Annotated in this window: 106 protein-coding genes, 2 tRNA genes, 4 pseudogenes and 1 riboswitch (2 of these 113 cut by a window edge); of the genes and pseudogenes, 63 read left to right on the top strand and 49 right to left on the bottom strand. The window is 70.1% G+C overall.

The window, feature by feature from the left end; genetic code table 11:
- The 9 genes and pseudogenes from ACFSOX_RS01585 to surE form a co-directional block, all read left to right on the top strand.
- On the top strand, positions 1-189 hold the final stretch of the coding sequence (locus ACFSOX_RS01585) for an SPOR domain-containing protein (RefSeq protein ID WP_378476031.1). It extends 1,557 nt beyond the left edge of the window; 189 of the gene's 1,746 nt are visible here — the last part of the coding sequence; its start codon lies beyond the left edge, outside the window; its stop codon occupies positions 187-189.
- A 389-nt stretch (positions 190-578) separates the two neighbouring features.
- The gene (gene nagZ, locus ACFSOX_RS01580) at positions 579-1,589 is read left to right on the top strand and encodes a beta-N-acetylhexosaminidase (RefSeq protein WP_378476030.1); all 1,011 of its coding nucleotides are present in this window, start codon (positions 579-581) and stop codon (positions 1,587-1,589) included.
- A 255-nt stretch (positions 1,590-1,844) separates the two neighbouring features.
- Positions 1,845-2,594, top strand: a pseudogene (locus ACFSOX_RS01575) (segregation and condensation protein A); the annotation flags it as partial.
- A gap of 211 nt (positions 2,595-2,805) precedes the next feature.
- Positions 2,806-4,002 (top strand): SMC-Scp complex subunit ScpB, encoded by a 1,197-nt coding sequence (gene scpB / locus ACFSOX_RS01570; RefSeq protein WP_378476029.1) that lies wholly within the window; start codon positions 2,806-2,808, stop codon positions 4,000-4,002.
- 338 nt (positions 4,003-4,340) lie between these two features.
- A complete protein-coding gene (locus ACFSOX_RS01565) occupies positions 4,341-4,601 on the top strand; it encodes a twin-arginine translocase TatA/TatE family subunit (protein ID WP_378476028.1) in 261 nt (86 codons plus the stop codon).
- Between the two features lie 188 nt (positions 4,602-4,789).
- Positions 4,790-5,350: a Sec-independent protein translocase protein TatB gene (gene tatB, locus ACFSOX_RS01560; protein WP_378476027.1), complete on the top strand. Its 561-nt coding sequence runs from the start codon at positions 4,790-4,792 to the stop codon at positions 5,348-5,350.
- A complete protein-coding gene (gene tatC, locus ACFSOX_RS01555; RefSeq protein WP_378476026.1) occupies positions 5,347-6,168 on the top strand; it encodes a twin-arginine translocase subunit TatC in 822 nt (273 codons plus the stop codon). Before tatB ends, tatC begins: the two co-directional genes overlap by 4 nt.
- A gap of 129 nt (positions 6,169-6,297) precedes the next feature.
- The gene (gene serS / locus ACFSOX_RS01550; RefSeq protein ID WP_378476025.1) at positions 6,298-7,677 is read left to right on the top strand and encodes a serine--tRNA ligase; all 1,380 of its coding nucleotides are present in this window, start codon (positions 6,298-6,300) and stop codon (positions 7,675-7,677) included.
- 175 nt (positions 7,678-7,852) lie between these two features.
- The gene (gene surE / locus ACFSOX_RS01545; RefSeq protein ID WP_378476099.1) at positions 7,853-8,632 is read left to right on the top strand and encodes a 5'/3'-nucleotidase SurE; all 780 of its coding nucleotides are present in this window, start codon (positions 7,853-7,855) and stop codon (positions 8,630-8,632) included.
- Positions 8,633-8,813: 181 nt separating this feature from the next.
- Here surE and ACFSOX_RS01540 read toward each other — a convergent pair whose 3' ends face one another.
- Positions 8,814-9,200 carry a response regulator gene (locus tag ACFSOX_RS01540; protein ID WP_378476024.1) on the bottom strand — a complete coding sequence of 129 codons (387 nt, stop codon included), beginning with the start codon at positions 9,198-9,200 and terminating at the stop codon, positions 8,814-8,816.
- 461 nt (positions 9,201-9,661) lie between these two features.
- On the opposite strand from ACFSOX_RS01540, the gene ACFSOX_RS01535 reads away from it, so the two are divergent.
- Entirely contained in the window at positions 9,662-10,315 is a 654-nt protein-coding gene (locus ACFSOX_RS01535; RefSeq protein WP_417716674.1) for a protein-L-isoaspartate(D-aspartate) O-methyltransferase, read from the top strand.
- Between the two features lie 15 nt (positions 10,316-10,330).
- Here ACFSOX_RS01535 and ACFSOX_RS01530 read toward each other — a convergent pair whose 3' ends face one another.
- Positions 10,331-10,603, bottom strand: coding sequence for a PilZ domain-containing protein (locus tag ACFSOX_RS01530; protein WP_378476022.1), 273 nt, complete (start codon positions 10,601-10,603; stop codon positions 10,331-10,333).
- Between the two features lie 446 nt (positions 10,604-11,049).
- Between ACFSOX_RS01530 and ACFSOX_RS01525 the strand changes: the two genes are divergently transcribed.
- The 3 genes from ACFSOX_RS01525 (at position 11,050) to ACFSOX_RS01515 (ending at position 14,514) form a co-directional block, all read left to right on the top strand.
- Positions 11,050-11,976: an ABC transporter ATP-binding protein gene (locus ACFSOX_RS01525; RefSeq protein ID WP_378476098.1), complete on the top strand. Its 927-nt coding sequence runs from the start codon at positions 11,050-11,052 to the stop codon at positions 11,974-11,976.
- Positions 11,973-12,740: an ABC transporter permease gene (locus ACFSOX_RS01520; protein ID WP_378476021.1), complete on the top strand. Its 768-nt coding sequence runs from the start codon at positions 11,973-11,975 to the stop codon at positions 12,738-12,740. Before ACFSOX_RS01525 ends, ACFSOX_RS01520 begins: the two co-directional genes overlap by 4 nt.
- 250 nt (positions 12,741-12,990) lie before the next feature.
- On the top strand, positions 12,991-14,514 hold the full coding sequence (locus ACFSOX_RS01515) for a peptidoglycan DD-metalloendopeptidase family protein (RefSeq protein WP_378476020.1): 1,524 nt from the start codon (positions 12,991-12,993) through the stop codon (positions 14,512-14,514).
- 125 nt (positions 14,515-14,639) lie between these two features.
- Here the strand turns inward: ACFSOX_RS01515 and ACFSOX_RS01510 are convergent, their stop codons facing one another.
- The gene (locus ACFSOX_RS01510; protein WP_378476019.1) at positions 14,640-15,557 is read right to left on the bottom strand and encodes an ATP-binding protein; all 918 of its coding nucleotides are present in this window, start codon (positions 15,555-15,557) and stop codon (positions 14,640-14,642) included.
- Positions 15,558-15,795: 238 nt separating this feature from the next.
- Between ACFSOX_RS01510 and yajC the strand changes: the two genes are divergently transcribed.
- The 5 genes and pseudogenes from yajC to ACFSOX_RS01485 all read left to right on the top strand — a co-directional run bounded on the left by yajC (position 15,796) and on the right by ACFSOX_RS01485 (position 20,134).
- Positions 15,796-16,143, top strand: coding sequence for a preprotein translocase subunit YajC (gene yajC / locus ACFSOX_RS01505; protein WP_378476018.1), 348 nt, complete (start codon positions 15,796-15,798; stop codon positions 16,141-16,143).
- Between the two features lie 90 nt (positions 16,144-16,233).
- Positions 16,234-17,841: a protein translocase subunit SecD gene (secD, locus tag ACFSOX_RS01500; protein ID WP_378476017.1), complete on the top strand. Its 1,608-nt coding sequence runs from the start codon at positions 16,234-16,236 to the stop codon at positions 17,839-17,841.
- A gap of 13 nt (positions 17,842-17,854) precedes the next feature.
- Positions 17,855-18,811: pseudogene (gene secF, locus ACFSOX_RS01495) on the top strand (protein translocase subunit SecF); the annotation flags it as partial.
- A gap of 6 nt (positions 18,812-18,817) precedes the next feature.
- On the top strand, positions 18,818-19,201 hold the full coding sequence (locus ACFSOX_RS01490; RefSeq protein WP_378476016.1) for an Mth938-like domain-containing protein: 384 nt from the start codon (positions 18,818-18,820) through the stop codon (positions 19,199-19,201).
- Between the two features lie 96 nt (positions 19,202-19,297).
- The gene (locus ACFSOX_RS01485) at positions 19,298-20,134 is read left to right on the top strand and encodes a phytoene/squalene synthase family protein (RefSeq protein WP_378476015.1); all 837 of its coding nucleotides are present in this window, start codon (positions 19,298-19,300) and stop codon (positions 20,132-20,134) included.
- Positions 20,135-20,138: 4 nt separating this feature from the next.
- On the opposite strand, the gene trmFO is transcribed toward ACFSOX_RS01485, so the two are convergent.
- Positions 20,139-21,548 (bottom strand): methylenetetrahydrofolate--tRNA-(uracil(54)-C(5))-methyltransferase (FADH(2)-oxidizing) TrmFO, encoded by a 1,410-nt coding sequence (gene trmFO, locus ACFSOX_RS01480; protein WP_378476014.1) that lies wholly within the window; start codon positions 21,546-21,548, stop codon positions 20,139-20,141.
- A gap of 253 nt (positions 21,549-21,801) precedes the next feature.
- A complete protein-coding gene (locus ACFSOX_RS01475; RefSeq protein ID WP_378476013.1) occupies positions 21,802-21,963 on the bottom strand; it encodes a DUF1127 domain-containing protein in 162 nt (53 codons plus the stop codon).
- 623 nt (positions 21,964-22,586) lie between these two features.
- Between ACFSOX_RS01475 and ACFSOX_RS01470 the strand changes: the two genes are divergently transcribed.
- From ACFSOX_RS01470 to ACFSOX_RS01460, 3 genes are all read left to right on the top strand, one after another.
- The gene (locus ACFSOX_RS01470) at positions 22,587-22,982 is read left to right on the top strand and encodes a hypothetical protein (protein WP_378476012.1); all 396 of its coding nucleotides are present in this window, start codon (positions 22,587-22,589) and stop codon (positions 22,980-22,982) included.
- 179 nt (positions 22,983-23,161) lie between these two features.
- Positions 23,162-23,644, top strand: coding sequence for a MaoC family dehydratase (locus tag ACFSOX_RS01465; RefSeq protein ID WP_378476011.1), 483 nt, complete (start codon positions 23,162-23,164; stop codon positions 23,642-23,644).
- 129 nt (positions 23,645-23,773) lie between these two features.
- Positions 23,774-24,373, top strand: a complete 600-nt coding sequence (locus ACFSOX_RS01460; RefSeq protein WP_378476010.1) for a hypothetical protein — start codon at positions 23,774-23,776, stop codon at positions 24,371-24,373.
- Positions 24,374-24,423: 50 nt separating this feature from the next.
- On the opposite strand, the gene ACFSOX_RS01455 is transcribed toward ACFSOX_RS01460, so the two are convergent.
- The 3 genes from ACFSOX_RS01455 to ACFSOX_RS01445 all read right to left on the bottom strand — a co-directional run bounded on the left by ACFSOX_RS01455 (position 24,424) and on the right by ACFSOX_RS01445 (position 25,846).
- The gene (locus tag ACFSOX_RS01455; protein WP_378476009.1) at positions 24,424-25,215 is read right to left on the bottom strand and encodes a DUF2189 domain-containing protein; all 792 of its coding nucleotides are present in this window, start codon (positions 25,213-25,215) and stop codon (positions 24,424-24,426) included.
- 274 nt (positions 25,216-25,489) lie between these two features.
- Positions 25,490-25,732, bottom strand: a complete 243-nt coding sequence (locus ACFSOX_RS01450) for a DUF3222 family protein (RefSeq protein ID WP_378476008.1) — start codon at positions 25,730-25,732, stop codon at positions 25,490-25,492.
- Between the two features lie 38 nt (positions 25,733-25,770).
- Positions 25,771-25,846 (bottom strand) — tRNA-Lys (locus ACFSOX_RS01445).
- Positions 25,847-26,085: 239 nt separating this feature from the next.
- Between ACFSOX_RS01445 and ACFSOX_RS01440 the strand changes: the two genes are divergently transcribed.
- Complete coding sequence (locus tag ACFSOX_RS01440) at positions 26,086-27,273, top strand: M20 aminoacylase family protein (protein ID WP_378476007.1); 1,188 nt, start codon at positions 26,086-26,088, stop codon at positions 27,271-27,273.
- A gap of 365 nt (positions 27,274-27,638) precedes the next feature.
- Here ACFSOX_RS01440 and ACFSOX_RS01435 read toward each other — a convergent pair whose 3' ends face one another.
- Both ACFSOX_RS01435 and ACFSOX_RS01430 read right to left on the bottom strand, forming a co-directional pair.
- Positions 27,639-30,359 (bottom strand): glycosyltransferase, encoded by a 2,721-nt coding sequence (locus ACFSOX_RS01435; protein ID WP_378476006.1) that lies wholly within the window; start codon positions 30,357-30,359, stop codon positions 27,639-27,641.
- Positions 30,360-30,545: 186 nt separating this feature from the next.
- Positions 30,546-31,094, bottom strand: coding sequence for a beta-1-3, beta-1-6-glucan biosynthesis protein (locus ACFSOX_RS01430; RefSeq protein ID WP_378476005.1), 549 nt, complete (start codon positions 31,092-31,094; stop codon positions 30,546-30,548).
- Positions 31,095-31,388: 294 nt separating this feature from the next.
- On the opposite strand from ACFSOX_RS01430, the gene ACFSOX_RS01425 reads away from it, so the two are divergent.
- Positions 31,389-33,023: a glycoside hydrolase family 17 protein gene (locus ACFSOX_RS01425; protein WP_378476004.1), complete on the top strand. Its 1,635-nt coding sequence runs from the start codon at positions 31,389-31,391 to the stop codon at positions 33,021-33,023.
- On the opposite strand, the gene ACFSOX_RS01420 is transcribed toward ACFSOX_RS01425, so the two are convergent.
- Together ACFSOX_RS01420 and ACFSOX_RS01415 are read right to left on the bottom strand one after the other, a co-directional pair.
- Positions 32,989-33,372 carry a hypothetical protein gene (locus tag ACFSOX_RS01420; protein WP_378476003.1) on the bottom strand — a complete coding sequence of 128 codons (384 nt, stop codon included), beginning with the start codon at positions 33,370-33,372 and terminating at the stop codon, positions 32,989-32,991. The two genes, ACFSOX_RS01425 and ACFSOX_RS01420, sit on opposite strands and share 35 nt — an antisense overlap.
- Positions 33,373-33,512: 140 nt before the next feature.
- Positions 33,513-34,553 (bottom strand): hypothetical protein, encoded by a 1,041-nt coding sequence (locus tag ACFSOX_RS01415; RefSeq protein ID WP_378476002.1) that lies wholly within the window; start codon positions 34,551-34,553, stop codon positions 33,513-33,515.
- A 167-nt stretch (positions 34,554-34,720) separates the two neighbouring features.
- Between ACFSOX_RS01415 and glmU the strand changes: the two genes are divergently transcribed.
- From glmU to ACFSOX_RS01390, 5 genes are all read left to right on the top strand, one after another.
- A complete protein-coding gene (gene glmU, locus ACFSOX_RS01410; RefSeq protein ID WP_378476001.1) occupies positions 34,721-36,070 on the top strand; it encodes a bifunctional UDP-N-acetylglucosamine diphosphorylase/glucosamine-1-phosphate N-acetyltransferase GlmU in 1,350 nt (449 codons plus the stop codon).
- Positions 36,071-36,129: 59 nt separating this feature from the next.
- Positions 36,130-36,570 (top strand): GNAT family acetyltransferase, encoded by a 441-nt coding sequence (locus ACFSOX_RS01405; protein WP_378476000.1) that lies wholly within the window; start codon positions 36,130-36,132, stop codon positions 36,568-36,570.
- A 127-nt stretch (positions 36,571-36,697) separates the two neighbouring features.
- Positions 36,698-38,521, top strand: a complete 1,824-nt coding sequence (glmS, locus tag ACFSOX_RS01400) for a glutamine--fructose-6-phosphate transaminase (isomerizing) (protein ID WP_378475999.1) — start codon at positions 36,698-36,700, stop codon at positions 38,519-38,521.
- Between the two features lie 153 nt (positions 38,522-38,674).
- Positions 38,675-39,481, top strand: coding sequence for a DUF502 domain-containing protein (locus tag ACFSOX_RS01395; RefSeq protein WP_378476097.1), 807 nt, complete (start codon positions 38,675-38,677; stop codon positions 39,479-39,481).
- A 22-nt stretch (positions 39,482-39,503) separates the two neighbouring features.
- Entirely contained in the window at positions 39,504-40,085 is a 582-nt protein-coding gene (locus ACFSOX_RS01390; protein WP_378475998.1) for a hypothetical protein, read from the top strand.
- Between the two features lie 30 nt (positions 40,086-40,115).
- Here the strand turns inward: ACFSOX_RS01390 and ACFSOX_RS01385 are convergent, their stop codons facing one another.
- The 3 genes from ACFSOX_RS01385 to recG form a co-directional block, all read right to left on the bottom strand.
- Positions 40,116-40,526, bottom strand: coding sequence for a flagellar basal body rod protein FlgC (locus tag ACFSOX_RS01385; RefSeq protein WP_378475997.1), 411 nt, complete (start codon positions 40,524-40,526; stop codon positions 40,116-40,118).
- A 283-nt stretch (positions 40,527-40,809) separates the two neighbouring features.
- Complete coding sequence (locus tag ACFSOX_RS01380) at positions 40,810-41,082, bottom strand: HdeA/HdeB family chaperone (protein ID WP_378475996.1); 273 nt, start codon at positions 41,080-41,082, stop codon at positions 40,810-40,812.
- A gap of 234 nt (positions 41,083-41,316) precedes the next feature.
- Positions 41,317-43,416, bottom strand: coding sequence for an ATP-dependent DNA helicase RecG (gene recG / locus ACFSOX_RS01375; protein WP_378475995.1), 2,100 nt, complete (start codon positions 43,414-43,416; stop codon positions 41,317-41,319).
- Between the two features lie 255 nt (positions 43,417-43,671).
- Between recG and ACFSOX_RS01370 the strand changes: the two genes are divergently transcribed.
- From ACFSOX_RS01370 to mfd, 4 genes are all read left to right on the top strand, one after another.
- A complete protein-coding gene (locus tag ACFSOX_RS01370) occupies positions 43,672-44,286 on the top strand; it encodes a DUF2087 domain-containing protein (protein ID WP_378475994.1) in 615 nt (204 codons plus the stop codon).
- Positions 44,287-44,312: 26 nt separating this feature from the next.
- Positions 44,313-45,266, top strand: coding sequence for an alpha/beta fold hydrolase (locus ACFSOX_RS01365; protein WP_378475993.1), 954 nt, complete (start codon positions 44,313-44,315; stop codon positions 45,264-45,266).
- A gap of 118 nt (positions 45,267-45,384) precedes the next feature.
- Positions 45,385-45,675, top strand: coding sequence for an FAD assembly factor SdhE (locus tag ACFSOX_RS01360; RefSeq protein ID WP_111359882.1), 291 nt, complete (start codon positions 45,385-45,387; stop codon positions 45,673-45,675).
- Between the two features lie 221 nt (positions 45,676-45,896).
- On the top strand, positions 45,897-49,424 hold the full coding sequence (gene mfd, locus ACFSOX_RS01355) for a transcription-repair coupling factor (RefSeq protein WP_378475992.1): 3,528 nt from the start codon (positions 45,897-45,899) through the stop codon (positions 49,422-49,424).
- A 181-nt stretch (positions 49,425-49,605) separates the two neighbouring features.
- Here mfd and ACFSOX_RS01350 read toward each other — a convergent pair whose 3' ends face one another.
- From ACFSOX_RS01350 to bcsS, 3 genes are all read right to left on the bottom strand, one after another.
- Positions 49,606-49,878, bottom strand: a complete 273-nt coding sequence (locus ACFSOX_RS01350; protein WP_378475991.1) for a hypothetical protein — start codon at positions 49,876-49,878, stop codon at positions 49,606-49,608.
- A gap of 8 nt (positions 49,879-49,886) precedes the next feature.
- Positions 49,887-51,572 carry a methyl-accepting chemotaxis protein gene (locus tag ACFSOX_RS01345; RefSeq protein ID WP_378475990.1) on the bottom strand — a complete coding sequence of 562 codons (1,686 nt, stop codon included), beginning with the start codon at positions 51,570-51,572 and terminating at the stop codon, positions 49,887-49,889.
- A 317-nt stretch (positions 51,573-51,889) separates the two neighbouring features.
- Positions 51,890-52,684 (bottom strand): cellulose biosynthesis protein BcsS, encoded by a 795-nt coding sequence (bcsS, locus tag ACFSOX_RS01340; RefSeq protein WP_378475989.1) that lies wholly within the window; start codon positions 52,682-52,684, stop codon positions 51,890-51,892.
- Positions 52,685-52,904: 220 nt separating this feature from the next.
- Between bcsS and ACFSOX_RS01335 the strand changes: the two genes are divergently transcribed.
- Positions 52,905-54,164, top strand: coding sequence for an MFS transporter (locus tag ACFSOX_RS01335; protein WP_378475988.1), 1,260 nt, complete (start codon positions 52,905-52,907; stop codon positions 54,162-54,164).
- A 408-nt stretch (positions 54,165-54,572) separates the two neighbouring features.
- On the opposite strand, the gene ACFSOX_RS01330 is transcribed toward ACFSOX_RS01335, so the two are convergent.
- From ACFSOX_RS01330 to groES, 3 genes are all read right to left on the bottom strand, one after another.
- Positions 54,573-55,064, bottom strand: a complete 492-nt coding sequence (locus ACFSOX_RS01330) for a Uma2 family endonuclease (protein ID WP_378475987.1) — start codon at positions 55,062-55,064, stop codon at positions 54,573-54,575.
- Positions 55,065-55,247: 183 nt separating this feature from the next.
- The gene (gene groL / locus ACFSOX_RS01325; protein WP_378475986.1) at positions 55,248-56,885 is read right to left on the bottom strand and encodes a chaperonin GroEL; all 1,638 of its coding nucleotides are present in this window, start codon (positions 56,883-56,885) and stop codon (positions 55,248-55,250) included.
- A gap of 120 nt (positions 56,886-57,005) precedes the next feature.
- The gene (gene groES, locus ACFSOX_RS01320; protein WP_378475985.1) at positions 57,006-57,320 is read right to left on the bottom strand and encodes a co-chaperone GroES; all 315 of its coding nucleotides are present in this window, start codon (positions 57,318-57,320) and stop codon (positions 57,006-57,008) included.
- A gap of 406 nt (positions 57,321-57,726) precedes the next feature.
- Here groES and ACFSOX_RS01315 point away from each other — a divergent pair, with 406 nt between their 5' ends.
- From ACFSOX_RS01315 to ACFSOX_RS01270, 10 genes are all read left to right on the top strand, one after another.
- Positions 57,727-57,996 (top strand): usg protein, encoded by a 270-nt coding sequence (locus tag ACFSOX_RS01315; RefSeq protein ID WP_378476096.1) that lies wholly within the window; start codon positions 57,727-57,729, stop codon positions 57,994-57,996.
- A 472-nt stretch (positions 57,997-58,468) separates the two neighbouring features.
- Positions 58,469-59,353, top strand: coding sequence for a 3-deoxy-8-phosphooctulonate synthase (kdsA, locus tag ACFSOX_RS01310; RefSeq protein WP_378476095.1), 885 nt, complete (start codon positions 58,469-58,471; stop codon positions 59,351-59,353).
- A gap of 48 nt (positions 59,354-59,401) precedes the next feature.
- Positions 59,402-59,806 (top strand): DUF350 domain-containing protein, encoded by a 405-nt coding sequence (locus ACFSOX_RS01305; protein WP_378475984.1) that lies wholly within the window; start codon positions 59,402-59,404, stop codon positions 59,804-59,806.
- A gap of 24 nt (positions 59,807-59,830) precedes the next feature.
- A complete protein-coding gene (locus ACFSOX_RS01300) occupies positions 59,831-60,226 on the top strand; it encodes a hypothetical protein (protein WP_378475983.1) in 396 nt (131 codons plus the stop codon).
- Between the two features lie 2 nt (positions 60,227-60,228).
- Positions 60,229-61,416, top strand: coding sequence for a glutathionylspermidine synthase family protein (locus ACFSOX_RS01295; protein WP_378475982.1), 1,188 nt, complete (start codon positions 60,229-60,231; stop codon positions 61,414-61,416).
- Between the two features lie 80 nt (positions 61,417-61,496).
- Positions 61,497-62,723: an MFS transporter gene (locus tag ACFSOX_RS01290; RefSeq protein WP_378475981.1), complete on the top strand. Its 1,227-nt coding sequence runs from the start codon at positions 61,497-61,499 to the stop codon at positions 62,721-62,723.
- A 93-nt stretch (positions 62,724-62,816) separates the two neighbouring features.
- Positions 62,817-62,914, top strand: a riboswitch (TPP riboswitch).
- On the top strand, positions 62,905-64,104 hold the full coding sequence (gene thiO, locus ACFSOX_RS01285; RefSeq protein ID WP_378475980.1) for a glycine oxidase ThiO: 1,200 nt from the start codon (positions 62,905-62,907) through the stop codon (positions 64,102-64,104). It overlaps the preceding riboswitch by 10 nt.
- A gap of 20 nt (positions 64,105-64,124) precedes the next feature.
- The gene (gene thiS, locus ACFSOX_RS01280; protein WP_378475979.1) at positions 64,125-64,379 is read left to right on the top strand and encodes a sulfur carrier protein ThiS; all 255 of its coding nucleotides are present in this window, start codon (positions 64,125-64,127) and stop codon (positions 64,377-64,379) included.
- Position 64,380: 1 nt separating this feature from the next.
- Complete coding sequence (gene thiG, locus ACFSOX_RS01275; RefSeq protein WP_378475978.1) at positions 64,381-65,199, top strand: thiazole synthase; 819 nt, start codon at positions 64,381-64,383, stop codon at positions 65,197-65,199.
- A 91-nt stretch (positions 65,200-65,290) separates the two neighbouring features.
- Positions 65,291-65,977, top strand: coding sequence for a thiamine phosphate synthase (locus ACFSOX_RS01270; protein WP_378475977.1), 687 nt, complete (start codon positions 65,291-65,293; stop codon positions 65,975-65,977).
- Here ACFSOX_RS01270 and queF read toward each other — a convergent pair.
- A complete protein-coding gene (queF, locus tag ACFSOX_RS01265; protein WP_378475976.1) occupies positions 65,959-66,447 on the bottom strand; it encodes a preQ(1) synthase in 489 nt (162 codons plus the stop codon). The two genes, ACFSOX_RS01270 and queF, sit on opposite strands and share 19 nt — an antisense overlap.
- Positions 66,448-66,598: 151 nt before the next feature.
- Here queF and eno point away from each other — a divergent pair, with 151 nt between their 5' ends.
- The 12 genes and pseudogenes from eno to mazG all read left to right on the top strand — a co-directional run bounded on the left by eno (position 66,599) and on the right by mazG (position 77,523).
- Complete coding sequence (eno, locus tag ACFSOX_RS01260; protein WP_378475975.1) at positions 66,599-67,882, top strand: phosphopyruvate hydratase; 1,284 nt, start codon at positions 66,599-66,601, stop codon at positions 67,880-67,882.
- A gap of 129 nt (positions 67,883-68,011) precedes the next feature.
- Positions 68,012-68,329 (top strand): FtsB family cell division protein, encoded by a 318-nt coding sequence (locus tag ACFSOX_RS01255; RefSeq protein WP_378475974.1) that lies wholly within the window; start codon positions 68,012-68,014, stop codon positions 68,327-68,329.
- Positions 68,330-68,577: 248 nt separating this feature from the next.
- Positions 68,578-69,528 (top strand): annotated as a pseudogene (gene pdhA, locus ACFSOX_RS01250) (pyruvate dehydrogenase (acetyl-transferring) E1 component subunit alpha); the annotation flags it as partial.
- 36 nt (positions 69,529-69,564) lie between these two features.
- Positions 69,565-70,944, top strand: coding sequence for a pyruvate dehydrogenase complex E1 component subunit beta (locus ACFSOX_RS01245; protein ID WP_378475973.1), 1,380 nt, complete (start codon positions 69,565-69,567; stop codon positions 70,942-70,944).
- 4 nt (positions 70,945-70,948) lie between these two features.
- Positions 70,949-71,452: a DUF5076 domain-containing protein gene (locus ACFSOX_RS01240; RefSeq protein ID WP_378475972.1), complete on the top strand. Its 504-nt coding sequence runs from the start codon at positions 70,949-70,951 to the stop codon at positions 71,450-71,452.
- A gap of 104 nt (positions 71,453-71,556) precedes the next feature.
- Positions 71,557-72,924: a pyruvate dehydrogenase complex dihydrolipoamide acetyltransferase gene (locus tag ACFSOX_RS01235; RefSeq protein ID WP_378475971.1), complete on the top strand. Its 1,368-nt coding sequence runs from the start codon at positions 71,557-71,559 to the stop codon at positions 72,922-72,924.
- 57 nt (positions 72,925-72,981) lie between these two features.
- Entirely contained in the window at positions 72,982-73,479 is a 498-nt protein-coding gene (locus tag ACFSOX_RS01230; protein WP_378475970.1) for a hypothetical protein, read from the top strand.
- 82 nt (positions 73,480-73,561) lie between these two features.
- On the top strand, positions 73,562-73,819 hold the full coding sequence (locus tag ACFSOX_RS01225) for a hypothetical protein (protein ID WP_378475969.1): 258 nt from the start codon (positions 73,562-73,564) through the stop codon (positions 73,817-73,819).
- An 80-nt stretch (positions 73,820-73,899) separates the two neighbouring features.
- Positions 73,900-75,321, top strand: coding sequence for a dihydrolipoyl dehydrogenase (gene lpdA / locus ACFSOX_RS01220; RefSeq protein WP_378475968.1), 1,422 nt, complete (start codon positions 73,900-73,902; stop codon positions 75,319-75,321).
- Positions 75,322-75,476: 155 nt separating this feature from the next.
- Positions 75,477-75,692: a dodecin gene (locus tag ACFSOX_RS01215; RefSeq protein WP_378475967.1), complete on the top strand. Its 216-nt coding sequence runs from the start codon at positions 75,477-75,479 to the stop codon at positions 75,690-75,692.
- 479 nt (positions 75,693-76,171) lie between these two features.
- Positions 76,172-76,654, top strand: coding sequence for a MaoC family dehydratase (locus ACFSOX_RS01210; RefSeq protein WP_378475966.1), 483 nt, complete (start codon positions 76,172-76,174; stop codon positions 76,652-76,654).
- Positions 76,655-76,710: 56 nt separating this feature from the next.
- Positions 76,711-77,523 carry a nucleoside triphosphate pyrophosphohydrolase gene (mazG, locus tag ACFSOX_RS01205; protein ID WP_378476094.1) on the top strand — a complete coding sequence of 271 codons (813 nt, stop codon included), beginning with the start codon at positions 76,711-76,713 and terminating at the stop codon, positions 77,521-77,523.
- 122 nt (positions 77,524-77,645) lie between these two features.
- Here the strand turns inward: mazG and ACFSOX_RS01200 are convergent, their stop codons facing one another.
- The 10 genes from ACFSOX_RS01200 to dusB form a co-directional block, all read right to left on the bottom strand.
- A complete protein-coding gene (locus tag ACFSOX_RS01200; RefSeq protein WP_378475965.1) occupies positions 77,646-77,846 on the bottom strand; it encodes a hypothetical protein in 201 nt (66 codons plus the stop codon).
- 13 nt (positions 77,847-77,859) lie between these two features.
- Positions 77,860-78,210, bottom strand: a complete 351-nt coding sequence (locus tag ACFSOX_RS01195) for a hypothetical protein (RefSeq protein ID WP_378475964.1) — start codon at positions 78,208-78,210, stop codon at positions 77,860-77,862.
- A gap of 145 nt (positions 78,211-78,355) precedes the next feature.
- On the bottom strand, positions 78,356-79,702 hold the full coding sequence (hflX, locus tag ACFSOX_RS01190; RefSeq protein ID WP_378475963.1) for a GTPase HflX: 1,347 nt from the start codon (positions 79,700-79,702) through the stop codon (positions 78,356-78,358).
- 60 nt (positions 79,703-79,762) lie between these two features.
- A complete protein-coding gene (gene hfq / locus ACFSOX_RS01185; protein WP_008385166.1) occupies positions 79,763-80,017 on the bottom strand; it encodes an RNA chaperone Hfq in 255 nt (84 codons plus the stop codon).
- A gap of 179 nt (positions 80,018-80,196) precedes the next feature.
- Complete coding sequence (locus tag ACFSOX_RS01180; protein ID WP_378475962.1) at positions 80,197-81,054, bottom strand: D-amino-acid transaminase; 858 nt, start codon at positions 81,052-81,054, stop codon at positions 80,197-80,199.
- Between the two features lie 108 nt (positions 81,055-81,162).
- Positions 81,163-82,533, bottom strand: coding sequence for a nitrogen assimilation response regulator NtrX (ntrX, locus tag ACFSOX_RS01175; protein ID WP_378475961.1), 1,371 nt, complete (start codon positions 82,531-82,533; stop codon positions 81,163-81,165).
- Positions 82,523-84,778, bottom strand: coding sequence for a sensor histidine kinase NtrY-like (locus tag ACFSOX_RS01170; RefSeq protein WP_378475960.1), 2,256 nt, complete (start codon positions 84,776-84,778; stop codon positions 82,523-82,525). Before ACFSOX_RS01170 ends, ntrX begins: the two co-directional genes overlap by 11 nt.
- 183 nt (positions 84,779-84,961) lie before the next feature.
- On the bottom strand, positions 84,962-86,404 hold the full coding sequence (gene ntrC, locus ACFSOX_RS01165; protein ID WP_378475959.1) for a nitrogen regulation protein NR(I): 1,443 nt from the start codon (positions 86,402-86,404) through the stop codon (positions 84,962-84,964).
- A gap of 2 nt (positions 86,405-86,406) precedes the next feature.
- Positions 86,407-87,516 (bottom strand): two-component system sensor histidine kinase NtrB, encoded by a 1,110-nt coding sequence (locus ACFSOX_RS01160; RefSeq protein ID WP_378476093.1) that lies wholly within the window; start codon positions 87,514-87,516, stop codon positions 86,407-86,409.
- A 53-nt stretch (positions 87,517-87,569) separates the two neighbouring features.
- On the bottom strand, positions 87,570-88,604 hold the full coding sequence (dusB, locus tag ACFSOX_RS01155; RefSeq protein WP_378475958.1) for a tRNA dihydrouridine synthase DusB: 1,035 nt from the start codon (positions 88,602-88,604) through the stop codon (positions 87,570-87,572).
- 185 nt (positions 88,605-88,789) lie between these two features.
- On the opposite strand from dusB, the gene ACFSOX_RS01150 reads away from it, so the two are divergent.
- Together ACFSOX_RS01150 and ACFSOX_RS01145 are read left to right on the top strand one after the other, a co-directional pair.
- Positions 88,790-89,965 carry a bifunctional 2-C-methyl-D-erythritol 4-phosphate cytidylyltransferase/2-C-methyl-D-erythritol 2,4-cyclodiphosphate synthase gene (locus tag ACFSOX_RS01150; protein WP_378475957.1) on the top strand — a complete coding sequence of 392 codons (1,176 nt, stop codon included), beginning with the start codon at positions 88,790-88,792 and terminating at the stop codon, positions 89,963-89,965.
- 74 nt (positions 89,966-90,039) lie between these two features.
- Positions 90,040-90,636, top strand: a pseudogene (locus tag ACFSOX_RS01145) (CinA family protein); the annotation flags it as partial.
- On the opposite strand, the gene ACFSOX_RS01140 reads toward ACFSOX_RS01145, so the two are convergent.
- From ACFSOX_RS01140 to ACFSOX_RS01115, 6 genes are all read right to left on the bottom strand, one after another.
- Positions 90,575-91,054, bottom strand: coding sequence for a type II toxin-antitoxin system RatA family toxin (locus tag ACFSOX_RS01140; RefSeq protein ID WP_378475956.1), 480 nt, complete (start codon positions 91,052-91,054; stop codon positions 90,575-90,577). The pseudogene ACFSOX_RS01145 and the gene ACFSOX_RS01140 overlap by 62 nt on opposite strands.
- Positions 91,055-91,059: 5 nt before the next feature.
- Positions 91,060-92,013 (bottom strand): lipoyl synthase, encoded by a 954-nt coding sequence (gene lipA / locus ACFSOX_RS01135; RefSeq protein ID WP_378475955.1) that lies wholly within the window; start codon positions 92,011-92,013, stop codon positions 91,060-91,062.
- A 346-nt stretch (positions 92,014-92,359) separates the two neighbouring features.
- Positions 92,360-93,547 carry a L,D-transpeptidase family protein gene (locus ACFSOX_RS01130; RefSeq protein WP_378475954.1) on the bottom strand — a complete coding sequence of 396 codons (1,188 nt, stop codon included), beginning with the start codon at positions 93,545-93,547 and terminating at the stop codon, positions 92,360-92,362.
- A gap of 100 nt (positions 93,548-93,647) precedes the next feature.
- Complete coding sequence (locus ACFSOX_RS01125; protein ID WP_378475953.1) at positions 93,648-94,160, bottom strand: hypothetical protein; 513 nt, start codon at positions 94,158-94,160, stop codon at positions 93,648-93,650.
- A gap of 187 nt (positions 94,161-94,347) precedes the next feature.
- Complete coding sequence (locus ACFSOX_RS01120) at positions 94,348-95,331, bottom strand: Bug family tripartite tricarboxylate transporter substrate binding protein (protein ID WP_378475952.1); 984 nt, start codon at positions 95,329-95,331, stop codon at positions 94,348-94,350.
- 121 nt (positions 95,332-95,452) lie between these two features.
- On the bottom strand, positions 95,453-96,550 hold the full coding sequence (locus ACFSOX_RS01115) for a 4-oxalomesaconate tautomerase (protein WP_378475951.1): 1,098 nt from the start codon (positions 96,548-96,550) through the stop codon (positions 95,453-95,455).
- Positions 96,551-96,640: 90 nt separating this feature from the next.
- Here ACFSOX_RS01115 and ACFSOX_RS01110 point away from each other — a divergent pair, with 90 nt between their 5' ends.
- The 3 genes from ACFSOX_RS01110 to ACFSOX_RS01100 all read left to right on the top strand — a co-directional run bounded on the left by ACFSOX_RS01110 (position 96,641) and on the right by ACFSOX_RS01100 (position 98,543).
- A complete protein-coding gene (locus tag ACFSOX_RS01110) occupies positions 96,641-97,600 on the top strand; it encodes a LysR family transcriptional regulator (RefSeq protein WP_378475950.1) in 960 nt (319 codons plus the stop codon).
- A 79-nt stretch (positions 97,601-97,679) separates the two neighbouring features.
- The gene (locus ACFSOX_RS01105) at positions 97,680-98,156 is read left to right on the top strand and encodes a hypothetical protein (protein WP_378475949.1); all 477 of its coding nucleotides are present in this window, start codon (positions 97,680-97,682) and stop codon (positions 98,154-98,156) included.
- A gap of 192 nt (positions 98,157-98,348) precedes the next feature.
- On the top strand, positions 98,349-98,543 hold the full coding sequence (locus ACFSOX_RS01100; protein WP_378475948.1) for a hypothetical protein: 195 nt from the start codon (positions 98,349-98,351) through the stop codon (positions 98,541-98,543).
- A 53-nt stretch (positions 98,544-98,596) separates the two neighbouring features.
- Here the strand turns inward: ACFSOX_RS01100 and ACFSOX_RS01095 are convergent, their stop codons facing one another.
- From ACFSOX_RS01095 to ACFSOX_RS01075, 5 genes are all read right to left on the bottom strand, one after another.
- Positions 98,597-99,052 carry an FKBP-type peptidyl-prolyl cis-trans isomerase gene (locus tag ACFSOX_RS01095; protein WP_378475947.1) on the bottom strand — a complete coding sequence of 152 codons (456 nt, stop codon included), beginning with the start codon at positions 99,050-99,052 and terminating at the stop codon, positions 98,597-98,599.
- A gap of 342 nt (positions 99,053-99,394) precedes the next feature.
- Positions 99,395-99,955 (bottom strand): hypothetical protein, encoded by a 561-nt coding sequence (locus ACFSOX_RS01090; RefSeq protein ID WP_378475946.1) that lies wholly within the window; start codon positions 99,953-99,955, stop codon positions 99,395-99,397.
- A gap of 131 nt (positions 99,956-100,086) precedes the next feature.
- Positions 100,087-100,392, bottom strand: a complete 306-nt coding sequence (gene clpS, locus ACFSOX_RS01085) for an ATP-dependent Clp protease adapter ClpS (protein ID WP_378475945.1) — start codon at positions 100,390-100,392, stop codon at positions 100,087-100,089.
- Between the two features lie 292 nt (positions 100,393-100,684).
- On the bottom strand, positions 100,685-101,707 hold the full coding sequence (locus ACFSOX_RS01080) for a Bug family tripartite tricarboxylate transporter substrate binding protein (protein WP_378475944.1): 1,023 nt from the start codon (positions 101,705-101,707) through the stop codon (positions 100,685-100,687).
- Positions 101,708-101,741: 34 nt separating this feature from the next.
- A complete protein-coding gene (locus ACFSOX_RS01075; protein ID WP_378475943.1) occupies positions 101,742-102,269 on the bottom strand; it encodes a YbhB/YbcL family Raf kinase inhibitor-like protein in 528 nt (175 codons plus the stop codon).
- Between the two features lie 806 nt (positions 102,270-103,075).
- Between ACFSOX_RS01075 and ACFSOX_RS01070 the strand changes: the two genes are divergently transcribed.
- Positions 103,076-104,116: a GMP reductase gene (locus ACFSOX_RS01070; protein WP_378475942.1), complete on the top strand. Its 1,041-nt coding sequence runs from the start codon at positions 103,076-103,078 to the stop codon at positions 104,114-104,116.
- A 491-nt stretch (positions 104,117-104,607) separates the two neighbouring features.
- On the opposite strand, the gene ACFSOX_RS01065 is transcribed toward ACFSOX_RS01070, so the two are convergent.
- From ACFSOX_RS01065 to ACFSOX_RS01040, 6 genes are all read right to left on the bottom strand, one after another.
- Positions 104,608-104,976 (bottom strand): hypothetical protein, encoded by a 369-nt coding sequence (locus ACFSOX_RS01065; protein ID WP_378475941.1) that lies wholly within the window; start codon positions 104,974-104,976, stop codon positions 104,608-104,610.
- Between the two features lie 342 nt (positions 104,977-105,318).
- Positions 105,319-105,654: a hypothetical protein gene (locus tag ACFSOX_RS01060; protein WP_378475940.1), complete on the bottom strand. Its 336-nt coding sequence runs from the start codon at positions 105,652-105,654 to the stop codon at positions 105,319-105,321.
- Positions 105,655-106,068: 414 nt separating this feature from the next.
- Positions 106,069-106,155 (bottom strand) — tRNA-Leu (locus ACFSOX_RS01055).
- Between the two features lie 146 nt (positions 106,156-106,301).
- Positions 106,302-106,910, bottom strand: a complete 609-nt coding sequence (locus ACFSOX_RS01050; RefSeq protein WP_378475939.1) for a hypothetical protein — start codon at positions 106,908-106,910, stop codon at positions 106,302-106,304.
- A gap of 17 nt (positions 106,911-106,927) precedes the next feature.
- A complete protein-coding gene (gene gpt, locus ACFSOX_RS01045) occupies positions 106,928-107,449 on the bottom strand; it encodes a xanthine phosphoribosyltransferase (RefSeq protein ID WP_378475938.1) in 522 nt (173 codons plus the stop codon).
- A 109-nt stretch (positions 107,450-107,558) separates the two neighbouring features.
- Positions 107,559-108,353, bottom strand: a complete 795-nt coding sequence (locus ACFSOX_RS01040; protein ID WP_378475937.1) for a competence/damage-inducible protein A — start codon at positions 108,351-108,353, stop codon at positions 107,559-107,561.
- A gap of 276 nt (positions 108,354-108,629) precedes the next feature.
- Between ACFSOX_RS01040 and ACFSOX_RS01035 the strand changes: the two genes are divergently transcribed.
- A complete protein-coding gene (locus ACFSOX_RS01035) occupies positions 108,630-110,048 on the top strand; it encodes a circularly permuted type 2 ATP-grasp protein (RefSeq protein ID WP_378475936.1) in 1,419 nt (472 codons plus the stop codon).
- 5 nt (positions 110,049-110,053) lie between these two features.
- Positions 110,054-110,579, top strand: the 5' portion of a protein-coding gene (locus ACFSOX_RS01030; RefSeq protein WP_378475935.1) for an alpha-E domain-containing protein. Its footprint extends 416 nt past the window's final position; the window shows 526 of its 942 coding nt (coding positions 1-526); the start codon lies at positions 110,054-110,056; the stop codon falls past the right edge of the window.

Here is a 110,579-nt window from a genome sequence, read left to right as displayed (position 1 = left end):
CGGGCCATGCAGTCGAAGTATCCGTCGGTGCTGTCCGACCGTCAGGTTCTGGTGAAGAAGAAGGATCTCGGCGCAAAGGGCATCTACTACGGCAGCCAGGTCGGCCCGTTCACCACCCGCGAGGCGGCCATCCAGCTCTGCGAGAACCTCAAGGCCGCCGGCGGCAATTGCTTGGTGCAGAAGAACTGACCGGATTCGGAACGACGGCTCTCTCTGTCGCCCAGAGGTGCCCGGCAAAGCCGGGCTTGGTTGGCACGTCTTCGAGTTGGTCGAAGCGTGTCCTCCGTCGTGCTCCGCGCCGGCGGAGCACCCAGTACACCGCAGCGTCCGACCGAACGATCGAACGCCGGTGGATACCGGGTCATCCGCATGCGCGGATGACGACCATCGAGACGCGGTACCAGGGTGCGATCCAGCAGCGAGCAGGGGCGAGCCCGGCCAGGACAGGCAGGGTCGCCGCGCCAGACGACGCGCAAACTGTGCGGTGCCGTAAGGGTGCCCGCCTCGCCGGGGGATAACTGCGTCCGGGCGGCCCGGGCGCTTTGACCTCGGCGCTCGGGACTCGGATAAACGGCGGCATGACGGCTCGTGCGTTCATCACCGGGGTGTCCGGCCTGCGCCTGACCGACGCCGAGCGGCAGTTTCTCCGCACGGCGCGGCCGTTCGGGCTGATCCTGTTCAAGCGGAACATCGATACACCCGCGCAGGTGGTTGCGCTGGTTGATGAATTCCGCGAGGCGGTCGGCGCCGAGGCGGCCGTGCTGGTCGACCAGGAGGGCGGCCGGGTGCAGCGCCTCGGCCCGCCGCACTGGCCGGCCTATCCGGCCGGCGGCTGGTACGGCGCCCTTCACGCTCGCGATCCGCAGGCCGGGCTCGCCGCCGCGCGGCTCGGCGCCCGGCTGATCGCCGCCGACCTTGTCGCCCTCGGCATCACGGTCGACTGCCTGCCGGTCGGCGACGTGCCGGCTCCGGAGGGCGACCCGGTGATCGGGGACCGTGCCTACGGGACGACGCCCGCGACCGTCGCGGCGCTCGCCGCCGCCGCCGCCGAGGGGCTGATGGCGGGCGGGGTGCTCCCCGTGGTCAAACACATGCCCGGCCACGGGCGGGCCGCTTGCGACAGCCACAAGGCGCTCCCCCGCGTCTCGGCCGACCGCGCGACCCTGGAGGCCATCGACGTCGCCGCCTTCCGGCCGCTCGCCGCGCTGCCGTTCGGCATGACGGCGCATGTCGTCTACATGGCGCTCGATCCGGATCGTCCCGCGACCCTGTCGCCGACCGTGATCGGCGAGGTGATTCGCGGCGCGATCGGCTTTTCCGGGGCGCTGATGACCGACGACCTCTCCATGGGGGCGCTGTCCGGCAGCCTCGCCGAGCGGACCCGGGCGGCGCTTTCGGCGGGCTGCGACCTGGCCTTGCATTGCAACGGCAATCTCGTGGAGATGGAGCAGGTTGCGGCCGAGAGTCCGGGCCTCTCCGGGGCGGCGGCGGGGCGTTGCGCCGCGGCGCTCGCGGCCCGGCGTTCGCCCGATCCGATCGACCTCGCCGAGGCGCGGGCCGCCTTTTCCCGTATGATCGCCGCTTCCTGAACCGCTGGATGACCTGAGGGCATGACCGAGCAATCCGGCCAAGACGACACCGGCCCCGACACCGGCCCCGACGACGGCCCGACCGGCGGCATCGAGCCGACCGGCCCCGCCATGGCGCCGTCCGCGGCGGACGAGTCCGCGCCGGACGAGTCCGCGGCGGGCGCGGCAGCGGCGGCCGAGGCGGTGGACGGTGCCGCTGCGACCGCGGCCGAGACGCCGGCCGCCGGCGAGACGCCGGCCCAGTATCCGCCCGAGGTGGTCGAGGCCGACCGGGCGGCCGACGAGCCGGCCCTGATCGTCGACGTCGAGGGCTTCGAAGGCCCGCTCGACCTCCTGCTTGCGCTCGCCCGCCAGCAGAAGGTCGATCTGCACAAGATCTCCATCCTGGCGCTCGCCGAGCAGTACCTCGCCTTCATCGAGGAGGCACGCAAGCTCAGGCTCGAGCTCGCCGCCGACTATCTCGTGATGGCGGCCTGGCTCGCCTATCTGAAGTCGCGCCTATTGCTGCCCGTCGGCACCAACGAGCCGGAAGGGGTGACCGCCTCGGACATGGCGGCCGCCCTGGCGCTGCGGCTGAAGCGGCTCGAGGCGATCCGTGACGCCGCGGCGAAGCTGATGGCCCGCCCGCAGCTCGGCCGCGAGGTGTTCGGCCGCGGCGATCCGGAGCCGATCGAGGAGATCAGGCGGCCCGAATGGTCGGCGACGCTCTACGATCTCCTCTCGGCCTATGCGAGCCAGCGGCAGCGCCAGGCGCTGTCGCATGTGCGCATGAAGAAGCGCAACGTCTGGTCGCTCGCCGACGCCCGCTCGATTCTTCAGCGCCTGCTCGGCACCGTCGGCTCCGACGACTGGAGCGTGCTGGACGGCTACCTGGTGTCCTACGCGGTCGAGCCGTCGATGCGCTCGACCGTCTACGCCTCCAGCCTCGCCGCGCTCCTGGAGCTGGTGCGCGAGGGCGTCATGGACGTCCATCAGCCGACCGCATTCGCGCCCATCTATATCCGCAAGCACGTGGGGGCCGCCGAGATGGCCGACGAAGTCGTCGCCGACGTGGCGGTCGGCTTGGCTGCCGAAGTGACCGTCGGGGAACCGACCCGACGAGACGACGACTCGCCGCCGCCGCCGTCCGCGGCGAGCGAGCCGGTCCAGTGACGAGGGGATGCCCGAGATGAGCCGCGACGGATGGCGGATTGCGAAACTGGCCGAAGAGGCGACCATGATCCCCGAGAACGAGGCCGGCCGCGGGGAGGTCCGGAAGCGCCGTGGCCGCAAGGCCGAGACGGCGCGTGACGCCGCCGCGCCGGCTGCGGTCGAGGCGGTGGCCGAGGACACCGTGGCCGAGGACAGGGTGTCCGAGGACGCTGTCGCCGAGGTGGGGGCTGCCGACGAGCTCGCCGTCGGTCCGTCGGTCACGGCCGAGTCCACCGAGGGGCTCGCCGAGGCCACCGACGAGACGAGCGACGAGACGAGCGAGGAGACGATCGAAAACACTGTCGTCGACGCCGTCGTCGTGGCGGAGCCCGAGGTGACGGTCGAGACCGCGGCCGAGACGCAGGCCGTGCCCGAGGTCGACGACGCCGCGCTGGCGGCGGTCGCGCCGACCGAGGAGGGGGCGGCGCAGGGCCCGGAGGCTCGCCCCGACGAGCTGCGCCTTCTGGAGGCGCTCCTGTTCGCGGCGTCGGAGCCCGTCGAGGAGAAGGCGCTGGCGAAGCGCCTGCCGGCCGGCACCGACGTGAAGGGCGGCCTCAAGCGGCTGCAGCTCGAATACGCGCCGCGCGGCGTCAACCTGGTGCGCATCGGCACCAAATGGGCGTTCCGCACGGCGAACGATCTCGCCTGGCTGCTCACCCACGAGGCCGGCGAGCCGAAGAAGCTGTCGCGCGCTGCCGTGGAGACCTTGGCAATCATTGCGTATCATCAGCCGGTGACCCGCGCCGAGATCGAGGAGATCCGGGGCGTCGCGGTCGCCAAGGGCACCATCGACGTGCTCCTGGAGACCGACTGGATCCGGCCACGCGGCCGCCGCAAGGCGCCCGGCCGCCCGCTCACCTACGGAACGACCGATCATTTCCTCTCGCATTTCGGCCTGGAGCAGCTCGGCGACTTGCCGGGTCTCGACGAGCTGAAGGGGGCGGGGCTGTTCGACGGTCAGCTCCCGTCGGGCTTCGGCGTGCCGAACCCCTCCGACGACCCGGCGCTGCGCGAGGACGAGGATCCGATCGATTCGATCGAGCTCGACCTCGGCCTCGCCCCCCGCGCCGAGGACGCCCCGGCCGGCGAGAGTTTTGGCGAGGGCAGCGAAGAGGCGGCCGGCGAGACGGCCGGCGATGACGCGACCGAGGCCGAGACCGAGGCGCACCGCGAAGACGAGCCTCGCGAGCCCGAGGCGCGCGACGAGGAAGCGAGCGACTGAGGCGAGGCGGCCCCTTCGTTACCTCTCCCCGGCGGGGAGAGGTCGGACCGCGCAGCGGTCCCGGTGAGGGGGTGCCGAGGCATCCATGGGCGCCGTAAACCCTCACCCCGGTGCGCGCTGAAGCGCGCCCCGACCCTCTCCCTCAGGGAGAGGGTTTGCGCGGAGCCGCCTGTACTCGTTCCGAGACGAGCATCCGCTCCCGAAGCGCATCAACCCTCTTCACCGGCGTGCGCAATCGACGCGCGGGCGGTCCTTGTCTTCGTCGGGTCGACCGCCTAGGTTCACGACAAAACCGAAGGCGAGCCCGGACCGCGGCCCGTCGGTTGGAGGGTAACCCGATGGGTTCAATGAGCATCTGGCACTGGATCATCGTCCTCGGCGTCGTGCTGCTGCTGTTCGGGCGCGGCAAGATTTCCGAGATGATGGGCGACGTCGCGCAGGGCATCAAAGCCTTCAAGAAGGGCATGGCCGAGGACGACACCGCCAAGGCCGAGCCGGTCAAGCCCGCCGAGCCGGTCAAGACCATCGATCACCAGCCGACCACGGCGCCTTCGCAGTCCGTCCAGCAGCCGCAGGCCGAGACCCACAAGGCCGGCTGATGCCGGCCCGCCGGACCCGCCGTCCCGCAGCGACCGCGGCGCAGTGACGAACGTCGGACGCGCGGTCCCGCCGGGGACCGCTTGAACCCGTCCCCGATCTGCGGCACACCGCTTCGCGTCGCGCCGGCGGACGACCGGCCATTGCGGGGGCCGCACCGCCAGGGGCGGGCGGCACCCTCGGAGCCACGATGTTCGATATCGGGTGGAGCGAGCTCCTGCTCATCGGCGTGGTCGCGCTGATCGCGATCGGCCCGAAGGAGCTGCCGGGCGTGCTGCGCGCCGTCGGCCAATGGACCGGGAAGATGCGCCGCATGGCGGCCGAGTTCCAGGGCCAGTTCCAGGAGGCGCTGCGCGAGGCCGAGATGGCCGACCTGAAGAAGCAGGTCGACGAGCTCAACGACGCGGCCCGCAGCCTCGCCACCTACGACCCGCTCGCCGAGACGGCGAAATCGATCTCGGCCCCCACCCCGATCACGCCCGAGACGTCCACGCCTGAAGCACCCACGCCGGCCGTGACGGCCGCGCTGCCGGCACCCGAGGGTGTCGCGCCGGCCGTCCCGGCCGAAGCGCCCGTCACCGAGGCGTCCGTGTCGGCGCCGAGCACCGAGCCGGTCTCCGGCACCGCCGCCGTGGCCGCCGCCACCGCGCCGGCCGAGGTGCCGCCGGCCCCGACGCCAGCCCCGACTCCGGCTCCTGCACGGGCCGAGACGGTGGGCGAGGCCGCGCCGACCAAGGACCGCCCGGCATGACCCACGAGGACATCGAGGCGACCAAGGCGCCGTTGATGGACCACCTGATCGAGCTGCGGTCGCGGCTCATCAAGTCGCTCGTCGCCTTCGCGATCATGTTCATCCTCTGCTTCGCCTTCGCCAAGCAGATCTACAATGTGTTGGTGTGGCCCTTCGTGTGGGTCGCGGGGCCGGAGAACTCCAAGTTCATCTACACGGCGCTCTTGGAGTACTTCGTCACCCAGCTCAAGCTCGCCATGTTCGGCGCCGTCTTCCTCGCCTTCCCGGTGATCGCGACGCAGATCTACATGTTCGTCGCGCCCGGCCTCTACCGGCACGAGCGCAACGCCTTCCTGCCCTACCTCGTGGCGACCCCGATCTTCTTCCTGCTCGGCGCCATGGTGGTCTATTTCCTCGTGATGCCGATGCTGGTGCGCTTCTCGCTCGGCATGCAGCAGCTCGGCGGCGGGCAGACGGCCGACATCGCGCTCCTGCCAAAGGTCGGCGAGTATCTGGGCCTGATGATGAGCCTGGTGCTCGCCTTCGGGGTGGCGTTCCAGCTTCCCGTGATCCTAACGCTGCTCGGCCGCATCGGCATCGTCGATTCGGCGATGCTCAAGTCCAAGCGCCGCTACTTCATCGTCGGCGCCTTCGTGATCGCCGCCGTGCTGACCCCGCCCGACGTGATCTCCCAGCTCTCGCTCGCCGTCCCGCTGATGATCCTCTACGAGGCCGCGATCTACTCGGTCCGTTTCGTCGAGACCAAGGCGAAGGACGAGGCCGCGAAGGCCGCGGCCGACGCGGGCCCCCCGCCGGCGGCTTCGACCCCGATGGGATGAACGGCTCCGGGGCCGCCGGTGACCCCCGGGCGCCCCGCCCGCACCGTAGCCGCAGGGTCGTGACGACGGTGCTATAAGGGCCGTCCGATTCGATCGCCGTTTCCACGTATCGCCGCCAGAGCCCGTCCCATGTACGACATCAAGTGGATCCGCGAGAACCGCGAGACCTTCGACCGCGGCCTGCAGCGCCGCGGGCTCGCGCCGCTCTCCGACACCCTGTTCGAACTCGACGACCGCCGCCGCGCCGCCATCCTGGCGCTCGAGGCCGCGCAGGCGCGCCGCAACGCGGCGTCGAAGGAGATCGGCGAGGCGAAGAAGAAGAAGGACGAGGTCGCCGCGAAGGCCTTGATGGACGAGGTGGCGGGGCTCAAGGCCTCGATCCCGGCCATGGAGGCCGAGGAGAAGGCGGCGAGCGCGGCGCTCGACGAGGCACTGGCCAAGATCCCGAACACGCCGCTCGACGAGGTGCCGGACGGCGCCGACGAGCACGGCAATGTCGAGCATCACAAGTTCGGCGCGCCGCCGGTGCTGAGCTTCACGCCGCGCCAGCATTTCGAATTGGGCGAGGGCCTCAAGCAGATGGACTTCGAGGCGGCGGCGAAGTTGTCGGGCGCCCGCTTCGTCGTGCTGAAGAGCAAGCTCGCGCGGCTCGAACGCGCGCTCGCCCAGTTCATGCTCGATCTGCACACGACCGAGCACGGCTACGTGGAAGTGTCGCCGCCGCTGCTGGTGCGCGATCATGCGATGTTCGGCACGGCGCAGCTTCCGAAGTTTGAAGAGGATCAGTTCGCCGCGGTGTCCGGCGAGGGGCTCAAGGCGGTTGCGAAAGGGGCAGAGCCTGTTTCGCTCAATCCGGATGAAGAGAAAGCGGCGGAGTACTTGGGTGTCGGCGCAAATCGCCGCTGGCTCATCCCCACGGCCGAAGTCCCGCTGACCAATCTCGTGCGTGAGCAGATCGTCGAGGAAGCCGAGCTGCCGCTGCGGCTCACCGCCGGCACCTACTGCTTCCGGGCCGAGGCGGGGGCAGCGGGACGCGACACGCGCGGCATGATCCGTCAGCACCAGTTCTACAAGGTCGAGCTGGTGTCGATCACGACGCCGGAGAAGAGCCTCGAAGAACACGAGCGCATGCTGGCCTGCGCCGAAGAAGTGCTGCGCCGGCTCGGCCTGCACTATCGGGTCGTGACGCTGTGCACGGGCGACATGGGCTTCGCGTCCCAAAAGACCTACGACATCGAGGTGTGGCTGCCGGGGCAGGGGATGTTTCGCGAAATCTCCTCCTGCTCGGTGTGCGGCGATTTCCAGGCGCGCCGCATGAGCGCGCGCTATCGCACCGCCGAGGGTCGCGCCGTGCGACCGGTCCACACCCTCAACGGCTCGGGCGTCGCGGTCGGCCGCGCGCTCATCGCGGTTCTGGAGAACTACCAGCAGGCCGACGGCTCGATCGTCGTGCCCGAGGTGCTGCAGCCCTACATGGGCGGGTTGAAGGTCATCGAGGCGGGCGCGTGACACGCGTCACGGCCTCGTCGGATGCCGCGGTCGTTCCGGGGCGCGGGCCGAAGGCGCGCGAACCCGGACTCCAGCGGCAGGCTCGTCCCTCGTGGCTGGATTCCGGGTTCGCGCCTTCGGCGCGCCCCGGAATGACGGCTGCGGGACGCGAGCCGAATTGGAGCAGACGACACTGATGCGCATCCTGGTCACCAACGACGACGGCATTCACGCGCCGGGGCTCGACGTCTGCATCGAGATCGCCCGTGCCCTCTCGGACGACGTGTGGATCGTCGCGCCGGAGTTCGACCAGTCGGGCGTCGCACATTCGCTGTCGCTCAACGATCCGCTGCGGCTGCGCGCCATCGAGGATCGTCGCTTCGCCGTGAAGGGAACGCCGACCGACTGCGTCATCATGGGGGTGCGCCACATCCTCGCCGACAAGCGGCCCGACCTCGTGCTGTCCGGCGTCAACCGCGGGTCGAACGTGGCCGAGGACGTCACCTATTCGGGCACGATCGCCGGCGCCATCGAGGGCACGATCCTGAATATCCCGTCGATCGCGCTGTCGCAGTCCTACGGGGCGGAGAGCCGACAGCAGCCGCACTGGGACACGGGACTGCGCCACGCCCCCGCACTGATCCGCAAGGTGATCGACACCGGCATCCCGCGCGACGTGCTGATCAACATCAACTTCCCGGACTGCCGGCCGGACGACGTGAAAGGGATCGCGGTGTCGAGCCAGGGCAAGCGCGACATCGACTGGCTGAAGATCGACCCGCGCTACGACGGCCGCGGCAACCCGTATTTCTGGATCGCCTTCGACCGCGTGAAGAAGAACCCGCCCGGCCGCGGCACCGACCTCGCCGGCCTCGCCGACAAGCGCATCACCGTCACGCCGCTCCGCCTCGACATGACCGACGAACCGTTCATGACCAAGCTGGCGCAGGTGTTTTCGGGGGCGGGCGGGGCGTAGGACGCGCCCGCTGCACGGACGTGCCTTCATCCGAGTCACTCTGCAATTTGCCTGGTCGTCCCGGGCTCGCGGACCTGACGGTCCGCGCCCCGGGATGACGCCGAGGCGATACCGGCGTGCCGACAAAAAACGGGGCGCCGCGGCGCCCCGTTTGTGTCTCCGCCACGTGCTGCTCGGGTGCTCACACCACGGCGGCGCGCTCGAAGGCCTGCGCGAGGATCTTGCCGAGGTTGTCCTGCTGGAAGGGCTTCTGCAGGGTCGGGCGGTTCATGAATTTTTCGGGGAGGCCGCGCTCGCCGTAGCCGGTGGCGAAGACGAAGGGCAGGCCGCGCTCCTCGAGAATCTCGGCGACCGGGCTGACGGTCTGGCCGGCGAGGTTGACGTCGAGAATCGCCATGTCGAAGTCGCCGGTCCTGGCGAGCTTGATCGCGTCGTCGATCCGGCCGACCGCACCTGCGACCGTGTATCCGAGATCGCCGAGCATGTCCTCGAGCAGCATCCGGATCATGATCTCGTCCTCGACGACGAGGATGTTCTTCGAATCGGCGGCCGCGTCAGCCTTGTCCATTGTTGCTCCGTCCTGTGATGCGATCCGCCCCCCTCGGATGGACCGCGTGTATTGCGAACCGTGTTGTGCGAACCCTGTCTTGCGAACCGCGTCGTGCGAACCGCGTCGTGCGAACCGTGCCGTGCGAACGTCTTACGCGCATCGTCCGGGCTCGATTCTCGCCCAGCCCCGATGCCGGCTCCCGAGCACGCGCCGGAGGGCGCACTCGCAGAGACGGACCCGAAGGCAGTCTCGTACCGGCCGATGGATCGCACGAACGACCCCGTCAACCAATCCGCGCGGGCGCGTTTGGTTCCTCGCGGGTGAGAATTTCGTAACCTGCCCAGGCTAGCGCAGGTGCTATGGTTGGTAAGGCGTGAATGGGGCAAATTGGCGGTGGCCGCAACCCCGCACCTGCCGGCCGGCCGAAGGGCCCTGCGTCCAGTGTGCCGCGTGCGAGCGTCCGAAGGAACGCGAGTGCGATGACGAGGCTCGCCGATCGGAGGATCGGCCCGATGGAGTTTCTCCTTGGTCTGCGCCGCCGCGGCATCGCCGATCCGGCCGTGCTGCGCGCCATGGAAGAAGTTCCGCGCGAGAACTTCGTGCGGGCCGAGGACGCCGCGGTCGCCTATGCGGACCACGCGATGCCGATCGACTGTGGCCAGACGATCAGCCAGCCCTACGTGGTCGCCTACATGACCGAGCGGCTCTCGCTCGCGCCGGAGCACAAGGTGCTCGAGGTCGGCACCGGCTCGGGCTATCAGGCCGCCGTGCTGTCGCGGCTCGCCGCCCGGGTGGTGACGATCGAGCGCTATCGCACGCTCGCCGAGCAGGCACGGGCGCGATTCGCGGCGCTCGGCTACGACACCATCACGGTGGTGGTCGGCGACGGGCTCGCCGGGGTGCCGGAGGAGGCGCCCTACGACAGGATCATCGTGACGGCGGCAGCCGAATCGATTCCGCGCGCGCTGGTCGATCAGCTCGCCGACGGTGGCGTCATGGTGCTGCCGCTCGGGCCGCAGGACGGCGCCCAGATCATCGTGCGGCTGACCAAGACGCCGAGCGGCCTCTTTCGCGAGAATTTCATCGGCGTCCGCTTCGTGCCGCTGCTGCCGGGACGGGCCAGGGAGCTGTAGCCGTCGGCCCGATCGTCACGACGATACGGCCCGGGGCGGCGTGTTCGGGCCGGGTGCCGCTCTGCGCTTGGGCTTGGTCACGGTCGTGACGAACATCACGCCGAGCAGGCCGCCGTTCAGCCACTTCAACCGGCAGCGACGATGGGCATGACCGAGCGTGGAGAGCGCGAGAAAGAACTCCTCGAGCTGCAGTCCCTCGAGAGCCCCGTCGACGGCGATCTGCGCCCCGCTCTTCGAGACGTCGAGAACCAGGCAAGCGCGCTGCCAGGTTCCGTCGATGCCATACATCCGAGCCGGATACCCGTCCGTGAACGTGACGCGGACTTCCGATCTCTTTTCAATGGCCATCGGGTCACCGAATTCGGCGTTCTAAACGGGTCGTCGGCCTGATCGCTGCGCGCGACCAAATCGCAACAGTAGTCTTGAATTACCACAAATTGTATCGATGGGTCACGCTCGACCGGATCAGTGTATCACCGGTTGCATGTCTCTCGCGTAAATTCTGTTGAAACTGGGCGGTAATCGCCACGCGCGTGAGGCGACAGAACGAGTTTCAGGCGACGGACCCTGTGTATCGCTGCCGCCACACCTCGGCATGGCCGTTCCGCTCGGGGTTGCCGCGGCGCGGGGGCGTGCCGATATGTCGCCGGCGGCTGCGCCGCGCCGTCGTCCCCCGTCCGGCCGGAGCCCGTGCCCGCCCAATGTCGTCCCCGCTGTCACCCCCGTCGTCCTCGCTGTCGCCCGTCATCTCGATCGCGGGCCTGACCAAGACCTACGCGTCCGGCTTCCAGGCGCTGAAGACGATCGACCTCGACGTCATGCGGGGCGAGATCTTCGCGCTGCTCGGACCGAACGGCGCCGGCAAGACGACGCTGATCTCGATCGTCTGCGGCATCGTGCGGGCCTCGACCGGCACCGTCACGGTCGACGGGCACGACATCGTCTCGGATTTTCGCGCCGCGCGCGCGCTGATCGGCCTCGTCCCGCAGGAGCTGACCACCGACGCCTTCGAGAGCGTGTGGGACACGGTCTCGTTCAGCCGGGGCCTGTTCGGCAAACCGCGCAATCCCGGGCATGTCGAGAAGGTGCTGCGCGATCTCTCGCTGTGGGAGAAGCGCGACAGCAAGATCATGACGCTGTCGGGCGGCATGAAGCGCCGGGTGCTGATCGCCAAGGCGCTGTCGCACGAGCCGCGCATCCTGTTCCTCGACGAGCCGACCGCCGGCGTCGACGTCGAGCTGCGCAAGGACATGTGGGAGGTGGTGCGGCGCCTGCGCGCCTCCGGCGTCACCATCATCCTGACCACCCACTACATCGAGGAAGCCGAGGAGATGGCCGACCGCATCGGCGTCATCAACCACGGCGAGATCGTGCTGGTCGAGGAGAAGGCGACGCTGATGCGCGAGCTCGGCAAGAAGCAGCTCACCGTGCTGCTCAACGACCGGCTCGACGCGGTGCCGGACGCCCTCGCCGGCTACGGCCTGACGCTCGCCGACGAGGGCAGGGCGCTGGTCTACGCCTACGACACCAAGGGCGAGCGCACCGGCATCACCGGGCTCCTGCAGGATCTCTCCGGGGCGGGAATCGGCTTCCACGACCTGGTCACCACCCAGAGCTCGCTCGAGGACATCTTCGTCGATCTCGTGAGGCAGCGCCGATGATCAGCAACTTTCGGGCGGTGCGCGCCATCTACGTGTTCGAGATGTCGCGCACCGGGCGCACGCTGCTGCAGAGCATCGTGTCGCCGGTGCTCTCGACGTCGCTCTACTTCGTCGTGTTCGGCGCGGCGATCGGCTCGCGCATCACCGAGATCGAGGGGGTTCAGTACGGCGCCTTCATCGTGCCGGGGCTGATCATGCTCCTGCTGCTCACCCAGAGCGTCGCCAACGCCTCGTTCGGCATCTACTTCCCACGCTTCACCGGGACCATCTACGAGATCCTCTCGGCGCCGGTCTCCTCCGGCGAGATCGTGCTCGGCTATGTCGGGGCGGCGGCGACCAAGTCGATCATCCTCGGCCTGATCGTGCTCGCCACGGCCGGGCTGTTCGTGCCACTCGAGATCGCGCATCCCGTCTGGATGCTCGTCTTCCTGGTGCTGACCGCCGTGACGTTCAGTCTGCTCGGCTTCGTCATCGGCATCTGGGCCGACGGCTTCGAGAAGCTCCAGCTGGTGCCGCTGCTCGTCATCACGCCGCTGACCTTCCTGGGCGGGACGTTCTACTCGATCTCGGTGCTCCCGCCGGCGTGGCAGACCGTGGCGCTGTTCAATCCGGTCGTGTACCTGATCTCGGGCTTCCGCTGGGCCTTCTTCGAGACCGCCGATGTCCATGTCGGCGTGAGTCTCGCGATGACGCTGGTGTTCCTCGGCGCCTGCCTCGCAACCATCGCGTGGATCTTCCGCACCGGCTATCGCCTCAAGGCGTGATGCCACAGGTCGTGATCATGTGTCGGTACAGTTAACGCCGAGAAGAACAAAAGAAGAACTGATTTTCGTGCCAGACCAGCGGACGACCCCGCACGCCGTTGCCAACATACGGGCGGAACAGCGCAAACTTCCATTGTAATCGTAAAGGAAACGTCTTTCGGGGAGCGCGAGGGTTAAATCAATCTTTACTCGCTCGGTGCTTAATCGGGCGCGTCTCCGTGTGTGTCCGTCGCGTAGAGTGAGTGAGCCGATGCGTACGATCGTCGAGTCGTCGAGCCCGTACTGCGTGTCGCGGGTGCTGGTCCTGCTCATGGTCGGCTTCGGCGTGGCGAACTGCAGCACCGACTCGACGCGACTCGCGGAAAGCCCCCTCCAGAATCCTTATGCGGGCGGTGGCCGTCCGTCTTACGAGACCACCGGCTCGGTGTCGGGCGGGCAGCGTGCTCCGGTCGGGCGCGTCGATTCGCGACCGCTCGGACAGCCCGTGGCGGCGCAGCCGCTGCCGCCTCCTTCGGCGTCTTCCCCGAACTACGCGTCCTATGGCGCACCGGTGTCCTACGGAGCGCCGCCCGCCTCGCATCAGGGGGCCGTCGCCGGCGGCGGGGTCGCCGGGGGCGGGCGCGGCCTCGGCTCCTACCAGCCGTCCCAAGCCGCGGCGCCACAGCCCGCCTACGAGCGCGTCGCCTCGGCCGATGTCACCGGCGCGGTGCCGCGCCTGCAGACCGCGAAGCCGATGACCGCGGCGGCGCCGGGCTGGCAGTGGGAGGGCGGCACCCCCGTTACGGTGGCGCCGGGCGATTCCTTCGCCTCGCTGTCGAAGCGCTACGGCGTGCCGGCCAATGTGATCGCCGAGGCGAACGGCCTCGCTCCGACCGCCACGCTCCACGCCGGGCGCCGCCTCGTGATCCCGCGTTATGCGGGCCCGTCGACCGCCGCCGCCGCGCCGACGGCCGCGGCCCCGGCCGTGCAGCCGGCGTCGGCGCCCGGCCCGCGCACCGCGGCCGGAACGGTCCATGTCGTCGGTCCGGGCGACACGATGATCGGCATCTCGAAGCGCTATCAGGTCAAGATCGGCGACCTCGCCGCCGCCAACAACATCCAGCCGCACGCGATGCTCAAGCTCGGCGATCGCCTGGTGATCCCCGGTCGCGGCGGCCGCACCGCCTTCGTGCCGCCGCCGCCGCCGGTCGCCGCGGCGCCGCCGGCCGCCCAGGCGCCGGTCGCACCGCCGCCCGCGCCGAGCCGCACCGCCGCGGCGCCACCGGCCGTGCCGCCGCCGGCGCCGGCCCCGCAGCAGACCAAGCTCGCCTCGCTCGAGCCGCAAGCGACCGCCTCGGTTCATCGCACCAGCGTTGCCGATCCGCCGGTCGACGACGACCGCGAGGCGCGCAACGGCGCGCTGTCGTTCCGCTGGCCCGTGAAGGGCCGGGTCATCGCCGGCTTCGGCAAGACGAACGGGCAGCAGAACGACGGGATCAATCTCGCCGTGCCGGAAGGCACCGCGGTGCGGGCCGCCGAGGACGGCATCGTCGCCTATGCGGGCAGCGAGCTGAAGGGCTACGGCAATCTGGTGCTGATCCGCCACGCCAACGGCTTCGTCACCGCCTACGCGCACAACAGCGAGCTGTTGGTGAAGCGCAACGACCAAGTGCGGCGTGGCCAGGTGATCGCCAAGTCGGGCCAGACCGGATCGGTCTCGGCGCCGCAGCTCCACTTCGAGATCCGCAAGGGCTCGGCGCCCGTCGATCCGGTGCCGCATCTGCCCGGCGCGTGAGCCGGGCGCCGCGATCGCGAACGACCGTCTTCACTGCGATGCCCGGCCAGCGCCGGGCATCGGCGTTTCGAGTCGCTCCCCGCCCGCGGAGAGAGGGAAGCCCCCGGCCCCTCCGGGGGGGGGCGTCACGTCTCGCTCAGCGTCACCGCGAGCCGGCCGGCCAGATCCTGGATGAACTGCCAGGCGACGCGGCCGGAGCGCGAGCCGCGCGTCGTCGCCCACTCCAGCGCCTCGCGGCGCAGCGCGTCGGCGGCGATCGGGATTTTGTGGTGGTCGACGTAGCCCTGCACCATGGCGAGATACTCGTCCTGGCTGCAGCGGTGGAAGCCGAGCCACAGGCCGAAGCGGTCCGACAACGACACCTTCTCCTCGATCGCCTCGCCCGGATTGATCGCGGTGGCGCGCTCGTTCTCCATCATGTCGCGCGGCAGCAGGTGCCGGCGGTTGGAGGTCGCGTAGAGAATCACGTTCTCGGGCCGGCCCTCGATGCCGCCTTCGAGCACGGCCTTGAGCGACTTGTAGGAGGTGTCGGCGGCATCGAAGGAGAGGTCGTCGCAGAACACGATGAACCGGCACGCGGGCGCGGCGCGCAGGAGGCCCATCAGGTCGGGCAGGCTCTCGATGTCCTCGCGGTGGATCTCGATCAGCTTCAGCGTCCCGGCCTTGGCCCCGAGCGCCGCGTTGACGCCGGCGTGGACGGCCTTGACCAGCGACGACTTGCCCATGCCGCGGGCGCCCCACAGGAGCGCATTGTTGGCCGGTAGGCCGCGGGCGAAGCGTTCGGTGTTGGCGAGCAGCTGGTCGCGGACGTTGTCGATGCCGCACAGGAGCGACATGTCGACCCGGTTGACGTGCGGCACCGGGGCGAGGCGGCGGCCCTCCGGCTGCCACACGAAGGCCTCGGCGACGCTCATGTCGGGCGCCGAGGGGGCGGGCGGCGCGAGCCGCTCCAGCGCCGCCGCGATGCGTTCCAGCAGGGCGTCCCTGGTGGTCGGGGAGGTGGCAGGGGCAGATGTGGCAGGCTGATCGGCAGGATGATGCATGGCGTCCGGCTCCGGGGGGTTCCCCATACCGGGGGGCGGGCGTCGCCGCAAGGCGGGCCACCGCTCGGCTCTGCGTTCGGCGCAGGGCGCGATGCAACCCGCTGCCGTGACAGGAAGACCCGTGACGCGCCGTTGCAATCGACGGCCCCCCCGGTATAGTCCCGGCGGTTTTTCGCCCCGGCCCGTGCAGACCACCGGGCCTCCGGGGCTGTCCGGTTTCCGAAGGAGCACCAAGTCGATGTTCGTGACGCCCGCCTATGCCCAGGCCGCCGCAGCGACGAGCGGCACCGAGATGATGATGTCGCTGCTGCCGTTCATCCTCATCTTCGTGATCATGTATTTCCTCATCCTGCGGCCGCAGCAGAAGCGCGCCAAGCAGCACCAGGAGATGATCAAGAACGTCCGTCGCGGCGACAGCGTCGTCACCTCGGGCGGTATCGTCGCCAAGGTCACCAAGGTGATCGACGACAACGAGATCGAGATCGAGCTTGCGGACGGCGTCCGGGCACGCCAGATCCGCGCCATGGTGGCCGAGGTGCGGGCCAAGGGCGAGCCCGTGAAGGACGAGGTGGTCAAGCCGGGCTGACCTGCGCACGTCGCACCGGCGTGACGTTCGGAACGTCGCGGCCCGTCACGCCCATCCCGCCGACAGGCGCCAATCGGGAACTCGAGGCCAATGCTCTATTTTTCGCGGTGGAAGGCGACCGCCATCCTGCTCGGGACGTTGCTGGTCTGCCTCTTCGCGGTGCCGAACTTCCTGCCCGACAGTGTCGTCGACAAGTGGCCCAAATGGGCGCAGCGCCACGTCGTGCTCGGCCTCGACCTGCAGGGCGGCTCGCACATCCTGCTCGAGGTCGATTCGAACGCGGTGCGCCGCGAGAAGGTCGAAAATCTGCGTGACGACGTCCGTCGCGCACTGCGCGACGCCAAGATCGGCTACACGGGCCTGACGGCGCGCGGCGACGCGGTCGAGGTCCGGGTCCGCGAGATCGCCGACGTGCCGCAGGCGCTGACCAAGCTGCGCGAGCTGTCGCAGCCGCTCGGTGGGATCCTCGGCGGTAGCGGCCAGCGCTCCGTCGACGTCGCCGACCAGGGCAACGGCGTCATCCGGCTGACCGTCACCCAGGCGGCCATGACGGAGCGCATCCGCCAGTCGGTCGAGCAGTCGATCCAGATCATCGAGCGTCGCGTCAACGAGCTCGGCACGGTCGAGCCGTCGATCCAGCGCCAGGGCGTCGACCGCATCCTGGTGCAGGTGCCCGGCCTCCAGGATCCCTCGCGCCTGAAGGATCTGCTGGGCAAGACCGCCAAGCTCACCTTCCGGCTGGTCGACATGAACAACAGCGCCGCCGACGCGGCGCAGACCGGCCGGGTGCCGCCCGACGACGAGCTGCTCTACGAGGGCCGCGGCGGCCAGCGCACCCCGATCCTGGTCGAGAAGCGCATCATGGTGTCGGGCGAGGATCTCACCGACGCCCAGCCCGGCTTCGACAACCGCACCAGCGAGCCGATCGTCTCGTTCCGCTTCAACACGACGGGCGCCCGCCGTTTCGCCCAGACCACCCAGGAGAACGTCGGCCGGCCGTTCGCCATCGTGCTCGACAACGAGGTGATCTCGGCCCCGGTGATCCGCGAGCCGATCCTCGGCGGCTCCGGCCAGATCTCCGGCAACTTCACGGTCGAGAGCGCCAACGATCTCGCCATCTTGCTGCGTGCCGGCGCCCTGCCGGCGCCGCTGACCATCGTCGAGGAGCGCACCGTCGGTGCCGGCCTCGGCCAGGACTCGATCGAGAAGGGCAAGATCGCCGCCTATGTCGGCTCCGGCCTGGTGGTCGTCTACATCCTCGCCACCTACGGCATGCTCGGCCTGTTCGCCAACATCGCGGTCGCCGTGAACGTGGCGATGATCTTCGGCATCCTGTCGCTGCTCAACGCCACGCTGACGTTGCCCGGCATCGCCGGCATCGTGCTCACCGTCGGCATGGCGGTCGACGCCAACGTGCTCATCTACGAGCGCATGCGCGAGGAGGCCCGCAGCGGCCGCTCCGCCATCAACGCGATCGACGCCGGCTTCGCGCGGGCGCTGGCCACCATCCTGGACGCCAACATCACGACCCTGATCGCCGCCGTGGTGCTGTTCTTCCTCGGCTCGGGCCCGGTCCGCGGGTTCGCCCTCACCCTGATCATCGGCATCTTCACCACGGTGTTCACGGCCTTCACGCTGTCGCGGCTGATCGTGGCCTTCTGGGTGCGGATGACCCGGCCCGCCGCCGTCCCGATCTGACCGTCCGGAGCCTCTCGTGAAGCTTCTGCGCCTCGTACCCGACGACACCAACCTGCCGTTCATGAAATGGCGGCGGATCACGTTTCCGCTGTCGGGCCTCCTGTCGCTCCTCGCCATCGCGCTGTTCTTCACGGTCGGGCTGAACTTCGGCATCGACTTTCGGGGTGGCACGCTGATCGAGGTCCAGGCCAAGAACAGCGCCACCGCCGATCTCGCCGCCATCCGTTCGACGCTCACGGCGCTCGATCTCGGCGAGGTGCAGCTGCAGCGCTTCGGCGCACCTTCCGACGTGCTGATCCGGCTCGCCCAGCAGCCGGGCGGCGACGAAGCCCAGCAGGCGGCGGTCCGCAAGGTCCGCGACGCGCTCGGCGACGGCTACGACTACCGCCGCGTCGAGGTGGTCGGGCCGCGCGTCTCCGGCGAACTCGTCCAGAACGGCGTGCTCGGCATGCTGGTCGCGATCATCGGGATCCTCATCTATCTGTGGTTCCGCTTCGAATGGGAATTCGCGGTCGGGGCGACGATCGCGACGTTGCACGACGTGGTGCTGACCATCGGCTTCTACAGCGTCACCCAGATCGACTTCGACCTGTCGTCGGTCGCCGCCGTGCTCACCATCATGGGCTTCTCGGTCAACGACACCGTGGTCATCTACGACCGCATCCGCGAGATGCTTCGACGCTACAAGAAGATGCCGCTCGAGGAGCTGCTCGACCTGGCGATGAACTCGACGCTGTCGCGCACCGCCATCACCTCGACGACCGTCATCCTGTCGCTGCTCGGCATGTTCGTCTTCGGGCCGGAGGCGATCCAGAGCTTCGTCCAGGCGATGCTGTTCGGCGCCATCGTCGGCGTCTACTCCTCGGCCTTCATCGCCGCGCCGCTCTTGATCTATTTCGGCCTGCGCGTGCGCGCCGTGTCGGAGGAGGGCGAGGGCACGGCGACGCCGCGGGCCAAGGCGCGGACCTGAGGCGGCATGCCGCTCGACCGCACCGCCCGTCACCTGCCGCGCCCGGTCGTGATCGAGTCCTACGGGGACGGCGGCTTCCGGCTCGGGGATCTCTCGCATCGCGGTGCGCTCGTCTGCCTCACCGACGGCATCTGGGCGGCCGACATCGCCTCGCCCGATGCGATCGGCGACGACGTGATCGCCTTCGTCGCCGGCAGCACGCCGCCGGTCGAGCACCTGCTGATCGGCAGCGGAACGGCGCCGTGGATCGTGCCCGAGGCGCTCCGGACGCGCCTGCGCGACCACGGCATCGTCGTCGAGAGCATGACGACGGGACCGGCTGTGCGCACCTGGAACATGCTGCTGGTCGAGCGCCGTCGCGTCGGGGCGATCCTGCTGCCGGTTCGCTGAACGGCGTTCTCCGTCGTCTCAGTCGTCTGAGGTGTGAGGGCCGGCGGTGCCGGCTGCGTCGCGACGACGAAGTCTCATGTCGGACAGGACGAGACCATGGATCCCTTCGCCCATTGCGAGGCGCTCGTCCGCGAGCACGACCGCGACCGCTTTCTCGCGGCGCTGTTCGCGCCGGCGGAGCGGCGGCCGTATCTGCTCGCCCTCCACGCCTTCAACGCCGAGATCGTGCGGGTCCGTGCGGCAGTCCGGACCCCGATGGCGGGCGAGATCCGCCTGCAATGGTGGCGCGACGTGCTCACCGGGGACGGTCGCGGCGACGGGCGGGCGAACCCGGTCGCCGCCGCGCTGCTCGACACGGTCGCGGCCTGCGGCCTGCCGGTCGCGCCGCTCCTCGATCTGATCGAGGCGCGCAGCTTCGATCTCTACGACGACCCGATGCCGAGCCTCGACGCGCTCTACGGCTATGTGAGGAAAACCTCGTCGGCGACCATCGCGCTCACCGCCCACGTCCTCGCCGGCCCGGATCCGGTCGCCGCCGCGCTCGCCGGTCCGGCTGGCCTCGGCTGGGGGCTCGCACGCCTCGTCCAGGCGGTTCCGGCGCATTCTTCACGCGGCCAGATCTATGTCCCGGTGGATCTTTTGCGCGAGCACGGCGTCGATCCGGCCGACCTTTTGGCACGCCGCGCGAGCCCGGGTCTGGTCGCCGCAATGGCCGATCTCAGGGCACGTGCTCGGCTGGAGATCGCCGAGGCCGAGCGGGCGATCGCCATGGTGCCGCCCGCCGCCCGGCCGGCCTTCCTGCCGGCGGCGCTCGCCGCGCCGCTGCTCGATCGGCTCGACCGGGCGCAGGCCGCCGACCCGTTCGCGGCCGTGGAGCTCGCGCCCTGGCGGCGGCAATGGGCGCTGTGGCGGGCGGCGCGAAGAATGCGCTGACGCGCTACTCGGCGGCCGCGGCCGGCAAGGCGTCGCGCCAACAATCGAGGTCGGCGAGGGCGCGGGCGGAGAGCGCCTGCTTGCGGGCGACCGTCTTGGCGGTGCCGCGCAGCCTTCCGCCGTCGGGCGTCTTCACGACCGAACGCTCGAGCGGCGGGAACAGGCCGAAATTGACGTTCATGGGCTGAAACGAGCGCGGCCCGGCGTCGATCGTCACCACGTGGCCGCCCGTGATGTGGCCGAGCAGGGCGCCGTGCGCCGTGGTGGGGGGCGGCGGCGACACCGTCTCGCCGCGCCGCTCGGCGGCGGCGAACAGCCCGGCCATCAGGCCGACCGCGGCCGATTCGACGTAGCCTTCGCAGCCGGTGATCTGGCCGGCGAAGCGCAGGCGGGGCATCGCCTTCAGCCGCAGCGTCTCGTCGAGCAGGCGCGGCGACTCGAGGAACGTGTTGCGGTGGATGCCGCCGAGGCGCGCGAACTCGGCGTTCTCCAAGCCCGGAATCATCCTGAAAACACGTACTTGCTCGGCGTGCTTCATTTTGGTTTGGAAGCCCACCATGTTGAACAACGTGCCGAGCCGGTTGTCCTGGCGGAGCTGGACGACGGCGAACGGCTTCTGGTCCGGCTTGTGCGGGTTGGTCAGGCCGACCGGCTTCATCGGTCCGAAGCGCAGCGTGTCGGCGCCGCGCTCGGCCATCACCTCGACCGGCAGGCAGCCGTCGAAATAGGGCGTCGCCGCCTCGAAGTCGCGGAACGCGACCGTCTCGGCCGCGAGCAGCGCGGCCACGAAGGCCTCGTATTGGTCGCGGTCGAGCGGGCAGTTGAGATAGTCGGCGCCCGACCCGCCGGGACCGGCCTTGTCGTAGCGCGACTGCGCCCAGGCGACCGACATGTCGATCGAGTCGCGGTGCACGATCGGCGCGATGGCGTCGAAGAAGGCGAGCGCGTCGGCGCCGGTGAGGTCGCGCACCGCGGCGGCGAGCGGCTCCGAGGTCAGCGGGCCGGTGGCGACCACGACGCTGTCCCAGTCGGCCGGCGGCAGGTCGGCGATCTCCTCGCGGCGGATGTCGATCAGCGGATGCGCCACGAGCGCTGCCGTCACGGCGGCCGAGAAGGCGTCGCGATCGACCGCCAGCGCGCCGCCGGCCGGCACCTGGTTGGCGTCGGCCGCGCGCATCACCAGCGAGCCGAGGCGGCGCATCTCGGCATGCAGGAGGCCGACCGCATTGGTCGCGGCGTCGTCGGATCGGAACGAGTTGGAGCAGACGAGCTCGGCCAGGCCGTCGGTCTTGTGGGCCGCGGTGGCGCGGCCGGGCCGCATCTCGTGCAGCACGACGGGGACGCCGCGGGAGGCGATCTGCCAGGCCGCCTCGCTGCCGGCGAGGCCGCCGCCGATGACATGAACAGGCTGCATGGATCCGCTCGTCTCGCGGCCGCCGGCCGCCGCCGTCCCTCCGCCGGGTCGCGCCGCGCGGCTTGGTCCGTGCGGTCGATATAGGGGAGGGGCGCCCGAAAAGAAAAGCGCCCGCCGGTGAGGGCGGGCGACTTTTCGGGACGGCACGGTCGCAGGGGATCGGCAGGCCGGGCTCGATCCGGAGCCGGTCGGCGGCCGGGCGCCTTTCGGCGCCGCACGGCGTGGCGGATCGGTCGCCCGATCCCTCCGTGGCTCACTCGGCCTTGGCGGCGTCCCAGGCGATCTGCTGGATGTCGGCCCGCATGATGCCGATGTCGGCCAGCTCGCGGTCGCCGAGACGGCTCAGCTCGCGCAGGCTGTCGTTGTACTTGCGCCACACTCGGAAGAGGTGGACGAGCTTGGAGAAGAGATACATGATAACCCCCGAATTCCATCGCGCGGGTTTCGACCCTCGCGAAGTCTTTGTTGCATAAATAAGTTGCTGAAATCGGACGAGAAGAGCCCGATTTTGCGATGCAGCTATACATCTGCTGCAATGGCGTGCAGTAATTGCACATTTCGTGTTCAGGTGTGGCGAGCCGGTTCGGTGCTGCCGGCCGACTGATCACCCGTCGATCGGGGCGGCCGTGCGCGGCTGGCGCGGAAACAGGCGCGCCGCAGGGCACGCTCGTAGGATGGGCATCGAACCCGGGGCTCGGGCGTGGTCCAGGGCGCGCGACGCACACAAGGCCGTGAACCTCGGGCGCGATTGAAACCACCAATCCAGGGGACGCGAATTTGCCGCATCGTTGCGGCAGGGGACAGGAATGATCACCGGCATCGTCGGGCGAACCTACGCCGCGGTCACGCGCTCCGCGAACCGCGGACTCCGTGATCGCGGATCCCATGATCGCGGATCCCATGATCGCGGATGCCGAACTGGCCGTCCGGTGGACCGGTTGCGCCGGGCCGTCGACCGCGCCAGTCTCGCCTCGCGACCTCGCCGAGAATCATCGTAACGGGTCGGCCGATGGCGTCCGACCGCATTGGAGGACTTGGATGAATCGTCGCTTGTTGGCCTTCGCGGCGGCGGCTGCCGCGATCGTGGCGGGTCCGTCGCTGAAGGCGGCGCCGATCGGCGCTGCCGGGGGTCTCGGCGCGGCCGCCGATGCGGCGGCCGTGGTCGACACGGTCCAATACTACTACGGCGGCTATCAGCACTGCTGGTATCCGAACGGCTGGCGCGGTCCGGGCTGGTACCGGTGCGGCTTCAACTGGCGTCGCGGCTACGGCTGGGGCGGGCCGGCCGGCTGGCAGGGCTGGGCGGCGCCCGGCCCGCGCTATTACGGCCCGCCGCCGCGCCGCTACGGCCCGCCGCCGCCCCCGCCCGGGCGTCGCGGCCCGCCTCCGCCTCCGCCGCCGCCCGGCGCCGGCCGGCTCGTGCCGCCGCGCTGAGCGAGCGCACCGCTCGATCCGATCATCACGACACGGTGGGCCGCCTTCGGGCGGCCCGCTCGCATTTCGGGTTGCAGGGGATGACGTCGTGCGACCGCCAGTGTCGGCTTGTGTCGGCGCACATCCCATGGTGCTCTTCGGCTTGATGCATCGCACCTAACCGGGACCGAGACCGCACCATGGCCGACACTGTTCTGGAGCCGCGCAGCCTGTTCTTCGAGGATCTCGCCATCGGCATGAGCGAGACCCTGGAGCGCACCGTCACCGACGCGGCGGTCCGCGCCTTCGCCGACGTCAGCGGCGACCACAACCCGATCCACCTGTCGGACGAGTACGCCGCCGGGACCATGTTCAAGTCGCGGATCGCCCACGGCGTGTTCACGGCGAGCCTGATCTCGGCCGTGCTCGGCATGCGGCTGCCGGGGCCGGGCGTCATCTACTTCTCGCAGACGCTGAACTTCCGCGGGCCGGTGCGGATCGGCGACACCGTCCACGTCAAGCTCGAGGTGGCCGAGCTGATGCCGGAGAAGTGCCGCGCCCGGCTCGCCTGCACCTGCACGGTGGCCGGCGAGGTGGTGCTCGACGGCGACGCCTGGGTGAAGGTGCCGTCGCGGCTGCCGAAGCCGGACGCGCCGAAGCCGGACAAGCCGAAGAGTGCGTGACGGCGTGCTGCGGGCGGGGTCGGCGCCTCCGCCCGCGTGTTAGTCCGCGCGCCCACGTATAACGGGTGCGAGTGGTCGCATGCCGCGAATGAATTAGCTGCCGCACAGCGAACGTGTATACTTTTTCTGGTGATGGGGCGGGACTCGTGTCAGGAGGGCCGCATGCCTCGACCACAACGGTCCTGGGTTGATCTGGCCGCCATATTGCGCATGCGACGCGATCGGCCGCCGCGGGTCATGCAGTTCCGCGAAGCGCCGCCCGCGGGCCCCGCGGCCGCAGAGGCGATGGGCGGCGACGCCGGCCTCAGCGTTCGCGACGATCGCGCTCGCGACGATCGCCCTCGCGACGACATCGCCCTCGATTTCGACACCGACAATTTCGACACCGATTATTTCGACACCGACGATGCCGACGACGGAGCCGACGCCGGCTTCCGCACCGCCGGCAGCGTCGTGATCGACGACCTGCTGCTGTGCCGTCGGATGCGGGCGCTTCGCCTCGATCCGGACGAGCTCTACTGCAGCGAGCCGCGTGCTTTCGGAATGCTGCACCGTCTGTGCGCGACCTGCCCGGTGCCGGGCCGCTGCGCCCGCGACCTCGCCGACGAGTTCGCCGATCCGGCCTGGCAGGATTGGCGCAACTACTGCCCCAACGCGACGACGCTGAGCATTCTCAGCGCACTCCGGGGCTGCGGGTTGGACGACGCCGAGGCGCCGGCGGACCGCTGAGGCGGCCGCGCCGGCGCGGCCGCCCAGACGACGACCTTGAGTCGACGAGCTCAGACCACGACCTTGCGGTAGAGGTGCCAGGTCGCGTGCGCCAGCACGGGCAGCACCACGGCGAGCCCGATGAAGAACGGCAACGAGCCGATCGCCAGCGCGACCGCGACGATCAGGCCCCACGTCGCCATGGCGACCGGGTTCTTGGCCACGACCCGCACCGAGGTGTGCATCGCGCCGACCGCGCCGACGTCGCGGTCGAGGAGCATCGGGAAGGACACCACGCTGATCACCAGCACGGTGAGGGCGAACACGAAGCCGACGGCATTCCCGACGATCAGCAGGGTGCGGCCGTGCGCGGTGCCGAAGACGTCGGCGAGGAAGCCGGATAGCGATTCCGGCGCCCCGTAGCCGAACAGGCTCTCGTAGAGGCCCTCGGCGACCGCGAGCCAGACGACGAACAGCAGCATCAGGAGGCCGCCCAGCATCGCGATCGAATCGATCGACGGGTTCTTCAGCACGCCGAAGGCGTCGCGCCAGCCGGCGCTCAGACCTTGCTCGCGACGGCGGCTGAGCTCGTAGAGCCCGAGCGCCACGAACGGTCCCACCAGGGCGAAGCCGGCGACCAGCGGGAACAGCAGCGGCACCACGTCCCAGCCGAAGCTCGCCCGCGCCAGCACCAGGCCGACGATCGGGTAGAGCAGGCTCAGGAACACCACATGGCTCGGCATGGCGCGGAAGTCGTCGATGCCGCGGCGAAGCGCGTCTCCGAGGTCGCGCATCCCGATCCGCCGGATCGCGGGGCGGATCGGGTGCTCGACCGATCCGGCGAAGACGTGAAGTGTCGACATGCTGTCCTCCCTTGGCGTCTGCGCGCTGGCGTCTGCGCGCTGGCGTCGGTTCGTGGTCACGACCGGGCGGCTCGTCGCGGCCGCTTGTACGGGTGGTCGATTCCCGCGATCAGGCTAGGCGGAGGGCGGGATCACGCGGTTTCACGAAGCCGCCAGCACAACCGCGCGCATTGTCGCAGCGGTGCTGTACGCCAATACCCGAGCCGGCGCCCGGACTGCGCCGCGACGGGAGGTGATGGAGTCAGGTCTGGAGTCGTCGGCGCTCAGCGGCGCATCAGGGGCGCAGCATCTGCACCTTGGCGGTCGCGACGATCCGCTGGGCCGTCACGACGGGGCACGCGGGCGCGTGCACGATCGTCTCGACCGGGTGCTGCCAGGAGACCGAGGCGCCGCACAGCTTGCACTTGTTGGCGGCGCCGCCGTCCTCCTCCGACACGGTCTCGATCGCCGTCTTCAGCAGGGCGGCGGCAACCTTGCGGACGTCCTCGTCGGTGATGGCGGCGGTGCGGTCGGGCATAGGCGTCGTTCCGAGCCGTGAGAATGATCGGCAATGGGTGGTGAGCCCGCCGGGACTCGAACCCGGGACCCCATGATTAAAAGTCACGTGCTCTACCGACTGAGCTACGGGCTCCTGTGCGCCCGTGTGTAAAGACCCGGCCCGGGCGTGGCAAGTCGATGACGACGCGGTGTGGATCCGGCGGCGGCGCCGGGACGATCCGACCGGCGATGCGGCCGGTGACGAGGCAGGTGACGAGGCAGGTGACGCGACAGGCGATGCACCGGGCGGGACTCCGGACCGCCGAGGCGTGTGTGGTCTTCCGCGGAGCCCCGCGCGATACTGCGGCAAAGCCTTTGCCGAACGAGGATCAGATGCCGATCGTCAACCGTGTCGCCGACCTGCATGCCGAGATCACGGCTTGGCGGCGGGATCTCCATGCCCATCCGGAGCTTCTGTACGACCTGCCGCGCACCTCGGCCGTGGTGGCCGAGAAGCTGACGGCGTTCGGCTGCGACGAGGTCGTCACCGGGCTCGGCCGCACCGGCGTGGTCGGCGTCATCCGGGGCGGCAAGCGGGGCGGCAAGGGAGGCAGCCAGTCGCCCGGCAAGGTGATCGCCATGCGGGCCGACATGGACGCGCTGCCGCTCGACGAGCTCGGCGACCGTCCCTACAAGTCGACGACGCCCGGCAAGATGCACGCCTGCGGCCACGACGGCCACACCGCGATGCTGCTCGGCGCCGCCCGCCATCTCGCCGAGACCCGCAATTTCGCCGGCACGGCCGTGGTGATCTTCCAGCCGGCCGAGGAGGGCGGGGCAGGCGCCAAGGCGATGATCGAGGACGGCCTGTTCGAGCGCTTCGGCATCGACGAGGTCTACGGCATGCACAACTGGCCGGGCCAGCCGGTCGGCCGCTTCGCCACCCGGGTCGGGCCGATCATGGCGGCGCAGGACACGCTGCACATCGACATCGAGGGGGTGGGCGCGCATGCGGCGCGGCCGCATCTCGGCGTCGACACGATCCTGGTCGGGTGCCAGATCGTCAACCAGATCCAGTCGATCGTGTCGCGCAACGTCGACCCGCTGAAGAACGCCGTGGTGTCGATCTGCCTGTTCCAGTCGGGCACCACCGACAACATCATCCCGCAGACGGCGAAGCTGCTCGGCACGGCGCGCAGCCTCGCGCCGGAGGTGCGCGACCTTCTGGAGGCGCGGCTCACCAGGATGATCGCGGCGACCGCGGAGGCCTATGGCGCCAAGGCGAAGTTCGAGTACCGGCGCGGCTACCCGGTGCTGGTCAACCACGCCCGCGAGGCGGAGTTCGCCGCCGGCGTCGCGGCCGACGTGACGGGCGCCGACAATGTCGACACCACGATTCCGCCCTTCATGGGCGCCGAGGACTTCGCCTACATGCTGCAGAAGCGCCCCGGCGCCTTCGTGTTCGTCGGCAACGGCGACTCGGCCGGCCTGCACAATCCCGCCTACGACTTCAACGACGACGTGATCCCCTACGGCACCTCGTACTGGGTGCGCCTGGTCGAGACCGCGCTGCCGGGGTAGGGCGGACGCGCCGCTACGACGAACGGGTTTGCCGCGGTCGGGGGCTGATGCAAGGTTCTCGGACAACGCGGCGAGCGCGGCGCGACTCCCGCTCCCCTGCGGGGAGAGGGCTGGGGTGAGGGGGGTGCCGACGCCGGTCGTTTCATCGAGAGGTCGGCACGCCCTCACCCGGAGCTCGCGCTGTCGCGCGAGCCCCGACCTCTCCCCGCTGGGGAGAGGTGAAACGAAGGCGCTGCATCCTCCGCGATTCGCGCGTCAGCGCGTCCGGGAAACGAGGCTGCGGTGAGACCGAAGGCGACCCGACAAAAAAGGCCCGGCGCGAGCCGGGCCTTTAGTATGTCACGTCACCGCCGTGGAGCGGCGCCTCACTGGGCCGGCTCGGCCGCCTTGTCGGACGTGATGGCCGGCTCGGCGCGGCGCCCCGTCGCCGGCTGCGGCGGGGCGAGGCCGAGCAGCTCGGCCGTGCGGGCTTGCAGGTTGCGCCAGACGGCGTAGTCGTTGAGCGGCGAGCCCTCGAGCCCGGCGAGCGCCACGGCCGACAGGAACGGCAGGCTCTGCACCACGAGGACGATCGCGAACAGGTTCACCTCGCGGACGCTCTCGTGGTTGGTCACCCAGACGATGACGGCGCCGATCAGCAGGAGCGCGCCGAACACCGCCTCGTCGAAGGCCGGGAACGACACCCGCTTCTTGGCCTTGCCGCCCTTGGCCGTGACCACGAAGGGCAGGTGGTCCTTGATCAGGCCGGTGCCGACCGCTTTGGCGACCGTCCACTGCATGGCCATGGCGGCCAGCATGGCGCCGGTCGCCTGCAGCGGGCCGATCTTCACCCGCGACCGGTAGAGGGTCGTGAAGTGCAGGATCGAGACCACCGAGGCGGCCAGGATCGGAATGGTCAGCACCTTGTCGGGGATGGCGATGCCGACGAAGGCGACGACCGGCACCCACAGCAGGTTCAGCATCGCGACGACGACGCCGAGGCTCTCCGCGCCCATCCAGTTCATCCAGCCGAGCAGGAACTCGCGGCGCTGCGCCGCGGTCAGGTTGCTCATGCCGGGCAGGAAGCGGCGCCAGTGCTTCTTGGCGATCTGGAAGCCGCCATAGGCCCAGCGGTGGCGCTGCTTCTTGAACGCCTCGAACGTGTCGGGCAGCAGGCCGTGGCCGTAGCGGCGGTTGGTGTAGAGGGCGCGCCAGCCCTGCTCGTAGATGGTGAGGCCGAGATCGGTGTCCTCGCAGATCGTGTCGGACGACCAGCCGCCGGCGTCGTCCATGGCGGCGCGGCGGATCAGGCACATCGTCCCGTGCGTGACGATGGCGTCGACCTCGTTGCGCTGGACCATGCCGATGTCGAAGAAGCCGGCATACTCGCCGTTCATGATCTGGTGCAGCGGCGACTTCTCGCCGTCGCGATGGTCCTGCGGGGCCTGCACCAGGCCGACCTGCGGGTCGGCGAAGGCCGGCACCAGGTCCTTCAGCCAGTCGGGCGTGACCGTGTAGTCGGCGTCGATCAGGCCGATGATCTCGGCGTCCGGCGCCGTGTGCTGCATGGCGATGCGCAGCGCGCCCGCCTTGAAGCCCTTCACGTTCTGCAGATTGAGGAACTTGAAGCGGTCGCCGAGCAGGCGGCAGTGCGCCTCGATCGGGTCCGTGTAGGCCGGATCCGTGGTGTTGTTGATCGCCACCACGCATTCGAAGTTCGGGTAGTCGAGCCGCGCCACCGAATCGAGCGTCGCCTTCAGCATCTCGGGCTGCTCGTAATAGGCCGGGACGTGGATCGACACCTTCGGGGCGAAGCCCTCCGGCGCGTTGGCGCCGGCCCGGACCAGCCGCTGCGGGCCGCGGCCGAACAGCACCTGGGCGATCTCGTCGATCTTCCACATGGCGATGATCACCAGCGGAATCATCAGGAGCACGCCGATGCCGAGCGCGATCGCCTGGCCCATGACGAAGTAGTGGCCGCTCCAATAGTCCCAGACGACCCCGGTCCAGGCGCCGACGATGTTGGCGAAGACGGCGAGCGTGAGGGCCTGCAGCAGGGTGGCGCCGGTCATGAACAGGATCGGCAGCGACACCACGAGGCTCGCCACCACGGCGACGACCGCGAGGGTCACGAAGGCCGGGTCGTAGACCGGGCCGGTCCAGGCGAACTTGGGCTGGCGGGCGGCGTCGAACAGGCCCCAATAGGCACCGACCGAGCCTTCGAAGGTCTTCCACGGCTGGTCGAACGCTTCGATGATGTTGTAGTCGATGCCCAGCGCCTCGGCCCGTGCGACGAAATCGCGCAGCAGCGACGCCTGGATCTCGCGGCCCGGCTCGGCGGCGCGGCGATTGTAGCCGGCGCTCGGCCAGCCGAACTCGGCGATGACGATGCGCTTTCCCGGGAAGGCCTCGCGCAGCTTGAAGTAGTTGTTGATCGCGAGGTCGACGGTCTCGCCGGCCGAGAAGCCTTCCCAGTAGGGCAGGATGTGGACGGCGATGAAGTCGACGGCCGAGGCGAGCTCGGGATGGTTCAGCCAGGTCGAGTAGATTTCACCGGTGGTGACCGGGACGTTGCCGCCGACCTCGCGCTTGACCTGCTGGATGTAGCGGATCAGCTCGCCGACCTGCTCCTTCTCGGAGAGCTCGCGCGTCACCGTGGCGCCGTCGACCGACTCGGTCTTCTTCTTGAAGTCGGCGCGGTAGATCGCCTCGTTGCCGACCACGATGGCGTTGATGTTGCGGTTCTTGCGGTAGAGGTCGACGACCGACTTGATCTCGCGCTCGTTGCGCTTGGTGTCGCCGTCGAGCCAGGCGCCGACCGCGACCTTCAGGCCGAATTCGGCGGCGACCGGCGGAACCAGCTCGGCGCCGCCGGTGGCCGAATAGGTTCGGATCGCCCGGGTGTAGGGGGACAGCACCTTCAGATCGTTTCGGATCTGCTCGGTGGTGGGACGGTTGCCCTCTTCCGGATGCCCCTCGAAGGGCGAGTAGGACACGCTGGTCAACGGTCCGGAGACGTTGGGGGCCGAGCTCTGGCTTTGCCAGATGGCCCACGCGCCCGCGTGCAAGCACACCACGAGCGCGACCACCGCAGCGACGGAGCGCATGGTCTCTTCTCTACCGAATGGGGCGGAGGTGATCGGTCTCGAGCCTGTCCCCTAGGCTCGACCGGGAAAGGCCTTGCGCTGCACCATATGGATACCGCGCGGCCTTCTTCAAGTAGACTTTGGACATGGCGAATTCAGGGCGACCCGACCGCCATGCAGTGCAACCTTACAGCCTCGTAAACGGCATCAACGCGGGTTCGTTCCTTGCGGGGGAGCCGGAGCCGCCGCAGCCGCGGCGGGAGCCGCCGGGGCGTTCTCCGGATTGAGCCAGCAAGCGTGGACACGCGCGTTCAGGGTTTCGGTGGCCTTGGGGTCGATATTGCCCTGTCGCACGACGCACCTGAACGTCGTCTGAACGTGCCCGCCCGGGCAGCCGAAACGATCGTAGAGTTCGAGATGCCGGAAGGCGGTGTCGAGGTCGTCGCGCCACAGGAGGCTCACCACCCGCTCGCCGAGCCAGACGCATTCGGCGGCGGCGGCCGGACCCTGCAGGGCACGCCCGGCCTCGACGGTCTGATCCGCCCGCGTCTTGCGCTCAGTGCGGGCCGGATCGGCCGGCGGCTGTTGCTGCTGGGGCGGCTGCGGCGCCGGCTGCGGCGCCGTCGGCTCCGGCGGCTTCTGCTCCGGCGGCTTCTGCTCCGGCGCCTGGGCGGCGACCGGCGAAAGGAGGGCGGCACACGAGAGGAATGCTGCAGCGACGGCGGCGGCAGCGACGCGCGAACCGGAAAGAGGCATGATGTGCTGTGGGCCTGGGCGAGTTCGTCCAGGACGGCGAGAACCATCGTGGACCGGAGCGGCATTACGGCATGGCGACAATGTCAATCTTGCGACGGACGGATCGTCTTGTCCACTTGTCCGCGCCGCAATCCCGATCGTCCTCGTCCGGGGCGGGACAGGCCCTTCGGCGGCGGATCTGATCGTCCGTTCGACGCCGCTCCGCAAGCCCCTCGCGTGCCCGCTGCGGAGAGCCCTCTTGGCGCGGCGCCGGCGGCACGGTAGGCACCTGCCGTCTCTCCCACGGAAGCCTCCATGCGTCTCCCGCTCAGCCTTCTGGTCGTCGCCGTCGCGCTCGTGGCGGGGTTCTGGTGGTGGCTCGGCCGACCCGTCCCGATCGGGTCGGTCGCCACCGGCGCGCCACCGGCCGACCGCAAGCTCGAATGCATCTCCTATGCGCCGTTCCGCGGCGCCCAGAACCCGCTCGATCTGACGCTCAAGGTCGAGCCCTGGCAGATCGAGGAGGATCTGGCCCGGCTCGCGCCGCTGACCCGCTGCATCCGCACCTACTCGATCCGCAACGGTCTCGACCAGGTGCCGGCGATCGCCGAGAAGCACGGCCTGAAGGTGCTGCAAGGGCTGTGGCTGTCGAGCCACCGCGAGCTGAACCGCGCCGAGATCGCCGGGACGATCGGGCTGGCGAAGAAATTCCCGCAGGTGATCATCGGCGTGGTGGTCGGCAACGAGGTGCTGCTGCGCGGCGAGCTGTCCGCCGCCGATCTCGGCGGAGTCATCCGCGAGGTGAAGGCGGCCGTGCCGGTGCCGGTCACCTATGCGGACGTCTGGGAGTTCTGGCTGCGCAACCGCGACCTCGCCTCGGTGGTCGACTTCATCACCATCCACATCCTGCCGTACTGGGAGGACATCCCGATCACGGCCGCAGAATCGGGCGCGCATGTCGAAGCGATCGTGCGCAAGGTCGCGGAGGTCTTCCCGGGGCGGCAGATCCTGGTCGGCGAGGTCGGTTGGCCGAGCGCCGGGCGGATGCGCGAGGGCGCGCTGCCGTCGCTCTCCAACGAGGCGCTGGTGGTGCAGGACGTGCTGGCCCGCGCCGCGCGGGGCGGCTTCCGGGTCAACGTCATCGAAGCCTTCGACCAGCCCTGGAAGCGCATCCTCGAAGGCACGGTCGGCGGCCACTGGGGCATTCTCACGGCCGGCGACCGGACGCCCAAGTTCCTGGTCGGCGAGCCGGTGTCCGACCACCCCGACTGGATGAAGCAGGCCGGGCTCGGCATCGCCGTGGTGCTGGCCGTGTTCGGCGCCGCCGTCCTGGTCGCCGGGCCGGGGAGGGCTGGAATCGCGGCCGCCGTGTGGGGCGCCGTGACGGTCGATGCCGTCGTCGGCGGCGCGCTGGCCGGCTGGACGGCCGAGAAGATCATGGTCGAGAGCCTGGGCTGGGGCGGGTGGGTCCGCGGCGCCGGATTCGCCGTCGCCGCGCTCGCAGCCCCGATCGTCGGCGCCGGGCTGTTGGTCCGCGGCGCGCGGCCGCCCGGCCTCGTGCTGGCGCTCGGCGGCCGGGCCGACCGCACCGGCGACGCGCTCGCCACCGCGGGGGCCTGGCTACTCGTGCTGACGGCGGTGCTCGCCGTGCAGACGGCGCTCGGGCTCGTCTTCGATCCGCGCTACCGCGACTTTCCGTTCACGGCCCTCACCGCGGCGACGCTGCCGTTCCTGCTGATGGCGGTGAGGCCCGCCGGCGCGGCCGGGACGGTGGCCGAGACGGCGGGCGGGCGCGGGCCGGCCGAGACCGTGATGGCCCTCACGCTGGTGCTGTCGGCCGGGTTCGTCGTGCTCAACGAGACGGTCGCGAACTGGCAGGCCGTGTGGCTCGCCGTCGTCTTCGTCCTCCTCGCCGTCACGCTTCTTCGCGTGCGGGGCGGGCGAGGCTGAGGGCCAGGATCGCGGCGCCGGTGCCGGCGAGGCCGGCATTGTAGAGCACGACGCCGAGCGCGCTCGCGGCGAGCCCGATCGCGAGCATGAACACCGACGGGCGGATCAGGTTGATCAGCGCGGCGCCGAGCGCCACCCAGCCGAACACCCCGACATTGAACAGCCGCGACGCCACCAGCCGCACCGTGCAGACCCCGGTCTGGTGGTACGTGCCGGCGTCGCAGGCGAGCCCGACCGACGTGTTCTCGATCACCAGGTAGCGAATCCACAGGGCGGTGCCGAGCGCCAGGAAGCCGACCGTGATCAGCCCGTTGGTGGCGCGGCAGGAGGGCAGGAAACGGGGTCGCATGGGGGCCTTCTCGGCGAAAGCCACTCGCGCCGTCGTCGGCGCAGGCGGTCGTCGTGTCCGTTGTCGTCGGCCGCAGAGAACCCCGATCGCCGCATCGGCGCAAGCGCGCCGAAAAGCCGCTGCGCGGCGCGCGAGGCGGTTCAGGGCAGCGCGAGCATCTGGCCGTCGTAGCTCGTCGCCCGGCAGGCGACACCGGCGATGGCGACCGAGGCGCACAGCCGCGCGGCGGCGAGCTGGCTCGCCACCGGCCCGGCGACGAGCCGCATCTCGACGAGACCGGGCTTGCCGCCGTCGCGCAGCGCGATCGCCGGCTTCACCTCGGTCAGGAACTCGCCGGCCTGGCTGTCGCGCACCTTCGCCCACAGGCCGCGCAGGCTGTCGATGCTGTTCGGGCCGCCGATCTCGATGGCGAAGCGCTTGCCGGCCTCCGCGGCGGCCGGGACGGGCGCCGAAGTCGGCTCGTTGCGCGGCGCCCCCGTCTGGGCGGCGACGGCCTGGGTCGCGAGCGTCTGGGCGTTCGGGTTCGGCCGCGGCAGCGGGATCTCGCTCGGCGCCATCCCGGCCACGGTTCCGGCGACCGAGGTGCCCCCCGCCGGGGCGGCCGGCTCCTCGGACGCACTCGCGACGGCCGGCGGGACGCTGGTGGTGGCGGTCGCGGTGGTCGCCGGCTCCGACGGTTCGATCGGCGGCAGCGTCCGCGGATCCGTGGCGGCGGTCGGGGTCGGGTGCGGCGGCCGGAACGTGCCCGCCGCGGCACTCGGCGGGACCGCCATGAGGTCGCCGAGATCGGACCCGACGGGGCCGCGCTTGGCCGCCTGGATCGTCGCGACCGAGCCGGTCAGATCCTCGATGTGTCCTTCGAGCTTGGCGAGCCGACCGGCGAGCTTGTCGCGGTCCGCCTCGAGCGCCCGCACCGTCTCGGCGAGCCGCTTCGCCTCGCGCTCCGCCTCGAAGGCGCGGAGCACGGCCTGGTTGGCGGCCTCGCGAACCGCCTCGCCCTGCACGGCGATCGCCGCCGGCGTCGTCACGGCAGCGACGCGCCGGTCGCCGATCTGCGATTGTGCCGCCAGCACCGCGACCGCGAGAGCGCCCGATGCGGTGAGGCCCCACACGACGATCCGCAGCAGCGATCCGATGCCGCCACCCTCGTCGCCGTCGTCCAGGAGGGATTGCCGGGCCACGTCTGTCATGTCGCCTTAAAACTACGAATCGACTGACGAAAACCTACCAGAATTCGGCGGCCCCCGCCGTGTCCGCGGGGCATCGGTTCCGACTTTTCGGGGGGCTTTCGGCAGGCTATGAGGGCGCAGTCTTCAGGGCCGAGGCCCGGATGCAACGAGGGGTTCTCATGGCGGCGCGATCCTGCCTGACCGTTGTTCTCGCCGCGGGCGAGGGTACGCGCATGCGCTCGTCGCGCCCGAAGGTGCTGCACGCGATCGCCGGCCGGCCGCTGGTCGGCCACGTGCTCGCCGCCGTGCAGGCGACCGGCAGCCGGGTCGCCGTCGTCGTCGGACCGAACGCCGATGCCGTCACGGCCGCCGTCTCGGCGCAGGTGCCGGACGCGGCCGTGTTCGTCCAGGCCGAGCGCCGCGGCACCGCGCACGCCGTGCTGGCCGCCCGCGCCGCCCTCGAGGCGGGCGCCGACGACATCCTGGTCGCCTTCGCCGACACGCCGCTGATCCGCCCCGAGACGCTCGCGGCGCTGCGCGCCCCGCTCGCCGCCGGCGCCGCCGTGTCGGTGCTGGGCTTCCGGCCCGCCGATCCGACCGGCTACGGCCGCCTGGTCACGCAGGGCGACGACCTCGTCGCCATCCGCGAGGAGAAGGACGCCGACGCGGACGAGAAGGCGATCCGGCTGTGCAATGCCGGCCTGATGGGGATCTCGGGGGCGCATGCGCTGGCGCTGCTCGATCGCATCGACGCCGACAACGCCAAGGGCGAGTTCTATCTGACCGACGTGGTCGAGCTTGCCCGTGAGACGGGGTTGCGTGCCGTCGTCACCGAGGCGGCCGACGACAGCGAGGTGCTGGGCGTCAACACGCAGGCGCAGCTCGCCGAGGTCGGCGCCGTGCTGCAAGAGCGGCTGCGGTCGGCGCTGCTCGACGCCGGCGTCACCATGGTGGCGCCCGAGACCGTGCATCTGTCCTTCGACACCAAGGTCGCGCGCGACGCGACGATCGAACCCTATGTGGTGTTCGGCCCCGGCGTGAACGTGCAGGAGGGCGCCGTCATCCGCGCCTTCTCGCATCTGGAGGGGGCGACGGTCGGGCCGGGCGCCATCGTCGGCCCGTATGCACGGCTGCGTCCCGGCGCCGTGCTGGAGCGCGACGTCCACGTCGGCAACTTCGTCGAGATCAAGGCCGCGACCGTCGAGGCGGGCGCCAAGGCGAACCACCTCACCTATATCGGCGACGCCCGCATCGGCGCGAAGGCGAACATCGGCGCCGGCACCATCACGTGCAACTACGACGGGGTGCTCAAGCACAAGACCGACATCGGCGCCGGCGCCTTCATCGGCTCGAACTCCTCGCTGGTTGCGCCCGTGACGATCGGCGACGGCGCCTATGTGGGCTCCGGTTCGGTGATCACGGCCGACGTCCCGGCCGACGGCCTCGCGGTCGCCCGCGGCAAGCAGACCGTCAAGGAGGGCTGGGCGGCGCGCTTTCGGGCCGTCATGACCGCCAAGAAAAAGCCGTGATCGGGGTGCCGGAGGCGAACGTCCCCGGATCCGGCCGGGGGGCCACGCGCGAGAACGCCATGACGCCGACCATCCGGTCCGCCACCGCCGAGGACGAGGACGCCGTCGTCGCCCTCTGGCGTGCCTGCGGACTGGTGGTGAGCTACAACGATCCCGCCACCGACTTTCGCTTCGCCCGCGCCGGCAGCGCTTCGGACATTTTGGTCGGAACGGTCGGTAGTGGCCGGCCGGACGACCGGGTCGTCGCCAGCGTCATGGTCGGGCACGACGGCCATCGCGGGTGGCTCTGGTATGTCGCGGTCGACCCCGGCTCGCGCGGTGCAGGGGTCGGCCGTGCCGTGGTGGCGGCGGCCGAGGAGTGGCTGCGCCGTCGCGGTGTCCAGAAGGTCCATCTGCTGGTGCGGGAGACGAATACCGGGGTGGTCGCCTTCTACGAGCAGCAAGGGTTCGCGGTGGCACCGCGGGTGATGATGGCGAAGTGGTTGAACGGGCCGCCGTAGATCGCGGTGGCCGATGCGGCGCGATGCTCCCGGGATCGGGCGCGGGTCGCCGATCCTCAGATCCTGCCAGGGGGCCGGCCGCGCGCCGCTCCACCCGGTTCTCCTGCCGCTGAAAGGGGCACGGTCCATGTGTGGAATCATCGGAATTCTGGGCCGCGAGGCGGTCGCGCCGCGGATGGTCGACGCGCTCAAGCGGCTCGAGTATCGCGGCTACGATTCGGCCGGCGTCGCCACCCTGGAGCACGGCCACCTGACGCGCCGCCGGGCCGAAGGGAAGCTGAAGAACCTGGAGCACCGGCTGGAGCGCGAGCCGCTCGCCGGCACCATCGGCATCGGCCACACCCGCTGGGCGACCCACGGCCGGCCGAACGAGACCAACGCGCATCCGCATGCCGGCAAGCGCGTCGCCGTCGTCCACAACGGCATCATCGAGAACTTCAACGAGCTGCGCCACGAACTCCAGGGCAACGGGGCGAGCTTCGTCACCGAGACCGACACCGAGGTGGTGGCGCACCTTGTCGACCACCTGATGGGGACCGGGCTGTCGCCGGTCGCCGCCGTCAAGGCGGCGCTACCGCGGCTGCGCGGCGCCTTCGCGCTCGGCTTCCTGTTCGAGGGCGAGGAGGATCTGCTGATCGGCGCGCGGCGCGGCTCGCCGCTCGCGGTCGGCCATGGCGACGGCGAGATGTATCTCGGCTCCGACGCCATCGCGCTCGCCCCCTTCACGTCGACCATCAGCTATCTGGAGGACGGCGACTGGGTGGTGCTGAAGCGCGGCGGCCTGCAGGTCTACGACGAGACCGGCGCCCCGGTGAATCGGGTGACGATGAAGTCGCCGGCGTCGGCCTTCCTGGTCGACAAGGGCAACTACCGCCACTTCATGGCGAAGGAGATCCACGAGCAGCCCGAGGTGGTCGGCCACACGCTGGCCCACTATGTCGACTTCGCCGCCGAGCGGGTGGTGTTGCCCGACCTGCCGTTCGACATCCGGACCGTGCAGCGCGTGACGATCGCGGCCTGCGGCACCGCCTATTACGCCGGCCTGACCGGCAAATATTGGTTCGAGCGGTTCGCACGCCTGCCGGTCGAGGTCGAGATCGCCTCCGAGCTGCGCTACGGCGACGCCCCGTTCACGCCCGGCAACCTCTCGGTCTTCGTTTCCCAGTCGGGCGAGACCGCCGACACGCTGGCGACGCTGCGCCACGCCAAGGCGAACGGCCAGCACGTCGTCTCGGTCGTCAACGTCCCGACCTCGACGATCGCGCGCGAGAGCGACGTCGTGATGCCGACGCTCGCCGGCCCGGAGATCGGCGTCGCCTCGACCAAGGCGTTCACCTGCCAGCTCGTCGTGCTGGCCTGCCTCGCCATCGCGGCGGGCCGCGCCCGCGGCAATCTGTCCGAGGACGACGAGCGCCGCCTGGTGCGCGCCCTGATCGAGGTGCCGCGCCATATGACGGCGGCGCTGGCGCTCGAGCCGGAGGTCGAGAAGCTCGCCCGTGACATCGCCAAGAGCCGCGACGTGCTCTATCTCGGCCGCGGCACCAGCTTCCCGCTGGCGCTGGAAGGCGCGCTGAAGCTCAAGGAGATCTCCTACATCCACGCCGAGGGCTATGCGGCCGGCGAGCTCAAGCACGGGCCGATCGCGCTGATCGACGAGACGATCCCGGTGATCGTCATCGCCCCGCACGACCGCGTCTTCGAGAAGACCGTGTCGAACATGCAGGAGGTCGCCGCCCGCGGCGGCAAGATCATCCTGCTCACCGATCCGCAGGGCGTCGCCGAGGCGGCGGTCGAATCGCTCGCCACGCTGGTGCTGCCGCACATGCCGGCCTCCGTCACACCGATGGTGTATGCCGTGCCCGTGCAGATGCTCGCCTACCATGCGGCCGTCATCATGGGCACCGACGTCGACCAGCCGCGAAACCTCGCCAAATCGGTCACGGTCGAATAGATTCGACGACGATCTCCGGGTCGCGCGCACCGCGCCGCGCGGCCGACCGCGAAGACAGGGCCGACGACCGTGACCGACACGCCGAAGCCGCCCGCGGACCCGCACATCGGGGCGTCGCAGTCCGGGGCGTCCAAATCGACCGACAAGCCGCTCGTGCACCCGGCGCCCTCGCTCGGGGGCGGCGCGCGGCTGCGCAACTACTTCCTCACCGGCCTGGTCGTCGCCGGACCGGTCGCCATCACGCTGTGGCTCACATGGTCCTTCGTCACCTGGGTCGACGCGCTGGTGCAGCCCTTCATCCCGGTCCAGTACCGGCCCGAGACCTATCTGCCCTGGCGCATCCCCGGGACCGGCCTGATCATCGCCTTCCTGGCGCTCACCATGCTGGGCTTCTTCACGGCCAACCTGGTCGGCCGCACGCTGGTCGAGTTCGGCGAGCGGCTGCTCGATCGCATGCCCCTGGTGCGCTCGCTCTACAAGGGCCTCAAGCAGGTGTTCGAGACGCTGTTCTCGGAGACCGGGTCGAGCTTCCGCAAGGTGGCGCTGATCGAGTTTCCGTCGCCCGGCATGTGGTCGCTGGTGTTCCTGTCCGCCTCGCCCGGCCAGCAGGTCGCGGATCGGCTGCCGGCCGAGGAGCACGTCTCCTGCTTCATGCCGTGCACGCCGAACCCGACGACGGGCTTCTTCTTCTACGTGCCGAAGAGCCGGATCATCGAGCTCGACATGACGGTCGAGGCGGCCGCCAAGCTGGTGATGTCGGCCGGCATGATCCAGCCCAACGGCGACGGCCAGAAGAAGATCGCGGCGCTCGCCGCGGCAGCGCAGACCCTCCAGGCCGCCGAGGCGGCCGGCAAGGCGGCCGCGGCAGAGCACGCCGGCGAAGGCCGGGACGGTGACGGGCGCGAGGGTGACGGGCGCGACGGCGAGGCGGCCCGGAAGGCCGCGGCCACGGCCGGTTGAACAGAGGGCGGGCGTTTCGCGTATGGTGGACGTGATGGTGCCCGATGCGCTGCAGCCGGAAGAGCTGCAGCCTGCTTCGTTGCGGGGTGTCCCGGCCGCCGAGGCGCTGAGCAGCCGCCTGCTGCTCACCCAGCTCGCCACGAGAGCCCTGGAGGACTGGTGCCGCGTGCGCGGTCTCGGCTCCGGCCACATCACGGTGCGACGGCACGACCAGCCGGCGCCCGCCGTGCTCGATCCCGACAGCCTCGCGGCGCTCGGCGGCGACGCCCGCGGGACGACGCTCCGGCGAGTCGACATCCGGCTCGGCCCCGTCATCCTGGTCGATGCCGTGAACTGGTACTTCGCCGACCGCCTGACCGCGGCGATGCGCGAGCGCCTGCGCGGCGACACGCCGTTCGGCGAGGCGGTCTCCGCCCTGAAGGCGCGGCGCCGCACCTTCCACGTCAGCGTCGCGCCGCCCGAGGTGATCGAAGCGGCCACCCGGAACGCCGGGCCGCACGCGGCGGCCGTGCACGTCTTCGAGCACCGCGCCGCGCTCGACCTGCCGGACGGCACGCCGGTCGCCGTGGTCCACGAGCGCTATCGGGCCGTGCTGGTGCGATAACCGGTTTTGAGTGAAGCCACCCGGCTCCGCTCACGCCGTCGCGTCGAGCAGCGTCTTGGTCATCTGGTCGCCCGCCTTCGCCACCCGCGCATTGGCCGTGAACGTGTAGCTGGCGATCACCTGCTCGACCATCTCGCGCGTGAGGTCGACGGCGGGCGCCGCCACCATGCCGTTTTGATCGGCGAACGGCGCCTGCGGGTCCGGCGTCGGGACCGGGGGCTCGCCCGTGGTTGTGACGGTCGTCTGCGTGCCACCCGCCGCGGCCGCCGTCTGGTTCACCCGCAGCGGCGTGTAGGCGCGCGGCTGGCCGGCCGGCACGGTGCCGGTGGGGCCGGGCAGCGCGCCGGTCGAGCGGACGTTCGCGACATTGCTGGCCGACACCTCGACGCGGCGGACCGCGGCGGTCATGCCGGACAGCGCGATGGTGGCGATGGTGCTCACGCGGGCCCTCGTGGCGGCGGATCGACGTCCGCCGAGTGGGCCACGCGACCCGCCAAGGGCGCGTTGACGCGGCCCGCGAAAGCCGGGCCGGGTCGGTCACGACTTGTTAAGGATGCGAGGCGGGGCGGGCCGCGATCCTGTCGCCTTGGTCGTCCCGGGGCGCGCCGAAGGCGCGAGCCCGGGACTCATACGGCCTGTCTTTCGTGAGCGACCGACACCGGGGCAGGATCCCGGGCTCGCGGACCTATCGGTCCGCGCCCCGGGAGGACGGACGTTGTGACGATCAATCGAACAGCTTGTCGGCCGCCGTGATCACGCCGACATTCGGGTTCTCGCTGCAGTACTGGGCGAGCTTCTTGGTATTCGCCTCGAGCCGCTCGGTGTCGATGATCGGCGGATCGTCCTCGTCGCGGTAATAGGCGTCGAGCCAAGCCAGCGTGATGGTGATGTCGTCCTTGCTGCTCGACAGGAACTGCTTGCAGGAGAGCGTCGAGAGATCGAACTTTTCGGCCGCGGCCGGCGCCGCGAGGCCGATCACGAGGGCGGCGGCGAGCATCGCGGGCGAGAGACGTCCGCGCGCGAGACATCCGCGCGAGAAACGTCCGGGGGAGAAACGTTCGACGGAGAAACGTCCGATCATGGGGCACAGGCTCCTGGTGAAAACGGACGACCGCGCGTCGCCCGCTGCCTCGGACCGAGGCGGCGCGCATTATGGTGAGGGTGCGGTGCTTCGTCCCCGGGAACCTGCGAAAAGGTCGCAACGGTGTGTGCACAAGCCCGTGATCCCGCCTCATCCGGCCCGGATCAGCCGCATCGCCTCGTCACGGCCGAAGAGGTAGAGGAGGGTGCGCAGCGCCGCACCGCGCTCGCCCTCGAGGCCGCCGTCGCGCTCCATGATCAGCTTGGCGTCGTCGCGCGCCGCCTGCAGGAGCTCGCCGTGCACCTCGATGCGGGCGACTCGGAAGCCCGGCAGGCCGCTCTGCCGTGTGCCGAGCACGTCGCCCTCGCCGCGCAGTTTCAGATCCTCCTCGGCGATGCGGAAGCCGTCCTCGGTGTCGCGCATGGTGGCGAGCCGCGCCTTCGCGGCCTCGCCGAGCGGCGCCTTGTAGAGGAGCAGGCAGGTCGACTTCTCCGATCCGCGGCCGATGCGGCCGCGGAGCTGATGGAGCTGGGCGAGGCCGAAACGCTCCGCATGCTCGATCACCATGACGCTCGCGCGCGGCACGTCGACGCCGACCTCGATCACCGTGGTGGCGACCAGCAGCATCGTCTCGGCGGCGGCGAACCGCGCCATCGCGGCGTCCTTCTCGGGGCCGCGCATCTTGCCGTGCACGAGGCCGACCACGCCGTCGCCGAACACGCCGGAGAGATCGCGAAAACGGTCCTGCGCCGCGGCGAGATCGATCGTCTCGGACTCCTCCACCAGCGGGCAGACCCAGTAGACCTGCCGCCCCTCCTTGATAGCGCGGCCGACCGCCGCGACCACGTCGTCGATGCGGTCGAGCGCCACGGTGCGGGTGTCGATCGGCTTTCGCCCGGCGGGCTTTTCCCGCAGTTCCGAGACGTCCATGTCCCCAAAATACGTCAACACGAGTGTTCGCGGGATCGGCGTCGCGGTCATCACCAGCACGTCGACGGCGCGGCCCTTCTGGGCCAGCGCCAGGCGTTGGTGGACGCCGAAGCGGTGCTGCTCGTCGACCACGGCGAGGGCGAGATCCCTGAACGCCACCTCGTCCTGAAAGATCGCGTGCGTGCCGACCAGAATGTCGATCTCGCCGTCGGCGAGCTTTTGGAGCGTCTCGGTGCGCTCGCGGCCGCGCTCGCGGCCGGTCAGGATGGCGACGCGCAGGCCGGCCTTCTCGGCGAGCGGTGCGATGGTCTTCAGATGCTGCCGGGCCAGAATCTCGGTCGGCGCCATCAGGGCGGCCTGGCTGCCGGCCTCGACGGCGGCCGCGCAGGCGAACAGCGCCACCACGGTCTTGCCGGAGCCGACGTCGCCCTGCAGCAGCCGCAGCATGCGCTCGGGCTTTTCGAGATCCACCGCGATGTCCTCGACGGCCTTCGCCTGCGACGCGGTGAGCGTCCAGGGTAGGGCGGCGCGCAGTTTTTCGCGAATCCGGCCGTCGCCCGTGGTCGAGCGGCCCGCGGCCTTCTTCATCCGGGCCCGCATCATCATCAGGGCGAGCTGACCGGCCAGAAGCTCGTCATAGGCGAGGCGCGACCACGCCGGCCTTTCGGGCGAGGCGTCTTCGGGGGACGACGGGCGGTGGACGGTGCGCAGCGCGTCGGCGAAGGCCGGGAAGTTTCGCGCGGTGAGGAAGGCCGCGTCCTGCCATTCGGGCAGCACCGGCACCTTGGCGAGCGCCGCGTCGACGGCGCGCCGCACGCCCCACGGCGACAGGCCCTCGGTGAGCGGGTAGACCGGCTCGACGGCCGGCATCTTGGCGACGTCCTGCTCGGTCGCCACGCGCTCGGGATGGACCATCTGCAGCATCCCGTCATAGGTCGCGATCGTGCCCGACACCCACCGGGTCTCGCCGACCGGCAGGAGCTTCTCCATCATCTCCGGCCGCGCCTTGAAATAGGTGATGATCAGGTCGCCGGTGCCGTCGCTCGCATAGATCAGGTAGGGCGCCCGCGATCGGCCCGGCGCCGGCGGCCGGTGGCGGTCGACCGTCACCAGCACGGTCGCGATCTGGCCGGGCGTGACGTCGCGCAGCAGCGGCCGCGCCCGCCGGTCGACCACGCCGGTCGGCAGATGAAAGACGAGGTCGAGCACCCGCGGCTCGTCACGGTCGAGCAGCCGGCCGTACAGCCGCTCGAACTTCGGCCCGATCCCCGACAGGGTGGTCACCGGGGCGAACAGGGGATTGAGGGCGGTGGGTCTCACGGTCTCGTCCGGCGGCGGCCGTGCGAAGGCTTGCACGGCGTGGATCGCTGCCGTATATCGCACCTCGGTCGGCAGTTCACCCAGGCGTCGCCGCCCCGCAAGGGGAGCTAAACCTGCCAACTTGTCTCGCCACGGTCGACACCCTGGTTCGCGAAGCAGAGTCTCGCGACACCCTGTCCCGTGCCACGTCGAAGCCGGCGACCACGACGGTCCGTCAGGATCGGGCCAAACGCCCGGCACGGCGAGGATCAGGTGATGTCCCGTCAGATCTTTCCGTACATCGCGGACGACATGTCCGCGCTCGCCCGCGCGCTCGAGGGCGAGCTGTCCCGCGCGCTCGCCGCGAACGGCGGCGAGCCGCCCGGCCATGTGACCATGCTGAACATGCTGGCGCGCGCCGCCGGATGCCGGAACTTCCAGCACTTCCGCGCCCAGGCCGAGGCGCGCGAGCGGTTGGAGACCCCGGCTCCGCCGGTGCCGGCCGAGCCGCCGGTGGACTTCGTCAAGGTCGAGCGCGTCGCCCGCTACTTCGATGCGGCGGGCGGCCTGACCCGCTGGCCCGGCAAGCATAGGGACCGGGTCGCGTGCCTGTGGGTGATGTGGTCGCGGCTGCCGGCCCGGCAGGTGCTGTCGGAGCCGGCCGTCAACGAGGCCCTGAAGGCCGCGCACCGCTTCGGCGACCACGTGCTGCTGCGCCGCGCGCTGGTCGATCTCGGCCTTCTCGCCCGCACCCCGGACGGCCGCGAATACCGCCGCGTCGAGCAGCCCCCGCCGCCCGAGGCACGCGCGCTGATCCGGCATCTCGCGGGGCGTTGTGCTGATCCGGACCGGGGGGGGCGCGCTGCGCCGCGGCCCACGGTCCATCCATAGATGATTCGATCGCCATAAGAGACATCATGACACCGTTTCCGTTTGCGCGGGCGGCGGCGATCCGCGCCCGCATGCCCGAACCACATCTGTTCGCCACCCGCGGTGGGCCGCTCGAATGCGCCCTCGACGGCGCTCCGCCGCGTCCGGATGCTCCAGCCGTGCTGTGCTTGCACGGCGGCGCCGGCGGCTTCGACCAGGGCCTGCTGCTCGCCGCGGCGGCGCTCGGCGAGCCACGCCTGGACGCGCACTGCATCCTGGCGCCGTCGCGGCCCGGTTATCTCGGCACGCCGCTCGCCACCGGGGCTTCGCCCGAGGCGCAGGCGGATTCCTACGCCGACCTGCTCGACCGGCTCGGCCTGCGGGATGCCGTCGTCATGGCGGTGTCGGGCGGCGGGCCTTCGGCCCTGCAGTTCGCACTGCGCCACCGCGACCGCTGCCGCGGGCTGGTGATGATCTCGGCCTGCGCGGCCCGGCTCGAGGTGCGGCTGCCCTGGCAATATCACCTGATGCGGCTCGTCGTCCGCGTTCCGGCGCTTGCCGCGGCTGTCGGTCGGCGAGCCATAAGGAAGCCGGAGCGCGCGCTCGCCCGCTCGGTAGCCGACCCGGCAGCCCGGTCGCGGCTCCTCGCCGACAGCGAGTCCACGGCGCTCTGGCTCGCCCTACAGGCGAGCGTGGGAATCCGGCTCGCTGCCCGCATCCCGGGTACCGACAACGACACGGCGAGGTTCCGCGCCAGCGAGGGCTGGCCCCTGGAAGAGATCGCCGTGCCGGTGCTCGCCGTGCATGGAACGGCGGACCGGATCGTCGAGCTCTCCCATGCCGAAGGGCTGGCTGCCCGGGTTCCGGACGCCGAACTGCTCGCGATCGCGGGCGGCGAACACATCTGCCTGTTTACCCACCGGGCCGTGATCCGGCCACGGGTGGAGGCGTTCGTCGCTCGGGTCGTGCGACCGGGGAAGACGCCGGTTTTGCCGGTTTGATCTGCCGCCCGGGGCGCTGACAGGGGCGCCCCGGGCCGCTATATCACTCCCGCGCCCGGCCTCGTCCGGGCTTTCGGCGTTTTGACCAGGCGGGCGCCCCGGGCGCCGGGAGGCTGCCATGACCGGAACCACACGATCGAGCGCGGGGCTGTCGGAGCGGCGGCGGCGGCTGTTGTTCCGGGCGTGGCGGCGCGGCACCCGCGAACTCGATCTTCTCACCGGGCGCTTCGCCGACGCCGTGATCGCCGACCTCACCGAGGACGAGGTGACCGAGTTCGAGGGCTGGTGCGCGGCGCCCGACCTCGACCTCTACGCCTGGATCACCGGGTCGAAGCCGGTGCCGCCCGAATACGACACGCCGCTGTTCCGCCGCCTGAAGGACTTCGACCACGGCGCGGCCGCGGTCTAGGGCGGTTCCGAATCGATCACCTCGGACCGTCACCCTGAGAGGTGCTCGCCGGAGGCGAGCCTCGAAGGGCGACGGCCCGGAGGCCTCGGCCGCATCCTTCGAGGCCCGGCGGAGTTTACGCTCGGGCCGCGCGACGCGCGGACCCGGGTGCCGGGCACTTCAGGATGACGGAGCCGGGTAAGGACGAAACAAGAATTGCTCCAGGCCGGACAAGAAGCACCATGGCACTCGTGAAGACGCGTTCTCCGGCGGAGCTGCTGAAACTCGGCCGCGCGCTCACCCTGTCCAGCGTCGCCGACGGCGCCGAGGGCTTCGTCCTCGGCGATCTCGCCCGTGCCGTCGCGGCCCGCAAGGACGCGCCCGCGGTCTCGCTCCTCGTCGTCTGCCGCGACGGCGCCCGCATGGCGCAGCTCGGCCGCACGCTGCGCTTCTTCGCGCCGGACCTCGTCCAGCTCCAGCTCCCGGCCTGGGACTGCCAGCCCTATGATCGCGTCTCGCCGCATGCCGGCATCGTCGCCGAGCGGATGATCACGCTGGCGCGGCTCGCCCGCCTGAAGGGCTCGGAGAAGCCGACCGTGCTGCTCACCACGGTCAACGCGATCGTCCAGCGGGTGCCGGCGAAGCGCCAGATCGCCGGACAGGCGCTCTCGGCGGCGCCGGGCAATCGCATCGCCATGGACGGCATCACCCGCTGGCTCGAGCTCAATGGATACTTGCGCACCGCGACCGTGCGCGAGCCCGGCGAGTATGCGGTGCGCGGCGGCATCATCGATCTCTATCCGGCCGGTCGCGACGAGCCGGTGCGCTTCGATTTCTTCGGCGACACGCTGGAATCGATCCGCACATTCGATCCGGAGACCCAGCGCACCCAGGACCAGCTCCACGCGCTCGATCTGGTGCCGGTCGCCGAGTTCCAGCTGATCACCGAGACGATCCGAAAGTTCCGCCAGGCCTATGTCACGACCTTCGGCACGGCGGGCTCCGACGATCAGCTCTACGAGGCGGTGAGTGAAGGCCGCCGCTATCCCGGCATGGAGCACTGGCTGCCGCTGTTCCACGATCGCATGGACACGCTGTTCGACTACGTGCCGGACACGCCCGTGGTGCTGGAGCCGTTGGCGGAAGAGGCCGCGCACGAACGCCTCGCCCAGATCGCCGACTACTACGAGGCGCGCAAGCAGGCCGTGACGATGGAGGGCGGCGGCCCGCCCTACAAGCCGCTGCCGCCGGACCGGCTCTATTTGGGCGAGACGGAATGGCGCGAAAAACTCGCCGACGCGGCGCTGGTGCGCGTCACGCCGTTCGCCTCGCCCGAGGGCGCAGCTGATAACGGCGCCGTCGTCGACATCGGCACCCGCGCCGGCCACAGCTTCGCCGACGAGCGCGCCAAGCCCGACGGCAACGTCTTCGAGGCGCTGAAGCAGCACGTGGAAAAGCTGCAAGGGGCCGGCAAGCGCGTCGTCATCGCGCTGTGGAGCGAGGGCGCGCGCGAGCGCACCGGCAACGTGCTGACCGACCACAAGCTGGTCAATCTGCGTCACGTGTCGAGCTGGCCCGAGGTGAAGTCGCGCCCGGCCGTCGAGGTGTCGCTCGCCGTGCTCGGCATCGAGGCGGGCTTCGAGACCGACGAGCTCGCCGTCATCGGCGAGCAGGACATACTCGGCGATCGTCTGGTCCGCCAGCGGCGCGCGTCCAAGAAGGCCGAGAACTTCATCGCCGAGGTGACGAGCCTGTCGGCCGGCGATCTCGTCGTCCATGTCGACCACGGCATCGGCCGCTTCGTCGGGCTGAAGACGATCCAGGCCGCCGGCGCGCCGCACGATTGCCTCGAGCTGCATTACGCCGGCCAGGACAAGCTCTACTTGCCGGTCGAGAACATCGAGCTGTTGTCGCGCTACGGCTCGGAGGACACGGCGGTCGAGCTGGATCGCCTGGGCGGCGCCGGCTGGCAGACCCGCAAGGCGCGGATGAAGCAGCGCATCCGCGAGATCGCCGGTGAGCTGATCAGGATCGCGGCGGAGCGCCAGCTCCACGAGGCGCCGCGGCTGACGCTGGGGCAGGGCGTCTACGACGAGTTCTGCGCCGGCTTCCCGTACGACGAGACCGAGGATCAGAACAACGCCATCAACGCCGTGCTGGACGACCTCTCGGCCGGCCGCCCGATGGACCGCCTGGTGTGCGGCGACGTCGGCTTCGGCAAGACCGAGGTGGCGCTGCGCGCCGCGCTGGCGACCGTCATGAACGGCAAGCAGGTCGCCGTCGTGGTGCCGACGACGCTGCTCGCGCGCCAGCATTTCCGCACCTTCTCGTCGCGCTTCCACGGCTTCCCGGTCAACGTCGCGCAGCTCTCGCGGCTCGCCTCGCCGAAGGAGCTGGCCGCCGCCAAGAAGGGCCTCGTCGAGGGGCAGGTCGACATCGTGGTCGGCACCCATGCGCTGCTCGGCAAGGCGATCAGGTTCAAGGATCTCGGCCTCGTGATCGTCGACGAGGAGCAGCATTTCGGCGTCGCCCACAAGGAGCGCCTGAAGGCGCTGCGCTCGGAGGTGCATGTTCTCACGCTCACCGCGACGCCGATCCCGCGCACTCTGCAGCTCGCGCTGACGGGCGTGCGGGAACTGTCGATCATCGCGACGCCGCCCGTCGACCGTCTCGCGGTGCGCACCTTCGTCACGCCGTTCGATCCGCTCACCGTCCGCGAGGCGCTGCTGCGCGAGCGCTACCGCGGCGGTCAGGCGTTCTACGTCTGCCCGCGCATCGAGGATCTGGCCGAGGCGAAGGAGTTTCTGGAGAAGCACGTCCCCGAGGTCCGGGTCGTCACGGCGCACGGACAGATGTCGCCGGCCGTGTTGGAGGACGTCATGTCGGCCTTCTACGACGGCAAGTACGACGTGCTGCTCTCCACCACGATCGTCGAGTCGGGCCTCGACATCCCGACCGCCAACACCCTGATCGTGCATCGCGCCGACATGTTCGGCCTCGCCCAGCTCTATCAGCTCCGCGGCCGCGTCGGCCGCTCGAAGACGCGCGCCTATGCGCTGTTCACGATCCCGGCGGGGAGAAAGATCACGCCGACCGCGGAGCGGCGCCTGAAGGTGCTGCAGTCGCTCGACACGCTCGGCGCCGGCTTCCAGCTCGCCTCGCACGACCTCGACATCCGCGGTGCGGGCAATCTGCTCGGCGACGAGCAGTCCGGCCACATCAAGGAGGTCGGCTTCGAGCTCTATCAGCAGATGCTGCAGGAGGCGGTCGAGAGCCTCAAGGCCGGCGTCGCCGCGCCCGTGGAGGACCGCTGGTCGCCGCAGATCACCATCGGCATGCCGGTGCTGATCCCGGAGGACTACGTGCCGGATCTCTCGGTGAGGCTCGCGCTCTACCGTCGGCTCGCGGATCTCGACGACGAGCGCGAGATCGACGGCTTCGCGGCCGAGCTGGTCGACCGCTTCGGCACGATGCCGGTCGAGGTCGAGTATCTGTTGAAGACGGTGCTGCTGAAGGCGCTGTGCCGCCGCGCCAACGTGGCGAAGATCGACGCCGGCCCGAAGGGCGCCGTCATCGCGTTCCGCGACGACTCGTTCGCCGACCCCGCCGGCCTCGTGCACTACATCCGCAAGCAGGGCGTGATGGCGAAGGTGCGGCCCGACATGAAGGTGGTGTTCCTCGAGGACTGGGAGGAGCCGGTCGATCGCCTGAAGGGGGCGACCGCGATCCTGCGCGACCTCGCCGCCATCGCGACCAAGAAGGCGGCGTAGCCGCGGCGCGCGCGTTTCCCGCTCGTGCCTGCGAAGGCGCCGTGATCACGTCGGCGTGGCCGGACTCCCGTTCGTCCACGAGGACCGGCGCGCGAGCGGGCCGAGCCGAAAAAACAGGCGGAGCCGCGGCTCCGCCTTGGTGTCTCGTTTCCTCGCGTCGTCGGCGTGGGGTGGCCGGTGTTCAGGTCCGTGCGCCGGCCTCCATCCGGTCGCGCATCGCGATGGCGGCGGCCTTCAACCGCTCGATCAGCGTCTCGACGGCATCGATGCGAGATTCGACCACGGCGAGGTCGCTGCGGCACGCTGCGACGCTGCCGCGCCAGGCGCCGAGCAACGCCTCCACCTCGGCGAGATGCGAGCGCCGGATGCGCAGCGCCGCCGCCGTCTTGGCGGCGGCGTCGACCGTGCCGCTCCACGGAGCCGACGCGCGTGTCGCGATCGCGACCTCGTCCATCGGCCCGCTCACGCCGCCCGCACCGTCGCCATGAAGCGATCGACCTCGGCGCGCAGGCGGTTGCTTTCGGTCGACAGCGCCCGGGCCGAGGACAGCACCTGGGCCGAAGCGGACCCCGCCTCGCCGGCACCGCGATTGACCTCGTCGATGTTGCTGCTGACCTGGGCGGCCCCCTGCGCGGCCTGCTGGATGTTGCGGGCGATCTCGTGGGTCGCCGCGCCTTGTTCCTCGACGGCCGCCGCGATGGTCGCCGAGATCTCGGCGATGCGACCGATGGTGCCGCCGATCTCCTTGATGGCTGCGACCGACTCCTGCGTCGCCGTCTGCATGCCGGCGATCTGGGCGGCGATGTCGCCCGTCGCCTTGCCGGTCTGCGCGGCGAGCGCCTTGACCTCTTGCGCGACGACCGCGAAGCCCTTGCCGGCCTCGCCGGCGCGGGCCGCCTCGATGGTGGCGTTGAGGGCCAGCAGGTTGGTCTGCTCGGCGATCGCGGTGATCAGCTTGACGACGTCGCCGATGCGGCCGGCCGCCTGCGACAGTTCGGCGATGCGGCCGTCGGTCTTCTCGGCCTGCTTGACGGCCTCGCCGGCGATGCGGGTCGCCTCCTGCACCTGACGTCCGATCTCGGCGACCGACGACGACATCTCGTTGGTGGCGGAGGCGACAGACTGGACGTTGGCGGTCGCCTGGCCGGACGCGGCGGCGGCCGAGGTGGAGAGCGCCTGGGTGGTCTCGGCCGTGCGGGTCAGACTGCCGGCGGCGGCCTCGAGCTCGGTCGAGGCCGACGACACGGTCTTGACGATGTCGCCCACCGCGCTCTCGAACCGATCGGCGAGGCTCACCATCTCGGCGCGGCGCTTTGCCGCCTGGCGGGCATCCTGGTCGGCCTTCTCCTCGGCGTCGTGCTTCGCCTTCTCGGCCAGCTTGATCTTGAACTCTTCCACCGCGTCGGCGATCTGGCCGACCTCGTCCTTGCGGCCGACGCCGGCCAGCACGACGTCGAAATTGCCGGCGGCGAGCTGGCGCATGCCGCTCGCGAGCTTCACGATCGGCGCGGCGATGCCGAACCGGGCGAGCACGAAGGCGAGCACCATGCCGATCGTGCCGCCGACCGCGAAGATGGTGTAGTTCGAGCGTGCCGAGGCGTTGCTGGTCGCCGTCAGCGCTTCTGATCCGGTCGAGATCTCCTTGTCGAAGGTCGACCCGAGCCCCTGAAGGTCGGACGCCATGCGGCCGATCATCGGGTCGACCGCGGTGCGGACGATCTCGACCGCCTTGGCATTGTCGTTCTTGAGGGCGAGGTCGATGGCCGACTGTGCGGTACGGCGAATCTCGGCGAGCTCCCGTTCGGCCTGCTCGACCCTGGCGGCGTGACGCGGCGCCTTCTCCTTCACGATCGTCAGGTTGCGGGACGCGGTCTCGGCCGCCTTGTCGAACTGCGGAAGGAGCTTCTGCATCTCGACCCGGTCGGTCTCGGCGATCGCCCGATAGATCAGCATCTCGTAGACATAGACGGAGCGTGCCGCACGTGCGGATGCCACCCAAGCCACGACGTCGCGTTCGAGAAACCGCGTATAGGCTTCGTCGACCTCCACGGTCTTGGTGGCGCCCCACCAGGCGCTGACGCCGGCCACGACGGCCAGCACGGCGGCGACGCTCATGATCTTGGGTAGAATCTGAATGCGGGACAGCATGGACATGATCCCATGGGCTCGGGTGGTGCCGCTGCTTGTCCGTGAAGTTCGCGCGGACCGCGGAGCGGCCGAAAGGAGAGACGCGCGACCGGTCAGCCGGCGCGCGGCGGGCGATGCGGCGCCGGTGCGCCGAGCCCGCCCGCCACGTTTGCAGTCGTAGTATTAATATTAGGTATAATTTAACCGGTCTTGGTGGTCCGACGATCCCCGGCAGAGCCTCGACCCCCGTCTCGCGCAACCCAAAGGCGCCGGCTGGCCCGGCCGGTCGACCGGATTTCTGCGCCGCGCCGTGGCCCGGGCTCCCGGCTCCTGCGGCCTCACCGCTTGGTCAGCACGCCGAGCCGCACGTAAGAAGGTCCGGCGCGCTCGTCCGTGTCGGTGACCCAGCCGAAGCCGAGGCTCCAGTCCCATGGGCCGCGGCGGAGCCCGGTCAGGTGGGCACCGATCCGGATCTGGCGATAGTTGGTGTCGCCGTAGAGCTGCAGCTCGGGCCCCGCATAGAACCCAGCATACCAGGTCTCCAACACGCGCCAGCCGAGCGCCGCGCCGAGCCCGAAGCCGTGGCCGATCGACGACCAGGTGGCGTTGGTGCGCACCATCGTGTCGGGGAACGGCTCCCACCAGGTGTCGAGCCCGAGCCGCATGCCCACATGCGTGCCGCGCAGCGGATTGCCGGGATCGGGCGGCGTCGTCCAGTGATGCTGGACGTCGATCCCACCGAACACCGAGGCGATGAAGCGGTCGCGGCGCATGATCCAGCCGGGCGTCAGCGACCCGAGCGCCTGCACGGCGAGCACCTGATTGGCGCCCGAGCGATATCGGTAGGTGCCGGTTCCTGCGAGCGCCTTGAAGGCCGGGCCGTCACGCGCCAATCCCTCGGGTGCCCACACGGCGCCGCCGTGCAGGAAGCCGCCGGCGTGCCACAGATCGGTTCCGCCGAACAGCAGCAGACGCTCGGCCTCGAGCGCCGCGAGTGTTTCGGGGGAGACGGCGACCGCCCCCTCGGGTTGCGCGACGGCAGCCCCCGCGGCCGGTGGCACGACGAGCGCGAAGAGCGTGGCACCGAGCAACGCGGCCGCTCGCACGGCCGCGCCGGCATCCGATCGGCGCATGGCACGATCCCATGGAAACCGGACTGCTCAGGTTCGCCGCACCCGTGATGCAAGCCTAGCGAGCATCAGGATCGAGATCCACGCGAACAAATCCTGAAACCAGGCCGACATGTGCGCGCCGGCAACGGAGCGTTGCCGGCGCGCCACAAGTTCGGCGCGCCTCGCGACACCCCGCCTAGCCCGTGTTAGGGTCGCGCGTCGCCTCCAGGAACCAGAGTCCATGCCCCCGACCGACCGGACCGCCGACGCCAGCCAGGCGGCGCAGCAGACGCGACGCTCGATCGCGTTTCTCAACGTGGCGCACGGCATCGACCATTACGTGCTCGGCATCTACCCGACCGTCGTGATCGGCCTGGAGCTCGTCTATCGGCGGCCCTATTCGGAGCTGATCGTCCTCTCCACCGCGATGTTCGTCGCCTTCGGCCTGTTCTCGTTGCCGGCCGGCTGGCTCGCCGACCGCATCAGCCGACGCGGCATGATGGCGGCGTTCTTCATCGGCTGCGGCGTGTCGCTGATCGGCTGCGCCGTGGCGCCGACCCTGACCATGCTCGCGGTCGCGCTGTTCCTGCTCGGCATGTTCGCGGCGATCTATCACCCGGTCGGCATGGCGATGCTGATCCAGGCGTCGAACGCGCGCGGGCGCACGCTCGCCTTCAACGGCGTCTGCGGCAATCTCGGCGTGTCGCTCGCCTCCGGCGTCACGGCCGTGCTCGCCGCCTCGGCGTTCGGCTGGCGCGCCGCCTTCGTCGCGCCGGCGCTGGTCTGCATCGCGCTCGGCATCGCCTATCTGGCGATGGTCGCGGACGACCGCCACGAGACGGCGACGCGCGCCCGCGTCGCCGACATCGTGCTGCCGCGCAACGCCGCGGTCGTGTTCTTCGGCCTCTACACCATCATTTCGTTCTGCGGCGGGCTCACCTTCAACACCATCGTGGTGGCTCTGCCCAAGATCGTCGACGAGCGGCTGGTCGGCGATGCCCTCGGCGGCGCCGGGCTCGCCGCGGTCGGCGGCCTGTCGAGCCTGGTGTTCCTGGGGGGCGCCGTCGCCCAGCTCGCGGTCGGGCGCATCGCCGAGCGGGTCGCGCCCCATCTCCTGTTCGTCGGGGTCGTCGGGCTCCTGCTGATCGGAGCGATCTGGTCGGTGCGGGCCGACGGCATGACGCTGATCGCCGCGCTCGCCGTCGTGATGGCGGCGCTCTACGGGCAAGTGACGGTCGGCGACATGGTGATCGCCCGCTACACGGCCGATGCGTGGCGGGGCCGCGTCTATGCGGTGCGCTATTTCCTCTCCTTCGCGTCGGCCGGCGTCGCCGTGCCGCTGATCGCCTATCTGCATGCGCGCGGCGGCTTCGATCTGGTGTTGGTCGGGCTCGCCGGCGTCTCGGCCGCGTTCTTCGCCGCGGTCGCCGGCCTCGTCGCCGTCGTGATGGTCGCGACGCCGCGCGTCGTGCCGGCCGTGGATGCGGCGCCGGCCGAGTAGGGGGCGCCGGCCGGGGTCTTGGCGGTGCTCCGGTCCGGATCCCGCCACCACGGAATATTTTCGCCGCGTTAACCTGCTGTTAACCGCGTCGGTGCATCCTCTTCGAGACAAGGGCGCTGCGGCGCCGACGACCACGGCGGACAGGTGACGCCGGATGTACGCGCATCGGACGGCGTGGTCGTGACTGAATTCCCGCGGGGGCGGGTCGGGGGACCAGCGCTTCGCAGCGCTGACGGGAAAAGGCCCGGGCCACACGCCCGGGCCTTTTTCGTGTCGTGATCACGTCGCCGTGCGGGCTCCGTCCCGATCGAGACGAACGACGCCGCTCAGTCGAACCGGACGCGCCGGTAGATGTCCGCGAGCGGCAGCGCGACGCCGAGCGCGGGATGTCGAGCGCCGGGATGTCGATCACGCCGTTGATGTCGTCGCGCACGGCCGGACCGGGCTGGAAGCCGGGTTCCGTGCGGGTCCAGACCCAGGCTTCACCTCGTCGTGAGCGACGACCAGATAGGTGCCGTGGCTCGGCAGGGTCAGGTGCTCGGCCGCCTTGTCACCGAGATCGACCCGCTCGGAGGAGGGCGACATCACTTCGGCGAGGACCACCGGCGCCATGGCGGTCCGGTCCGTGGTCGGGCCGTCGGCCGGGTCGACCACGATATCGGGGAACCGGACGGTAGACGGCCCGATGTCGACGCCGAATTCCGGGAGAACCGCCCACCTGTCGTGATCGACCCGCGAATCCAAGGCTCTGAAGAGATTGGCCGCGATCTGCCAATGGCCGCGTAAACCACCCGTCATCATGACGAGGCGCCCCCGTACCAGCTCGTAGTTCTCCTCCTGGCGCTCGGCCCAGGCCCGAAAGTCGGACTTGTCCATCTGGATGGGGGTCTGAACGGTCATTTCGTCCTCGTTCGTCGGACCGACTCTACTGCGCCCGCCGCCGAGAACGCAAAAGGCCCGGGCTTTCGCCCGGGCCCTCGCCGTCACGACACGGAACGCGTCGCTCAGATGCCCATGCCGCTGCCGAGTCGGGCTTGGCCGACTTCGGCATTCGATGAGGTGCGGCGGCTTTATGGGCTTCTCTTAGAAGTCCATGCCGCCGCCCGGCATGCCGCCGCCCGGCATCGCCGGAGCGTTCTTCTTCGGCAGCTCGGCGACCATGGCCTCGGTGGTGATCAGGAGGCCGGCGACCGAGGCGGCGTTCTGCAGCGCGGCGCGCACCACCTTGGTCGGGTCGATGATGCCCTTCTGGACGAGATTGCCGTACTGCGCCGACTGGGCGTCGAAGCCGAAGGCGTACTCGTCGTTCTCCAGGATCTTGCCGACAACGACCGAGCCGTCTTCGCCGGCGTTGAGCGAGATCTGGCGGGCCGGCCAGGAGAGCGCCTTGCGGACGATGTCGACGCCGTGGCGCTGGTCCTCGTTGGCGGGCTTGACCGCCTCGATCGCTTTGGTGGCGCGCAGGAGGGCGACGCCGCCGCCCGGCAGGATGCCTTCCTCGACCGCCGCGCGGGTCGCGTGCATGGCATCGTCCACGCGGTCCTTGCGCTCCTTCACCTCGACCTCGGTGGCGCCGCCGACGCGGATCACCGCGACGCCGCCGGCGAGCTTGGCGAGGCGCTCCTGCAGCTTCTCGCGGTCGTAGTCCGAGGTGGTCTCCTCGATCTGCGCCTTGATCTGGGCGATGCGGGCGTCGATGTCGGCCTTGGTGCCGGCGCCGTCGACGATCGTGGTGTTCTCCTTCTCGATCGTCACCTTCTTGGCGCGGCCGAGCATCTGCAGCGTGACGCTGTCGAGCTTGATGCCCAGATCCTCGGAGATGGCCTGGCCGCCGGTCAGGATCGCGATGTCCTGCAGCATGGCCTTGCGGCGGTCACCGAAGCCCGGCGCCTTGACGGCCGCGACCTTGAGGCCGCCGCGCAGCTTGTTGACGACGAGCGTGGCCAGCGCCTCGCCCTCGACGTCCTCGGCGACGATGAGGAGCGGCTTGCCGGTCTGCACCACGGCCTCGAGCAGCGGCAGCATCTCCTGCAGGCCGGAGAGCTTCTTCTCGTAGATGAGGATGTAGGGATCCTCGAGCTCGACCCGCATCTTGTCGGCGTTGGTGATGAAGTAGGGCGAGATGTAGCCACGGTCGAACTGCATGCCCTCGACGACGTCGAGCTCGGTCTCCAGGCTCTTCGCCTCCTCGACCGTGATGACGCCCTCGTTGCCGACCTTCTTCATCGCCTCGGCGAGGTAGCGGCCGATCTCGGCGTCGCCGTTGGCCGAGATGGTGCCGACCTGGGCGATCTCGTCGTTCGAGGTGATCTTCTTGGAGTTCTTCTCGAGATCCTTCACGACGGCCTCGACGGCGAGGTCGATGCCGCGCTTGAGGTCCATCGGGTTCATGCCGGCGGCCACCGCCTTGGCGCCTTCCTTGACGATCGCCTGGGCCAGCACGGTCGCCGTGGTGGTGCCGTCGCCGGCGATGTCGGACGACTTCGAGGCCACCTCGCGCACCATCTGGGCGCCCATGTTCTCGAACTTGTCCTCGAGCTCGATCTCCTTGGCGACGGTGACGCCGTCCTTGGTGATGCGCGGCGCGCCGAAGCTCTTCTCCAGCACGACGTTGCGGCCCTTCGGCCCGAGCGTCACCTTCACGGCGTTGGCGAGCACGTCGACGCCGCGCAGCATCTTGTCGCGCGCGTCAGACGAGAATTTCACGTCCTTGGCAGCCATTGTTCATCAGCTCCTGAATGAATCCGTTGCGTTCTCCCGACCCGGCGAGACCACGGTGCCGATCCGAAGTGAATCCGGCAGGGTCCGTTCAGGTTGGATCAGTCCGACAGTGTCTCGGGGTCAGGCGGCCTTCTTCTTGGCCTCGGTCTCGGTGAGAACGCCCATGATGTCGCTCTCCTTCATGATCAGATACTCGACGCCGTCGAGCTTGACCTCGGTGCCGGACCACTTGCCGAACAGCACCCGGTCGCCGACCTGAACGTCGAGCGGGATCAGCTTGCCGGCCTCGTCGCGGCCACCCGGGCCGACGGCGATGATCTCGCCCTGCTGGGGCTTCTCCTTGGCCGTGTCGGGGATGATGATCCCGCCGGCCGTCTTCTGCTCGGCCTCGATGCGCTTGACGACGACGCGGTCGTGAAGCGGACGGAACTTCATGCTGTCCTCCTAAGTTTCTGTCACGAAGAGAAGAATCTCATTCGGGTAGCCCGGCCGCACGGCGCGCTCCGGGCTGCCCGGCTGCGACATGGGGGAGGCGACGACCCCGTTCAAGAGGGGGGACGGAAAAATTTGGCACTCACCGCGATCGATTGCCAACAATCGCTGGATCGGCCGGCCGCGCTCGGTCGGGTTGGCGCGGGTGCGGCGTGGCGCTGGCGCAACACCGATCATGCAATGGGTAAGTGGAGGTCAAGCTTTTCGGCGCCGCGCAAGGTAGAGGTTTGGTAGCACTGTCCCGCAGAGGCTGCTACGCCCGACCTGTGAACACTTTGTTTACCAAATGAGCTTGCAATGATCGGAGGTGGCGTTGGAAGATTTCCGTGTCGATCGGACGGGGGACACTATGGCCTCTAAGGACTTCTTGCAGCAACTTCACGGCTACGGCCTGACGACCGCGCACATTCTCTATCGGCGGCCGGATCATCCCTGGCTGCTGCAGACCTACCTGTGGCAGGACTACGATCTTCACCCGCATTTCCCGGAGCTGAACAAGTTCCTCGGCTTCTGGCGGGAGAAGCTGGAGGGCCCGCTCCACTCGGTCACGGTCGCGCACTCGCGCCTGATCAAGCCCGCCGAAATCAAGGCCGTGGACGGGATTTTTACTCTCAACTGAGGGTGGGGACCGGCTCGGAGGGCGGGCACGCATGCGTGCCCGCGCCGTCGATCGCCGTCGCGTCGCCCGGGTTTCGCTGCATGTCTGGGCAAGACTCGGCGTCAGGCCTGGACGGGCGAGGGAGTTCGGGGGCCCGGCATGCCGGGGCGGCGGGGCGCCGGCCAGCCGCCCGACGATCCGGTCGACCTGCTGTCACACACACACACTCTCTCTCTCTCTCACTCCGGCTACGTCCATCGGGTCCACGCGGCGCGCCGGCTGGAGCCCGAGGGGCGGCGCGGCGGAAGCTGACCGGCCCCGCGCCGGCTCGCGCCGGCCTTGGACGGGCGATTCGTCATGAGACGACTCCCACCTCGGCGCGACCCGTCGATTCTTGCCCAGGCTCGAAAACGAAGCCCGGGATACGGGCGGCTCCGGCCGGCCCGCCGTTGACCCGGCCGACAACGGGCGCCATGGTCCGCGCGCCATGACCATGCCCGTCACGCCTGCTCACTCGCCCGCTCCGTCGCCCGTCGTCGTGGTCGGACCGTCCCAAAACCCGGTCCGGTTCGGCAATGTGCTGCCGCTCGCGCTGATCGCCGGCCCGTGCCAGATGGAGAGCCGCGCCCACGCGCTCGAGACCGCCGCGGCCGTCAAGGAGAGCGCCGCCAAGGCCGGGATCGCCGTGGTGTTCAAGGCGTCGTTCGACAAGGCGAACCGCACCAGCCTGAGCGGCGCCCGCGGGGTCGGGCTCGACGCCGCGCTGCCCGTCTTCGCCGAGATCCGCGAGACGCTGGGTCTCCCCGTGCTCACCGACGTGCACGACGCCGGCCAGTGCGCGCCGGTCGCCGAGGTGGTCGACATCCTGCAGATCCCGGCGTTCCTGTGCCGGCAGACCGATCTGCTGGTCGCCGCGGCGAAGACCGGCCGCATCGTCAACGTCAAGAAGGGCCAGTTCCTGGCGCCTTGGGACATGGCGAACGTCGTCGCCAAGGTGACGGGCGCCGGGAACGCGAACGTGCTGGTGACCGAGCGCGGCGCCTCGTTCGGCTACAACACGCTGGTCTCCGACATGCGGGCGCTGCCGATCCTGGCCCGCACCGGCGCGCCCGTGATCTTCGATGCCACCCATTCGGTGCAGCAGCCGGGCGGGCAGGGGACGTCGTCCGGGGGAGACCGCGCCTTCGTGCCGGTGCTGGCGCGCGCCGCCGTGGCGGTCGGGGTCGCCGGCGTGTTCATCGAGACGCATCCGGACCCGGACCGGGCGCCCTCCGACGGCCCCAACATGGTGCCGCTCGCCGACCTCGAGGGGCTGCTGCGCACCCTCGTCGCCTTCGACCGGCTCGCCAAGCACCACCTCGCCGAACCGGATGATTGAACCTGCGGGCGCGGCGTCGCAACCTAGTGGTGACACGGGGGAGACGCCATGCTGCTGCAATCGCTCGCCGGGCTGCCGGCCTTTCTGGCTTATCTGTGCACGGCGCTGATCGCCTCGATCCTCTACCTCTTGATCTACACGCGCGTCACGCATCACGACGAGTTCGCGCTGATCGCCAAGAATGTGCCGGGAGCCGCCGTGTCGCTCGGGCTGGCGCTGCTCGGCTTCGCCCTGCCGGTCGCCAGCGCCATCGCGCACGCCGCCTCGATCCTCGACTGCGCCGTGTGGAGCCTGATCGCGCTCGCCGTCCAGATCGGCGTCTATTTCCTGGTGCGCCTCCCGGTGCCGGACCTGTCGAACCGCATCGCCGCCGGCCAGCTCGCGCCGGCGATCTGGCTCGGCCTCGCCTCGCTCGCCGCCGGCGCGCTCAATGCCGCCGCGATGTCCTACTGAGCGCGGGCCGAAAGGGCCGAGGACATGAAACGCTCCACCCAGGTCGGGCTGGTGCTGATGTCGGCGCTCGGCGTCGGCGGCACCGCCTACATGCTGATGCCGGGCCGCGACTGCCGGCCGCCGGACACCCCCGAGCAGGCAGCGTTGCACGCGCCGCTGGCGCCCGGCGCCGCCGCTGCGGCCCCGGTGCAGCAGCAGAACTGCGCCCCGCGCGGCTCTTCCGGCTCGTCGGGACGCTGGAGCAGCGGCTCGTCGTGGTGGCACGGCGGCTCGTCGTCGTCCTCGAGCCGGACCGGGCCGGTGGTCGCCAAGGCGGCGAGCGGCACGGCCTCGTCGACCGCGTCGTCGTCTTCGGGAATTGGCTCCACGTTGCGCAGCGGCTTCGGCTCCTTCGCCCGCGCCGTGTCGTCGGGAGGCTGAGCGTGCAGCGCATCGCCTGCCCGGAGCGCGACGACTGGCGCGCGATCGCCGAGACGCACGGCTTCGCGTTCCACACCATCGACGGCGCGCCCTACTGGGACGAGACGGCCTATTACGGCTTCACGCTCGATCAGATCGAGCGCGACATCGAGGCGCCGACCGCCGAGCTCGACGCGATGTGCCGCGAGCTGGTCGCCCGCGCGGTCGGCGACGAGCGGATCCTGACGCTCCTGAAGATCCCGGAAACCTATTGGACCTACATCGCGGCGAGCTTCAAGCGCGGCGACCCCTCGCTCTACGGCCGCTTCGACCTCTGCTACGACGGCACCGGGCCGGCGAAGCTGCTCGAATACAACGCCGACACGCCGACGGCGCTCTACGAGACCGGCGTGTTCCAGTGGTTGTGGCTGGAGGAGGCGATCGCGCGCCAGATCGTCCCGGCCGGCAGCGACCAGTTCAACTCCGTCCACGAGACGCTGATCGCCGGCTGGCGCGCCGTCGCGGAGCAGGTGGGGCGCGGGCTGGGCGAGCCGGTCGGCACCGTGCATCTCGCCGGCGCGCTGGAGAGCGCCGAGGATCTCGGCACGCTCGCCTATCTCGAGGACACGGCCCGGCAGGCCGGCCTCGACACCGTGATGATCGCGATGGACCGCATCGGCCGCAAGCGCAACGGCGATTTCGTCGACGAGCAGGACCGTCCGATGGCGCTCGCCTTCAAGCTCTATCCCTGGGAGTGGATGTTCCGCGAGCCGTTCGGGCGCTATCTGCCGGGCGCGTCGACGCGCTGGATCGAGCCGCCCTGGAAGGCGATCCTGTCGTCGAAAGGGATTCTGCCGCTTCTCTGGTCGATGGCGCCGAACCATCCGAACCTGCTGCCCGCCTATTTCGAGGAGGATCCGGAGGCGGGACAGCTCGGCGAGTCCTACGTGCGAAAGCCGCTCTACTCGCGCGAGGGCGCCAATGTCGCCATGGTGGTGGGCGGCGAGGTGCTCGACTCCGACAGCGGTCCTTACGGCGCCGAGGGATTCGTGCGGCAGGCCGTCGCCGTGCTGCCGCGCACGGCGGGCGGCTATCCGGTGCTCGGCTCGTGGATCGTGAACGGCGCAGCCTGCGGCCTGTCGATCCGCGAGGACGCCTCGCCGATCACCAAGAACACGTCGCGCTTCCTGCCGCACGCGATCCTGCCCTGACGATCCTGCCTGACGGCGGTGCGGCCATGCCGGCGCGCCGCGATCTTGTCGCGGCGATGCGGTGCTGTACAACACCGCGCATGAGCTCTCCCGCCCGCGACGACAGTGCCGACCCGCCGGGGACCGGACGGGTGCTGGCGGTGGTCGCGCTGGCGCTGTTCTCGACCAGCCTGTTCATGCGCGCCATCGATCCGGTGATCCCGCAGATCGCCACCGGCCTGCAGATGGACGTGCGCACGGTCGCGCTGCTCTCCACCGCCTATGCGCTGCCCTATGCGCTCGCCCAGCCGGTGCTCGGCAGCCTCGGGGACACGGTCGGCAAGGTTCTGGTGCTGAAGCTCTGCCTGGTGCTCAGCATCTTCGCCGGCTTCCTCGGCGCCTTGGCGCCGGACTTTCCGACGTTGTTCGGCTCGCGCGTGCTGGTCGGCATGGTGTCGGGCGGCATCTTCCCGATCGCGCTCGCGATCGGCGGCGATCTGGTGCCGGTCGCCAAGCGCCAGATCGCCTTCAGTCGGCTGCTCGCCGCGGCGATGGCGGGCAACGTGCTCGGTTCGCCGCTCGCCGGGCTGATCGCCGACACGGTCGGCTGGCGCGGCGTCTTCGCGCTGGTCGCCGCGATCGCGGTCGTCGCCCTCGCCGCCGTGCAGATCGGCTTTCGCGGGCTCGCGATCGATGTGCGCAGCCGCTTCGAGATGACGACCATCGTGCGCGGCTATCGCGCCGTGTTCCGGAATCCGCTGGCGAAGATCTGCTTCCTGGCCGTGTTCCTGGAGGGCACGTTCCTGCACGGGCTGTTCCCGTTCGTCGCGGCGCTGCTCGCGGGACGCGGCGAGGGGCGCGCCGCGATCGCCGGCGTGGTGATCGCCGGCTTCGCGGTCGGCGGGTTTCTCTATTCGGGCCTGATCTCGGTGCTGCTGCGCCGGCTCGGCGAGCGCGGCCTGATGCGCGGCGGCGGCGCCCTGATGGCGATCGGCCTCGCCGCGGTGACGCTCGGCTTCGCCTGGCCGGTCGAGTTCATGATCTTCATGGTGATAGGGCTCGGCTTCTACTCGCTGCACGGCGTCATCCAGGTCTATGTGACCGAGCTCGCGCCGTCGGCACGCGGCACCGCGGTCGCCATGCACGGGTGCTCGTTCTTCCTCGGCCAGGCGCTCGGCCCGGTCGTCTATCGCACCGGCTTCGATCATGTCGGCGTGTCCGCCACCAGCACGATTGCCGGTCTGATGCTGCTCGGCACCGGATTGATGTGCGCCGTATACTTACGGCGGCCGGCGAAGCCGCAGCCGGCCGGCCCACGCGAGACCTGATCGTCGGACGTTCCCAGGTCGCGCTTGTGCGACCCATCGCGATCGCGCCTTGCCGCTCCGCTCTTGCGGCGGCGGCCCGGATCGTCCATCATTCCCTCACGGCCTGGGGTGCCGCGCCGGTGCGCGGCTGAGATCACACCCACTGAACCTGTCTGGGTCATGCCAGCGAAGGGAGCCGCCGATGGCAGCAGAGTCACGTCCGTATTCCGAGTCCACCGCCGCGCCGGTGCATGACGGCGCGCAGGCGCGCGTGCCCGATGTCGTGATCATCGGGGCCGGGGTTTGCGGCCTGGGCATCGCCTGGCGACTGGCGCAGCGCGGCCTCGCCGTCACGGTGCTCGACAAGGGCGCCCTCGGCGCCGCGGCGAGCTGGGTCGCCGGCGGCATGTTGGCCGCCTGCGCCGAGGCGGAGCCCGGCGAGGAGGCGCTGGTCAGGCTCGGTCGGCACGCGCAAGCCCTGTGGCCCGGCTTCGCGGCCGAGCTTCTGGAGACGACCGGCATCGACGTCGAGCTGCGCACCGAAGGCACCTTGGTGGTGGCGCCGACCGCCGACGAGCGCGCCCGTCTCCTGCATCATCACGCATTCCAGACGAGCCTCGGCCTGACCCTCGACTGGCTGACGCCGGCGGAGGCGCGCCGGCGCGAGCCGCATCTCGCGGCCGGGATCAGCGGAGCCGTGTTCAGCCCCGAGGACCATCAGGTCGCGACCCGGTCGCTCACCACCGCGCTCGTTCGGGCCGCCGAGCGCGCGGGCGTGACGCTGCGGCCGCACACCGCGGTCGTGCGCATCGTCGTCGAGAACGGCCGTGCCACCGGGGTGGAGCTGACCGACGGCACCCGCGTTGCCGCCGGCACCGTGGTGCTGGCCGCCGGGGCCTGGTCGCGCGGCATCGAGGGCGTGCCTCCCGCCGCCCGCCCGCCGGTGCGGCCGATCAAGGGGCAGGTGATCGTCCTGACGATGGATGCGGCGGCGCCGCTGCTGACTCACGTTCTGTGGGCGCCGGGCTGCTATCTGGTGCCGCGGCGCGACGGCCATCTGATCCTCGGCGCGACCGTCGAGGAGAAGGGGTTCGACACGGCGATCACGGCCGGCGGCCTCTTCGCGTTGCTGGAGGCGGCGTGGCGGGTGCTGCCGGCGATCGAGGAGCTGCCGATCGTCGACACGGTCGTCGGCCATCGGCCGGGCAGCCGCGACGACGCGCCGATCCTCGGCGCCTCCGAGGTGCCGGGGCTCGTCTACGCCACCGGCCACCATCGCAACGGCATTCTGCTGGCCCCGGTGACGGCCGACGCCGTCGCGCGGCTGGTGGCGGGCGAGGGGACCGATCCGGCCATCGCCGCGTTCGGCATGGAGCGGTTTTCGACCAAGGCCGCGGCCTGACCCGCACGAGGAACAGAGACATGGCCGATACAGCAACAGCGTCCTACGGCGCCGAAGAGACCAATCCGAGGGACACCATCACAGTGAACGGCGCCGCCGAGCCGCGCACCGCGACGACGATCGCGGCACTGCTGGCCGAGAAGGACATCGCCACCGGCACCCGCGGCATCGCGGTCGCCGTCAACGGACGGGTGGTGCCGCGCGCCGCCTGGGCTACCGCGGCGCTCGCGAGCGGCGACGCCGTCGAGATCGTGCGGGCGAGGCCCGGAGGCTGACATGAGCATCGACACGAAGACCCGAGAGGCCGAGATCCCGGAGACCAAGGTTGCCGACCCGCTGGTGATCGCCGGGCGGACCTTCACGTCGCGCCTGTTCCTCGGCACGGCCGGCTATCCGAACCGCACCGTGATGCTCGACGCCGTCGCGGCGAGCGGCACCGAAATGGTGACGGCGGCGATCCGAAGGATCAGCCTCGCCGGCGAGGAGGAGAGCCTGGTCGACCTGATCGGCGACAAGGCGCATTTCCTGCCCAACACGGCCGGGTGCCAGACGGCCCGCGACGCCGTGCTGACCGCCGAGCTGGCCCGCGAGGCGCTCGGCACCGACTGGATCAAGCTCGAGGTCATCGGCGACCGTGAGCTCCTCTATCCCGACGTGGAGGAACTCCTGCGAGCGACCGAGACGCTGGTCGCCGCCGGCTTCACGGTTCTGCCGTACTGCAACGACGACCCGATCACCTGCCGCAAGCTCGCCGATGTGGGCGCCGCGGCCGTGATGCCGCTCGGGGCGCCGATCGGCTCCGGGCTCGGCATCTGCAACCCGGTGATGATCGAGACGATCTGCGCCCGCTCGCCCGTGCCGGTGGTGCTCGACGCCGGCATCGGCACGGCGTCGGAGGCGGCGCTCGCCATGGAGCTCGGCTGCGCGGCCGTGCTGCTCAACACGGCGGTGTCGAAGGCGAACGACCCGGTCCGGATGGCCGCCGCCATGCGGGCCGGCGTCGAGGCGGGGCGGCTGGCGTCGCGCGCCGGGCGCATCCCGCGGAAACGCTACGCCGAGCCGTCGAGCCCGCAGCTCGGCCTGGTCGGAACGTGAGGCGTTCGACACACGGCCGTCGCTCGTCATGGCCGGCCTATTGCCGGCCATCCGCGATCGTCGGCCGCGCGTCGGGGCAGGAAGGACGTGGATGGCCGGGACGAGCCCCGCCATGACGGCGCTGGAGTGTTTCGGCCGGCTGCCGGCGCCACTACTGCTGGTCACCGACCGGCGGCAGGCGGCGCGGCCGCTGGCCGAGATCCTGGAAGCGGCCTTCGCGGCCGGGTGCCGGTTCGCCAGCATCCGCGAGAACGATCTGAGCGAACCCGCGCAAGTTGCCTTGGCACAAGAGCTATCGCCGATCGCAGAACGGCACGGCGCGACCCTGGTGCTGCACGGCCGACCGGAGGTCGCGCGCGCCGCCGGCCTCGCCGGCGTGCATCTGCGCGGCGGGTCCGACGCTCGACCCGCCCGCGACCTGTTCGGGCCGACGGGGCTGATCGGCGTCTCGGTGCATGCGCCGGCCGAGGCGGCGCGGCTCGACCCCGACCTCGTCGCCTGGGCGGTCGCCGGCCCGGCCTTCGCCACGGCCAGCAAGCCCGGCTACGGCCCGCCGCTCGGCCCGGCCGGCGTCGGCGCCGTCGCGGCCGTTGCGGCGGTCCCGGTCCTGGCGATCGGCGGCGTCACGGCGGCGGCCGTCCCGGACCTGGTCGCGGCCGGAGCGGCCGGCGTCGCCGTGATGGGCGCCGTGATGCGGGCCGCGGACCCGGGCGGCGAGATCCGATCGCTGCTCGCCGCGCTGGCTGCCGCGGCGGCGCCTCAGCCGCGCCCCCGGTAGGTGGGAACCCCTTGGTCCGGCACCCAGACGCCGGCCGGCAGCTTCCCGGCCTGGAAGAACACGTCGATCGGCATGCCGCCGCGCGGATAGAAGTAACCGCCGATCCGCAGCCAGCGCGGCTTCAGGGCACCGACCAGCCGCTTGCCGATCGCCACGGTGCAATCCTCGTGAAATGAACCGTGGTTGCGGAAGCTGTTGAGATACAGCTTCAAGGATTTCGATTCGACCAGCCAGGCGGCCGGGACGTAGTCGATGACCAGGGTCGCGAAGTCCGGCTGGCCCGTCACCGGGCACAGCGAGGTGAACTCGGGGAACGTGAAGCGCGCCACATAGGGCGTGTCGGCATGCGGGTTCGGCACCCGATCGAGCGTCGCCGTCGCGGGCGAAACGGGGATCGGGGTCGGGGTTCCGAGCTGCAGCGGGGCCGCGGCGGCGCGGCGGCCGGACGGCGGGCGGGGGGAGCGAGGCATGTCGTTCTCCGGTCGCGCGGGGCGACCATGATGGCTCGGCGTGCGCGAGCATCGAGCATGATGCCGCGGCATGCGCCGAGGACGCTTGGCCGGTACGGTTCGGCCTGTTAAGACACCTGCACCCCCCAGACAAGCCATGCGGGAGCCATTGATGACCGCCATCGTGGACATAATCGGCCGCGAGATTCTCGATAGTCGCGGCAATCCGACCGTCGAGGTCGACGTGGTGCTCGACGACGGCTCCAAAGGCCGGGCCGCAGTGCCGTCCGGCGCCTCGACCGGCGCCCACGAGGCCGTCGAGCTGCGCGACGGCGACAAGTCGCGCTATTCCGGCAAGGGGGTGGCCAAGGCGGTCGAGGCCGTCAACGGCGAGATCTACGACGCCATCTCGGGCTTCGACGCCGAGGAGCAGGTGCTCATCGACGACACGATGATCAAGCTCGACGGCACGCCCAACAAGGCGCGCCTCGGCGCCAACGCGATCCTCGGCGTTTCGCTTGCCGTCGCCAAGGCGGCCGCCACGGCCAAGGGCCTGCCGCTCTACCGCTATGTCGGCGGCACCTCGGCCCGCGTCCTCCCCGTCCCGATGATGAACATCGTCAACGGCGGCGTACACGCGGACAACCCGATCGATTTCCAGGAATTCATGATCATGCCGGTCGGCGCGGCGAGCTTCGCCGAGGCGTTGCGCACCGGCGCCGAGATCTTCCACGTCCTCAAGGCGGGCCTCAAGGCGGCCGGCCACAACACCAACGTGGGCGACGAGGGCGGCTTCGCGCCGAACCTGCCGTCGGCCGACGCGGCGCTCGACTTCGTCGTCAAGGCGATCGAGAAGGCCGGCTACAAGGCCGGGCAGGACGTTTCTATCGGCCTCGACTGTGCCTCCACCGAGTTCTTCAAGGACGGCGCCTATCACTATGAGGGCGAAGGCAAGAAGCGCTCCCGCGACGAGCAGGTGAAGTACTTGGCCGACCTCGTGGCCCGCTACCCGATCATCACCATCGAGGATGGCATGGCGGAGGACGACTGGGAGGGCTGGAAGGCGCTCACCGACGCCATCGGCTCGAAGGTGCAGCTCGTCGGCGACGACCTCTTCGTCACCAACGTCACACGCCTCTCACAGGGCATCAAGAAGGGCATCGGCAACTCGATCCTGGTGAAGGTCAACCAGATCGGCTCGCTCACCGAGACGCTCGCCGCCGTCGAGATGGCCCACAAGGCCGGCTACACGGCCGTGATGTCGCACCGCTCGGGCGAGACCGAGGATTCGACCATCGCGGATCTGGCGGTCGCGACGAACTGCGGGCAGATCAAGACCGGCTCGCTCGCCCGCTCGGACCGGATCGCCAAGTACAACCAGCTCCTGCGCATCGAGGAGGAGCTCGGCAGCCAGGCGGTCTATGCCGGCCGTGGCGCCCTCAAGGCGCTGGCCTGATCCGATCCGCACGACGCGGCCGCTTCAGCGACCGAAAAGACACGAAAGCCGGCGCTTTGCGCCGGCTTTCTGCCGTTCCGGCACGGATTAAACCGCATTTTAACGGAAGCGGCGCCCTATGAGCCCATCATGGTGTCGCGTCCGCGTATAAGATCGATCGTCACGGCGCTCTGCCTTTACGTGCTGGCATCGCTGATGATCGGCTATTTCGGAATCAACGCCTACACGGGCAACCGCGGCATCAACGCGCGCAAGGATCTCGATGCCCAGATCGCCGAGCTGACCGCCGATCTCGCAGTTGCGAAGGCGGAGCGCGAGGTCTGGCAGCGGCGCGTCGCGCTGCTGAAATCCGAAAGCCTGGATCCCGACCTGCTGGACGAGCGGGCGCGGTCGCTGCTCAACTATGTCGATCGCCGCGACATCGTGATGATCGTCAAGCCGCGCTGATCCGCCACGGCGGTCGGTGGTGGCATGGCTTGCTCCCTGCAAGCCCAAGCCACATATGAAAAATCAGCACAGGTTTCGACGTCCGGACCGTCCTTTCGTAGCGTCCCGAATTCGGCTATGGGGTTGATCGTTCGTCGCCACACCCCGAGGTCACGATGGCTTCCCAAAAGAAAGTCGCCGACACGCCTGCGCCGACCAGCCGGCCGTCGATCCTGCCCATAGATGCTTCTCCCGTGCAGGAGCTCGGCCGCGACGCGGATCTGAAAGCGTATCGCGACATGCTGCTGATCCGCCGCTTCGAGGAGAAGTCCGGCCAGCTGTACGGGATGGGGCTCATCGGCGGCTTCTGCCATCTCTACATCGGCCAGGAGGCCGTCGTGGTGGGCATGCAGCTCGCCATGAAGGAGGGCGACCAAGTCATCACCGGCTATCGCGACCACGGCCACATGCTCGCCTGCGGCATGGATCCGCGCGGCGTGATGGCGGAGCTGACCGGACGGCGCGGCGGCTACTCCAAAGGCAAGGGCGGCTCGATGCACATGTTCAGCCGCGAGAAGCATTTCTACGGCGGCCACGGCATCGTCGGCGCCCAGGTGTCGCTCGGCACCGGGCTCGCCTTCGCCAACAAGTATCGTGAGAACGGGAACGTCTGCCTGACCTATTTCGGCGACGGCGCCGCCAACCAGGGCCAGGTCTACGAGAGCTTCAACATGGCGGCGCTGTGGAAGCTGCCCGTCGTCTACATCATCGAGAACAACCGCTACGCCATGGGCACGTCGGTGCAGCGCGCCTCGGCCCAGGTCGATCTCTCCAAGCGCGGCGCCTCGTTCAACATTCCGGGCGAGCTGGTCGACGGCATGGACGTGCGCGCCGTCAAGGCCGCCGGCGACCGCGTGCTCGAATACTGCCGCAGCGGGCAGGGGCCGTACATTCTGGAGATGAAGACCTACCGGTATCGCGGCCATTCGATGTCCGATCCGGCCAAGTACCGCACCCGCGAGGAGGTCGAGAAGGTCCGGATCGAGAGCGATCCGATCGAGCAGTCGCGCGCCCGCATCCTCGCCCATGGCTGGGCCGACGAGGACGCGCTCAAGGCGATGGACGCGGACGTGCGCAAGATCGTCAACGAGGCCGCCGAGTTCGCGACCTACGATCCGGAGCCGGACGCCTCCGAGCTCTACACCGACATCCTGCGCTGATCGCGGCGCCATCCGGACAACGAGGGTCGAACCCCCATGCCAACCCAGATCCTGATGCCGGCTCTCTCGCCCACGATGGAGAAGGGCAACCTCTCCAAATGGGTCAAGCAGGAGGGCGACAAGGTGAAGGCCGGCGACGTGATCGCCGAGATCGAGACCGACAAGGCGACCATGGAGGTCGAGGCGATCGACGAGGGCACGCTCGGCAAGATTCTGGTGCCGGCCGGCACCGCCGACGTCGCCGTCAACACGCCGATCGCCGTGATCGTCGCCGACGGCGAGGATGCGAGCGCCGCCGCCACGCCGGCCGCCCAGAACAAGGCCTCGCAGTCGGCGCCGCCGGCGGCCGCCCCCGCTTCGGCGCCGGCTCCCGCCGCGGTCCCGGCCGCGCCCGCCGTGCCCGAGCTTGCCGAGGAGACCCACGAGGGCGCCGAGCTCGTCACCATGACGGTGCGCGAGGCGCTGCGCGACGCGATGGCCGAGGAGATGCGGCGCGACGGCGACATCTTCGTCATGGGCGAGGAGGTCGCCGAGTATCAGGGCGCCTACAAGGTCACCCAGGGCCTCCTGCAGGAGTTCGGCGCGAGCCGTGTCGTCGACACCCCGATCACCGAGCACGGCTTCGCCGGCCTCGGAGTCGGCGCGGCGCTCGCCGGCCTGAAGCCGATCGTCGAGTTCATGACCTTCAACTTCGCCATGCAGGCGATCGATCAGATCATCAACTCGGCCGCCAAGACGCTCTACATGTCGGGTGGCCAGATGGGCTGCTCGATCGTCTTTCGCGGGCCCAATGGGCCCGCCGCGCGCGTCGGTGCCCAGCACAGCCAGGACTACGCGTCCTGGTACTCGCACATTCCCGGCCTCAAAGTGGTGGCGCCCTACACGGCGGCCGACGCCAAGGGCCTCCTCAAGGCGGCGATCCGCGATCCGAATCCGGTGATCTTCCTGGAGAACGAGATCCTCTACGGCCAGTCGTTCCCGGTGCCCAAGGTCGACGACTGGCTGGTGCCGATCGGCAAGGCCCGCGTCGCACGCCCCGGCAAGGACGTCACGCTGGTCGCCTGGTCGATCGGCATGACCTATGCGCTGAAGGCCGCCGAGAAGCTCGCGGAGCAGGGGATCGACGCCGAGGTGATCGACCTGCGCACCATCCGCCCGATGGACACCGAGACGATCGTCGCGTCGGTGAAGAAGACCGGCCGCTGCGTCGTCGTCGAGGAATGCTGGCCGCAGTCCGGCGTCGCCTCCGAGATCGCCACCCGCATCATGGAGCACGCCTTCGACTGGCTCGACGCGCCGGTGGCGCGCGTGTCCGGCAAGGACGTGCCGATGCCCTACGCCGCCAATCTCGAGAAGCTGGCGCTGCCGTCGGTCGACGAGGTCGTCGAAGCGGCCCGCGCCGTCACGTATCGGTGACGCCATGGCCCGCTCCAAGGACGACTCCCTCTACCACGCGCTGCCGATCGCCGAGGACGCGCTCGCCAACGGCGGCGTCGAGATCCTTCGGGCCGGGCTGATCGACGACGAATTGTTCGTCACGGCCCGTCACGCGTTCAACGATCCCGCGACCTGGGGCGAGGTGCTTGCCGAGATCACCCGCAAGCTCGCGCAGATCTACTCGCTGGAGACCGATCTCACCGAGGCCGAGGCGCTGGCCGAGATCGAGGAGGCCTACGCGGCCGACCTCGGTGCCCGCGAGATCGACGACACGCCGCCACCGCGCCCGGCCACGCCGCGAAAATCGCCGGCTCGCAAGGCCGCGGCCGCCCCGGCCGGAAATCGCGCTCCGGCGAAGGCCACGGCCGCCACGAAGACGCCGGCCAAGAAGCCGGCGGCGAAGCCCGTCGCCGCCAAGGCGAGCAAGACACCGGCGAAGGCCAAGCCCGTCGCGAAGAAGCCGGCGCCGCGCGCCCGGACGCGCTGACGCGCGCCGCGTTCCGCGGCCGGCTCGTCCCGGCCGCGCCCGATCCGAGACGGCGCCCCGCGACACCGGCGCCGACCGTCGCGCCCAACTGGAAGACACTCCCGATGCCCATCAACATCCTGATGCCCGCGCTCTCGCCCACGATGGAGAAGGGCAACCTCGCCAAGTGGCTCAAGAAGGAGGGCGACAAGGTGCGCTCCGGCGACGTCATCGCCGAGATCGAGACCGACAAGGCGACGATGGAGTACGAGGCGGTCGACGAGGGCACGATCGCCCGGATCCTGGTGCCGGCCGGCACGGCCGACGTCGCCGTCAATGCACCGATCGCCGTGCTCGCCGTCGAAGGTGAGGTGGTCACCCAAGTCGCAGCGGGGGCCAAGGCGGACGCGCCGAAGGCGGCGGCGCCGAAAGCCGATGCGAAGCCGGCCGAAAGCGTCGCGCAAGGGAGCGCCGCGCTGGGGCAGGGGGCTCCTGCCACTGCCGCTCCGTCAGTCGGTTCTGCTTCGGCGGCCGCGCCTCGGGCGAACGGTGGCGCTCGGCAGTTCGCCTCGCCGCTCGCCCGGCGGCTCGCCAAGGAGGCCGGCATCGATCTCGGCCGCGTCGAGGGCTCGGGCCCGCACGGGCGCGTCGTCGCCCGCGACATCGAGGCGGCACGCGGCGGCAAGGGCCTGAAGCCCGCCGCGGCGGCTCCGGCCGGCGCTCCGGCGGGGGCTCCGATGCCGGCGCTCGCCCCCTCCGACGAGGCCATCAAGGCGCTCTATCCGGAGGGCTCCTACGAGTTCGTCCCGCACGACCAGATGCGCCGCATCATCGCGCAGCGCCTGCAGGTGGCGAAGCAGACGATCCCCCATTTCTACCTGACCGTCACCTGCACGATCGACGGCCTCTTGGCCGCCCGCGAGGCCGTCAACGCCGCCGCCCCGAAGGACCAGGACGGCAAGCCCGCCTGGAAGCTGTCGGTCAACGACTTCGTCATCAAGGCGTTGGCGATGGGGCTCAAGACCGTGCCGGACGCCAACGTGACGTGGACGGAGGCGGGGCTCCTCAAGCACAAATCCGCCGACGTCGCCGTGGCGGTCGCGATCCCGGGCGGCCTTATCACGCCGGTGGTACGCAACGCCGACACCAAGTCGCTCTCGGTCATTTCGGCCGAGATGAAGGATTTTGCGACGCGGGCGCGGGCGCGCCGGCTGAAGCCGGAGGAGTATCAGGGCGGCGCCACCGCGGTGTCCAATCTCGGCATGTACGGCATCGAGGAGTTCGCCGCCGTGATCAACCCGCCACACGCGACGATCCTGGCGGTCGGCGCCGGCGCCCAGGTGCCGGTCGTGAAGGACGGCGCGATCGCGGTCGCCACCCAGATGAAGATCACGCTCTCCACCGACCATCGCGCCGTCGACGGCGCGCTCGGCGCCGAGTTCCTGGGCGCCGTCAAGCGCTTCGTCGAGAACCCGGTGATGATGGTGGTTTGATCGCGCGTCGCTTGCGACACAGCTCGAGGCACGAAGGAAGCTGAAAGGGCGGGGGCGATGAGCGACGGCGGCGGCACCGTGAAGAGCGTGGTGGTGACCTTCTTCCCGATGGCCATCGCCGTGCTGTCGCTCGTCACGTCGATCTACAACGGCTGGCTCAACAACAAGTTCGTCGGCATCATCCAGGGCAATGTCGGTCGCGTCGAGTACATGCGGACCTGCAAGGAGATCATCGACGCCTATTTCCTCGTGAAGGTGCGCGTGGGTCTTTTGGCCGACGCCGCGCGCGCCGCACCGGCCGGCGCCGATCTCGGGCGAGAGCGGGCCGAGGCGGAGGTTGCGGTGGCGAAGTTCGCAGCGCTGGGCACCTATCTCGCCAATCTGCGCGACGAGGCGATCCGGGCCCGCTACACGGAGCTGTCGCGGCGGCTCGAGGCGCTCGTCCGCGAGCGCGGCGGGTCGGGCGACGCCACGACCCGCTTCCAGGCCGCCGACACGATCTTCGCCGAGCTGAACGCCGACTGCGTCAGGAGCGCCAAGGACATGCCACTGTGAGCGAGGCGACGGGGCGGACGAAACGGTTGCACCCGCCCGCGGCGATGCCCATGTCGCACCATGTGCACCCCCGGAGACCGGCATGACCGAGCCGAGCGATGCCATCATCCCGATCCTGCAGCGAATCCAGGCGGACATCGCCGAGACCAAGCGGGATCTCGGCCGGCGCATCGAGACGATAGGCGAGACCCTGGCGCATCACGGCGAGAAGCTCGAGGCGATCGAGGGGTATCTGACCTACGGCCTCGGTCTCACGGCCCGAAACTCTTCCGACATCGAAACCCTCAAGGCCGACATCGAAGAGATCAAGCGCCGGGTCGCGGCCTTGGAACGGCGCTGAGAATTCGTCCCCCCGAAGCGCCCGCCGCTCCCGGCGGGCCGCCTCTCCGCCCGGAGAGGACCAGCCGACCAGAGAAGCGAATGTCCGACACCTCCTTCGACGTCATCATCATCGGCTCCGGCCCCGGCGGCTACGTCACGGCGATCCGCGCCGCGCAGCTCGGCTTCAAGACCGCGATCGTCGAGAAGTCGCATCTCGGCGGCATCTGCCTGAACTGGGGCTGCATCCCGACCAAGGCGCTGCTGCGCTCGGCCGAGATCTATCACTACATGCAGCATCCGGACGTCTACGGGCTGAAGGCCGAGAACGTGTCGTTCGATCCGGCCGCCGTGGTGAAGCGCTCACGCGGCGTGTCGAAGCGCCTCAACGACGGCGTCGGCTTCCTGATGAAGAAGAACAAGGTCTCGGTGATCTGGGGCGCCGCCACGATCGACGCGCCTGGCAAGGTCACGGTCGCGGCGTCGAAGACCGAGGCGCCGAAGGGCGCGCTCGGTCCGGGCAGCTATCAGGCCAAGCACATCATCGTGGCGACCGGCGCGCGACCGCGCGTGCTGCCGGGCCTCGAGCCGGACGGCAAGCTCGTGTGGACCTATTTCGAGGCGATGGTGCCGGAGACGATGCCGAAGTCGCTGCTCGTCGTCGGCTCCGGCGCGATCGGCATCGAGTTCGCCTCGTTCTACCGCACCATGGGCGCCGACGTGACGGTCGTCGAGGTGCTGCCGCAGATCCTCCCCGTCGAGGACGCCGAGATCGCGGCGTTCGCGCGAAAGCAGTTCGAGAAGCAGGGCTTCAAGATCCTGACCGGCGCGAAGGTGACCAAGCTCGACAAGAAGGCCGACAGCGTCACGGCGACCATCGACGACGGCAAGGGCGGCACTCAGACCCTGACGGTCGATCGCGTGATCTCCGCGGTCGGCGTCGTCGGCAACGTGGAAAATCTCGGGTTGGAGAAGCTCGGCGTGAAGACCGACCGCGGCACGATCGTCACCGACGGGCTCGGCAAGACCAACGTACCGGGCGTCTACGCGATCGGCGACGTCGCCGGCCCGCCGATGCTGGCCCACAAGGCCGAGCACGAGGGCGTCATCTGCATCGAGGCGATCAAGGGTCTGCACCCGCATCCGCTCGACAAGGCGAAGATTCCGGGCTGCACCTACTGCACGCCGCAGATCGCCTCGGTCGGGCTGACGGAGGCGAAGGCGAAAGAGCAGGGGCGCGACATCCGGGTCGGCCGCTTCCCGTTCGCCGGCAACGGCAAGGCGATCGCGCTCGGCGAGGACCAGGGCCTCGTCAAGGTGATCTTCGACAAGACGACCGGCCAGCTCCTCGGCGCCCACATGGTCGGCGCCGAGGTGACCGAGCTGATCCAGGGCTACGTCGTCGCGATGAACCTCGAGACGACCGAGGAAGAGCTGATGCACACGGTCTTCCCGCATCCGACCCTGTCCGAGATGATGAAGGAGGCCGTGCTCGACGCCTATGGGCGCGTCCTCAACGCCTGATCTCCGGACCCGGCGCCACGCGCGCCGGGCTCCCTTTGGGCGCGACGATGGCCGGCGTGCCGAACACCCGTGTGCCGAACACCCGTGTGCCGAACACCTGCGTGTGCCGAACAAGCTGCGTGCCGAGCACCCGCCGAAGCAAGGGAGCGAGACCGATGACGGATCACACCTACAAGCTCGTCGAGCTGGTCGGCTCGTCGCCGAACAGCATCGACGACGCCATCCGCAACGCCGTCGCGCGGGCCGGCAAGACGCTGCGCAACATGCGCTGGTTCGAGGTGGTCGGCACCCGCGGCCACATCGAGGACGGCAAAGTGGCGCATTTCCAGGTGACCCTGAAGGTCGGGTTCACGCTCGAGGACGCCGGCTGACGCCGGACAGATCCGCCGAAGCGCAGTGACCCGAGCCGCAGTCGCGGCGGCCGGCAAATCCATGGTCTGCGCGCCGATGTCCGTCGGCGCTGCGCGCCGTGACGCCGGCGAGCGCCATCACGCGCAGCGTCATCACGCGCGGCGGCATCGCGGACCGGAAGCAGGCCTTTGAACACGCCGGGCAAAACAAGCACCGCGCAGACGCCTCGGAGCGACGCCATTGGGCGGCCGGGAGCCGCCATCTCCCTGATTTATCGGGCCAAAATGAATTTCCATAATATGTCTTATGCGAATTATGGAGACGGGCCGGGACGGTTCCCTCGGCCGCGCCGAGACATTGCCGAGACATTCCGGCTCGCTCCGACGATCGCCGGCCGGCGCCGGCGGATCGCTGGTCGGACCGGCGCATCGCGGGGTCGTCTCGGTGCGCGCCGCCGTCTATGGTGCCGGCCGCACACGCCATGTCGAACGAGTCTGGAATGAGCCAATCGGACTTTGCGGTTCCGGTCGCGGACCGCCACTTCGAGGACTACGTCCCCGGGCGGACCTACGAGTACGGCGCCGTCACGGTGACCGAAGCCGAGATCGTCGAATTCGCCCGCCGCTTCGATCCGCAGACCATGCACACGGATCCGGAGGCCGCCGCGCACGGCGCCTTCGGCGGACTGATCGCGTCGGGCTGGCACACCGCCGCCATGACGATGCGGATGCTCGCAGACGGCTGGCTGACGGCGACCCAGAGCCTCGCCAGCCCCGGGGTCGACGAGCTGCGCTGGAACAAGCCGGTCCGGCCCGGCGACACCCTGCGCATTCGGGTCACCACGGTGTCGGCCGAGCGGTCGCGCTCGAAACCCGATCGCGGGCTGGTACGGTCCTTCGTCGAGGTTCTGAACCAGCGCGACGAAGTGGTGATGAGCATGATCGGGATGGTCCTGATCCGCTGCCGGACGCTTCCGCCGTGATGGACCCCGCCGTGATGGACCCCGCCATGTCGGACCCCGACGAGACGATCCCCGCCTTGACGCCGTCGCGCGACATCGCGCAGCTCCTCCGGATCATGGCGGCGCTACGCACGCCGGGCTCCGGTTGCGCCTGGGATCTCGCCCAGGACTTTTCGTCGATCGCGCCCTACACGATCGAGGAAGCCTACGAGGTCGCCGACGCGATCGCGCGGAACAATCTTCCCGACCTCGCCGAAGAGCTCGGCGATCTGCTGCTTCAGGTGGTCTTTCACGCCCGCATGGCCGAGGAGCAAGGCGCCTTCGATTTCGGTGACGTCGTCTTGGCGATCACCCGGAAGATGCTGCGTCGGCATCCGCATGTGTTCGGTGACGCCACCGGGGAGACGCCCGCCGTGGTGGCCGGCCTGTGGGAGCGCATCAAGGCCGAGGAGAAGGCCGAGCGCGCGGCGCGTGGCAGCGATCGCGACGAGCAGGGCGCGCTGGGAGGGGTTCCGACCGCCCTGCCCGCCCTCACCCGCGCCCTGAAGCTGCAGCAAAAAGCCGGCCGGGTCGGCTTCGACTGGAACGATCCGCGTGCCGTCATCGCGAAGATCCGCGAGGAGACCGACGAGATCGAGGCGGCGCTCGACGCCGCCGACCGTGAGCATGCCGGCGCGGAGGTCGGCGATCTCTTGTTCGCCGTCGTCAACCTGGCGCGCCATCTCGATGCCGATCCGGAGCGCGTTCTTCGAGAGACCAATCAGAAATTCGAGCGCCGCTTCCGCTTCATCGAGCGTGCGCTCGCCGAGCGCGGCAAGACGCCGAGCGAGTCCACGCTCGACGAGATGGATGCGCTGTGGACCGCGGCGAAGGCGGAGGAGCGCCGATAGCCGGGTCGATAGCCGGGTCGATTGATCGCAGGACTGCAGGTCGCCGGCGCCCGGCCCTGTCTCACGAGGTCGGAGCTGCGAGACCGCCGACGAGACCGCCGGATCGATGCGTCCAGGCCGGCTCAGCTCGCGCGCTCGAGCTCGTCCTCGCCGACGACGCGCTCGTACTGCTCCCTGTTGCTCTTCACGCGATAGCGGAATCCACTGTCCTCGAGAGGAAGTTGGCGCGTGATCTCGTAGGGCCCGTCGGCCGTCGCCCGAAATCGGGTCGTGTGGACGAGCCTCACCTGTTGACCGAGCTGATACTTGTGCAGAGTCGCCATTGCTTCCACCTCGCTATTGCGATGCCGTGTCGATCAGCGCAGGCGCGATACGCGCGGCGCCAAGTCGCGAGACGTCGATCCGCGTGACCCAGGCTCTCCCGCATCCGCTGCAGGCCCAATGATGCTCGATCACGCCGCCCGACACGTAATTCGAGCGGCACGGAGCGACCGGCGCGCGTGCGGCACATTCCGGGCAGCGATCCTGCGCCACCCGCGGTTCGTGAGACAGCGCCCGCCGCATCGACGGCGCCGTCCGGTGGAGTCGCTGCCTGTCGTTCTCGCGGATGATGGGAAGCGGATGTGTCACCGACACGGTCGTCTCCTCGATGGGCGGGAAGCACGACCGTAAGGTCAGAAGTGCCACGGCGCGGGTCTTCGATCAGCCTGATATGGGAACGGCAGAGGAGGATGTCGAGGGGCCCAGGCCCCCGGTTCGAGATTCGCCGGCTGACACGAAGCCGCTCGTCCGCCCGAATGTCTCGCCCGGCCGCCTGGCTCGCGTGGCGACGTCAGCTCGCGACGGACGCCCGCACCCGCTCGCCGAACTTCGCCCTCACCTGCCCTTCTCGGCTCGGATGGACGCGCAGATGGATCGTGGTGACGCCGTCGTCCGACGTCGTCGTGTCGAGCACGTCGCCGGTCCGGTGCAGCCAGCTCAAAGCGGCGCCGTCGGCGGCGTCGACCTCGACCGTGAGCGCCACCCGGGTGCGCGCGACGCGCTCCGCGATGGTCGCGACGAGGCCGTCGAGCCCCTCCCCGTCGATCGCCGAGACGAGCCGCGGCCGCCGTTCGGCGGGCCGGCGGGCGGCCAGGTTCTCGAGACGCTCGCGCTCTTCGGGCGCCACCTGGTCGACTTTGTTCCAGACCTCGAGGATGCGCTCGTCCTCCGGCGGGATGCCGAGCTCCGCGAGTACCTGATCGACGTCCTTCGACTGCGCCTGGGTGTCGCCGTGCGACACGTCGCGCACGTGCAGGATCAGGTCGGCCTCGATCACCTCCTCCAGCGTCGCGCGGAAGGCGGCGACCAGCATGGTCGGCAGATCCGAGATGAAGCCGACCGTGTCGGAGAGGATCACGCGCGGACCGTTCGGCAGGTCGACGGCGCGCAGCGTCGGGTCGAGGGTGGCGAACAGCATGTCGGCGGCGAGCACGCCGGACCGCGTCAGCCGGTTGAACAGCGTCGACTTGCCGGCATTGGTGTAACCGACCAGCGCGACGATCGGGTACGGCACCCGCTTGCGGCTGATGCGGTGGAGCGTGCGGGTGCGCTTGACCCCTTCGAGGTCGTGCTCGATGCGCCGGATGCGGTCCTGGATGAGCCGCCGGTCGGTCTCGATCTGGGTCTCGCCCGGGCCGCCGAGGAAGCCGAAGCCGCCGCGCTGGCGTTCGAGATGGGTCCAGGAGCGCACCAGCCGGCTCTTCTGGTAGGTCAGATGCGCCAGCTCGACCTGCAGCGTGCCCTCACGTGTCGCGGCGCGCCGGCCGAAGATCTCCAGGATCAGGCCGGTGCGGTCGAGCACCTTGGTGCTCCAGGCCCGTTCCAGATTGCGCTGCTGCACGGGCGAGAGTGCGCAGTCCATCACCACGAGGCCGATCTCGAGGCTCTTCACCAGGCCGGCGAACTCGTCGACCTTGCCCTTGCCCAGATAGGTGGCGGGCCGGATCGCCGAGAGCATGACGATGCCGCTCTCGACCACGTCGAGATCGATCGCCCGCGCCAGCCCGGTCGCCTCGGCGAGCCGGGCCTCCGGCGCGCGACCGACCGCGTCCGGGCGCACGGAGCCATCGGCTCGGGTCGTGCCGGCCCGCGCCTCGGTGGTGCGCAGATAGGGTCCGATGACGAGACAGCGCGTCATGGCCGCACCCGTCGGGGTCGGCGTCAGGCGCTGCGGGTCGTCGCGGTGTCGTGGCTCCAACTAGGCCTTTTCCGCTGCTTCCTCGGCCCCTTCGAACAGCTGGATCGGGTGACCCGGCATGATGGTCGAGATGGCGTGCTTGTAGACGAGTTGCGAGTGGCCGTCCCGCCGCAGAAGCACACAGAAGTTGTCGAACCAGGTGACAACGCCTTGGAGCTTGACTCCGTTCACGAGAAAAATGGTGAGCGGCGTCTTGTTCTTGCGAACATAGTTCAGGAAGGTGTCTTGTAGGTTTTGTGAGCGATCGGCTGCCATGGCCGTTTGTTTCCGTTGTACTCGCGGTCCCCGTCGCGAGGTGGCTGCTTTTTCGCGCCCGGCGCGCGCCGTCGTTGCAGCGCTCGCAGAGCGTGGGCATCGGTATTAGATTGCACCGCGGTAACGAGCGCAAGCCCAAGCTGGTCGATTACCGCCTGAATTCGCAGCAGCTTCGTCCGTCAGGAGAATTCGGCGTGGGCATGGAAGGCGGCGCGCAGCCGCACCGCGACCGGCCCGGGCACCCCGCCGGCGACCGGCTGGCCGTCGATCCGCACCACCGGCATGACGATCTGGCTCGCGGCCGTGACGAAGGCTTCGCGGGCCGCCAGGGCCTCGGCGACCGTGAACGGGCGTTCGACCAGGATCAGGCCCTCGGCCGTCGCCACATCCTTGACCACCTCGCGGGAGATGCCGCGCAAGATGTCCGGACCGACCGGTCGGGTGACCAGCTCACCCTGCCCGGTGACGATCCAGGCGTTCGACGAGGCCCCCTCGGTGACGAAGCCGTCGCGGTCGACGAACCACGCCTCGCGGGCGCCCTGCTCCCGCGCCGCCTGCTTGGCGAGCACGTTGGGCAAGAGGGCGATGGCCTTGATGTCGACCCGCGCCCAGCGGGTCTCCGGCACGGTGACGACCGCGATGCCGGCGCGCGCCGCTGTCTCGCCGGCCGCCGGATCGATCCGCTTGGCGGAGACGACGAGGCTCGGCCGGGTGCCGGGCGGCGGGAAGCCGTGGTCGCGGCGGGCGACCCCGCGGGTGATCTGCAGATAGACGAGCCCGTCGCGGACCCGGTTGCGCCGCACCGCCTCGTGCAGGACGACGCTCAGCGCGGAGAGCGGCAGCGGCAGCGGGATGCGCAGCTCCGACAGCGAGCGCACGAGGCGCTCGGTGTGGCGGCGCTCGTCGACGAGCCGCCCGCCCCGCACCTCGCAGACCTCGTAGACACCGTCGGCGAACTGATAGCCGCGGTCCTCGACATGGACGACGGCGGAGCGGAACGGCCGCCACCGGCCGTTCACGTAGACGACACGAGACATGACGTGATCAGAACAAATCGACGTTTCCGCGAAACGTCGATTCGTTCGTTCCTTCTTGTCGGAGCATGATCCGATCCGAAAGCCGGAGGCCACCTTTCGGGATCATGCTCAGTCCATTCCCAGGGCCTTGAGCTTCCGGTGCAGGGCCGAACGTTCCATGCCGACGAATTCGGCGGTGCGCGAGATGTTGCCGCCGAACCGGCTGATCTGGGCGCGCAGATACTCCCGCTCGAAGGCCTCGCGGGCGTCGCGCAGCGGCATGCCCATCAGATGCTCGCCGCCGTTGCCGCGCGGCATCGCCGGCACCATCGAGCCGACGTCGGGCGGCAGCATCGACGCCGTGATGATGGCGTCCGGGTCGCCGCCGGCGAGAATCATCAGCCGCTCGACATTGTTTCGCAGCTGGCGAACGTTGCCGGGCCAGTCGTGCGACTGCAGCACGGCGAGCGCATCGTCGCCGATCCGGCGCTTGGGCAGACCGGTCGCCTGCGAGATTTGATCCTGGAAATGCTCGACGAGATCCGGGATGTCGTCGCGCCGTTCGGCGAGCGGCGGCACCCGGATCGGCACCACCGAGAGGCGGTGATAGAGATCCTCGCGGAACCGCCCGGCGGCGATCTCCTCCTCCAGGTTTCGCCCCGTCGAGGAGACGATACGGACGTCGACGGCCACCTTGGTGGTGCCGCCGACCCGCTGGAACTGCTGATCGACGAGAACCCGCAGGATCTTGCTCTGCGTCTCCCGCGGCATGTCGGCGATCTCGTCGATGAACAGCGTGCCGCCGTGAGCTTCCTCCAGGGCGCCGACCTTGCGGGTCTCGCTGCCGTTCGATTGCTCGATGCCGAACAGCTCCACCTCCATCCGCTCCGGCGTGATGGCGGCGGCGTTGATCACGACGAACGGACCGCTGGCGCGGCCCGAAAGGGCGTGCACGGTGCGCGCCGTCAGCTCCTTGCCGGCGCCGGACGGCCCGACGATGAGAATGCGGCTGTTGGTCGGCGAGACCTTCTCGATCGTCTGGCGCAGGTGGTTGATGGCGGTCGAGCGGCCGACCAACGTGGTCGGGAACGGGGCGAGCTGCTTGAGCTCCTTCACCTCGCGCTTGAGCCGCGACGTCTCCAGGGCGCGGTCGGCGACCAGCACCAGCCGGTCGGCCTTGAACGGCTTCTCGATGAAGTCGTAGGCGCCCTGCTTGATGGCAGCGACCGCGGTCTCGATGTTGCCGTGGCCCGAGATCATCACCACGGGAAGCTCGGGATTCTCCGCCTTGATGGTGGAGAGGAGCTGCAGCCCGTCGAGCTTCGAGCCCTGAAGCCAGATGTCGAGGAACACCAGGCTCGGGCGCCGCGCCTGGATGGCCTTCAGCGCATCGTCGGAGTCGCGGGCCGTGCGGGTGCCGTAGCCCTCGTCCTCCAGGATGCCGGCCACCAGCTCGCGGATGTCGGCCTCGTCGTCGACGATCAGGATGTCAGACGCCATGTCGTTGCTCGCCCTGCTGCTGGTCTTGATCGGCGGTGGCCGGTTCGGCGGCGAAACGCAGACGGAACCAGGCGCCGCGCCGGCCCGGCTCGCGCTCGGCTGCGTCGTGCAGCTCGATGCGTCCGCCGTGCTCCTCGAGAATCTTCCCGACGATCGCGAGACCGAGCCCGGTGCCCTTCTCGCGGGTCGTCACATAGGGCTCGAGCAGACGCCGCCGGTTCTCCTTCGGCAGCCCGATCCCGTTGTCGATCACGTCGATCACGATGTCGCTCCCCTCCCGCGCCGCGGCGACGTGGATATGGCCCTTGTCGAGCTCGGCGGGCGGGACCGCGGCGATCGCTTCGGTCGCGTTCTTGATGATGTTGGTCAATCCTTGCGAGATCAGGCGCCGGTCGAATCGTGCCGGCATCGGACCGTCGGGGATGTCGGCGGTGATTTCGACATCGGCGTGACCGACTCGCATCAGGAACACGGCCTGGCGCACCGTGTCGGCGACGTCCTCCTCGGTCATCACCGGCTTCGGCATGCGGGCGAAGCGCGAGAACTCGTCGACCATGCGGCGGATGTCCTCCACCTGCCGGACGATCGTGTCGGTGCACTGCTCGAAGATTTGTTTGTCCTCGACGATCACCTTGCCGTACTTGCGGCGCAGGCGCTCGGCCGAGAGCTGGATCGGGGTCAGCGGGTTCTTGATCTCGTGGGCGATGCGACGCGCGACGTCGGCCCAGGCCGAGGTGCGCTGCGCCGTGACCAGATCCGTGATGTCGTCGAGCGTGAACACGTAGCCGTGCTCGGGATCGGCCGACTGCTCGGTGGTCATCCGCACCGAGACGGTGCGCTCCCGCCCCGCCCGGTTGATCGAGGCCTGCCCCTGCGCGAAACGTTGCCCGGTTGTGCGGGCGGAGAGGAACATGTCGGCGAGCTCGGGCAGCACCTCGGCGAGCGGCTTGCCGAGCACCTCCTGCTCGGTCGCCCCGATCAGCTTCTCGGCCGAGCGGTTGAGGATGCTGATCCGCCCGTCGGCCCCGACGCCGACGACGCCGGCGCTGGCGCCCGCGAGCACGGCCTCGGTGAACCGCCGCCGGCTGTCGATCACGTCACGCGCCCGCACGATGTCGTCGCGCTGGGTGCGCAGCTCGGACGTCATCTTGTTGAAGGTCTCGCCGAGCTGGGCGAGATCGCCCTCGGACTGGCGCACCGGCACCTGGACGTAGAGATTGCCGGTCGAGACCACGTTGGCGGCGCCGATCAGGCGACGGATCGGCGCGACCAGCCGGTTGGCGAAGTTGAAGCCGATCCACACGGCCGAGAGCAGCACGGTGAGCGCGATGACCGTGAACATCAGGGCGAAGGCGATCTGCACGCCGAGCCGCCGCTTCTCCAGCTCCGCGAACTCCGAGACGGTCGTCTGCGTCTCGCGGAACTGGGAGACGACGAGCGGATTGAGCGGCCGGGCGACGAACAGGGTCGTGTCGTCGTAGTTGCGCAGCTTGATCGCCCCGGCGACGTAGTTCGAATCCGGGTTGACGATCACCTGCGGCTCGGCCTCGCCGACGCCGGCCAGCATGGCGGCGGACGGGCGCGGCGCCTCGTGCGCGAGCTTGATGTCGGCGCGCTCGATCACGGCCAGGTTCTTGTCGAGCAGCACGGCGATCGGCAGCCCGCGCACCTGGGCCTGCGCCGTGAAGAACTGGCGGAAGCGGTCGCGATCCTGGTCGAACAGCGGCCGGGCGCGGCCGACGTCGAAGGCCATCGCCTGCGTCTCGCTGCGCAGCGACTGGGCGTGCTCGTTGAGATAGACCTCGGCGACGACCAACGAGTTGGCGATGACGCCGCGGGTGCGCTGGGTGAAGAAGCGGTCGAGGCCACGGTCGAGCGTGATCGAGGCGACCACGGCGACCAGGATGGCGGGCGCCGCCGCGATCACCGAGAACAGCCCGACGATGCGCACGTGCAGCCTCGCGCCGGCGGTGCCACGCCGGCGCGCTTGGACGATCTGCCAGACCTCGCGGCCGATCACGCCGAGCAGCAGCGCCACCGCCGTGCCGTTGACCATCAGCAGGCTGACGACGACGTTGTGGGTCGGCACGATCGGGGTCAGGCCGGCGAGCACCAGAAAGGTGACGAGCGCCGACAGCAGCGCGGCCGCGACACCGATCGGCCCGAGGATACGGGTTCCGGAGCCGCTGCCCGGCTTGACCACCTCGGCCAGCCCGGCGCTCGTCGCCTCGTCAACGCTCGCCATGCACCCCCCTCGGCCGCATCGACTCCGACGCGCCGTCATTGCCTCTCAGGCTGAGGCATTTGTACAACAATGTTGCCGAATTGAGACGAATCCACGGCGCCCTCGTCTTCACGAGAGCGCGAGCGGATCGCGAGGAGCGGCCGAGCCCGGGCGGCCGAACAGGTCGGTCGGGACGCGAGCCGATCAGGTGCTCGTGCGGATCACCCGGATGTCGAGGTCGCGGATCTTCTTGCGCAGCGTGTTGCGGTTGACGCCCAGCAGCTCGGCGGCGCGAATCTGATTGCCGCGGGTGGCGACCAGGGCGGCGGAGAGCAGCGGGTGCTCCACCTCGCGCAGCACGCGATGGTAGAGGCCGGGCGGCGGCAGGCCGTCGTTGAAGCCGCCGAAATAGCGCGTCAGATGGCGCTCCACGGCCGCGGACAGGTTCTCGTCGGGGCGCGGCTCGTCGCTGCTCGCCGTGGTCGTCGGCTGGGCGAGCTCGCCGTCGATGACGGCCGCCGTGATGGTCTCCTGCGGATACAGCGCGGCCAGACGGCGGGCGAGGTTCTCCAGTTCGCGCACGTTGCCGGGCCAGCGGTAGCGCTTGAGGCGGTCGAGCGCGGCCTTCTCGATCTGCTTGGCCGGCAGACCTTCCCGCTCGGCGATGGCGAAGAAGTGGTGGATGAGGTCGGGGATGTCCTCGGTGCGCTCGCGCAACGGCGGCAGGCGCAGCGGCACGACGTTGAGGCGGAAGAACAGATCCTCGCGGAACAGCCCCTGTTGGATGAGGATCCGCAAGTCCTTGTTGGTCGCCGCGATGATGCGCACGTCGGTCTTGATCGGGGTGCGGCCGCCGACCGTCGTGTACTCGCCCTGCTGCAGCACGCGCAGCAGGCGGGTCTGCGCCTCCATCGGCATGTCGCCGATCTCGTCGAGGAACAGCGTGCCGCCCTCGGCCTGCTCGAAGCGGCCGGCGCTGCGCGAATTGGCGCCCGTGAACGCCCCCTTCTCGTGACCGAACAGCTCGGACTCGATGAGGTCGCGCGGGATCGCCGCCATGTTGATGGCGACGAAGGTGCCGCTGCGCCGCTTGCCGTAGTCGTGCAGGGCGCGGGCGACCAGCTCCTTGCCGGTGCCGGACTCGCCCGTGATCATCACGGTCAGGTCGGTCTGCATCAGGCGGGCGAGCAGACGATAGATCTCCTGCATGGCCGGCGAGCGGCCGACCAGCGGGATCGCCTCCATCTCCTCCGGCGCCGGCGCCTTGACGGCGACCTCCTTGGGCTCGGCGAGCGCCCGGCCGACGATGGTGATCAGCTCCTTCAGGTCGAAGGGCTTGGGCAGATACTCGTAGGCGCCGCGCTCGGAGGCGCGGATCGCCGTCATGAAGGTGTTCTGCGCGCTCATCACGATCACCGGCAGGTCGGGCCGGAGCTTCTTGATGCGCGGCAGGAAGTCGAAGGCGTTCTCGTCCGGCATCACCACGTCGGTGATGACGAGGTCGCCCTCGCCCTGGCTCACCCAGCGCCACAGGGTCGCGGCGTTGCCCGTCGAGCGGACCTCGTAGCCCGCCCGCGACAGGGCCTGGTTGAGCACCGTGCGGATCGCGGCGTCGTCGTCGGCGACCAGAACTCGACCGGTGGGCATCGTCATCCTCGCGAGGGCGGACCGCCGCGCTCGGCGGCGTCGTCGCCCGTGTACATCGGCATCAGAACGCTGAACGAGGTCCGGCGCGGCTGCGATTCGCACTCGACGATGCCGCCGTGGTCCCCGATGATCTTGGCGACCAGCGCCAGGCCGAGGCCCGTGCCGGTCGGCTTGGTGGTCATGAACGGCTCGAACAGATGCGGCCGGAGATCCTCCGGCACGCCGGGGCCGTTGTCCTTGACGCAGAACTCGAGCGGCAGCGACACCCGCGTCTTGCTGCCCGGCAGCGAGAGGCGCACGCCGGGCCGGAACGCCGTGGTGAGATGGATCTCGCCGTCGGTCGCGTTCGGGCCGATCGACTCGGCGGCGTTCTTCACCAGATTGAGGAACACCTGCACGAGCTGGTCGCGGTTGCCGAGAATCGCCGGCAGCGACGGGTCGTAGTCCTCGACGAAGCGGATGTGACGGGCGAAGCCCGACTGGGCGAGCCGCTTCACGTGCTCGAGCACGACATGGATGTTGACCGGCTCGCGATCGACCGGGCGCTTGTCGGCGAACACCTCCATGCGGTCGACCAGCTTCACGATGCGGTCGGCCTCGTCGCAGATGAGGCGCGTCAGCGTGCGGTCGTCGTCGCTCGCCGACTGCTCCAGGAGCTGGGCGGCGCCGCGGATGCCCGACAGCGGGTTCTTGATCTCGTGCGCCAGCATGGCGGCGAGCGCCGTCACCGAGCGGGCGGCGCCGCGATGGGTGAGCTGGCGGTCCATCTTCTCGGCGATCGAGCGGAGCTGCAGCATCACGACGACGTGGCCGGGCTGCTCGGGGACGGGCGCGACGTGCAGGTCGACGATGCGCTCGCCCGGCATGCGCGGGGTGGCGAGATCGACCTTGTACTCGTTGACGGCGGCGCCGCGCGCCCGCACCTGCTCGATCAGGGCCAGCACGGGGCTGCCGAACGGCACCAGGTCGCGCAGCTTGTAGCGGCGCAGGAACGGCGCCGACATGTCGAAGAAATGCTCGGCCGCCGTATTGGCGTCGGCGATCTCGCCGTCCGGCCCGACCACGACGACGGAATGCGGCAGCGAGTTGAGCACCGCCTCGGCCGACGACATGCCGAGCGGACCCTGGCCGGACCAGTGCGGGCGAGCTTCGATGGGGGCGGATTTCATGCGGCGACCTTCCACTTGAACGCGGCATATGCGTCGCGCAGCCGGCCCTGGACCTCGGCCGGCTCGTCGATGGTGAGCACCCTGGCCCGCCACGCCTTGACGTCGGCGGGCGACACCCCGGCGTCTGCGGCAGCGGCGTCGAGCGCCCAGCCGAGATGCTTGCGGGCCTGCCGCCCGCCGAGAGGCGTGCCGTAGAGGGTCAGCATCTCGTCGTGGAGCTGCAGGAGCCAGCCGAGCTGAGTGTCGAGATCGGGGCCGGCCTCGCGCCGTCCGGTGGCGAGGAAGCGGGCGATCCGGCCGGGCAGCCACGGCTTCCCGCACGCCCCGCGGCCGACCATCACGGCGTCGGCGCCGGAGCGGGCGAGCGCCGTGACGGCGTCGTCCTCCGACCTGATGTCGCCGTTGACGACCACGGGAATCGAGACCGCGTCCTTGACGGCCCGCACCGCGTGCCAGTCCGCCGTGCCGGTGTAGAACTGGTTGCGGGTGCGCCCGTGCACCGTGACGAGTCGGACGCCGGCCTGCTCGGCCCGGCGGGCGAGCGCCGGGGCGACGATCGAGGTCTCGTCCCAGCCGAGCCGCATCTTCAGCGTGACCGGGATGGCGACCGCGCTCACGGTCGCCTCGATCAGCGAGACGGCGTGGTCGAGGTCGCGCATCAGCGCGGCGCCGGCCTCGCCGCTGGTCACGTTGCGGGCCGGGCAGCCCATGTTGATGTCGACGATGTCGGCCCCTGCCCCGGCGGCGATGCGGGCGCCCTCGGCCATCCAGCGCGCCTCGCGGCCGGCGATCTGGACGACGTGCAGGCCGACCCCGTGGCCCTCCAGACGGAGCTGGGCCAGCGCCTTGCCGGCCACCAGGGCCGAGGTCGCCGTCATTTCCGAGACGACGAGGCCCGCCCCGAGCCTTGCCACGAGGCGCCGGAACGGTGCATCCGTAATGCCGCACATGGGCGCGAGGAAGACGGGATTCGGAAGTGCGATCGAGCCCACCGTCAGGTCGCGTGAGGGTCGGGGGCTGTGAGAATGCATACGTGCCTAGTCTTTGGGCGTAGCCGTGATTTGCATAGACCTTAGCCATTCCATGCGCCAAATCAAGCCTCCCGAACAGGCACACTTAAGCCCAAGTCACCGCCGGTGATGACGAAACAACGCCACGAGAGCCCGTAACTCGGTTCAACCGACGCACTAGAGAATTCGGTCAGGAGCTTGAAATCATGAGTCGAGTGGCAGCCGTCGTGGTCGCCGGAGGACGCGGCCTGCGGGCCGGCGGCGACGTTCCGAAGCAGTACCGCTGCATCGGCGGCATGGCGGTTATTCGTCGCACACTCTTGGCGTTCACTGCCCATCCCGGCATCGCCGTCGTCCAGCCGGTGATCCATCCCGACGACGAGGCCCGTTTCGCGAGTGCCGCGGCAGGGCTCCCGGTGCTCACCCCGACCTACGGCGGCACCACCCGGCAGGCCTCCGTGCATGCCGGCCTGGAGGCCCTCGCCGACCACGCGCCCGAGATCGTGCTGGTGCACGATGCGGCGCGGCCGTTCGCTTCGCCGGCCCTGCTCGACCGAGCGATCGCGGCCGGCCGGGGCGGGGCCGCGATCCCGGGGCTCGTGGTCAGCGACACCGTCAAGGTGGTCGACGGCGCCGGTCTCGTCGTCGAGACGCTCGACCGCAGCCGCCTGCGAACCGTGCAGACCCCGCAGGCGTTCCGGTTCGACGCCCTGCTCGCCGCCCATCGCGCGGCGGCCGCGGCGGGCCGCGACGACTTCACCGACGACGCCGCGCTCGCCGAATGGGCCGGGCTGCCGGTCGCGATCTTCGAGGGGGAGGCCACCAACGTGAAGCTCACCACGCCGGACGACTTCCGCCGCGCCGAGGCGGAGCTGCTCGCCGAGCTCGGCGACGTTCGGGTCGGCTCCGGCTACGACGTCCACGCCTTCGCCGCGACCGGCGACCATGTCTGGCTCGGCGGCGTCAAGATCCCGCACGACCGTTCGGTCGAGGGCCATTCCGACGCCGACGTCGCGCTCCATGCGCTGGTCGACGCCATCCTGGGGGCGCTGGCCGAGGGCGACATCGGCGTCCACTTCCCGCCGAGCGACCCACGATGGAAGGGCGCCTCCTCGGACCGCTTCCTCGCCTATGCGGTCGAGCGGGTGACGGCGCGCGGCGGCCGGATCGCCCATGTCGACCTCACCCTGGTGGCCGAGGCGCCGCGGCTCGGCCAGTATCGCGACGCCATCCGGGCGCGGGTCGCCGAGATCGTCGGTCTCTCGGTCGATCGGGTCGGGCTGAAGGCGACCACCAGCGAGAAGATGGGCTTCATCGGCCGCCGCGAGGGGCTGGTCGCCTATGCGACGGCGACGGTCCGCCTGCCCTGGACGACGCCGTGACCGAGACGCCCGTCACGCCCGGGGCGTTCGGCGCCACGACGACGGCCGCCCCGAACTCCGACCCCGTCACCGAACTGGCCCGGCGGGTGCTCGACATCTGCCGGGCGCGGCGCCTGACGCTCGCCACGGCCGAGTCCTGCACGGGCGGGCTCGTCGCCGGGGCGCTCACCGCCGTCGCCGGCGCGTCGGACGTGGTCGAGTCCGGCTACGTCACCTATTCGAATGCCGCCAAGGAGCGCCTGCTCGGCGTGCCGCACGACACGCTGGTCCGGCACGGGGCGGTGAGCCGGGAGACCGCCGAGGCGATGGCGCTCGGGGTGCTGGCGCACGCGCCGGTCGACCTGTCGGTCGCGATCACCGGGATCGCCGGCCCGGGCGGCGGCACGGACGAGAAGCCGGTCGGCCTCGTCCATTTCGCCGCGGCGCTGCGCGGCCGCCAGCTCGTCCACCGCGAATGCCGCTTCGGCGATCGCGGCCGTGAGGCGGTGCGGCGCGCCGCCGTGCTGGAGGCGCTGTCGATGCTGGAGCAGCTCGCCGACCGGCGGTCGGTGCGACGTTAGATCGGCCCCTCGGCCGCGCGCCGGGGGCGGCACCACCCCGCGACGGCGCCTATTCCGCGACCATGGCGGAGCGCCCGCCGGTGCCGTAGACGACGTCGGCGCGCGCCTCGAAGGCGCCGGCGAACTTGCGGAACGCCGCGTCGAACACGGCGCCCATCAGATGCGACAGCATCCGGCTCTTGAACTCGTAGTCGATGTAGAACTCGACCTCGCACGCCGTGTCACCGAGCGGCTTGAAGGTCCAGCGGTTGGACAGAACCTTCAGCGGACCCTCGAGATAGTCGACCGCGATGAACAGCTCCGGCCGGTTCATCGTGACCTTGGTGGTGAAGTGCTCGTGGAAGACCTTGTAGGACACGGTCATCCGGGCGATCGCCGTCTCGATCCCCTCGCCCACCGGGGTGCGGCCGCGCACCTTCATGCCGGTGCACAGCGGCACGAACTCCGGATAGCTGTCCATGTCGGCGACGAGCTCGAACATCCTTTCGGCCGCGTGGTGGACGCGGCGGCGGGCGCGGAAGCGCGGCATGGCGCTCAGCGCCTTCCGGCGCGGGCGGCCTGCAGGCGACGGAAATCGTCGCCCGCATGGTGCGAGGAGCGGGTCAGCGGCGAGGCGGAGACCATCAGAAACCCTTTTGCGTAGGCAATCGTCTCGAGCGACTTGAACTCGTCGGGCGTCACAAAGCGGGCCACCGGATGGTGCTTGCGGGTCGGCTGCAGGTACTGGCCGATGGTGAGGAAATCGACGTCGGCGGCGCGCAGGTCGTCCATCACCTGAAGAATCTCGTTCCGGGTCTCGCCGAGCCCGACCATGATGCCGGACTTGGTGAACATCGTCGGATCGATCTCCTTGACCTGCTGCAGCAACCGGATCGAGTTGAAGTAGCGGGCGCCCGGCCGCACCGTCAGATAGAGCGACGGCACCGTCTCCAGATTGTGGTTGAACACGTCGGGCTTGGCCGCGACCACCACCTCGGCGGCGCCGGCCTTGCGCAGGAAGTCCGGGGTCAGAACCTCGATCGAGGTCTGCGGGGCGCGGGCCCGGATCGCCCGGATCACGGCGGCGAAATGCGCCGCGCCGCCGTCGGGAAGATCGTCGCGATCGACCGAGGTGACAACGACATGCGAGAGGCCGAGCGTCGCGGTCGCCTCCGCCGCCCGGGCCGGCTCGTCGGGATCGAGCGGCTTCGGGATGCCGGTCGAGACGTTGCAGAACGCGCAGGCGCGCGTGCAGGTCTCGCCCATGATCATCAGCGTGGCGTGCTTCTTCTCCCAGCACTCGCCGATGTTCGGGCAGCCGGCCTCCTCGCAGACGGTGTGCAGGCCGTGCGCCCGCACGATCCCGTGGGTCTCGCCGTAGCCCTTCGACACCGGCGCCTTGACCCGGATCCAGTCGGGTTTTCGCAGGACCGGCTGGTCCGGACGGTTGGCCTTTTCCGGGTGTCGCGGGCGCTGCGGCCCGCCGACGGTGTCGAGCACGACGACCATGGCGACCTTTCGGGGCGATTGTGGGGTCTACTTACGCATCGCCGCCGACGACCGCAAGGCGGCGCCCTGCCCCGCGGCCGGCGCGGGCGAGCGGCCGGCGGCTGCCCCCGGCTTCGCGGGCGGCGAGCGCCGCGGCCGACAGCCGCGGGGGCGCGATCCAGGCGGACGGCATCGGGGGTCCGGAGGGTTTGGGTCGGGGGTCGGTCGCGCGTCGTCGGTGCCCGGTCATCGTCGCCTCTTACGGTCTCCCGTGTCTGACGGTCTCCCGTGGTCGAGCGCCGCGAAACCCGGGACCGCGGCACGGCCGACGAACGACGGCGTCGGCCGCGGGCCCCTGCCCGCCCGTTCAAAACGCGGTGCCGAACCATTTGGTCGCCAGCGACCCGTCGTCGTCGACATAGGGGATCGGCGGCAGCGTCGGCAGGTGCGAGGCGTAGGGCATCACCTTGGCGAGCGGGATGATCACCCGGAAGAAGCGGGCGCGGAAGCTGTCGTGCATGCCGCCGTCGAGGCCGGTGTAGATCGGCGCGGCCGGCACGCCGTCGGCGATCTGCTGGGCGACGAGGCGGTCGGTCTCGGCCGCGTCGGCGCGCTGCTTCTCCTGGGCCGGGCCGGCGATCTTGGGGTCGACCATATGGGGCGGGCATTTCCCAACCGGATCGAACACGAACGGCGCCGCTGCGTTGGGCAGCGGCTTCGCGTCGAACACGTAGCGGCGCTCGCACACGTCGACCCGCGGCTCGCGGCGCGACGTCTCGAAGTGATCGTTGCCGATCTTCAGCATCGTCCAGAACGGCAGGTTCGGGCTGTCGCGGTGGCGCGCCAGATTCGCCGGCGTGAGGCGGAACGGATAGGCCTGGACCTGGAACCACGGCCGGCCGGCGAGCGCGTCGCGGGCGAGCCCGTAAATCTCCTCGATCTGCGGGTCGGTCATGGCGAAGCAGCCGGCCGAGGCGCAGATCCCGTGGATCATCAGCAGGCTGCCGGTGCGGCCGTTGGCGCGGTCGAAGGCGTTCGGGTAGCCGGTGTTGATGGCGAGATGAAAGGCGGAGTGCGGGTTCATCAGCGCTGGCGTGACCGTGTAGAACCCTTCCGGAGCCTGCCGGTCGCCCTCGAACTGCTTCGGCCCGAGATCGCCCGACCACCGGCAGATCGGATAGGTCTTCAGGTGCTGGAAGCGCCCGCTCGTGTCCTGCTTCCACACCTCGAGCTCCGCCTCCTCCTTGAAGACGCGCAGCACGATCGGCGAATTTTTCGGCATCCGCTTCTCACGGAGCAGCGCCAGCAGGGCCGGCGGCAGCTCGCGCGTCGCCTTGGCGGGCAGCGGCTTCTTCTCGGTCTCGGCCGGCCGTCCCTGATCCGGCCGCCGCGCGTCGTCGGCCGGCCTGGCCGCGGGCTGTCCCGCCGCCGACTGGCCGGACGCCGACTGGCCGGCCTGGGCGAGTGCCGATACCGGCACGGCGACGGTCGCCGGCGCCCCGGCGGCGAGTGCCACGGCCACCATGCGTGCGCGAACACCCGTGACGCGGATCATCGCCATCGCCTCCCCCGGTCGGCCGGATCTGCGATGCGCTCGCGGCATTCCTATGGCGCCCCGACCGCACCGGGGCGCGCCACACGGAAGACCGCCTCGTTCACGGCCCGGCGGCGCGGGACAGGATCGTCGCCATGAAGGCGCCGGGCGGCTGGCCGGCCGTCTCCGCTTGGCGGCGCAGCCGGTCGTAGACGGCGGGCGGCAGCGGCACGTCGGCGAGGATCTCGGCCCCCTGCGGCAGCGCGGCGGCGCCGAGCGCGCGGTAGACGGCGCGGTCGAACTGCCGCATCAGCCGCCATCGCTGCGCCGGCGTCGCGCTCGTGCGGGCGACGATCGGGCAATAGGCGCCGATCAGCATGTCGCCGATCAGGTCGTCGGAGGCCGACGGGGCCGCCGCCTTCGCCCGTGCGACGAGGCCGCCGACCTCGTCGGCGAGATCGGCGGCGTTGCCGCTGGTGAGCCGGCCGATCTGGCGGTCGTCGATGGCGAGCGGCGGCACGCCGCCGGAGCCGATCACCGGGCAGTCGAGCCCCGCCGCCCGCGCCGGCGCCGCCGCCGACAGCCCGATCAGAACGGCGGCGACGAGGACCGCACCCGGCGTTCCGGCACGCATGGCCACCTCCCACGAGTTGTTCCGGCGCGAGGGTGCCACGGACCAGGAGGCCGGCCAAGCGCCCCGAACACGCCACGACGGGCGGACCCTCAAGGATCCGCCCGTCGGGGTCGCGCCGTCACGGGGGTTCGGGCGGCGCACGCGGCCCGTCGGGCCGCACTCGGTCGTTCACGCCGGTCGTTCAGGCTCAGTTGTTCAGATTGATGACGCCGGTCTTGGCGATCTCGGCCCAGCGCGCCGAATCCTTCTTCATGAACGCGGCGAACTCGGCCGGGGTGTTGCCGACCGGGCGGGCGCCCTCGCCTTCCAGGCGCTGCTTGACGAGCGGCGTGTTGATCGCGTCGACGGTCGTCTTGCGCAACGTCTCGATCACGTCCTTGGGCGTGCCGGCCGGCACCACGAAGCCGTACCAAGCGGTCGACTCGTAGTCGGGCCAGCCGCTCTCGGCGACGCTCGGCACGTCGGGCAGCACGGCGATGCGCTCCTTCGAGGTGACGGCCAGCGGCCGCAGGAGCTTGCCCTCGATCATGCCGAGCACCGAGGGGATCGTCGTCACCATGAACTGGGTCTGGGCGCCGAGCAGATCGTTGAGGGCGGGACCGGCGCCCTTGTAGGGCACGTGGACGGTCTCGATCTTGGCGACGACGTTGAGCAGCACGGCGGCGAGATGGCTCGCCGAGCCGTTGCCGGCGGAGCCGTAGGTGAGCTTGCCCGGATTGGCCTTGGCGTAGGCGATGAGCTGCTTGACGTCGGTGAACTCCGACTTCGGCGGCACCACGACGACCAGCGGTGCCGCCGCGATCAGCGTGATCGGATCGAAGGCGGTCAGCGGGTTCACCTTCAGGTTCTTGAAGATGTGCGGGTTGACGGCCATCGGCCCCTGGTTGGCCTGCAGCATCGTGTAGCCGTCGGCCGGCGCCGAGGCGACGTTCTGGGTGGCGAGATTGCCGCCGGCGCCCGTGATGTTCTCCACCACCACGGACCAGCCCGCCTTCTCGGTCATCGCCTGCGCCACGACGCGGGCGAGCGCGTCGGTGCCGCCGCCGGCCGCGTAGGGCACCACGAGGCGGATCGGCCGCGCCGGAAAGGCCTGCGCGCGCAGGATCGCGGGCGCGGCGGCGACGAAGGGCACGGCGAGCAGGCCGGCACAGAGCTGGCGGCGGTCCATCATGGTGTCTCTCCCGGATATCGTGCGTCTGTTCGACGGTTCGATGGTGTTTTCGGTCTTCACGGCAAGGTTCGTCAGACGAGGACCAGGGGGACGACCCGGCGTGCCTCGCGCGGCGGTCCGATCAGGCGGCGAGCGTCGCCGCCGGCACCAAGAGGTTGCCCTCGAAGATGCGGCGCGCCGTGCGGATCACCCCGGCCCGCGCCACACTGCCGTCGGCCGCGAAGACGAGGTCGATGTCGATGCGGCCGCTCGGGTGCTCGATCGCGACGGCGCCGCGGGTCGCCTCCGACGCCGGGGAAGCGGCGAGATCATACGCCACCGTGCCGGGCGTGCGCGACGCGACCGCGACGCACAGGGCGCCGGTGACGGCGTGGCTCTTGTGACAACGGTCCGGCACGAAGTAGCGCGACGTGATGGTGCCGCCGCGGCGCGGCGCCGACAGGAGCCCGACCTTCGGGATGACCAGCTTCGAGACGTCGCCGAGCCCCATGCGCCGGCCCGCCTCGAGCCGCAGCGCCTGGATGCGAGCGAGCAGCGCCGTGTCGGCGTCGAGCACCTCCGCCGTCTCGTCGCCGGCGATGCCGAGATCGGCGGCCGCCACCAGCATCATCGGCATGGCGTAGTCGGCGAGCGTGACGCGCACGCCGTCGATGATCTCGCTGGTCTGCCCGGTCGGGAGCAGGCCGGAGGTCTTCGAGCCGACCGCGTCGAGGAACACCAGCCGGATGGGGGCCGCCGTGCCGGGCACGCCGTCGATCGCCGCCTCGCCGTCGTACTGCACGACGCCGCCCGGGGTGCGGATCGTCGCCTCGACCAGCGCCTTGGTGTTGCGGTTGAAGATGCGCACCGTGGTCTCGCCGTCCTGCGCGGCGACGAGCCCGCTCTCGATCGCGAACGGTCCGACACCGGAGAGCATGTTGCCGCAGTTCGGGCTGGTGTCGACGAAGGCGCGGTCGATCGCGACCTGCGCGAACAGATAGTCGACGTCCGCGTCGGCGCGCTGCGAGCGCGACACGATCGCCACCTTGCTGGTCAGCGCGTGGCCGCCGCCGATCCCGTCGACCTGGAGCGCGTGGGGCGAGCCCATCGCCGCGACCAGCACGCGGTCGCGCGCCGCCGGATCGGCCGGCAGGTCGGAGGCGAGAAAGTAGGGTCCGCGCGACGTCCCGCCGCGCATCAGCACACACGGAATTTTCAACGAGCCGGCGGGAGTCGACATGACGGGCGGAGATCCGGATGGCAGGTGGCGCTTGTCATGCCAAGTTGCGGAAAAATTGTAAAATGCAAAGATCGGCGCTATTGATGCGCCATGAACAAGAATTTCGAGGCCATGGATCTGCGCGCCTTTCTGGCGGTGGCGGAGCACGGCAGCTTCCATGCGGCGGCGGATGCGCTCCACGTCTCGCAGCCGGCGCTGAGCCGGCGCATCCAGCGCCTGGAGGCGATGGTCGGGGCGACGCTGCTCGAGCGCACCACGCGCCGCGTCGCCCTCACCACCTTCGGGCGCGAGCTGGTGCCGCGGCTGCAGCGGCTGCTGGAGGAGCTCGACGCCTCGCTGTTCGGGCTGCGCCACGCCGGCGGCCGCGACACGCCCGTTACGCTCGCCTGCGTGCCGACCGCGGCGTTCTACTTCCTGCCGGCCGTCATCGCCCGCTTCGGCGAGCTCTATCCGGAGGTGCGCTTCCGCATCCTCGATCTCTCGGCGACGGCGGGGCTCGAGGCGGTGTCGCGCGGGGAGGCGGATTTCGGCGTCAACTTCCTCGGCGCCTCCGACGCCGCCCTGTCCTTCGCGCCGCTCTTGGAGGATCCGTTCGTCCTCGCCTGCCGGCGGGATCACCCGCTGGCTTCGCGTGACACCGTCGACTGGGCCGATCTCGAGCCGTACCGGCTGGTCACGGTAGGGCGCGAGAGCGGCAACCGCGTGCTCCTCGAGACCGCGCTCGGCCGCGCCGAGGTGCGGATGCGCTGCTTCTACGAGGTGACGCATCTCTCCACCTCGCTCGGCCTGGTCGAGGCCGGGCTCGGCGTCTCGGTGCTGCCGCGCCTCGCCACCCCGCAGGGCGACCACCCGATCATCGTGACGCGGCCGATCACGCCGCGCGTCACCCGCACCATCGGGATCGTGGCGCGGCGCGGCAGCCCCCTGGCGCCAGCCGCGGCGCGCTTCCGCGATCTGCTCACCGAGACGTGGGCGGACAAGGGCTGGGCGGACAAGGGCTGGGCCGACCGGATCGGCGGCGCCGCGGACGCAGCACACGAATCGGCGTGAACCCGGCACGGGCGCGCCGCCACCACGCGGCGGACCGGCGCCTGTCGCGGCCGGCCGAACCGACACCGAAGCCTGCACCGTGATGCGCACCGCCCTGTTCTTGCTGACCGTGACGGCCGCGCTCGGCCTCCTCGCCAGTGCCGGGCTGGCCGGGATGGCGGCCGCCGGCGCGCCGCTGCCGTCGAACGGGCTCGCGACACTCGTCACGCGCCTCGCGCTGTTCCCGGCCATGCTGGCCGCGATGCTGGTCCACTGGCCTGCCGTGCGTCGGCGGCGCGGTCCGGACGGTGCAGAGGACGACCGCGCGTCCTGGTCCCGGCTCCTTGTGTCGGCGCCGGCCCCGCTGGTGCTGTTGCAACGGGGGCTCCTCGCCTGGGTGATCGTCGATGTCGTGCGCAGCGCGATCGCCGCCGTGACGGGCTGGCCGATCGCGCCGCTCGACACGAACGGCGAGGTCGACCCGTGGAGCATCTGGGTCTTCCTGTGGGCCGTCAGCCTGTCGCTGGCCGTGGTCGCGCTGCGACGCGCGCGCCCGGGACGCAGTTCCGCGGGATGACGTCGCACGGGATGACGTCGCGCCGCCGCCGCGATACGTTCGCGTGCGGCGATCACGACTTGGCCGACTCGCGACCGGTCCCGTGTCGACCGACGATCTCACGACCGGCCAGGTCGCGAGCAGCCGGCGCCGGCGAGCCGGACCGCACGATCGGATCGGCGCGAGCGACCGAACCGCGAACGGGAGGAAGCCATGCGGATGCGCAAGCGCAACACGCTCCTGGTTCTCGCCCTCCTCTGGGCCGTGCTGGCATGGGCCGTGATCGACAGTGCCCGGCGCGGCGACCTCTCGGCCGGCACCACGGCCGCCCTCCTCCTGCTGCTCGCCGCCTTGGCGCCGCTGTTCTGGCGGCTGTTCGCCAAGGCGCGCCTGCCGTCCGATCGCTGAGAGGCCGCGCGGTCCGACTCGGCCGGGCGGCGGTGCGGCGCGGCCGCCCCGCCCTACTTCACGTCCAGCAGCTCGACGTCGAAGATCAGCGTCGCGTTGGGCGGGATGACGCCGCCGGCGCCGCGGGCGCCGTAGCCGAGCTCGGGCGGGATCACCAGGGTGCGCTTGCCGCCCACCTTCATGGTGGCGACGCCTTCGTCCCAGCCCTTGATCACCCGGCCCATGCCGAGCGGGAACGAGAAGGGCTGGCCGCGGTCGACCGAGGAATCGAATTTCTTGCCCTTGCCGCCGTTCTCGAACAGCCAGCCGGTGTAGTGCATGACGCAGGTCTGGCCGCGCGCCGGCGTGGCGCCGGTGCCGACCGTGGTGTCCGTGATGGTGAGGCCCGAGGCGGTGGTCATGGGTTTTCCGGTCTGAGCGGTGGCGGGACGGCCGAAGCCGATGAGGGCCGCGGACGCGGTGAGCCCGGTGAGGGCCGAGAGGACGGTTCGGCGGGTCGAGGCGAGCATGCCGTCTCCTTGCAGGACAACCGACCCGACGGCCGGCCGTGAACGCGGCACGATCCGGGCGCGCCGGCGCCGGGGGCCGCAGGGGGCGCGACCCTAGCCCGAAGCGGCTCGACCCGCATCCCGGAATTTTCCGGCGAAACCCGCTCCCGCCACACACGTTGATCGGGCGGCACGCGCCGGATGACAACCCGCCGCAACAGGGACGACGGACGCAGCCATTGTGCCGGTTTCTCGCTGCGACATCAGCGCATGGATACGCGCCGCCGTCCGACCTGTTTCCGGCGCGTGCGAGTCCACCCCGGCACGACCGGCACCCGACCGCGACCGAGTTTCATCCGATCCCTACCCGGCCAGCATGCGCTCGACCTGCGCTCGGCAGGCCTCGCAGACGCCGTAGCCGACCAGGATCGGCGCGTCCGGGTCGGGCGGCGCGCCGGCCGTGGCCGAGAACCGGACGGCGTCCGGCTCGTGCCAGCCGGAGGCGTCGCGGACGCGATTGCACGAGCTGCAGCGGATGATCGCCGGACCGCGCGCCGCGCCTGGTCGGGCGAGCGCGAAGCGCAGCGGCCGCTGCATCGGCTCGCTGCGCAGGAACCGGTGCTCGAACGTGACGGTCCCGTCGGGTACCGGCGTCAGCGTCATCTCCATCCAGCGCTTGAGATGGGGCGTGTCGCAGCGATACGGCATGCGGCACGGCGTGCCGCCGCGGCGCACCCGATCGAGCACGGTCAGGACCAGCATGCGGGTCGGATCGCCGTGCACGTGATCGATGAGCCCGGTGCCGAGCACCCGAGCGACGACCACGGTGGCGCCGCCGCCGTTGGCGAGGGCGACCTCGTCCCACGGTCCGCCGACCGCGACGATGCGGTTGGTGTGATCGACACGAACGCTGAGTGGATCCACCGGCCTAGGCCCCCGCGCCGCATGTGGGTCGCATGACGGCGTCGACCCGATGCCAGGGGGCCGCGCCGCCGGACGCCATGACCCGACCGGGCGACTTTTCGACCGGGTCCGAGGTCGGGCATGCGCCGGCGTCAGGTCTCCGGCTCGGTGGTGAAGAACAGCGGGAAGCCGTTCGCCTTGCCGAGCTCGGTCGCCTCGGTCGCCTTGGTCTCGGCGACGTCGCGGGCGAACACGGCGACCACGCAGGCGTTCTTGCGATGCGCCGTCATCATCACGGCCTGCGCCTGGCTCTCGTTCATCCGGAACACGGCCTTCAGAACCTCGACGACGAACTCGCGCGGCGTGTAGTCGTCGTTGAGAAGGATCACCTTGTGGAGCGGCGGACGCTGCGTCTTCGGCCGCGCAGCGACGCGCGGCCTCAGCAGAGGCTGGCTCATCGATTGCTCCTCGACACGGACCGGGAAAACACGACTCCGCAGCAACGGCGGCGCGAAGCGGCGCCGACACCTTAGCTCGACGCGGCGCGTCATGCGGTGACGAGACGATCACGATCGCGTGAATTCGGGCGGCGCAGGCCGGCGCCCGACAGCCGGGTTGTCGGGACGAAAATGGCGCCGACGTCACCGTCGGCGCCCGAGGTGTCCGCGCCGGCCGCCGAAGCGGCCGAGGCGGCGGTTCACCGGAGTCGGCCAGCCGGTTCGGCGGACCGGCCGCTCCCTTGCGGGAGCGTCACTCCGGCTTGATGCCGGCCTTCTCGATGACGGCGCCCCAGCGCTCCGTCTCCTTCTTCTGGTGCTCGGCGAGCTGCTCGGGCGAGCCGAGGAAGAAGGTCAGGCCCTGCTCGGTCAGGCGGTCGCGAACCTCTTTCGAATCGAAGGCCTTGCGGGTCTCGGCGTTGAGCCAGTCGATGACCGGCTTCGGCGTGCCGGCCGGCGCGACGAGGCCCCACCAGGCGCCGCCCTGCACCTGCGGGATGCCCGCCTCCGTGGTGGTCGGCACGTTCGGCAGCGCCGCGACGCGTTCGGCCGAGGTGACGACGAGGGCCCGCACCTTGCCGGAGTTCACGTGCTCGCGGGCGAGCGGCACGATGTCGAACATCATCGAGACCTGGCCGCCGATCACGTCCTGCAGGGCCGGCGCGGCGCCGCGATAGGGCACATGGGTCAGCTGCAGGCCGGTCGCCTGGGCGAACATCTCGCCGCCGAGATGACCCGTGGTGCCCTTGCCCTGCGAGGCGTAGCTGAGCTTGCCCGGATTGGCCTTGCCGTAGGCGACCAGCTCCTGGACGGTCTTGGCCGGGATGTCGGGATTGATGATCAGCACGTTCGGCGCGATCGCCACATAGGTGATCGGCACGAAGTCCTTGACCGGGTCGTAGCTCATCTTCGCCGTGATCAGATGTAGGATCGACGCGGTCGCGTGATAGGTCAGGAAGATCGTGTAGCCGTCGGGCGGCGACTTCGCGACCATGTCGGCGGCGATCAGGCCGGCCGCGCCGGTCTTGTTCTCGACGATCACGACCGCCTTGGTGTTCTCCTGAATCCTCTGGGCGATGACGCGCCCGAGCAGGTCGGCCATGCCGCCGGGCGGCGTCGGCACGACGAGCTTGATCACCTGCTTCGGATAGTCGGCTTTGGCGGCGTCGGTCTTCGCCGGCTCCTGCGCCTGAACGGCGACGGGCGCGGCGGCGACGACGGCGAGACCGGCTGCGAGCGCGAGCGCGGCACGGAAGGCACGGAAACGCGTGGTCATGCGTGTGGTCCCTCTCGAATGGTGCGGGCGACGGTCAGTGGCCGAAACGGCCGATCAGGCCGGCGGCGCCCTTGGCGTGGGATCCGATCGCCTCGAGGAGCTGCGGCATGGTGAGGCCGGGCGCGAGGGCGTCGGGAGCGAGGTCGGTCGCGATGATGGTGAAGACGTAGTGGTGCGGCCCGTGGGTCTTGGGCGGACAAGGGCCGAAATAGGTGCCCTGCCCCAGAATGTTCTTGCCGCCGACGAGCCCCTTGAAGGAGCCGTCGCCGGCCCCCTCCGGCAGGGCCGTGACGGACGCGTCGATCCCGTAGGCGAGCCAGTGCACGACGCCGAGGCCGTTGCGGCCCTCCTGGTCGTGGACGATCAGCGCGTAGCTGCGGGTGCCGTCGGGCGGGTTCGACCAGGCGAGCGGCGGCGAGACGTTGTCGCCGACGCAGTTGGGATTGGCCGGGTTGCGGCCGGCATGCTTCTTGGCGAGCAGCCCGTTGTCGGCGAAGGCGGTCGAGGTGAGCTGGAAGAACGGGCCTTCGGCGGCGGCCGCCGGCCCGGACGGCGTCGTCATGAGTACGGCTCCCAAGGCCAGAGCCGCGAAAGCTCGGGCGACGGTCGATGATGATGTCGATCGCACTGGTCGTCCTCCGTCGGATGCTGCGGCGCCGCCCGTGGCGGTCGCCGTCGATCTTTTCTTGGACGCGACGAGACCAGGTCGTCGGAGGAACGGCACGCGCCGCAGAAAGGAGAGGCCGGGGGTCGGCGGGTGCCGTCGTCCGAAAACCGCGATGACCGATACCGCGAGGCGGTCGACACGATCGGACACCGGGACGAGGCCGTCGGAAGGTTCGCGTCTGCCCGCACGCTAGGTGCTTCGCCGGTCGGAGGTCCAATACGGAATTTTCGAAAGGCTATCGGGTTTGATTATAGGCGTGCGCGCTCACGCCCGGTCGGGTGAAAGGCTCGGGTTCAGGGTGCGGCGCAGCAACGATGCGCCGGTGGCGCGGCGCTCCGCGTGGTCGTGGCGCTGTGCGGTGCAGCGAACACTCATCCGCGACCGGGGTCGACCGGAGCCCGCTCGACGTCGGCGCCGCATGCTCACGATCTCGCCTGCGGCACGCCGTCGCGATCCTTCCGCCCCCCATGGCGAACCGGGCGCGCGCGCCGCACCGACGCTGCCGCTCCCTCGGGTGCCACGACGGCACGCGCAAGAGGATCCCGTCGCATGGCGGCTTCGTCGCGGTGCATGGTCGGCCTTCGGATTTCGGTAGCATTGTTTGCTAAAGTGGGCCGTTTGCCGCGGGCCCCCCGGCTCCGTCGCGGCCCCATCCCTGCCGGTTCACTCCATCCGCCGGTCGTCCGGCCGAACCCTTCGCCATGCACATCGAAACCGATCCCAAGCTCGACTTCAAAGACGTCCTGATCCGGCCCAAGCGGTCGACCCTGAACTCGCGGTCCGAGGTGGACATCTCTCGCACGTTCCGGTTCGTCCACACCGGCCATGAGTGGACCGGCTTCCCGCTGATCGCCGCCAACATGGACACGGTCGGCACCTTCAGCATGGCGCAGGCGTTCGCGCCGTTCGGCGCCATGGTGGCGCTCCACAAGCACTATCCGGCCGAGCGGCTGATCGAGTTCTTCCGCACCGACGTGTCGAAGAACGCCTTCTACTCGATCGGCATCACGGCCGAGGATCTCGACAAGCTCGCCTTCGTCCGCCGTCAGGTGCCGGTGACCAAGATCTGCATGGACGTCGCCAACGGCTACAGCGAGCAGTTCCTGCAGACCGTCAAGCGGGTGCGCGACGAGAACAAGGACGCCGTCATCATGGCGGGCGCCATCGTGACGGGCGAGATGGCCGAGGCGCTGATCCTCGCCGGCGCCGACATCGTCAAGGTCGGCATCGGCTCCGGCTCGGTGTGCACGACCCGCGACCTCACCGGCGTCGGCTATCCGCAGCTTTCCGCCGTGATCGAATGCGCCGATGCGGCGCACGGCCTGCGCGGGCACGTCTGCTCGGACGGCGGCTGCACGGTGCCGGGCGATGTCGCCAAGGCGTTCGGCGGCGGCGCCGACTTCGTCATGCTGGGCGGCATGCTCGCCGGCCACGACGAATGCGAGGGCCGGGTGCGCCACGAGCTGCGCGACGGCGAGAGTGTCGCGGTCGGCATGGAGTTCTACGGCATGTCGTCGGAGACGGCGATGCACAAGTATCACGGCGGCGTCGCCGACTACCGCGCCTCGGAGGGCAAGACCGTCGAGGTGACGTATCGCGGCCCGGTGAAGGCGACTCTTCAAGGGATCATGGGCGGGCTGCGCTCGGCCATGACCTACATGGGCGCCACCCGCCTGAAGGAGGTGCCGAAGCGAACCACCTTCGTGCTGGTCGGGGCACAGCGCAACACGGTGTTCGACTGAAGCGAGGCTGCGGTCGGAGGGCGGGCCGAGGGCCGGACCCGGAGATCCGCGGCTTGCAAAAAAAACGCGGGTGCGATGGAACCCGGGTCGGGGCAGCCCGTTATCAAGTCGACGAGCTGCTGGTCCCCTTGCCCCCCCTTCCCCCCAGCACCACGTCATTGCCGCCAGGCCCCCCAGCCGGCAGGCAGCAAGGGCCGCTCGTGTCACCGAGCGGCCCTTTTGCTTTTCCGGCAGTGTTTTCGGGGGCGCGGTTCAGATGCTTCGAGAGCCGGGTCGACGCCCCGGTCGTCCGTGCCGCCGGGCCATGTCGGGTGACCGGCTCGGGTTGGTCGATCCGGGGCGCGCGCGGCGCCGAACCCGGAATCCAGCCGAGGCCGGGGCGTTTGCCACTGGAATCCGGGTTCGCGCGAGCCGTCGGCTCGCGCCCCGGAACGACCCCCGAAGTCGTCAGGCGAATTTCCGTATCACGCGATGATATCGACCGAGGCCGGTCACCAGCGGCGCCAGCCCCACCACGGGTCGCGCCAGCCGTAGGACCAACCGGTGCCGGCCGCCTGCCAGCCCCACGGCACGCCGACATAGGGCTCACGGGCGAAGCAGCAGCCCGCATAATAGCCGTAATAGGCCGGGGCGACGCGCGGCGCATAGGCGAGCGGCGGATAGTAGGTCGGCGGGTAATAGGCCGGGATCGCGTAGACGGGCGCCGGCCGATACTGCGTCGGGGCGAAGCCCGGCGCATAGTAGACGGTGGCGTAGCCGCCCGAGTTGGCGCCGCAGCCCCAGCAGCGGCCGCTGTAGGCTCCCGCCTCGGCCGCGGTCGTCAGCCCGACGACTCCGGCCGCGAGCCCGGCGGCCGCCACGAGTCCGTTCAGACGCGCGTATCGACGCGACCTCGTTCGACGCGACCTCGTTCGACGTGACATGGACAGCACTCCCGTTACGCATGTTGTCCCACGCGGCGTCACGGCGGTTGCGCACCCTGCACGACCGGACCGGCGCCGTAGGTTCTTGGTCTTGTCGACGTGATAACGTGGAGACGTGAACACGCCCCTTCGCGGCCGGCGCCGGGTCGGCCCCGGCGCCGGAACATCGCCGCGGCGGTTAAGGCGCGGCTCGCCTGATCCGGCGAAACGTCCGATCCGCGGCAACGGTCCATTAGCCGCGCGCCGACCGAGCGGTCCGGTCGGCCGCGGCGCGCGCGGTCAGTAGCAGGGCGGATACGGGTAGTAGCCGCACTGCGGCGCGTAGTAGCCGTAACCGTAAGGATAGGCCCCGTAGGCGGCGGCTGCGCCGACCGCGGCCGCCCCGACCGCCGCGGCGCCGACGCCCCAGCCGACCCCGCGCCGCACATAGGCGCCGCGATACGGGCCACCATAGTAGCCACCGCGATAGACCCCGCCGCCGCGATAGACGGCCACGCCGCCGCGCGGCCCGACATAGACGCCACGCCCGCGCGCGTCCGCCGCGGTCGGGATGCTGGCGGCGAGCAGAAGGCCGGCGCTGCCGGCGACCGCCAGCGACAGAAGGAATTTCCGCATCTCGCGCTCCTGATGTCGCCCGCCCGGCCGCCCCCGCGGCCGACGGGTCGAGACACCCCTCACGAAGAGCCGACCACGCCGCCGCCCGCCGGTAAAGTCACGCTCCCGCGAGCACAGCAGGAAAATCTTGCGGTGACAGATGGATGATAACGGGATTGGAGGGGTCCGTGGGACAAGACGGGAGCATCCCGGCAGCAGCTTCACGACGGCCGCCGCGCTCGCCGGCGCGGGCTTGCCGCGCGCGACCACCGCCTGCCGTCACCTCGAGGCGTCCGACCGCAAGTCGCGCCACGAGGAATGCGGCCAGCGCAATTGGACCGCTCACGGGCCGTCGGTATGACTGGACCAAAGGTTCTTTCTCCCGCCGCACTCACGGCAGGCCAAAGCTTTGCAGGGCGACCGGAACGTGGGCCGTGGTGCGGACGGCGGGGCTCGAACCCGCACGGAGTTTCCCCCAGCGGATTTTAAGTCCGCTGCGTCTACCGGTTCCGCCACGTCCGCGCGCGGCGGCAATCTAGCAAGGTCCGGACGGGGCGCAACGGCGGCGCGGCGCGCTGCACCTTGTCCGGGGCACGAAGCCGACAGCGTGGAGGCGTCGTCGGCCCGTCGCGAGACGAGAAGCGCGCCGCGCGCGAGCCGATGCGCGCCTACTTCGTCTTGTCCTTGTCGGTCTTGTCCTTCTTCGACTCCTCGGGCGCGGACGTCTCGCCGGCCGGCGCGTCGTCCTCGTCGTCGGACTCCGCGTCCTCCTCGGAGTCGTCCTCCTCGTCCTCGAAGTCGTCGTCGAGGTCGTCGTCCTCCGCGTCGTCATCGTTCGCAGCAGCGACCTTGGTGGCCTTGCCGCCGGCCTTGCCGGGCGCGGGCTCGTCCTCGTCGTCGTTGTCCAGATCGAGCGCCTCGAGCTGCTCGAGCTCCTCCTCCAGCCGGTCCTTGGCCTCCAGCATGGCCTCCTGCATCCCGGCCATGAACTCCTCCGCCTCCTTCTTGTGGCGGCGGATGGCGCCCTCGAGGTCGGACTTGGTGCGGTCGAGCATCAGCTTGAGACCGCCGACCGAGGGCTTCTCGGTGTCGAGCACATAGGCGACCTTGCGCATCTCGAGCGCGAGGTCGTTCAGCAGCGCCGCCATGATGTCGTCGGGAACGTCGTTCTCGTCGATGTAGTCGTAGACGAAGCCGCGCAGCGCCTCGTAATGCCGCTCGAGCTCCTCCTCGATGCCGTCCTCGTCGTCGAAGTCGTCGTCCTGCGGGCCGCTCATGTCACGTTCCTCTCGGCTCACGCGCCGCCGGCGATCGGCGGCTGGAAGGCGAGGCCGGTGTCCCAGGGGAAGAAGATCCAGGTGTCCTGCGACACCTCGGTGATGAACGTGTCGACCAGCGGACGCCCCATGGGCTTGGCGTACACGGTGGCGAAATGCGCCTTCGGGAGCAAGTCGCGCACCACGCGCGCGGTCTTGCCCGTGTCGACGAGGTCGTCGACGATCAGCACCTTGCCGCCGTCGCCGCGGCCGAGCGCGACGATCTCGTCGGTGACGGACTTGAGGATCTGCAGGTTGCCCTGCTGGGTTTCGGCCACGCCGGCGCCGCCGCCGTAGCTCGCCACGCAGATCGTCTCGATCACCCGGATTCCGAGCTCGCGGGCGACGATCGCGGCCGGCACCAGGCCGCCGCGCGTCACCGTGACGAGGGCGTCGAACGGCCCCGCGCCGGCCAGCCGCCAGGTCAGCGCCCGGCAGTCGCGGTGGAACATGTCCCAGGACACCGGGAAGGCTTTTTCGGGGGGCGCGGCCGCGGCCATGTCGTCTCTCCGGAACAGAAAGCACGCGGGCCGCGGGCGGCGTCGCGTGCGTCGTTGACTATCGGGGCGCAGCCGGCGCGGGGGCGCCCGCGCAGGCCTGCCCGGTGACTCACTCCCGCGGCGTCGCGAGCGTGGCGCGCACCGCGACCAGCATGGCCTCGACGGCCGCCTTGGCGGCGGCGAGCTTGTGCGGATCGCGGCCGCGCACCACCAGGTTGGTGTTGGGGTGCCCGGCCTCGTCGGTGAACGGGTAGCTGCCGATCATCACGTCCGGATGCTGCTTGGCGACCTGCCCGAGCTCGGTGCCGATGTCGCCCTCGCGCAGGTTCGCCCGCACTGTCTCGGACGAAAGCTTCACGCCGGTCGCGAGCTTCGGCGCGACCGAGTCCAGCATCGCCTGCATGACGGTCGGGATGCCGGCCATGACGATGACGTTGCCGATCCAGAAGCCGGGCGCCTTCGACACCGGGTTGTCGACGAGGTCGGCGCCGCGCGGGATGCGGGCCATGCGCAGCCGCGCCGCGTTGAGCCCGTCGCGGCCGACCCGCTCGGCGATCAGGTCGACGGCGCGCGGATCGACGTCGAGCGGCACACCGAAGGCCTTCGCCACCGCATCGGCCGTGATGTCGTCGTGGGTGGGGCCGATGCCGCCGGTGGTGAACACGTAAGTGTAGCGGTGGCGCAGCGCATTCAGCGCCGCGACGATCTCGGCCTCGACGTCGGGAACGACGCGGACCTCCTCGAGATCGATGCCGAGCGCGGTGAGATACTCGGCGATGTAGCCGATGTTTTTGTCCTTGGTCCGACCGGACAGGATCTCGTCGCCGATCACCAGGAGACCGGCCGTGACGAGTTCGGCGGCGGGGCCTCCGGCGGCGGCGGAATCGAGCGTCTTTTCGTTCATTTCTGCAACTCCGGCGTCGCCGTCCTGTATCCCGGCGGGACCGGCCGCTCAAGCGTGGCAAACGCGGATCTCGGCCGCGTCCACCGGCATTCGCTCGGTATTGAGCCACCGCACGCCTAATTAATGGGCACCCTTCCGTCCGGGCTCCTGCTATGCCTGTCGGGGGAGCGTGTCGGCATGGTTGTCGGGACGCGAAGGTGGAACTGTGGCTCGATGCTTGCATCGAGTCCGACCGAGGGGCGTCCGCCTCCGGTCGGATGCCGTCGGGGTCCAAACATGACGGATTGTTTCGACGAGATGAGAGGGACGGACGGGGCGGTGCGCCCCGCTTATGCGGGGCTCGACGCCTGGCTGAAGGATCTGTCGCCGGACGTGCTCGACCAGCGGGCCCAGGAGGCGGAGCTCCTGTTCCGCCGCATCGGAATCACCTTCGCGGTCTACGGCGAGCAGGATTCGACCGAGCGGCTGATTCCGTTCGACGTCATCCCGCGCATCCTCTCGTCGTCGGAATGGGCGCTGCTGCAGCGCGGCCTGACCCAGCGGGTCAAGGCCATCAACATGTACCTCAAGGACATTTACGGCCGCCGCGAGATCCTGAAGGCCGGCATCATCTCGGAAGACCTCGTGTTCCAGAACCAGGTCTTCCGCCCGGAGATGAACGCCCAGAAGGTGCCGCACGACGTCTATGTCCACATCGCCGGAATCGACATCGTGCGGGTCGGGCCGGACACGTTCTACGTCCTGGAAGACAACGCCCGCACGCCCTCCGGCGTCTCCTACATGCTGGAGAACCGCGAGATCATGATGCGGCTGTTCCCGGATCTGTTCTCGCGCTATCGGGTGGCGCCGGTCGAGAACTATCCGGACGAGCTTCTCGCGACGCTGAAGTCGGTCGCCCCCGACACCGCGGCGGTCGAGCCGAACGTCGTGCTGCTGACGCCCGGCATCTACAACTCGGCCTATTTCGAGCACTCGTTCCTGGCCGACAAGCTCGGCATCGAGCTGGTCGAGGGGCGCGACCTGTTCGTCAAGGGCGGCGTCGTCTACATGCGCACCACCGAGGGGCCGAAGCGCGTCGACGTGATCTACCGCCGCGTCGACGACGACTTCCTCGACCCCCTCACCTTCCGGCCCGATTCGACCCTCGGCGTGCCGGGCTTGATGTCGGCCTATCAGGCCGGCCAAGTGACGCTCGCCAACGCGGTCGGCACCGGCATCGCCGACGACAAGGCGATCTACAGCTACATGCCGGACATCGTGAAGTTCTACCTTTCGGAAGAGCCGATCCTGCAGAACGTGCCGACCTGGCGCTGTCGCGACCCGAAGCACCTCTCGCACGTCCTCGCCAATCTCGAGGAGCTGGTGGTCAAGGAGGTGCACGGCTCGGGCGGCTACGGGATGCTGATCGGCCCGACCGCCGACAAAGGCAAGATCGCCGCCTTCCGGACCCGGATCGAGGCCGATCCGAAGAACTACATCGCTCAGCCGACGCTGGCGCTCTCCACCTGCCCGACCTGGGTCGAGCGGGGGGTGGCGCCGCGCCACATCGATCTGCGCCCGTTCGTGCTGACCGGCAAGGACACGGTCCGCATCGTGCCGGGCGGGCTGACGCGCGTCGCGCTGCAGCGCGGCTCGCTGGTCGTCAATTCGAGCCAGGGGGGCGGCACCAAGGACACCTGGGTGCTGGACACGTAAACCGCATGCTGTCGCGAACCGCCGACAACCTCTACTGGGTCGCGCGCTACATCGAGCGTGCCGACTATCTCGCCCGCATCCTCGAGGTGACGCTGCGCCTCACCGCGCTGCCGGTCGCCTATGTGGGATCGACCAACGAATGGGAGTCGGCGGTCGCCACCGCCGGCTGCAGCCGCGCCTTCCACGCCATCTATCCGGAGGCGACCGAGGAGAGCGTCAAGGAGTTCCTCGCCTTCTCGGCCGCCAACTCGAGCTCGATCCGCAACTGCATCGAGCTCGCCCGCACCAATGCGCGCGCGGTGCGCACCGCGCTGACCAGCGAGATGTGGGACACCATCAACGGCGCCTGGCTGGAGCTGAAGCGCTTCAACCACGGCCCCGCCTCGCGTGAGGAGTTCCTGCGCTTCCTGCGGGTCGTGCAGGAGACGTCGCTGCGCTTCGACGGCTCGGCCTATCGCACCATGCTGCGCACCGACGCCTACTGGTTCTTCCGGCTGGGCTGCAACATCGAGCGCGCCGACAACACGGCCC

This window comes from Rhodoplanes azumiensis (genome assembly GCF_042682915.1).
GTDB lineage: Bacteria > Pseudomonadota > Alphaproteobacteria > Rhizobiales > Xanthobacteraceae > Rhodoplanes > Rhodoplanes azumiensis.
The sequence above is the reverse complement of the archived record's forward strand: the minus strand, read 5'-3'. Positions and strand labels throughout refer to the sequence as shown.

What these genes read in the sequence shown, in the direction of transcription:
- nagZ (WP_378476030.1), top strand. Translation starts at nt 579, where the DNA reads ATGACGGCTCGTGCGTTCATCACCGGGGTGTCCGGCCTGCGCCTGACC.
- scpB (WP_378476029.1), top strand. Translation starts at nt 2,806, where the DNA reads ATGATCCCCGAGAACGAGGCCGGCCGCGGGGAGGTCCGGAAGCGCCGT.
- ACFSOX_RS01565 (WP_378476028.1), top strand. Translation starts at nt 4,341, where the DNA reads ATGGGTTCAATGAGCATCTGGCACTGGATCATCGTCCTCGGCGTCGTG.
- tatB (WP_378476027.1), top strand. Translation starts at nt 4,790, where the DNA reads ATGTTCGATATCGGGTGGAGCGAGCTCCTGCTCATCGGCGTGGTCGCG.
- tatC (WP_378476026.1), top strand. Translation starts at nt 5,347, where the DNA reads ATGACCCACGAGGACATCGAGGCGACCAAGGCGCCGTTGATGGACCAC.
- serS (WP_378476025.1), top strand. Translation starts at nt 6,298, where the DNA reads ATGTACGACATCAAGTGGATCCGCGAGAACCGCGAGACCTTCGACCGC.
- surE (WP_378476099.1), top strand. Translation starts at nt 7,853, where the DNA reads ATGCGCATCCTGGTCACCAACGACGACGGCATTCACGCGCCGGGGCTC.
- ACFSOX_RS01540 (WP_378476024.1), bottom strand. Translation starts at nt 9,200, where the DNA reads ATGGACAAGGCTGACGCGGCCGCCGATTCGAAGAACATCCTCGTCGTC.
- ACFSOX_RS01535 (WP_417716674.1), top strand. Translation starts at nt 9,662, where the DNA reads ATGACGAGGCTCGCCGATCGGAGGATCGGCCCGATGGAGTTTCTCCTT.
- ACFSOX_RS01530 (WP_378476022.1), bottom strand. Translation starts at nt 10,603, where the DNA reads ATGTATGGCATCGACGGAACCTGGCAGCGCGCTTGCCTGGTTCTCGAC.
- ACFSOX_RS01520 (WP_378476021.1), top strand. Translation starts at nt 11,973, where the DNA reads ATGATCAGCAACTTTCGGGCGGTGCGCGCCATCTACGTGTTCGAGATG.
- ACFSOX_RS01515 (WP_378476020.1), top strand. Translation starts at nt 12,991, where the DNA reads ATGCGTACGATCGTCGAGTCGTCGAGCCCGTACTGCGTGTCGCGGGTG.
- ACFSOX_RS01510 (WP_378476019.1), bottom strand. Translation starts at nt 15,557, where the DNA reads ATGCATCATCCTGCCGATCAGCCTGCCACATCTGCCCCTGCCACCTCC.
- yajC (WP_378476018.1), top strand. Translation starts at nt 15,796, where the DNA reads ATGTTCGTGACGCCCGCCTATGCCCAGGCCGCCGCAGCGACGAGCGGC.
- secD (WP_378476017.1), top strand. Translation starts at nt 16,234, where the DNA reads ATGCTCTATTTTTCGCGGTGGAAGGCGACCGCCATCCTGCTCGGGACG.
- ACFSOX_RS01490 (WP_378476016.1), top strand. Translation starts at nt 18,818, where the DNA reads ATGCCGCTCGACCGCACCGCCCGTCACCTGCCGCGCCCGGTCGTGATC.
- ACFSOX_RS01485 (WP_378476015.1), top strand. Translation starts at nt 19,298, where the DNA reads ATGGATCCCTTCGCCCATTGCGAGGCGCTCGTCCGCGAGCACGACCGC.
- trmFO (WP_378476014.1), bottom strand. Translation starts at nt 21,548, where the DNA reads ATGCAGCCTGTTCATGTCATCGGCGGCGGCCTCGCCGGCAGCGAGGCG.
- ACFSOX_RS01475 (WP_378476013.1), bottom strand. Translation starts at nt 21,963, where the DNA reads ATGTATCTCTTCTCCAAGCTCGTCCACCTCTTCCGAGTGTGGCGCAAG.
- ACFSOX_RS01470 (WP_378476012.1), top strand. Translation starts at nt 22,587, where the DNA reads ATGAATCGTCGCTTGTTGGCCTTCGCGGCGGCGGCTGCCGCGATCGTG.
- ACFSOX_RS01465 (WP_378476011.1), top strand. Translation starts at nt 23,162, where the DNA reads ATGGCCGACACTGTTCTGGAGCCGCGCAGCCTGTTCTTCGAGGATCTC.
- ACFSOX_RS01455 (WP_378476009.1), bottom strand. Translation starts at nt 25,215, where the DNA reads ATGTCGACACTTCACGTCTTCGCCGGATCGGTCGAGCACCCGATCCGC.
- ACFSOX_RS01450 (WP_378476008.1), bottom strand. Translation starts at nt 25,732, where the DNA reads ATGCCCGACCGCACCGCCGCCATCACCGACGAGGACGTCCGCAAGGTT.
- ACFSOX_RS01440 (WP_378476007.1), top strand. Translation starts at nt 26,086, where the DNA reads ATGCCGATCGTCAACCGTGTCGCCGACCTGCATGCCGAGATCACGGCT.
- ACFSOX_RS01435 (WP_378476006.1), bottom strand. Translation starts at nt 30,359, where the DNA reads ATGCGCTCCGTCGCTGCGGTGGTCGCGCTCGTGGTGTGCTTGCACGCG.
- ACFSOX_RS01430 (WP_378476005.1), bottom strand. Translation starts at nt 31,094, where the DNA reads ATGCCTCTTTCCGGTTCGCGCGTCGCTGCCGCCGCCGTCGCTGCAGCA.
- ACFSOX_RS01425 (WP_378476004.1), top strand. Translation starts at nt 31,389, where the DNA reads ATGCGTCTCCCGCTCAGCCTTCTGGTCGTCGCCGTCGCGCTCGTGGCG.
- ACFSOX_RS01420 (WP_378476003.1), bottom strand. Translation starts at nt 33,372, where the DNA reads ATGCGACCCCGTTTCCTGCCCTCCTGCCGCGCCACCAACGGGCTGATC.
- glmU (WP_378476001.1), top strand. Translation starts at nt 34,721, where the DNA reads ATGGCGGCGCGATCCTGCCTGACCGTTGTTCTCGCCGCGGGCGAGGGT.
- ACFSOX_RS01405 (WP_378476000.1), top strand. Translation starts at nt 36,130, where the DNA reads ATGACGCCGACCATCCGGTCCGCCACCGCCGAGGACGAGGACGCCGTC.
- glmS (WP_378475999.1), top strand. Translation starts at nt 36,698, where the DNA reads ATGTGTGGAATCATCGGAATTCTGGGCCGCGAGGCGGTCGCGCCGCGG.
- ACFSOX_RS01390 (WP_378475998.1), top strand. Translation starts at nt 39,504, where the DNA reads ATGGTGGACGTGATGGTGCCCGATGCGCTGCAGCCGGAAGAGCTGCAG.
- ACFSOX_RS01380 (WP_378475996.1), bottom strand. Translation starts at nt 41,082, where the DNA reads ATGCTCGCCGCCGCCCTCGTGATCGGCCTCGCGGCGCCGGCCGCGGCC.
- ACFSOX_RS01370 (WP_378475994.1), top strand. Translation starts at nt 43,672, where the DNA reads ATGTCCCGTCAGATCTTTCCGTACATCGCGGACGACATGTCCGCGCTC.
- ACFSOX_RS01365 (WP_378475993.1), top strand. Translation starts at nt 44,313, where the DNA reads ATGACACCGTTTCCGTTTGCGCGGGCGGCGGCGATCCGCGCCCGCATG.
- ACFSOX_RS01360 (WP_111359882.1), top strand. Translation starts at nt 45,385, where the DNA reads ATGACCGGAACCACACGATCGAGCGCGGGGCTGTCGGAGCGGCGGCGG.
- mfd (WP_378475992.1), top strand. Translation starts at nt 45,897, where the DNA reads ATGGCACTCGTGAAGACGCGTTCTCCGGCGGAGCTGCTGAAACTCGGC.
- ACFSOX_RS01350 (WP_378475991.1), bottom strand. Translation starts at nt 49,878, where the DNA reads ATGGACGAGGTCGCGATCGCGACACGCGCGTCGGCTCCGTGGAGCGGC.
- ACFSOX_RS01345 (WP_378475990.1), bottom strand. Translation starts at nt 51,572, where the DNA reads ATGCTGTCCCGCATTCAGATTCTACCCAAGATCATGAGCGTCGCCGCC.
- bcsS (WP_378475989.1), bottom strand. Translation starts at nt 52,684, where the DNA reads ATGCGCCGATCGGATGCCGGCGCGGCCGTGCGAGCGGCCGCGTTGCTC.
- ACFSOX_RS01335 (WP_378475988.1), top strand. Translation starts at nt 52,905, where the DNA reads ATGCCCCCGACCGACCGGACCGCCGACGCCAGCCAGGCGGCGCAGCAG.
- ACFSOX_RS01330 (WP_378475987.1), bottom strand. Translation starts at nt 55,064, where the DNA reads ATGACCGTTCAGACCCCCATCCAGATGGACAAGTCCGACTTTCGGGCC.
- groL (WP_378475986.1), bottom strand. Translation starts at nt 56,885, where the DNA reads ATGGCTGCCAAGGACGTGAAATTCTCGTCTGACGCGCGCGACAAGATG.
- groES (WP_378475985.1), bottom strand. Translation starts at nt 57,320, where the DNA reads ATGAAGTTCCGTCCGCTTCACGACCGCGTCGTCGTCAAGCGCATCGAG.
- ACFSOX_RS01315 (WP_378476096.1), top strand. Translation starts at nt 57,727, where the DNA reads ATGGCCTCTAAGGACTTCTTGCAGCAACTTCACGGCTACGGCCTGACG.
- kdsA (WP_378476095.1), top strand. Translation starts at nt 58,469, where the DNA reads ATGCCCGTCACGCCTGCTCACTCGCCCGCTCCGTCGCCCGTCGTCGTG.
- ACFSOX_RS01305 (WP_378475984.1), top strand. Translation starts at nt 59,402, where the DNA reads ATGCTGCTGCAATCGCTCGCCGGGCTGCCGGCCTTTCTGGCTTATCTG.
- ACFSOX_RS01300 (WP_378475983.1), top strand. Translation starts at nt 59,831, where the DNA reads ATGAAACGCTCCACCCAGGTCGGGCTGGTGCTGATGTCGGCGCTCGGC.
- ACFSOX_RS01290 (WP_378475981.1), top strand. Translation starts at nt 61,497, where the DNA reads ATGAGCTCTCCCGCCCGCGACGACAGTGCCGACCCGCCGGGGACCGGA.
- thiO (WP_378475980.1), top strand. Translation starts at nt 62,905, where the DNA reads ATGGCAGCAGAGTCACGTCCGTATTCCGAGTCCACCGCCGCGCCGGTG.
- thiS (WP_378475979.1), top strand. Translation starts at nt 64,125, where the DNA reads ATGGCCGATACAGCAACAGCGTCCTACGGCGCCGAAGAGACCAATCCG.
- thiG (WP_378475978.1), top strand. Translation starts at nt 64,381, where the DNA reads ATGAGCATCGACACGAAGACCCGAGAGGCCGAGATCCCGGAGACCAAG.
- ACFSOX_RS01270 (WP_378475977.1), top strand. Translation starts at nt 65,291, where the DNA reads ATGGCCGGGACGAGCCCCGCCATGACGGCGCTGGAGTGTTTCGGCCGG.
- queF (WP_378475976.1), bottom strand. Translation starts at nt 66,447, where the DNA reads ATGCCTCGCTCCCCCCGCCCGCCGTCCGGCCGCCGCGCCGCCGCGGCC.
- eno (WP_378475975.1), top strand. Translation starts at nt 66,599, where the DNA reads ATGACCGCCATCGTGGACATAATCGGCCGCGAGATTCTCGATAGTCGC.
- ACFSOX_RS01255 (WP_378475974.1), top strand. Translation starts at nt 68,012, where the DNA reads ATGGTGTCGCGTCCGCGTATAAGATCGATCGTCACGGCGCTCTGCCTT.
- ACFSOX_RS01245 (WP_378475973.1), top strand. Translation starts at nt 69,565, where the DNA reads ATGCCAACCCAGATCCTGATGCCGGCTCTCTCGCCCACGATGGAGAAG.
- ACFSOX_RS01240 (WP_378475972.1), top strand. Translation starts at nt 70,949, where the DNA reads ATGGCCCGCTCCAAGGACGACTCCCTCTACCACGCGCTGCCGATCGCC.
- ACFSOX_RS01235 (WP_378475971.1), top strand. Translation starts at nt 71,557, where the DNA reads ATGCCCATCAACATCCTGATGCCCGCGCTCTCGCCCACGATGGAGAAG.
- ACFSOX_RS01230 (WP_378475970.1), top strand. Translation starts at nt 72,982, where the DNA reads ATGAGCGACGGCGGCGGCACCGTGAAGAGCGTGGTGGTGACCTTCTTC.
- ACFSOX_RS01225 (WP_378475969.1), top strand. Translation starts at nt 73,562, where the DNA reads ATGACCGAGCCGAGCGATGCCATCATCCCGATCCTGCAGCGAATCCAG.
- lpdA (WP_378475968.1), top strand. Translation starts at nt 73,900, where the DNA reads ATGTCCGACACCTCCTTCGACGTCATCATCATCGGCTCCGGCCCCGGC.
- ACFSOX_RS01215 (WP_378475967.1), top strand. Translation starts at nt 75,477, where the DNA reads ATGACGGATCACACCTACAAGCTCGTCGAGCTGGTCGGCTCGTCGCCG.
- ACFSOX_RS01210 (WP_378475966.1), top strand. Translation starts at nt 76,172, where the DNA reads ATGAGCCAATCGGACTTTGCGGTTCCGGTCGCGGACCGCCACTTCGAG.
- ACFSOX_RS01200 (WP_378475965.1), bottom strand. Translation starts at nt 77,846, where the DNA reads ATGGCGACTCTGCACAAGTATCAGCTCGGTCAACAGGTGAGGCTCGTC.
- hflX (WP_378475963.1), bottom strand. Translation starts at nt 79,702, where the DNA reads ATGACGCGCTGTCTCGTCATCGGACCCTATCTGCGCACCACCGAGGCG.
- hfq (WP_008385166.1), bottom strand. Translation starts at nt 80,017, where the DNA reads ATGGCAGCCGATCGCTCACAAAACCTACAAGACACCTTCCTGAACTAT.
- ACFSOX_RS01180 (WP_378475962.1), bottom strand. Translation starts at nt 81,054, where the DNA reads ATGTCTCGTGTCGTCTACGTGAACGGCCGGTGGCGGCCGTTCCGCTCC.
- ntrX (WP_378475961.1), bottom strand. Translation starts at nt 82,533, where the DNA reads ATGGCGTCTGACATCCTGATCGTCGACGACGAGGCCGACATCCGCGAG.
- ACFSOX_RS01170 (WP_378475960.1), bottom strand. Translation starts at nt 84,778, where the DNA reads ATGGCGAGCGTTGACGAGGCGACGAGCGCCGGGCTGGCCGAGGTGGTC.
- ntrC (WP_378475959.1), bottom strand. Translation starts at nt 86,404, where the DNA reads ATGCCCACCGGTCGAGTTCTGGTCGCCGACGACGACGCCGCGATCCGC.
- ACFSOX_RS01160 (WP_378476093.1), bottom strand. Translation starts at nt 87,516, where the DNA reads ATGTCGTCGGCCGAGGCGGTGCTCAACTCGCTGCCGCATTCCGTCGTC.
- dusB (WP_378475958.1), bottom strand. Translation starts at nt 88,604, where the DNA reads ATGCATTCTCACAGCCCCCGACCCTCACGCGACCTGACGGTGGGCTCG.
- ACFSOX_RS01150 (WP_378475957.1), top strand. Translation starts at nt 88,790, where the DNA reads ATGAGTCGAGTGGCAGCCGTCGTGGTCGCCGGAGGACGCGGCCTGCGG.
- ACFSOX_RS01140 (WP_378475956.1), bottom strand. Translation starts at nt 91,054, where the DNA reads ATGCCGCGCTTCCGCGCCCGCCGCCGCGTCCACCACGCGGCCGAAAGG.
- lipA (WP_378475955.1), bottom strand. Translation starts at nt 92,013, where the DNA reads ATGGTCGTCGTGCTCGACACCGTCGGCGGGCCGCAGCGCCCGCGACAC.
- ACFSOX_RS01130 (WP_378475954.1), bottom strand. Translation starts at nt 93,547, where the DNA reads ATGATCCGCGTCACGGGTGTTCGCGCACGCATGGTGGCCGTGGCACTC.
- ACFSOX_RS01125 (WP_378475953.1), bottom strand. Translation starts at nt 94,160, where the DNA reads ATGCGTGCCGGAACGCCGGGTGCGGTCCTCGTCGCCGCCGTTCTGATC.
- ACFSOX_RS01120 (WP_378475952.1), bottom strand. Translation starts at nt 95,331, where the DNA reads ATGATGGACCGCCGCCAGCTCTGTGCCGGCCTGCTCGCCGTGCCCTTC.
- ACFSOX_RS01115 (WP_378475951.1), bottom strand. Translation starts at nt 96,550, where the DNA reads ATGTCGACTCCCGCCGGCTCGTTGAAAATTCCGTGTGTGCTGATGCGC.
- ACFSOX_RS01110 (WP_378475950.1), top strand. Translation starts at nt 96,641, where the DNA reads ATGAACAAGAATTTCGAGGCCATGGATCTGCGCGCCTTTCTGGCGGTG.
- ACFSOX_RS01100 (WP_378475948.1), top strand. Translation starts at nt 98,349, where the DNA reads ATGCGGATGCGCAAGCGCAACACGCTCCTGGTTCTCGCCCTCCTCTGG.
- ACFSOX_RS01095 (WP_378475947.1), bottom strand. Translation starts at nt 99,052, where the DNA reads ATGCTCGCCTCGACCCGCCGAACCGTCCTCTCGGCCCTCACCGGGCTC.
- clpS (WP_378475945.1), bottom strand. Translation starts at nt 100,392, where the DNA reads ATGAGCCAGCCTCTGCTGAGGCCGCGCGTCGCTGCGCGGCCGAAGACG.
- ACFSOX_RS01080 (WP_378475944.1), bottom strand. Translation starts at nt 101,707, where the DNA reads ATGACCACGCGTTTCCGTGCCTTCCGTGCCGCGCTCGCGCTCGCAGCC.
- ACFSOX_RS01075 (WP_378475943.1), bottom strand. Translation starts at nt 102,269, where the DNA reads ATGACGACGCCGTCCGGGCCGGCGGCCGCCGCCGAAGGCCCGTTCTTC.
- ACFSOX_RS01070 (WP_378475942.1), top strand. Translation starts at nt 103,076, where the DNA reads ATGCACATCGAAACCGATCCCAAGCTCGACTTCAAAGACGTCCTGATC.
- ACFSOX_RS01060 (WP_378475940.1), bottom strand. Translation starts at nt 105,654, where the DNA reads ATGCGGAAATTCCTTCTGTCGCTGGCGGTCGCCGGCAGCGCCGGCCTT.
- ACFSOX_RS01050 (WP_378475939.1), bottom strand. Translation starts at nt 106,910, where the DNA reads ATGAGCGGCCCGCAGGACGACGACTTCGACGACGAGGACGGCATCGAG.
- gpt (WP_378475938.1), bottom strand. Translation starts at nt 107,449, where the DNA reads ATGGCCGCGGCCGCGCCCCCCGAAAAAGCCTTCCCGGTGTCCTGGGAC.
- ACFSOX_RS01040 (WP_378475937.1), bottom strand. Translation starts at nt 108,353, where the DNA reads ATGAACGAAAAGACGCTCGATTCCGCCGCCGCCGGAGGCCCCGCCGCC.
- ACFSOX_RS01035 (WP_378475936.1), top strand. Translation starts at nt 108,630, where the DNA reads ATGACGGATTGTTTCGACGAGATGAGAGGGACGGACGGGGCGGTGCGC.